Annotated in this window: 103 protein-coding genes and 5 pseudogenes (2 of these 108 running past the window's edge); 62 read left to right on the top strand and 46 right to left on the bottom strand. The window is 67.3% G+C overall.

The genetic code is table 11. The features are described 5' to 3' along the window. The 3 genes from ABKF58_RS04680 to edd form a co-directional block, all read right to left on the bottom strand. Positions 1–1552, bottom strand: partial view of a Lon protease family protein gene (locus ABKF58_RS04680; protein ID WP_482583553.1) — the 5' portion only. The gene continues 1691 nt to the left of window position 1, outside the view; 1552 of the gene's 3243 nt are visible here — the first part of the coding sequence; the start codon lies at positions 1550–1552; its stop codon lies off the left edge, out of view. Between the two features lie 313 nt (positions 1553–1865). Next, positions 1866–2492, bottom strand: coding sequence for a bifunctional 4-hydroxy-2-oxoglutarate aldolase/2-dehydro-3-deoxy-phosphogluconate aldolase (locus tag ABKF58_RS04675; RefSeq protein WP_482583552.1), 627 nt, complete (start codon positions 2490–2492; stop codon positions 1866–1868). A 5-nt stretch (positions 2493–2497) separates the two neighbouring features. Further along, complete coding sequence (edd, locus tag ABKF58_RS04670; RefSeq protein ID WP_482583551.1) at positions 2498–4333, bottom strand: phosphogluconate dehydratase; 1836 nt, start codon at positions 4331–4333, stop codon at positions 2498–2500. 254 nt (positions 4334–4587) lie between these two features. On the opposite strand from edd, the gene zwf reads away from it, so the two are divergent. From zwf to pgi, 5 genes are all read left to right on the top strand, one after another. After that, positions 4588–6060 (top strand): glucose-6-phosphate dehydrogenase, encoded by a 1473-nt coding sequence (gene zwf / locus ABKF58_RS04665; protein WP_482583550.1) that lies wholly within the window; start codon positions 4588–4590, stop codon positions 6058–6060. 181 nt (positions 6061–6241) lie between these two features. Then, the gene (pgl, locus tag ABKF58_RS04660) at positions 6242–6919 is read left to right on the top strand and encodes a 6-phosphogluconolactonase (RefSeq protein ID WP_482583549.1); all 678 of its coding nucleotides are present in this window, start codon (positions 6242–6244) and stop codon (positions 6917–6919) included. Beyond that, positions 6907–7884 (top strand): glucokinase, encoded by a 978-nt coding sequence (locus ABKF58_RS04655; protein ID WP_482584330.1) that lies wholly within the window; start codon positions 6907–6909, stop codon positions 7882–7884. The genes pgl and ABKF58_RS04655 overlap by 13 nt, the downstream gene beginning before the upstream one ends. Then, the gene (hexR, locus tag ABKF58_RS04650; RefSeq protein ID WP_008954650.1) at positions 7877–8728 is read left to right on the top strand and encodes a transcriptional regulator HexR; all 852 of its coding nucleotides are present in this window, start codon (positions 7877–7879) and stop codon (positions 8726–8728) included. The genes ABKF58_RS04655 and hexR overlap by 8 nt, the downstream gene beginning before the upstream one ends. A 9-nt stretch (positions 8729–8737) precedes the next feature. Then, positions 8738–10387, top strand: coding sequence for a glucose-6-phosphate isomerase (pgi, locus tag ABKF58_RS04645; RefSeq protein WP_482583548.1), 1650 nt, complete (start codon positions 8738–8740; stop codon positions 10385–10387). A 77-nt stretch (positions 10388–10464) separates the two neighbouring features. On the opposite strand, the gene ABKF58_RS04640 is transcribed toward pgi, so the two are convergent. Together ABKF58_RS04640 and ABKF58_RS04635 are read right to left on the bottom strand one after the other, a co-directional pair. Then, positions 10465–10788: an MGMT family protein gene (locus ABKF58_RS04640; protein ID WP_482583547.1), complete on the bottom strand. Its 324-nt coding sequence runs from the start codon at positions 10786–10788 to the stop codon at positions 10465–10467. Further along, entirely contained in the window at positions 10788–11438 is a 651-nt protein-coding gene (locus ABKF58_RS04635; protein ID WP_482583546.1) for an MBL fold metallo-hydrolase, read from the bottom strand. Before ABKF58_RS04635 ends, ABKF58_RS04640 begins: the two co-directional genes overlap by 1 nt. Before the next feature lie 175 nt (positions 11439–11613). Here ABKF58_RS04635 and siaA point away from each other — a divergent pair, with 175 nt between their 5' ends. Genes siaA through siaD form a run of 4 tightly spaced genes read left to right on the top strand, consistent with a single transcriptional unit; the run spans position 11614 to position 15382 of the window. After that, positions 11614–13638: a biofilm regulation protein phosphatase SiaA gene (gene siaA, locus ABKF58_RS04630; RefSeq protein ID WP_482583545.1), complete on the top strand. Its 2025-nt coding sequence runs from the start codon at positions 11614–11616 to the stop codon at positions 13636–13638. Between the two features lie 9 nt (positions 13639–13647). Further along, on the top strand, positions 13648–14190 hold the full coding sequence (gene siaB, locus ABKF58_RS04625) for a biofilm regulation protein kinase SiaB (RefSeq protein ID WP_008954655.1): 543 nt from the start codon (positions 13648–13650) through the stop codon (positions 14188–14190). 10 nt (positions 14191–14200) lie between these two features. Further along, positions 14201–14578 (top strand): biofilm regulation phosphoprotein SiaC, encoded by a 378-nt coding sequence (siaC, locus tag ABKF58_RS04620; RefSeq protein ID WP_482583543.1) that lies wholly within the window; start codon positions 14201–14203, stop codon positions 14576–14578. Between the two features lie 15 nt (positions 14579–14593). Beyond that, positions 14594–15382 (top strand): biofilm regulation diguanylate cyclase SiaD, encoded by a 789-nt coding sequence (gene siaD / locus ABKF58_RS04615; protein WP_482583542.1) that lies wholly within the window; start codon positions 14594–14596, stop codon positions 15380–15382. Between the two features lie 250 nt (positions 15383–15632). Here siaD and ABKF58_RS04610 read toward each other — a convergent pair whose 3' ends face one another. The 8 genes and pseudogenes from ABKF58_RS04610 to ABKF58_RS04575 form a co-directional block, all read right to left on the bottom strand. Further along, entirely contained in the window at positions 15633–16595 is a 963-nt protein-coding gene (locus tag ABKF58_RS04610) for a PA2778 family cysteine peptidase (RefSeq protein ID WP_482583541.1), read from the bottom strand. 3 nt (positions 16596–16598) lie between these two features. Next, a complete protein-coding gene (locus ABKF58_RS04605) occupies positions 16599–16994 on the bottom strand; it encodes a PA2779 family protein (protein WP_482583540.1) in 396 nt (131 codons plus the stop codon). Positions 16995–17198: 204 nt separating this feature from the next. Beyond that, positions 17199–18443: a maltoporin gene (locus ABKF58_RS04600; protein WP_014085585.1), complete on the bottom strand. Its 1245-nt coding sequence runs from the start codon at positions 18441–18443 to the stop codon at positions 17199–17201. 353 nt (positions 18444–18796) lie between these two features. Beyond that, positions 18797–19081, bottom strand: a complete 285-nt coding sequence (locus ABKF58_RS04595) for a GIY-YIG nuclease family protein (protein WP_482583539.1) — start codon at positions 19079–19081, stop codon at positions 18797–18799. Between the two features lie 169 nt (positions 19082–19250). Beyond that, positions 19251–20393 carry a c-type cytochrome biogenesis protein CcsB gene (gene ccsB, locus ABKF58_RS04590; protein ID WP_008954662.1) on the bottom strand — a complete coding sequence of 381 codons (1143 nt, stop codon included), beginning with the start codon at positions 20391–20393 and terminating at the stop codon, positions 19251–19253. Then, positions 20393–21406 (bottom strand): cytochrome c biogenesis ResB family protein, encoded by a 1014-nt coding sequence (locus ABKF58_RS04585; RefSeq protein WP_482583537.1) that lies wholly within the window; start codon positions 21404–21406, stop codon positions 20393–20395. The genes ccsB and ABKF58_RS04585 overlap by 1 nt, the downstream gene beginning before the upstream one ends. A gap of 88 nt (positions 21407–21494) precedes the next feature. Further along, positions 21495–22358, bottom strand: a pseudogene (locus ABKF58_RS04580) (cytochrome c biogenesis protein ResB); the annotation flags it as partial. Between the two features lie 130 nt (positions 22359–22488). Then, positions 22489–23106 carry a c-type cytochrome gene (locus tag ABKF58_RS04575; protein ID WP_482583535.1) on the bottom strand — a complete coding sequence of 206 codons (618 nt, stop codon included), beginning with the start codon at positions 23104–23106 and terminating at the stop codon, positions 22489–22491. A gap of 92 nt (positions 23107–23198) precedes the next feature. Between ABKF58_RS04575 and yihA the strand changes: the two genes are divergently transcribed. Then, the gene (yihA, locus tag ABKF58_RS04570; protein ID WP_008954665.1) at positions 23199–23822 is read left to right on the top strand and encodes a ribosome biogenesis GTP-binding protein YihA/YsxC; all 624 of its coding nucleotides are present in this window, start codon (positions 23199–23201) and stop codon (positions 23820–23822) included. Between the two features lie 210 nt (positions 23823–24032). On the opposite strand, the gene ABKF58_RS04565 is transcribed toward yihA, so the two are convergent. From ABKF58_RS04565 to ABKF58_RS04555, 3 genes are read right to left on the bottom strand one after another with little or no spacing between them, the layout of a single operon-like run. Next, complete coding sequence (locus ABKF58_RS04565; protein ID WP_014085591.1) at positions 24033–24908, bottom strand: septal ring lytic transglycosylase RlpA family protein; 876 nt, start codon at positions 24906–24908, stop codon at positions 24033–24035. Positions 24909–24945: 37 nt separating this feature from the next. Beyond that, the gene (gene trmL, locus ABKF58_RS04560) at positions 24946–25410 is read right to left on the bottom strand and encodes a tRNA (uridine(34)/cytosine(34)/5-carboxymethylaminomethyluridine(34)-2'-O)-methyltransferase TrmL (protein WP_008954667.1); all 465 of its coding nucleotides are present in this window, start codon (positions 25408–25410) and stop codon (positions 24946–24948) included. 39 nt (positions 25411–25449) lie between these two features. Next, positions 25450–26160, bottom strand: a complete 711-nt coding sequence (locus ABKF58_RS04555) for a double zinc ribbon domain-containing protein (RefSeq protein ID WP_482583533.1) — start codon at positions 26158–26160, stop codon at positions 25450–25452. Positions 26161–26545: 385 nt separating this feature from the next. Between ABKF58_RS04555 and bioB the strand changes: the two genes are divergently transcribed. From bioB to ABKF58_RS04515, 8 genes are all read left to right on the top strand, one after another. Beyond that, complete coding sequence (gene bioB, locus ABKF58_RS04550) at positions 26546–27529, top strand: biotin synthase BioB (protein WP_008954669.1); 984 nt, start codon at positions 26546–26548, stop codon at positions 27527–27529. Between the two features lie 83 nt (positions 27530–27612). Beyond that, entirely contained in the window at positions 27613–28761 is a 1149-nt protein-coding gene (gene bioF, locus ABKF58_RS04545; protein ID WP_482583532.1) for an 8-amino-7-oxononanoate synthase, read from the top strand. Between the two features lie 64 nt (positions 28762–28825). Continuing rightward, positions 28826–31660, top strand: a complete 2835-nt coding sequence (locus ABKF58_RS04540) for an EAL domain-containing protein (protein WP_232503507.1) — start codon at positions 28826–28828, stop codon at positions 31658–31660. A gap of 97 nt (positions 31661–31757) precedes the next feature. Next, the gene (locus ABKF58_RS04535) at positions 31758–32414 is read left to right on the top strand and encodes a class I SAM-dependent methyltransferase (RefSeq protein ID WP_482583531.1); all 657 of its coding nucleotides are present in this window, start codon (positions 31758–31760) and stop codon (positions 32412–32414) included. A gap of 23 nt (positions 32415–32437) precedes the next feature. Then, entirely contained in the window at positions 32438–33202 is a 765-nt protein-coding gene (bioH, locus tag ABKF58_RS04530) for a pimeloyl-ACP methyl ester esterase BioH (protein ID WP_482583530.1), read from the top strand. Further along, on the top strand, positions 33199–34113 hold the full coding sequence (gene bioC / locus ABKF58_RS04525) for a malonyl-ACP O-methyltransferase BioC (RefSeq protein WP_482583528.1): 915 nt from the start codon (positions 33199–33201) through the stop codon (positions 34111–34113). The genes bioH and bioC overlap by 4 nt, the downstream gene beginning before the upstream one ends. Before the next feature lie 61 nt (positions 34114–34174). Continuing rightward, positions 34175–35086, top strand: a complete 912-nt coding sequence (locus ABKF58_RS04520) for a patatin-like phospholipase family protein (protein ID WP_482583527.1) — start codon at positions 34175–34177, stop codon at positions 35084–35086. Between the two features lie 130 nt (positions 35087–35216). Next, positions 35217–35873: a glutathione S-transferase family protein gene (locus ABKF58_RS04515; protein ID WP_014085599.1), complete on the top strand. Its 657-nt coding sequence runs from the start codon at positions 35217–35219 to the stop codon at positions 35871–35873. A gap of 95 nt (positions 35874–35968) precedes the next feature. On the opposite strand, the gene dinB is transcribed toward ABKF58_RS04515, so the two are convergent. From dinB to ABKF58_RS04490, 5 genes and pseudogenes are all read right to left on the bottom strand, one after another. Then, positions 35969–36910: a DNA polymerase IV gene (gene dinB / locus ABKF58_RS04510; protein WP_482583525.1), complete on the bottom strand. Its 942-nt coding sequence runs from the start codon at positions 36908–36910 to the stop codon at positions 35969–35971. Continuing rightward, on the bottom strand, positions 36907–37038 hold the full coding sequence (locus tag ABKF58_RS04505; protein ID WP_482583523.1) for a Y-family DNA polymerase: 132 nt from the start codon (positions 37036–37038) through the stop codon (positions 36907–36909). The genes dinB and ABKF58_RS04505 overlap by 4 nt, the downstream gene beginning before the upstream one ends. Positions 37039–37057: 19 nt before the next feature. Further along, positions 37058–37363 carry an Rdx family protein gene (locus ABKF58_RS04500; protein ID WP_040652943.1) on the bottom strand — a complete coding sequence of 102 codons (306 nt, stop codon included), beginning with the start codon at positions 37361–37363 and terminating at the stop codon, positions 37058–37060. 278 nt (positions 37364–37641) lie between these two features. Next, a pseudogene (locus ABKF58_RS04495) lies at positions 37642–40171 on the bottom strand (bifunctional diguanylate cyclase/phosphodiesterase). 489 nt (positions 40172–40660) lie between these two features. Next, positions 40661–41119 carry a copper chaperone PCu(A)C gene (locus tag ABKF58_RS04490; protein WP_482583522.1) on the bottom strand — a complete coding sequence of 153 codons (459 nt, stop codon included), beginning with the start codon at positions 41117–41119 and terminating at the stop codon, positions 40661–40663. A gap of 153 nt (positions 41120–41272) precedes the next feature. Between ABKF58_RS04490 and ABKF58_RS04485 the strand changes: the two genes are divergently transcribed. From ABKF58_RS04485 to ABKF58_RS04465, 5 genes are all read left to right on the top strand, one after another. Beyond that, a complete protein-coding gene (locus ABKF58_RS04485; RefSeq protein ID WP_482583521.1) occupies positions 41273–41920 on the top strand; it encodes a MarC family NAAT transporter in 648 nt (215 codons plus the stop codon). Positions 41921–42050: 130 nt separating this feature from the next. After that, positions 42051–42905: an AraC family transcriptional regulator gene (locus ABKF58_RS04480; protein WP_014085604.1), complete on the top strand. Its 855-nt coding sequence runs from the start codon at positions 42051–42053 to the stop codon at positions 42903–42905. Between the two features lie 43 nt (positions 42906–42948). Then, on the top strand, positions 42949–43650 hold the full coding sequence (locus tag ABKF58_RS04475; RefSeq protein ID WP_482583519.1) for an AzlC family ABC transporter permease: 702 nt from the start codon (positions 42949–42951) through the stop codon (positions 43648–43650). After that, the gene (locus tag ABKF58_RS04470; protein ID WP_008954684.1) at positions 43647–43961 is read left to right on the top strand and encodes an AzlD domain-containing protein; all 315 of its coding nucleotides are present in this window, start codon (positions 43647–43649) and stop codon (positions 43959–43961) included. The genes ABKF58_RS04475 and ABKF58_RS04470 overlap by 4 nt, the downstream gene beginning before the upstream one ends. Before the next feature lie 291 nt (positions 43962–44252). Beyond that, on the top strand, positions 44253–44798 hold the full coding sequence (locus ABKF58_RS04465) for a hypothetical protein (RefSeq protein ID WP_482583517.1): 546 nt from the start codon (positions 44253–44255) through the stop codon (positions 44796–44798). 259 nt (positions 44799–45057) lie between these two features. On the opposite strand, the gene rodA is transcribed toward ABKF58_RS04465, so the two are convergent. The 5 genes from rodA to ABKF58_RS04440 are packed head-to-tail and all read right to left on the bottom strand — an operon-like array spanning position 45058 to position 50625. Further along, positions 45058–46152, bottom strand: coding sequence for a rod shape-determining protein RodA (rodA, locus tag ABKF58_RS04460; RefSeq protein WP_482583516.1), 1095 nt, complete (start codon positions 46150–46152; stop codon positions 45058–45060). Continuing rightward, positions 46133–48130: a penicillin-binding protein 2 gene (mrdA, locus tag ABKF58_RS04455; RefSeq protein WP_482583515.1), complete on the bottom strand. Its 1998-nt coding sequence runs from the start codon at positions 48128–48130 to the stop codon at positions 46133–46135. The genes rodA and mrdA overlap by 20 nt, the downstream gene beginning before the upstream one ends. A 14-nt stretch (positions 48131–48144) precedes the next feature. Then, positions 48145–48648 carry a rod shape-determining protein MreD gene (mreD, locus tag ABKF58_RS04450; RefSeq protein WP_008954688.1) on the bottom strand — a complete coding sequence of 168 codons (504 nt, stop codon included), beginning with the start codon at positions 48646–48648 and terminating at the stop codon, positions 48145–48147. Positions 48649–48650: 2 nt separating this feature from the next. Further along, entirely contained in the window at positions 48651–49538 is an 888-nt protein-coding gene (gene mreC, locus ABKF58_RS04445; RefSeq protein ID WP_482583514.1) for a rod shape-determining protein MreC, read from the bottom strand. A 43-nt stretch (positions 49539–49581) separates the two neighbouring features. Further along, positions 49582–50625 (bottom strand): rod shape-determining protein, encoded by a 1044-nt coding sequence (locus ABKF58_RS04440; protein WP_008954690.1) that lies wholly within the window; start codon positions 50623–50625, stop codon positions 49582–49584. 216 nt (positions 50626–50841) lie between these two features. Between ABKF58_RS04440 and gatC the strand changes: the two genes are divergently transcribed. The 22 genes and pseudogenes from gatC to ABKF58_RS04330 all read left to right on the top strand — a co-directional run bounded on the left by gatC (position 50842) and on the right by ABKF58_RS04330 (position 74164). Beyond that, positions 50842–51129, top strand: a complete 288-nt coding sequence (gene gatC, locus ABKF58_RS04435; protein ID WP_008954691.1) for an Asp-tRNA(Asn)/Glu-tRNA(Gln) amidotransferase subunit GatC — start codon at positions 50842–50844, stop codon at positions 51127–51129. Positions 51130–51338: 209 nt separating this feature from the next. Next, positions 51339–52790 (top strand): Asp-tRNA(Asn)/Glu-tRNA(Gln) amidotransferase subunit GatA, encoded by a 1452-nt coding sequence (gene gatA, locus ABKF58_RS04430; RefSeq protein WP_482583511.1) that lies wholly within the window; start codon positions 51339–51341, stop codon positions 52788–52790. A gap of 169 nt (positions 52791–52959) precedes the next feature. Next, on the top strand, positions 52960–54387 hold the full coding sequence (gene gatB / locus ABKF58_RS04425; RefSeq protein ID WP_482583509.1) for an Asp-tRNA(Asn)/Glu-tRNA(Gln) amidotransferase subunit GatB: 1428 nt from the start codon (positions 52960–52962) through the stop codon (positions 54385–54387). A 310-nt stretch (positions 54388–54697) separates the two neighbouring features. Beyond that, positions 54698–55144 (top strand): division/cell wall cluster transcriptional repressor MraZ, encoded by a 447-nt coding sequence (gene mraZ / locus ABKF58_RS04420; RefSeq protein ID WP_482583508.1) that lies wholly within the window; start codon positions 54698–54700, stop codon positions 55142–55144. After that, positions 55141–56103 (top strand): 16S rRNA (cytosine(1402)-N(4))-methyltransferase RsmH, encoded by a 963-nt coding sequence (gene rsmH / locus ABKF58_RS04415; RefSeq protein WP_014085613.1) that lies wholly within the window; start codon positions 55141–55143, stop codon positions 56101–56103. The genes mraZ and rsmH overlap by 4 nt, the downstream gene beginning before the upstream one ends. Next, positions 56100–56372: a cell division protein FtsL gene (ftsL, locus tag ABKF58_RS04410; RefSeq protein WP_085274555.1), complete on the top strand. Its 273-nt coding sequence runs from the start codon at positions 56100–56102 to the stop codon at positions 56370–56372. Before rsmH ends, ftsL begins: the two co-directional genes overlap by 4 nt. Beyond that, a complete protein-coding gene (locus ABKF58_RS04405; RefSeq protein ID WP_014085615.1) occupies positions 56372–58120 on the top strand; it encodes a peptidoglycan D,D-transpeptidase FtsI family protein in 1749 nt (582 codons plus the stop codon). Before ftsL ends, ABKF58_RS04405 begins: the two co-directional genes overlap by 1 nt. Beyond that, a complete protein-coding gene (locus ABKF58_RS04400; protein ID WP_482583507.1) occupies positions 58117–59610 on the top strand; it encodes a UDP-N-acetylmuramoyl-L-alanyl-D-glutamate--2,6-diaminopimelate ligase in 1494 nt (497 codons plus the stop codon). Before ABKF58_RS04405 ends, ABKF58_RS04400 begins: the two co-directional genes overlap by 4 nt. Further along, positions 59594–60956 (top strand): annotated as a pseudogene (locus tag ABKF58_RS04395) (UDP-N-acetylmuramoyl-tripeptide--D-alanyl-D-alanine ligase). Before ABKF58_RS04400 ends, ABKF58_RS04395 begins: the two are co-directional and overlap by 17 nt. A gap of 12 nt (positions 60957–60968) precedes the next feature. Next, on the top strand, positions 60969–62054 hold the full coding sequence (mraY, locus tag ABKF58_RS04390) for a phospho-N-acetylmuramoyl-pentapeptide-transferase (protein ID WP_482583506.1): 1086 nt from the start codon (positions 60969–60971) through the stop codon (positions 62052–62054). A 9-nt stretch (positions 62055–62063) separates the two neighbouring features. Further along, positions 62064–63431: a UDP-N-acetylmuramoyl-L-alanine--D-glutamate ligase gene (gene murD / locus ABKF58_RS04385; protein WP_482583505.1), complete on the top strand. Its 1368-nt coding sequence runs from the start codon at positions 62064–62066 to the stop codon at positions 63429–63431. Further along, positions 63428–64585, top strand: coding sequence for a putative lipid II flippase FtsW (gene ftsW, locus ABKF58_RS04380; protein WP_014085620.1), 1158 nt, complete (start codon positions 63428–63430; stop codon positions 64583–64585). Before murD ends, ftsW begins: the two co-directional genes overlap by 4 nt. 191 nt (positions 64586–64776) lie before the next feature. After that, positions 64777–65847, top strand: coding sequence for an undecaprenyldiphospho-muramoylpentapeptide beta-N-acetylglucosaminyltransferase (murG, locus tag ABKF58_RS04375; protein ID WP_482583503.1), 1071 nt, complete (start codon positions 64777–64779; stop codon positions 65845–65847). Between the two features lie 43 nt (positions 65848–65890). Continuing rightward, a complete protein-coding gene (gene murC / locus ABKF58_RS04370) occupies positions 65891–67282 on the top strand; it encodes a UDP-N-acetylmuramate--L-alanine ligase (RefSeq protein ID WP_482583501.1) in 1392 nt (463 codons plus the stop codon). 53 nt (positions 67283–67335) lie between these two features. Beyond that, positions 67336–68247, top strand: a complete 912-nt coding sequence (locus tag ABKF58_RS04365; protein ID WP_482583500.1) for a D-alanine--D-alanine ligase — start codon at positions 67336–67338, stop codon at positions 68245–68247. Next, complete coding sequence (locus tag ABKF58_RS04360; RefSeq protein ID WP_008954706.1) at positions 68237–68965, top strand: cell division protein FtsQ/DivIB; 729 nt, start codon at positions 68237–68239, stop codon at positions 68963–68965. Before ABKF58_RS04365 ends, ABKF58_RS04360 begins: the two co-directional genes overlap by 11 nt. A 42-nt stretch (positions 68966–69007) precedes the next feature. Further along, positions 69008–70222: a cell division protein FtsA gene (ftsA, locus tag ABKF58_RS04355; RefSeq protein WP_232503556.1), complete on the top strand. Its 1215-nt coding sequence runs from the start codon at positions 69008–69010 to the stop codon at positions 70220–70222. Between the two features lie 111 nt (positions 70223–70333). Next, positions 70334–71525 (top strand): annotated as a pseudogene (ftsZ, locus tag ABKF58_RS04350) (cell division protein FtsZ). A gap of 100 nt (positions 71526–71625) precedes the next feature. Then, positions 71626–72537: a UDP-3-O-acyl-N-acetylglucosamine deacetylase gene (gene lpxC / locus ABKF58_RS04345; RefSeq protein WP_482584329.1), complete on the top strand. Its 912-nt coding sequence runs from the start codon at positions 71626–71628 to the stop codon at positions 72535–72537. A gap of 34 nt (positions 72538–72571) precedes the next feature. Continuing rightward, the gene (locus ABKF58_RS04340) at positions 72572–72754 is read left to right on the top strand and encodes a hypothetical protein (protein ID WP_008954710.1); all 183 of its coding nucleotides are present in this window, start codon (positions 72572–72574) and stop codon (positions 72752–72754) included. 233 nt (positions 72755–72987) lie between these two features. Continuing rightward, complete coding sequence (gene moaC, locus ABKF58_RS04335; RefSeq protein ID WP_008954711.1) at positions 72988–73461, top strand: cyclic pyranopterin monophosphate synthase MoaC; 474 nt, start codon at positions 72988–72990, stop codon at positions 73459–73461. A 1-nt stretch (position 73462) separates the two neighbouring features. Next, positions 73463–74164, top strand: a complete 702-nt coding sequence (locus ABKF58_RS04330; protein ID WP_482583498.1) for a ParB-like protein — start codon at positions 73463–73465, stop codon at positions 74162–74164. 48 nt (positions 74165–74212) lie between these two features. On the opposite strand, the gene ABKF58_RS04325 is transcribed toward ABKF58_RS04330, so the two are convergent. From ABKF58_RS04325 to ABKF58_RS04315, 3 genes are all read right to left on the bottom strand, one after another. Continuing rightward, positions 74213–75100, bottom strand: coding sequence for a DMT family transporter (locus ABKF58_RS04325; protein WP_482583497.1), 888 nt, complete (start codon positions 75098–75100; stop codon positions 74213–74215). A 74-nt stretch (positions 75101–75174) separates the two neighbouring features. Then, the gene (locus tag ABKF58_RS04320; RefSeq protein WP_482583496.1) at positions 75175–75690 is read right to left on the bottom strand and encodes a CNP1-like family protein; all 516 of its coding nucleotides are present in this window, start codon (positions 75688–75690) and stop codon (positions 75175–75177) included. Next, the gene (locus ABKF58_RS04315) at positions 75687–76466 is read right to left on the bottom strand and encodes an NRDE family protein (protein WP_482583495.1); all 780 of its coding nucleotides are present in this window, start codon (positions 76464–76466) and stop codon (positions 75687–75689) included. The genes ABKF58_RS04320 and ABKF58_RS04315 overlap by 4 nt, the downstream gene beginning before the upstream one ends. 127 nt (positions 76467–76593) lie before the next feature. Between ABKF58_RS04315 and ABKF58_RS04310 the strand changes: the two genes are divergently transcribed. From ABKF58_RS04310 to ABKF58_RS04285, 6 genes are all read left to right on the top strand, one after another. Next, the gene (locus ABKF58_RS04310) at positions 76594–76824 is read left to right on the top strand and encodes a sulfurtransferase TusA family protein (protein ID WP_482583494.1); all 231 of its coding nucleotides are present in this window, start codon (positions 76594–76596) and stop codon (positions 76822–76824) included. A gap of 79 nt (positions 76825–76903) precedes the next feature. After that, on the top strand, positions 76904–77932 hold the full coding sequence (gene pyrC / locus ABKF58_RS04305; RefSeq protein ID WP_482583493.1) for a dihydroorotase: 1029 nt from the start codon (positions 76904–76906) through the stop codon (positions 77930–77932). Between the two features lie 275 nt (positions 77933–78207). Then, on the top strand, positions 78208–79302 hold the full coding sequence (locus ABKF58_RS04300) for an efflux RND transporter periplasmic adaptor subunit (protein WP_041702778.1): 1095 nt from the start codon (positions 78208–78210) through the stop codon (positions 79300–79302). 5 nt (positions 79303–79307) lie between these two features. Beyond that, positions 79308–82340, top strand: coding sequence for an efflux RND transporter permease subunit (locus tag ABKF58_RS04295; protein WP_482583492.1), 3033 nt, complete (start codon positions 79308–79310; stop codon positions 82338–82340). Positions 82341–82464: 124 nt separating this feature from the next. Beyond that, positions 82465–83211 carry a substrate-binding periplasmic protein gene (locus ABKF58_RS04290; RefSeq protein ID WP_482583491.1) on the top strand — a complete coding sequence of 249 codons (747 nt, stop codon included), beginning with the start codon at positions 82465–82467 and terminating at the stop codon, positions 83209–83211. Between the two features lie 193 nt (positions 83212–83404). Next, positions 83405–84148, top strand: coding sequence for a M48 family metallopeptidase (locus ABKF58_RS04285; protein WP_482583490.1), 744 nt, complete (start codon positions 83405–83407; stop codon positions 84146–84148). Between the two features lie 66 nt (positions 84149–84214). Here the strand turns inward: ABKF58_RS04285 and ABKF58_RS04280 are convergent, their stop codons facing one another. Both ABKF58_RS04280 and ABKF58_RS04275 read right to left on the bottom strand, forming a co-directional pair. Further along, on the bottom strand, positions 84215–85003 hold the full coding sequence (locus tag ABKF58_RS04280) for a tRNA threonylcarbamoyladenosine dehydratase (protein ID WP_482583489.1): 789 nt from the start codon (positions 85001–85003) through the stop codon (positions 84215–84217). 264 nt (positions 85004–85267) lie between these two features. Continuing rightward, a complete protein-coding gene (locus tag ABKF58_RS04275; protein WP_482583488.1) occupies positions 85268–86149 on the bottom strand; it encodes a LysR family transcriptional regulator in 882 nt (293 codons plus the stop codon). Between the two features lie 96 nt (positions 86150–86245). Here ABKF58_RS04275 and ABKF58_RS04270 point away from each other — a divergent pair, with 96 nt between their 5' ends. The 7 genes from ABKF58_RS04270 to ABKF58_RS04240 all read left to right on the top strand — a co-directional run bounded on the left by ABKF58_RS04270 (position 86246) and on the right by ABKF58_RS04240 (position 93000). Then, the gene (locus ABKF58_RS04270; protein WP_482583486.1) at positions 86246–87178 is read left to right on the top strand and encodes a DMT family transporter; all 933 of its coding nucleotides are present in this window, start codon (positions 86246–86248) and stop codon (positions 87176–87178) included. Further along, complete coding sequence (locus ABKF58_RS04265; protein ID WP_014085639.1) at positions 87115–87318, top strand: 2-hydroxymuconate tautomerase family protein; 204 nt, start codon at positions 87115–87117, stop codon at positions 87316–87318. Before ABKF58_RS04270 ends, ABKF58_RS04265 begins: the two co-directional genes overlap by 64 nt. 116 nt (positions 87319–87434) lie before the next feature. Next, positions 87435–87668, top strand: coding sequence for a hypothetical protein (locus tag ABKF58_RS04260; protein ID WP_008954724.1), 234 nt, complete (start codon positions 87435–87437; stop codon positions 87666–87668). 329 nt (positions 87669–87997) lie between these two features. Continuing rightward, positions 87998–89026: a low-specificity L-threonine aldolase gene (gene ltaE / locus ABKF58_RS04255; RefSeq protein ID WP_482583483.1), complete on the top strand. Its 1029-nt coding sequence runs from the start codon at positions 87998–88000 to the stop codon at positions 89024–89026. 387 nt (positions 89027–89413) lie between these two features. Further along, entirely contained in the window at positions 89414–89914 is a 501-nt protein-coding gene (locus ABKF58_RS04250) for an alpha/beta hydrolase (protein WP_482583482.1), read from the top strand. 66 nt (positions 89915–89980) lie between these two features. Continuing rightward, positions 89981–92011: a prolyl oligopeptidase family serine peptidase gene (locus tag ABKF58_RS04245; protein WP_482583480.1), complete on the top strand. Its 2031-nt coding sequence runs from the start codon at positions 89981–89983 to the stop codon at positions 92009–92011. A 173-nt stretch (positions 92012–92184) separates the two neighbouring features. Then, positions 92185–93000 (top strand): hypothetical protein, encoded by an 816-nt coding sequence (locus tag ABKF58_RS04240; protein WP_482583479.1) that lies wholly within the window; start codon positions 92185–92187, stop codon positions 92998–93000. Positions 93001–93069: 69 nt separating this feature from the next. On the opposite strand, the gene ABKF58_RS04235 is transcribed toward ABKF58_RS04240, so the two are convergent. From ABKF58_RS04235 to ABKF58_RS04225, 3 genes are all read right to left on the bottom strand, one after another. Next, entirely contained in the window at positions 93070–93597 is a 528-nt protein-coding gene (locus tag ABKF58_RS04235; protein WP_482583478.1) for a YfaZ family outer membrane protein, read from the bottom strand. 61 nt (positions 93598–93658) lie between these two features. Further along, positions 93659–93802: a hypothetical protein gene (locus ABKF58_RS04230; protein ID WP_482583476.1), complete on the bottom strand. Its 144-nt coding sequence runs from the start codon at positions 93800–93802 to the stop codon at positions 93659–93661. After that, entirely contained in the window at positions 93799–94287 is a 489-nt protein-coding gene (locus ABKF58_RS04225) for a YceH family protein (protein WP_482583475.1), read from the bottom strand. Before ABKF58_RS04225 ends, ABKF58_RS04230 begins: the two co-directional genes overlap by 4 nt. Positions 94288–94502: 215 nt before the next feature. Between ABKF58_RS04225 and ABKF58_RS04220 the strand changes: the two genes are divergently transcribed. Together ABKF58_RS04220 and ABKF58_RS04215 are read left to right on the top strand one after the other, a co-directional pair. Then, positions 94503–95276, top strand: a complete 774-nt coding sequence (locus tag ABKF58_RS04220; RefSeq protein WP_482583474.1) for a TlyA family RNA methyltransferase — start codon at positions 94503–94505, stop codon at positions 95274–95276. 81 nt (positions 95277–95357) lie between these two features. Beyond that, positions 95358–95672, top strand: a complete 315-nt coding sequence (locus tag ABKF58_RS04215) for a hypothetical protein (protein ID WP_008954733.1) — start codon at positions 95358–95360, stop codon at positions 95670–95672. A 63-nt stretch (positions 95673–95735) separates the two neighbouring features. On the opposite strand, the gene ABKF58_RS04210 is transcribed toward ABKF58_RS04215, so the two are convergent. The 9 genes and pseudogenes from ABKF58_RS04210 to ABKF58_RS04170 all read right to left on the bottom strand — a co-directional run bounded on the left by ABKF58_RS04210 (position 95736) and on the right by ABKF58_RS04170 (position 107554). Then, positions 95736–97085, bottom strand: a complete 1350-nt coding sequence (locus ABKF58_RS04210; RefSeq protein WP_482583473.1) for a glutamine synthetase family protein — start codon at positions 97083–97085, stop codon at positions 95736–95738. Between the two features lie 78 nt (positions 97086–97163). Next, positions 97164–98879, bottom strand: coding sequence for a tetratricopeptide repeat-containing response regulator (locus tag ABKF58_RS04205; protein ID WP_014085647.1), 1716 nt, complete (start codon positions 98877–98879; stop codon positions 97164–97166). 34 nt (positions 98880–98913) lie between these two features. After that, positions 98914–101062: pseudogene (locus ABKF58_RS04200) on the bottom strand (UvrD-helicase domain-containing protein). A 149-nt stretch (positions 101063–101211) separates the two neighbouring features. Then, on the bottom strand, positions 101212–102054 hold the full coding sequence (locus tag ABKF58_RS04195; RefSeq protein ID WP_482583472.1) for a 2OG-Fe(II) oxygenase family protein: 843 nt from the start codon (positions 102052–102054) through the stop codon (positions 101212–101214). 242 nt (positions 102055–102296) lie between these two features. Continuing rightward, complete coding sequence (gene cysE, locus ABKF58_RS04190; RefSeq protein ID WP_008954738.1) at positions 102297–103079, bottom strand: serine O-acetyltransferase; 783 nt, start codon at positions 103077–103079, stop codon at positions 102297–102299. A gap of 188 nt (positions 103080–103267) precedes the next feature. Further along, positions 103268–104764 carry a ribonuclease G gene (rng, locus tag ABKF58_RS04185; protein WP_008954739.1) on the bottom strand — a complete coding sequence of 499 codons (1497 nt, stop codon included), beginning with the start codon at positions 104762–104764 and terminating at the stop codon, positions 103268–103270. A 10-nt stretch (positions 104765–104774) separates the two neighbouring features. Beyond that, positions 104775–105371, bottom strand: a complete 597-nt coding sequence (locus ABKF58_RS04180; RefSeq protein ID WP_008954740.1) for a Maf family protein — start codon at positions 105369–105371, stop codon at positions 104775–104777. A 201-nt stretch (positions 105372–105572) separates the two neighbouring features. Then, the gene (locus ABKF58_RS04175) at positions 105573–106574 is read right to left on the bottom strand and encodes an MBL fold metallo-hydrolase (protein WP_482583470.1); all 1002 of its coding nucleotides are present in this window, start codon (positions 106572–106574) and stop codon (positions 105573–105575) included. 92 nt (positions 106575–106666) lie between these two features. After that, entirely contained in the window at positions 106667–107554 is an 888-nt protein-coding gene (locus tag ABKF58_RS04170; RefSeq protein ID WP_482583469.1) for a LysR substrate-binding domain-containing protein, read from the bottom strand. A 107-nt stretch (positions 107555–107661) separates the two neighbouring features. Here ABKF58_RS04170 and ABKF58_RS04165 point away from each other — a divergent pair, with 107 nt between their 5' ends. Beyond that, a complete protein-coding gene (locus tag ABKF58_RS04165) occupies positions 107662–108474 on the top strand; it encodes a phytanoyl-CoA dioxygenase family protein (protein WP_482583467.1) in 813 nt (270 codons plus the stop codon). A gap of 75 nt (positions 108475–108549) precedes the next feature. On the opposite strand, the gene ABKF58_RS04160 is transcribed toward ABKF58_RS04165, so the two are convergent. Further along, positions 108550–109809, bottom strand: coding sequence for a glutamate-5-semialdehyde dehydrogenase (locus tag ABKF58_RS04160; protein WP_482583466.1), 1260 nt, complete (start codon positions 109807–109809; stop codon positions 108550–108552). 233 nt (positions 109810–110042) lie between these two features. Between ABKF58_RS04160 and ABKF58_RS04155 the strand changes: the two genes are divergently transcribed. Continuing rightward, positions 110043–111944, top strand: coding sequence for a propionate--CoA ligase (locus ABKF58_RS04155; RefSeq protein WP_482583465.1), 1902 nt, complete (start codon positions 110043–110045; stop codon positions 111942–111944). Positions 111945–112014: 70 nt separating this feature from the next. Here ABKF58_RS04155 and ABKF58_RS04150 read toward each other — a convergent pair whose 3' ends face one another. Both ABKF58_RS04150 and ABKF58_RS04145 read right to left on the bottom strand, forming a co-directional pair. Then, the gene (locus ABKF58_RS04150) at positions 112015–112428 is read right to left on the bottom strand and encodes a SiaC family regulatory phosphoprotein (RefSeq protein ID WP_148282923.1); all 414 of its coding nucleotides are present in this window, start codon (positions 112426–112428) and stop codon (positions 112015–112017) included. Positions 112429–112615: 187 nt separating this feature from the next. Beyond that, on the bottom strand, positions 112616–112998 hold the final stretch of the coding sequence (locus ABKF58_RS04145) for a DUF3422 family protein (RefSeq protein WP_482583464.1). It continues 901 nt past the right edge of the window; the window shows 383 of its 1284 coding nt (coding positions 902–1284); its start codon lies off the right edge, out of view; it ends in the stop codon at positions 112616–112618.

Genomic DNA, 112998 nt, shown 5'->3' with positions numbered 1-112998 from the left:
AGTAATCGGCCTCGCGCACCAGCCCGGCCAGGCTTTCCATGTGCAGCGAGAGCCGTTCGGCGTCCTCGGCGCGGCGCGCGCCGTATTCGATGACGCGCGCCACGGCGCCGCGCTCGAAGGGTCGCAGCCCGTCGCGCCGCGTCAGGGTGGCGATCAGGCGGGCGTACAGCAGGGCGTTGTCGCCGGTGCGCGGCACCTCGTCCTCGAAATCGGCCGCCACCTTGAACAGCTCGCCGAACTCCGGATCGTATTCCGCCAGCAGGTAGTACAGCATGCGGTCGCCCAGCAGCAGCACCTTGACCTCGAGCGGGATCGGCTCCGGCTCCAGCGACACCGTGCTGATCAGGCTGTACATCTGGCCCAGCGACTCGATGCGGATCTCGCGCGTGGCCAGCGCGCGCTTGAGCGCCTCCCACGAGAACGGCTGGCTCAGCAGCTTGATGGCGTCCAGCAGCAGGTAGCCGCCGTTGGCCAGGTGCAGCGCGCCGGGCTTGATCTGCAGGAAGTTGGTGATCAGCGTGCCCATCTGCGACAGGTGCTCGACGCGGCCGATCAGGTTCTGCCAGGTGGGGTGTTCCTCGTCGATCACCGGTGGCGCCGGGCGGCCGCCGTGATCGACCAGCAGGTTGACGCGGAAGCGGTTGAAGTCGGCGCCGTCGCCCAGGCCCTGCAAGCCGGACTGGGAGGGCGCGCCGTCGCGCGGCTGGCGAAAGTCGTCGATGCTGGCGATGATGTTCTGCTGCACCTCGTCGAGGTAGAGCCGCACCGGTTCGAAATCGGCGTAGTCCTCGCGCAGCGAGTCGATCATCTGGCCCACCGCGAACAGCACCGCCTCTTCGTTCAGCTGGCGCACCCGCTCGATGCGTTCGTGGCGCCAGCGCGGCACCTGGCGGATGGCCTTTTCCAGCTGCACGCGCAGGGTGTCGGTGTCGCGCTCGATGCGTTCCTGCTCTTCGCGCGGCAGCTTGGCGAATTCCTCCGGGCTGATCACCTCGCCGTCCTTGGCGGGGGCGAAGGAGAAGCCGTTGGGGGTGCGCAGCAGGGCGATGCCGTGCTGGATCGCGGCGTCGCCGACCTCCTCGAACGCCTGCGTCTGCTGCCGGGTGAACTCCTCGTTGATCTGGTCGAGGCGGCGGCGGTATTCCTCGCCCTCGAAGATGGCGGGGATGGTGGCGCGCAGCTCGTCCACCAGCTGCTGCATGTCGTCGCGCAGCGTCGCCCCCCGGCCGGCGGGCAGGCGGATGGCGCGCGGCTTGTGTGGCTGGGAGAAATTGTTGACGTAGCACCAGTCGCACGGCGGCGCCGCGCCGGCCGCCTGCTGCGCCAGCAACTGCCGCACCATGGTGCGCTTGCCGCTGCCGCTGGGGCCCATGACGTAGACGTTGTAGCCGTGGTGGCGCATGCCCAGCCCGAAGCGGGTGGCGCCGACGGCGCGCAACTGGCCGATGATCTCGGACAGGTCGTCCAGCTCGGCGGTGGTGGCGAAGGCGAACAGCTCGGGGTCGCAGCGCCGGTACAGCCGCGCCACGGGCAGGGGATCGAGGTGGCTCATGGCGCCACGTTCCTTTGTCATGGGGGCGGTGAGGGCGCCGATGCCGCACCCGGTGGGCCGTGCATGGCGCGATTGCCACAACTATAGACAGCGCGGGACCGAGTTTCAGGGCCGGGCACTCGCAGCGCCGGGCGCGGCGTTCCGGCGTCGGGGCAGGGGAAGGGGAAGGGGAAGGGGAAGGGGAAGGGGAAGGGGAAGGGGAAGGGAGCGGCGGGCGCATCGCGGCGGGGCGGCGGCCGGGGCATGAAAAAAGGGCCTGTCCGGGAGAGTCGGCAGGCCCTGCAAGGAAGCAACAAGCAACAAAAACGGGGGTTCAGCGCACCGCCAGCGCGCTGGCCTCGCGGGCCAGCTGGGTGATGCGTTCCCAATCCTGGGCGGCGAGGGCGTCGGCCGGGGTCAGCCACGAACCGCCCACTGCCAGCACGTTGGGCTGGGCCAGGTAGGCCGGCGCGTTGCTGGCGTCGATGCCGCCGGTCGGGCAGAAGCGCAGCTCCGGCAGCGGGCCGGCCAGCGCCTTGAGCAGCTTGATGCCGCCCACCGCCTCGGCCGGGAACAGCTTGAGGATGTTGAAGCCTTCGTCCTGGGCGTGCATCGCCTCGGACGGCGTGGCCACGCCGGGGATGAACGGCACGCCGGAGGCGCGCGCGGCGGCGGCCAGCTCCGGGGTGAAGCCCGGGCTGAGACCGAACTGGGCGCCGGCGTCGAGCGCGGCTTCCAGGTGGGCGCGGGTACGCACGGTGCCGGCGCCGACCAGGGCGTCAGGCACTTCGTCGCGGATGCGGCGCATCGCGGCCAGCGCGGCCTTGGTGCGCAGGGTGATTTCCAGGGTGCGGATCCCGCCGGCGACCAGCGCGCGGGCGAGGTCGACCGCCACCGCGGCGTCGTTGACCACGATCACCGGCATCACCGGGCTTTGGCGTAACAGAGTCAGTGCATCCATTGCTTTCAATCTCTCCACAGGGGGTGGTGGAAGGTCATCGCGCCGTGTTCGGCGACGTCGGCCAAGGTGCGCATGCCGGCGAACAGTTCGCGGCCGACGCCGAAATCATTACCTGCAAGGTTGGCCGAAACCACCTCGCGCGCGGCCCATTCGGCCTCCGCCACCAGGGCCGTCAGTTCGCCGCTGTTGGCGTCGACGCGCACCAGGTCGCCGTCGCGCAGCTTGGCGATCGGGCCGCCGGAAACTGCCTCGGGCGAGACGTGGATCGCCGCCGGCACCTTGCCGGAGGCGCCGGACATGCGGCCGTCGGTGACCAGCGCCACCTTGAAGCCGCGCTCCTGCAACACCGCCAGCGTCGGCGTCAGCTTGTGCAGCTCCGGCATGCCGTTGGCGCGCGGGCCCTGGAAGCGGATCACCGCGACGAAGTCGCGTTCCAGCTCACCGCGCTTGAACGCGGCCAAGAGTTCGTCCTGGTCGTGGTAGATCACCGCCGGCGCTTCCACCACGCGGTGTTCCGCCTTGACCGCCGAGACCTTGATCACCGAGCGGCCGATATTGCCCTTGAGCACGCGCAGGCCGCCGTCGGCCGAGAACGGCTCCGCCGCCGGACGCAGCACGCCGCTGTCGTGGCTCGTGGCCGCCGCCGGACGCCAGGCCAGCTGGCCGTCGTCGAGCCACGGTTCCGTGGTGTAGGCGCGCAGGCCCGGACCCATGATGGTGGTGACGTCCTCGTGCAGCAGCCCGGCGTCGAGCAGCTCGCGAATCAGGAAACCCATGCCGCCGGCGGCGTGGAAGTGGTTCACGTCGGCCTTGCCGTTGGGGTAGACGCGTGCCAGCAGCGGAATCACCGCCGACAGCTCGTCGAAGTCGTCCCAGTTGATGTCGATGCCGGCGGCGCGGGCGATTGCCACCAGGTGCAGGGTGTGGTTGGTCGAACCGCCGGTGGCCAACAGGCCGATGATGCCGTTGACCACCGCCTTCTCGTCGACGAGGCGGCCCACCGGGGTGTAGTGCTCGCCGCCCGGGCTGATCGCCACGGCACGGTGCGCGGCAGCGCGCGTCAGCGCTTCGCGCAGCGGCGTGCCCGGAGTGACGAAGGCGGTGCCCGGCAGGTGCAGGCCCATGATCTCCATCAGCATCTGGTTGGAGTTGGCGGTGCCGTAGAAGGTGCAGGTGCCGGGGCCGTGGTAGCTTTGCGCCTCCGATTCCAGCAGCACGTCGCGGCCGACCTTGCCCTCGGCGTAGAGCTGGCGGATGTGCGCCTTCTCGTCGTTGGACATGCCGGTGGTCATCGGCCCGGCCGGCACGAACACCGCCGGCAGGTGGCCGAAGGTCAGCGCGCCGATCAGCAGGCCCGGCACGATCTTGTCGCACACGCCGAGGTAGAGCGCGGCGTCGAACATCTGGTGCGACAGCGCCACGGCGGTGCTCATGGCGATCACGTCGCGCGAGAACAGCGAGAGCTCCATGCCGGCCTGGCCCTGCGTCACGCCGTCGCACATCGCCGGCACGCCGCCGGCGAACTGCGCGGTGGCGCCGGCCTTGAGCGCCTCGTCCTTGATCCAGGCCGGGAACGCTTCCAGCGGCTGGTGCGCCGACAACATGTCGTTGTAGGCCGAGACGATGGCGAGGTTGGGCCGGCTGGCTTCCTTCAGATGAATCTTGACCGTGTCCGGCATGGCGGCGAAGGCGTGCGCCAGGTTGGTACAGGACAGCTGGGTGCGCTCCACGCGGCCGCGTTTGGCGGCGGCGTCGAGATGCTGCAGGTAAGCCGCGCGGCGCGGCTGGCTGCGGGCAACGATACGGGCGGTGACGTCGGCGATGACGGGATGTAAGGCCATGGTGTAATCCCGGTGGGTAATGTGCGATGAATGGTAGTTTTACTACAATCAAAATGCAATACGTTGCAGCGGGTTTCTCGCTGCGGCTGTGGTGCAAATGCTGAAAACCATTGCTTATAAAGGATTTTCGTTGATTTCTATGTTGCTTTGCAGCATCGAAATTGTTGTCTTTGGCCGTGTAATTGCCGTAGACAGCGGCACGTCGAATGGTAATATAACTACATCACAACCCACTGTGCGAGAGAACACTCAGGATGGACAACGCTAATCTGCACACCCCGGCCTTCGACATGGTGCTGTTCGGGGGCACCGGCGACCTGGTCATGCGCAAACTGCTGCCGTCGCTGTACCAGGCTCATGCCGCCGGCCTCTTGAACGAAGAAGGCCGCATCCTGGCGCTGGGTCGCCGCGACATGGCGCGCGAAGACTACCTGGCGATGGTGGAGAAGAGCGCGCGCATCCACATCAAGGAATACTTTTCCGACACCGCCTGGCAGGGTTTTCTCGCGCGCGTGGACTACCTCAAGGTAGACGCCGCCACGCCGGAACACTACCCGGCGCTGGCCGAGGTGCTGAACCAGCACAGCGAGCGTGTCGCCGTCTGTTACCTCGCCACCGCGCCGGACCTGTTCGAGGGCATCTGCGACAACCTGGCGGCGGTCGGCCTCAACCACGACAAGGTACGCGTGGTGCTGGAAAAACCGCTCGGCCACGACCTGGAATCGTCCAACGAGATCAACGAAGCGGTGGCGCGTCACTTCAAGGAAGAACAGCTCTACCGCATCGACCACTACCTCGGCAAGGAATCGGTGCAGAACCTGCTGTCGATCCGCTTCGCCAACGCGCTGTTCGAGCCGCTGTGGCGCCGCGAGTGGATCCACGACGTGCAGATCACCATCGCCGAAGAGCTCGGCGTCGGCACGCGCGGCGACTTCTACGATAATACCGGCGCGCTGCGCGACATGGTGCAGAACCACCTGCTGCAGCTGTTGTGCATCGTGGCGATGGAGCCGCCGGCCAACCTCGGCGCCGACGCGGTGCGCGACGAGAAGCTCAAGGTATTGAAAGCGCTGCGCCCGTTCAGCGAGCAGGACGTCGCCGCCAAGACCGTGCGCGCCCAGTACAAGGCCGGCGCCGCCAACGGCCAGCCGGTGGTGGGCTACCTGCAGGAGCAGGGCATCCCCGCCAGCAGCCAGACCGAGACCTTCGTCGCCATCAAGGCCGAGATCGACAACTGGCGCTGGGCCGGCGTGCCGTTCTACCTGCGCACCGGCAAGCGCATGCAGGAACGCCTGGCCGAGATCGTGATCAACTTCCGCGACGTGCCGCACCACCTGTTCCCCAGCCCGATGGGCCTGAACACCGCCAACCGCCTGGTGATCCGCCTGCAGCCGGAAGAAAGCATCCGCCTCTACTTCCTGTCCAAGGAGCCGGGCGACACCCAGCGCCTGCAGCCGGTGCACCTCAACCTCGACTTCCACGAATCGTTCAAGGTGCGCCGCGCCGACGCCTACGAGCGCCTGCTGCTCGACGTCATCCGCGGCAAGCTGGCGCTGTTCATGCGCCGCGACGAGCTGGTGGAGGCCTGGCGCTGGGTGGAGCCGATCATGGACCACTGGCAGCACAGCACCACGCCGCCCAAGCAGTACACCGCCGGCAGCTGGGGCCCGGCCGCCTCCAGCGCGCTGCTGTCGCGGGATGGGGTGTCGTGGCACGAGGAAAGCTGAAATCCCACCCCATTAGGTGGCTGCGCCTTCGCATCTTGAGCGCCTGCAGTGCTCGGAATCCTCATGGACCCTGTGTCCATTCCGGTTCCTGTGCGCTGGCGGCATTCAACCTGCTTTGGCTCGCTCCCCTACTGGGATGGGCTTTAGTCTGTGAAGAGTGAAATAAAGATGAGACGACACCATGCAATGGTTTGAATTCGATACGCCTGCCGACGCCGCCACGGCGCTGGCCGAGGCGGTGAGCGGCGCGCTCGCGACGGCGATCCGCGAACGCGGCGAGGCGGTGCTGGCGGTGTCCGGCGGGCGCTCGCCGGTGGCCTTCCTGCAAAGGTTGGCCGAAAGCGGCCTCGACTGGTCGCGCGTGACGGTGACGCTGGTGGACGAGCGCCTGGTGCCGGAACACCACCCGGACAGCAACGCCGCGCTGGTGCGCCAGCACCTGCTCACCGGCGCCGCCGCCGCGGCGCGCTTCCTGCCGCTGGCGCTCCACCCCGACGATGCCGCCGCCAGCCCGGCCGCGGCGCGCGCCGCCCGGCGCCAGCCCGACGTCGCTGTGCTCGGCATGGGCGACGACGGCCACACCGCCTCGCTGTTCCCGGCCGCGCCGGAACTCGCTGCCGGGCTCGCGCTGCCGTCGGCCGAATGGCTGCTCACGGTCACCCCGCCGGCGGCGCCGCACACGCGCCTCAGCATGACGCTGGCCGCGCTGCTGGCCTGTGGCCGGCTGTTCCTGGCGATCCAGGGGCCGGCCAAGCGCCGGGTATTCGAACAAGCGCGGCAGGCCGTCGACGACGCACTGCCGATCAGTCATGTCCTGCACCACACGGAGGTACCGCTCGATGTTTACTGGGCGTCCTGATAGCTTTCCCCTGGCTGGTCGCCGATATCGGCGGCACCAATGCCCGTTTCGCGCTCTACACCGGCGGCGCCGAACCGGAACAGATCAAGGTCCTGGCCTGCGCCGACTACCCGACGCTGGAAGCGGCGGTGCGCGCCTACCTCGCCGACGTCGGCGCCACGGTGCGGCATGCCTCCATCGGCATCGCCAACCCGGTCACCGGCGACTGGGTGCAGATGACCAACCACCACTGGGCGTTCTCGATCGAAGCCACGCGCCAGGCGCTGGCGCTGGACTCGTTCCTGGTGATCAACGACTGGGCGGCGATGGCGCTGGCCTTGCCGCACCTGCCGGCCGACGCGCTGATCAAGGTCGGCGGTGGCGAGGCCGTGCCCGGCGCGCCGTGCGCGCTGATCGGCCCCGGCACCGGGCTCGGCGTCTCGGCGCTGGTGCCGCACGCCCACGGCGCCACCCCGGTGCCGGGCGAGGGCGGCCACGTCAGCTTCGCCCCGTTCGACGAGCGCGAGGCGCAGATCTGGCACTTCGCGCGCGAGCGCTACGGCCACGTCTCGGCCGAGCGCCTGCTGTCCGGCCCCGGCCTGGTGCTGATCTACCAGGCGCTCGCCGCGCTGGCCGGCGAGGAGGCCGAAGACCTGCGCGCCGCCGACATCTCCACCCGCGCCCTGTCCGGCGAATGCCCGCGCTGCCGCGAGACGCTGGACGCATTCTGTGCCATGCTCGGCACCGCGGCGGCCAACCTGACGTTGACGCTGGGCGCCCGCGGCGGGGTTTACCTCGGCGGCGGCATCGTGCTGCGCCTGCTCGACTACTTCCAGAGCTCGCCGTTCCGTGCCCGTTTCGAAGACAAGGGGCGCTTTTCCGGCTACCTCGCGGCGGTGCCGGTGTACATCATGACGCACGCCATGCCGGCGCTGTTGGGCGCCACCGCCGCGCTGGCCGCGCACCTGGAGGAGCAGCATGCTTGAACGAATCCGCAATCAGCTGGGCAGCCTGTCGGCGGCCGAACGCAAGGTCGCCGACCTGGTCCTGGAACAGCCCTACACCATGATGCAGGCGGCGGTGGCCGACATCGCCGCCAGCGCCGGGGTGAGCCAGCCCACGGTGATCCGCTTCTGCCGCTCCATGGGCTGTACCGGCTTGCCGGATTTCAAGCTCAAGCTGGCGGGCAGCCTGGTCACTGGGGTGCCGTACGTGCACTCCAGCGTGCGTCCCGAAGACCCGACCTCCGAGATCGCCGCCAAGGTATTCGACAACACCGTGTCGGCGCTGCTCAAGTGCCGTAACGACGTCAACCCGGCGGCGGTCAACGCCGCGCTGGAGCTGTTGGCCAACGCCAACCGCATCGAGTTCTACGGCCTGGGCAACTCCGGCATCATCGCCGCCGACGCCCAGCACAAATTCTTCCGCTTCGGCATTCCCACCGTCGCCTACGCCGACACCCACACCCAGATCATGGCGGCCTCGGTGCTGGGCGAGGGCGACGTGCTGGTGGCCATCTCCAACTCCGGCCGCACCGTCGAGCTGCTCGACGCGGTCGAGGTAGCGCTCCACGCCGGTGCCAAGGTGGTGGCGATCACCGCCAGCGGCTCGCCGCTGGCCAAGCAGGCCACGGTGACGCTGGTGGCCGACGCCCCGGAAGACACCGAGACCTACAGCCCGATGATCTCGCGCATCGTGCACCTGGTGCTGATCGACATCCTCGCCGTCGGCGTGGCGCTACGGCGCGGGCCGGGCGTGATCGGCCAACTGGAAAAAACCAAGCTGAGCCTGCGCCCGAAACGCCAGGGCAGCCGGCACGACGACTACTGAGGGGATGGCATGAGCGAACTGACCCGACTGCCCGCCCGGCAACAGCTGTGGGAACACTTTGCCGACGCGAAACAGCTGCACATGCGCGAGCTGTTCGAGAGCGACCCGGAACGCGCCGAACGTTACGCGCTGGAAGTGGGCGGGCTGTTGCTCGACTACTCCAAGAACCGCCTCACCGACGACACCCTGCAACTGCTGATGCAGCTGGCGCGCGAAGCCGGCCTGCCGGCGCGCATCAAGGCCATGTTCAAGGGCGAGAAGCTCAACGTCACCGAGAGCCGCGCCGTGCTGCACGTGGCGCTGCGCAACCGCACCAATTCGCCGATCCTGGTCGACGGCGAAGACGTCATGCCCAAGGTCAACCGCGTGCTGGAACGCATGGGGCGCTTCGCCCACGCCGTGCGCTCGGGCGAGTGGCTGGGCTACACCAACCAGCCGATCACCGACATCGTCAACATCGGCATCGGCGGCTCCGACCTGGGCCCGCTCATGGTGTGCAGCGCGCTGCGCCCGTATGCCCACCCGCGCATGAACATGCACTTCGTCTCTAACGTCGACGGCGCCCAGCTCAAGGAAACGCTCAAGCGCGTGCACCCCGAGACCACGCTGTTCGTGATCGAGTCGAAGACCTTCACCACCCAGGAAACGCTGACCAACGCGCTCACCGCGCGCGACTGGTTCGTCCAGCGTGCGCGCGACGAAAAGGCCGTCGCCAAGCACTTCGTCGCGGTGTCGACCAACCAGCAGGCGGTGGCCGACTTCGGCATCGACCCGGCCAACATGTTCGAGTTCTGGGACTGGGTGGGCGGGCGCTACAGCCTGTGGTCGGCGATCGGCCTGCCGATCATGCTCTACCTTGGCGAAGAGAACTTCGTCGAGCTCCTGAACGGCGCGCACCTGATGGACCAGCACTTCCGCAACGCGCCGCTGGAAGCCAACATGCCGGTGCTGCTGGCGATGATCGGGGTGTGGTACATCAACTTCTACGGCGGCGGCTCGCACGTCATCGCCCCCTACGACCAGTACCTGCACCGCCTGCCGGCCTTCATCCAGCAGCTCGACATGGAGTCCAACGGCAAGCAGGTGATGCTCGACGGCAACCCGGTCGATTTCGAAACGGCGCCGATCATCTGGGGCGAGACCGGCATCAACGGCCAGCACGCCTTCTTCCAGCTGCTGCACCAGGGCACGCACATCTCGCCGATCGACCTGATCGCCTCGCTGGAGAACCGCTCCAGCCTGCCCGGCCACCACGAGATACTGCTTGCCAACGTGTTCGCCCAGGCCGAAGCCTTCATGCGCGGTAAGACCGCCGACGAAGTGCGTGACGAACTCACTGCGCAGGGCGTGACGGGCGAGGCGCTGGAGAAGCTGGTGCCGCACAAGGTGTTCGGCGGCAACCGCCCCACCAACACCCTGCTGATGAGCCGGCTCGACCCGCGCAACCTGGGCTCGCTGATCGCGCTCTACGAGCACAAGATCTTCGTGCAGGGCGTGATCTGGCACATCAACAGCTTCGACCAGTGGGGGGTGGAACTGGGCAAGCAGCTCGCCAAGACCATCCACGCCGAACTGGCCGGCAAGAGCGGCCCGGCGCCGCACGACAGCTCCACGGCGCGGCTGATTGCGGCCTACAAGCAGGCCAACGGGCGCGGCTGACCGTATGCTTTGCTCGCAAAAACGCCACCGGCAAGCCGGTGGCGTTTTTCATTTCGCACGGTTGGCCGAAGCCGGGATCAGACATCGTCCTCCGCCGCCGGCCAGCCGTAGCGCTTGAGATCGACGCGGCCGCTGGCGCTTAGCCCCACGCCCTCGTGTTCCAGCAGCAGGCGCTGGTAGTCGGCCCCTGGGGTGCCGGGGCGGGCGATGCGGCCGCCGGCGCCCACCACGCGCTGCCACGGCACGCTGACGCCATCCGGCAGATGGCCCAGCAGGTGCCCGACGTGGCGGGAATGGCGCGGCCAGCCGGCCAGCTCGGCGAGCCTGCCGTAGGTGCTGACGCGGCCCGGCGGGATGCGCGCCACCAGCCCCAGCACCGCGCGCGCGAACTCCGGCGGCATCAGCGGTAGCGCGCGTCGGCGACGAAGGGATTGTGGCGCTTCTCGTCGCCGATGGTGGTGTAGGGGCCGTGGCCCGGCACCACCACGGTCTCGTCCGGCAGCACGAACAGCTTGCCGCGGATAGCGTCGATCAGCTGCTGGTGGTTGCCGCGTGGAAAGTCGGTTCGCCCGATCGAGCCCTGGAACAGCACGTCGCCGGCGATCAACAGGCCGGCCGCCGGGCTGTAGAACACCACGTGGCCGGGGGTGTGGCCCGGGCAGTGCAGCACCTCCAGCGTTTCCTCGCCGAGCGTCACGGTGTCGCCTTCCTCCAGCCAGCGGTCGGGCGTCACCGCCTCGGCCGGCGGAAAGCCGAACATCTGTCCCTGGTTCGGCAACTGATCGAGCCAGAAACTCTCCTCGCGCTGCGGCCCTTCCACCGGTACGCCGAGGCGGCGCGCCAGCGGCATGGTGGCGCCGGCGTGGTCGATGTGGCCGTGGGTCAGCAGGATCTTGACCACCGTGAGGTCGCGCGCCGCCACCTCGGCCAGGATACGTTCGATGTCGCCGCCCGGATCGACGATGGCGGCGTTCAGGGTAACGTCGCACCACAGCAGCGAGCAGTTTTGGGCGAACGGGGTGACGGGAACGGTGTGCAGTTTCAGGCTCATGGCAGGGGTGGGGCTGGGAATGGCAAAAGTGCATTGTGCCACGCCGTCAAGGGAGCGGGTATCGCCGGGGGTGACATGATGAACGGATTCTGCATGACGGCGGACAGGGCTCTGGCGTAACATGCGGCATTGGCCGTCGACGTCGCTGGAACGGCAATCTGCGGAGTAGTGTCACTTGAGCTTGAGATGGAAATCGGCGCTGGCGCTGGCCGCGTTGTTCGCCGTGCTGTTGGTGCTGGCGCTGTTTGCCGGCAACCTGGCGGTGCATTCGATCCGCCAGCATTACGGCGCCGCCTTCGCGCGCGATCATGCCCTGCTGCAAAAGCAGACCCTGGTGACCCAGCTGTCGCGCGAACTGGCGCTGTCGCAGCGCCTGGCCGGGCTCGAAGTCACGCGCGACTGGCTGCGCGACGAGCAGGACCCGGCCAAGCGCCGGGCCTTCTTCCGCGAAGCCGAAAATTTCCGCCAGGCCTTTGCCGATCATTCCTTCTCCATCGTCGCCGACCGTTCACTCAGCTACTATTTCAGCGACGACAAGCTGGCGGCCAACGCCGCCGTGCCGCGCTACCGCCTCAAGCCGAATGACGCCGAGGACGGCTGGTACTTCGCCACGCGCCAGAACGTGCGCGACTACGCGCTCAACGTCAACGTGGACGGCAAGGTGCGCGTCACCAAGGTGTGGTTCAACGTGATGATCCACGACGGCGACGAGGTGCTCGGCATGGCCGGCACCGGCCTCGACCTGTCGCACTTCCTGCGCGACCTGGTGGCCTCGCACCAGCGCGGCGTCAGCAACATCATCGTCAACGGCCAGGGGGTGATCCAGGCCCACCCGGACGCCCGCCTGATCCAGTACGCTTCCGTCTCCTCCCTGAATTCCGCCAAGACCGTGTACCGGCTGATCCACACCGAGGAGCAGCCCGCCCTGGCCGGCGCTCTGGCTGCGCTCAAGGCCACGCCGGAGGGCACCCAGACCGCCAGCGTCACGCTGCAAGGCCAGCCGCGGCTGCTGGGCATTTCGTACATCCCCCAGCTCGACTGGTACGTGATCAGCGCGGTCGACCTCTCCACCGCCGCGGTGCTGGACGAACGCCTGCTGGCCACGCTGGCGGCGGGCGGCCTGGTGGTGCTGCTGGCGCTGGGGCTGCTGGTCATCTTCGGCCTCGACCGCCTGGTGCTGAACCCGCTGGCGCGCCTGCACCGCTCGGTGGCCCAGCTCTCCGCCGGCGACTACCGCATCGAACTGCGTTCGCGCCGCGACGACGAACTGGGCGACCTGACGCGCGCCTTCAACCACATGGCGGGCGAGATTCGCGTCCACACCGAGAAGCTGGAACAGCGTATCGAGGAGCGCACGCGCGATCTGGCCCAGGCCAACGAACAGGTGCTGCAGGCGCACCGCGCGATGCAGGACAGCATCCGCTATGCCAGCCTGATCCAGAACGCCATCCTGCCGCACGGCCCGCTCAGCGAACTGTTGGGCGAGCAGCACTTCCTGCTGTGGAAGCCGCGCGACGTGGTCGGCGGCGACTTCTTCGTGTGCCGTACCGGCCCCGGCCGCTGCCTTCTGGGAGTGGTCGACTGCGCTGGTCACGGCGTGCCCGGCGCGTTCATGACCATGATCGCGCAGACCGCCTTCGACGTCGCCGTGAGCGAACTGGGCCTCGCCGACCCGGCGGCGCTGCTGGAGCGCATGGACCAGGTGGTGCGCGCCATGCTGCGCCACGAAACCGGGGCGCGCCATCTTGCCACCAGCATGGACGCCGGGTTGTGCGCGGTCGACCTGATCAACAACACGCTGACCTTTGCCGGGGCGCGGCTGTCGCTACACTGGAGCGACGGCGCGCAGGTCGGCGAAGTGGCCGGCGAGCGCGGCGGCATCGCCGACCGCAAGCCGACGTCGTTCCGCAACCACGTCATGACGCTGCGCCCGGAGGTCAGTTATTACCTCACCACCGACGGCTTCCTCGACCAGTCCGGCGGCGACAAGGGCTACGGTTTCGGCCGGCGACGCTTCGCCGAGCTGCTGCGCCACCACGCCCAGCTGCCGGTGGCCGAGCAGCGCGAGGCGTTCCAGCAGTGCCTGGCCGAGTACCAGGGCGAGCGCGCCCAGCGCGACGACATCACGGTGCTGGGGTTCCGTTTCGGTCGGCAGGACGAGGCCGATCAGCCCGCGTTGCCGGGTGATCACGACAGATAAGGAGAGTCCATGGAGCAGGTCGATGTACTATCGCTGAGGGCAGCCTTCATCCAGCAGGGCATCATGCTGTGTTTCAACGGTCCGTTCTCGGCAACGCTGATCGAAGAGATCGGCCAGGCGCTGCGCAAGCATATGCAGGGCTTGCAGGAATCGCAGTCGGCGGTGACCGACGTGTTCTCGGTGTACATCGAGCTGACCCAGAACATCCGCCATTACACCGCCCTGCACGGCCTGGAGGGGGCCGACGCGCACGCCACGCTGATCGTGTCGCGCTCGGAGGACGGCCGCTACGTGGTCAGCGCCGGTAACGTGGTGCTGCCGGCCGATGGCGACGCGCTGGTGGAGCGCATCGCGGCGCTGGCGCGGCTCGACAAGGCCGGGCTCAAGGCCGAGTACAAGAACCAGCTGCGCCAGCCGCGCGATCCGTCCGCCAAGACCGGCGCCGGGCTCGGCCTGATCGACCTGGCGCGCCGCGCCTACGAGCCGCTGCAGTGCTCGCTGACCGCGCTGGATGGCGGTGTGGCGTTTTTCAGTTTACGCGTAGTGATTTGACGAGGTTGACATGCAAGATCTGATCGTCGAGGGGACCGGTTCGATTCCGGCCATCCGGGCAGACTGGGAAGCAGGATGTGTGGTGATGAAGGGCGACTCCTACCCGGAAAACGCCTTCGAACTGTACCAGCCGGTCATCGACTGGATCGAGGCCTTCCTGGCACGCGAGGAGCGCCCGCTGCGGCTGCAGCTGCAACTGCTCTACCTCAATACCAGCAGCATTCGCGCCATGATGGACATGCTCGACCAATTGCAGGGCGCCTTCGATGACGGCCGCGCGGTCGGTGTCGAATGGCGCTACGAGCGCGAGAATGAACGGGTGGCCGAACTGGCCGAGGAGTTCCGCGAGGACTACACCTTCCCGTTCGATATCCTCGCCCACGACTGAACCCGCGGAGCCGCGATGAAACAGCACGAGGAGCTGGAAAGCCGCATCGAAACCCTGCTGGCAGACCCGGCCTACGCCGACCATCCGCTGCACGAGGCGCTCGCCTCGCTCTTCGAGTGCTATCGCGAGCAAATCCGGCAGATCGAGCGGGTGAGCCGCATCGCCGACCGCTACCAGGATGCCGAGCGTGACCGAGGCCTGAGCTACGCCGCGCGCTATCAGCGCCAGCTGCGCCAGGTTGAGAAGATCGTGCGCATCAGCGACCGCTACCAGAACATGCTGCGCGACATGAACCAGCGCCTGCACTGGCTGTCGAGTCGCGACGAACTCACCGGCCTACCCAACCGCCGCCACGCTTTGGTTCGCCTGCGCGAGGAGTTGCAGCGGCTGGGCCGCAGTGGCGGCCAGTTCTGCCTGACGCTGGCCGACGTCGACCACTTCAAGAGCATCAACGATGGCTACGGCCACGACGTGGGCGACCGCGTGCTGGGGGCCATCGCCCATGGTCTGTCCGAAGGGGTGCGCGACTACGACGTCTGCGCGCGCTGGGGCGGCGAGGAGTTCCTGTTGCTGTTCCCGCACTCCAGCATCGAGGAAGTGCAGAGCGTGCTGGTGCGGTTGCGGCGCCAGGTGGGGGTGCTCAGCGGCGAGCTGTTGCCGGCCGGTGCCGCCGGGCTGACGCTGTCGTTCGGGCTCACCCTCTGCCGCGACGGCGCCGAACCGCTCGACGCCATCCTGCAGCGCGCCGACCAGGCGCTGTACCAGGCCAAGGGGCAAGGGCGGGATTGCGTCGTCATCGGCTAAGCGCCCCGCAGCAAGCGGCGCCGCCGGCCCGTCTTGGGTACCGCGCACGGCGCACCCTCTTTAAATCCGAGTACACCACGTCAGATTTTGCGCGTCATCGCTTGCCAGGCCGGGGTAGGGATGAGCCGGCGATGCGCCATCCCCATGTGCGCCGTATCCATTCCGGTGCCGGCGTCCCGGCCGTCCCCAACGTCCTTAAGGCCCGCTTGCCGCGCGGTTCCAGTAGTCCGCCCCGGCTCCGGCATTCGCCCTAGCGCACGCTAGGTTTGGCCGCCTTCTTCTCGATCTCCTGCAAGGTGGCGCGTGCCGTCTCCTGCCACGGCCCCCCCAGAGCCAGCGCCCGTTCGGCGTGGCGGCGTGCCTGTTCCAGCTCGCCCTGATCGGCCAGCACCACGGCCAGATTGTTGTGCGCGGCGGCGTTGTCGGGCTGCGCCGCCAGCGCCTGTTCCAGCGCATTTCGTGCGGCTGGCAGGTCGTGCATGGCGTAGGCGGTGTTGCCCAGGCCGATCGCCAGCGTCGGGTTGTTCGGCCAACGTTTGAGCGCCGTGGCATAGCCGCTGCGCGCGTCGGGGCGCGTGGCGAGGCGGTCGAACGCCACCAGCGCCGCCGTCGTGCCGGCCTCGTCGGCGCTGATCGGCAGCGTGTCCGGCGGCAACACGGCCACCGCCCAGTGCTCGCTGCGCGCCCAGGTGTTCTCGAAGGCGGTCAGGCTCATCAGCTGGCGCCGGAAGGTGCCAGAGCGCAGCACCATCTCGTCACGCTCCAGGTTGTAGCCCACCACCACGGCGTAGTGCCACGACGGCCACCACGACAGCCCCAGATTCTGCATCACCAGCACCGGGTGGCCGGCGCGCACCTCGTCGAGCAGCGCGTCCAGCCGCGGTGGCAGCACGGTCGCCACCCGGCCGTGGCGGCGCGCCGCCGCCAGCATCTCGATCTGCAGGCTGCCCTGACGTGCCGGCACGTAGACCTGGCTGGTCAGCTCGTCCGGCGCCACCATCTTGCCGGACGCCGTCAGCACCGTGGCCAGCGCCGCCGGGCCGCACTGGTACTCCTCCTGCGGGAAGAACGGGGTGTCGGCGAGCTCGACCTGGCGCGGCAGGTCGGTGCGTGCCAGTTGCTGCCGCACCACCGGCGTCGCGCAGGCGGAGAGCAGCAGCACGGCCGCCAGGAGCAGGCCGCGCCACGGCGGTATCGACCAGGAGCGCGCCATCGTTCAGCGGATGGAGCGGGTGAACGGGAAGATCTTGGTGAGGCCGAGGATGTCGGTCAGGAGCAGCACGAAGAACACCAACAGCACGGCGCCGACGATGTCGCCGCCGGCCGGGGCCTTGGCGGCTTTCTCCGCCAGCAGCGCGGCATCCTTGTCGCTCAGGGCGGCGATGCGTTCGCGTGCCTGCTCCGGCGACACGCCCTGGCGTTCCAGCTCGGCGACGACGTCGGCGCGGCTGAGGGTTTCCAGGATGCGGGCGCGGTTGGCGTCGCCGGCGTTGGTGGCGCCCTGGTTGAGCTGTTCCACGCCGATCATCGCCGCCTGGGCGGATTGGGTGATGCCGACGAAACCGATCGACAAGGCCAGCGAGGTGGCGATAAAGGTTTTGCGTGCGAGCATGGTTCGTCCTTCTTCTCAGGTGGGGGTAGTGTCGAAGAGTGGATAAGAGCGCGGCGCGCCGGATAAGTTCTTTAACAGATATGCAAGCGGGGAGAGGAAGTCAACCCGGGCACTTTGCCGGGCTGCCCGATCCGTCAAATGAAAACCGCCCCGGGGCACGAGGCATCCCGGGGCGGTTGATGTAGCGTCAGGCCGGTTGGCGGCTTACCACCAGCTTTCCACCTGCAGGCCGACGGTGGAGCCGTGGCGGCGCGAACCGAACACGCCGCTGCTCGACAGCGGGTCGTTGGCATTGTCGCCGGCGGCGTCCTGGGCGGCCTGGTTCCACTGCGCGTAGGTGTAGAACAGGCGCAGCTCCGGGCGGCTCCAGAACGACTTGCCCATGGCCAGGGTCGGCGCGATGGTGAACTTGGTCAGGGTGCGGGTCGGGCCGCTGGCCGGCTGTACCCGGTCGTGACCCAGTTCGGTCACCAGCTTGAAGTGCTCGGTGAAGGCGTAGCTCGGGCGGATGCCGAACGACATCCACTTCTGCGTGCCGCCGTCGACGCGGTCCTGCTGGTACAGCCCCACCAGCTGGCCGCCGAAATTCGGCGTGGCTTGCCAGTCGAAGGCGTCCAGCACGCGCCAGCTCTTGTCGCTGCTGTCGTTGGTGATCGGGCCGACGGTGCCGGACAGGCTGGTGCCGCTGCCGGTGCCGTACTGCAGCGCGAGCTTGTTCTTGCCGCCCAGCACGCCGCTCTGGATGTGCTGTACGGTGTACGCCCAGCCGCTGTGCGGATCGACCTTCTGGCCGTTGACGTCCACCTTGCCGGACGGGTCCATGTAGCTCACGCCGAGTTGCAGTTCGCCGCCGGGGTTGACGTCGATGCCCGACAGTTGCAGGTCGTGGCGGTTGGAGTCGTACTCCTGGAAGATGCCGTCGTTGCGGAAGAAGGCGTAGCTCAGCTTGAGCTTGTCGCCGATGGCGAAGTTCTCCAGACCGGCGCCGAGACCGCTCGGGTTCCAGTAGAAGAAGTCGTTGATGTGCACGTCATTACGACGGTAGTAGATGCGGCCGGCCCACAGGCGCGCACCCGGCAGGCCGGGAATGTTGGTCAGCTGCAGGTAGGACTGCGGCAGGCGCAGGCTGCCGCTGTTGCCGTCGCTGTTGTGGAAGGTCGGGGTGCGGTCGTTTTCGTTGTACAGGCTGGCCATGGCCAGGCCCGACAGTTTCATGCCGTTGTCGAACTGGACCAGGTCCTGCTCGCCGGTCAGTTCGCTGTAGATTTCGCATTCGTTGCCCAGACGGTACTTGCTCTGGGCGCCGGCCAGCTTGAAGCAGGCCTGGCTGTCGCCATCGCTGCTGCCGACGCCGGCGCGTACGTAGCCGTGGAAGTCGAAGGCCTGGGCCGGGGCGAGGGCGCCGGCCAGCAGGGCTGCGCCCAGCAGGCTTGCCGAGATGTGCTTCATGATGTCTCCTGATTGTAGTTTTGCTACTTATTGTGTGGTGCTTCACCCCTCCCGGCTCTGGTGGCCGGTGCGTTGCCGTGGGGTGGTCCGTCATCGCGGCGGGGTGATGCGTCCCCGTGGTGCCATGAAATCCGCTATTTATGCCGATTTCAGCGCGCTCCGTCCCCAGGTGGCCGGTCTTCGCGACGGCGCAGGATAGCGCCGTCGCAATCGCGCCACGGCGGGGGCGCCGAGGTGTGTTGGATCATGACAAAACTTTATGTTGTCGCAAAATTACATTGTAAGGAACTGTAAGAAAATGTCGTTTTTCTTCCACGGCCGCCAGCGGCGGGATGTGTGGCGAGGGGGAGGGCTCAGAGGGGGTGGTGGTCCGGAGTGGTGTCGTCCGGGGTGCCGTGAGCCGCACACAGGGCACGTTTTTGCGCCGGGGAGAGCTGCTTGACGGCGTATTCGGCCTTGAGCGCGGCGGACTTGTTGTCGAACGCCAGCACCAGGGCGATGCGTTCGGGAGGGTGCAGGCGGGTGTAGCGCGCACCCTTGCCGGCGGCGTGCGCGGCGTAGCGTCGCGCCACGTCGGTGGTGATGCCGGTGTAGAGACTGCCGCCGCGGCATTGCAGCATGTAGAGAAACCAGCTCATTCGGGGGTTGCCAGGACAAGACCCCGCTACGCTAGCGCAGCGCGGCGTTTTGGCCAAGCGCTTGTGCCGCCCATCGCGCCCATCGCTCACACGACAACGCCCGGCACGGGGCCGGGCGTCGGGGGCGAGGAGTGGCCGCGGCGGGAGGGCTTCGGCCAACCTTCAACTATTACAGCGTGCCGTAGGAGTGCAGGCCGGACAGGAACATGTTGACGCCGAGGAAGGCGAAGCTGGTGACGAACACCCCGATTACCGCCCACCACGCCAGCGGCGTGCCGCGCCAGCCTTTGACCAGGCGCACGTGGAGCCAGGCGGCGTAGTTGAGCCAGACGATCAGCGCCCAGGTCTCCTTGGGGTCCCAGCTCCAGTAGCCGCCCCAGGCATCGGCCGCCCACATCGCACCCAGGATGGTGGCGATGGTGAAGAACAAAAAGCCGACCGCGATCGCCTTGTACATCACCTCGTCCAGCAGCTCGGCCGACGGCAGCTTGTCTTTGAGCCAGCCATGGCTGACCAAGAGCTGGGCGATGCCGAGCATGGCGGCGATCGAGAACGAGCCGTAGCCGACGAAGTTGGCCGGCACGTGGATCTTCATCCACCACGACTGCAAGGCCGGGATCAAGGGCTGGATCTCGTGCGCCTGGCGATCGAAGGTGTACCACAGGATGAAGCCGACCGCGGCCGAGATCACCAGCAGCACGAAGGCGCCCATCTGGCGCGCGGCGAACTTGGCTTCGTAGTACAGGTACATCAGCGCGGTGATCAGGCAGAACAGCACGAACACTTCGTACAGGTTGGAGACCGGGATGTGGCCGATGTCGCTGCCGATCAGGTAGCTCTCGTACCAGCGCGTCAGCATGCCGGCAAAGCCCAGCACCGCCGCGCTCCAGGTCAGCCCTGTGCCCATACGGCCGAGCAGCGCCGAGCGTGTCAGGAGGCCCATCCAGTACACCGCGGTGGCGAGGAAGAACAGCGTGCACATCCACATGATGGCGGACTGGCTCGACAGCACGAAGCGCAGCCAGAACGCGCTCTGGCCGCGCGCCAGGTCGCCCTGGTAGAGCTGGATCGCCACGAGTGCGATGGCGCCGGCAAGCGGCAGGAACAGGCGCCAGGCCTTCCAGAACCAGCCCAGCGCGATCAGGCCGACGGTGCTGCCGGCCAGGATGCCCTGCTCGTAGACGTCCATGTAGGCGCCGTAACGGTAATAGGTGACCCCGGCGGCCACCACCAGCAGCGCGGCGAACAGCCAGTCGGCCAGGTTCAGCCGCTGCCACAGCGGCCGTTCGTCAAAGGAATAAGCGAGTTCCATCAGGCACCCCGTACAAGCTGTTGAATGGCGTCGCGGTGACGCCGGAAATCCTCGTCCAGGTCGCGGTTGTGACGATTGGAGGTCATCGCCAGCCGCACCCGGCCATTGCCCAGCCTAATCCACAGTCGCACTTCGCGGATATAGAACATCAGTACGATACCGATCACCAGCATCAGCGAGCCCAGGTAGACCAGCGTCTTGCCGGGCGAGCGCGTCATCTGCAGACCGGAAGCTTGGACCTGGGTAAAGCCGTCGAGTTGCAGGAACACCGGCACACCGTAGTCGTTGAGGCTGCTCGCCGCCACCAGGCTGTCGAGCAGGAAGCGGTAGTGACGGCCATCCTGCGTCAGCGGCTTGGCACCGGCGCGCTCGTTGGCCACCGCCATCACGTCCACCACCGCCCCCTGCAGGATCTTGATATAGGTCTGCGCCACCGCCTGGCGCTTGTCCGCCGGCACGCGCTGATCGAGGAACTGCTCCAGCGCGCTGAAGCCGCCTTCGCCGAAGCGCGCCAGAATCCACTTCACGCTCTCCTCGAACTGCTGACGCATCGCCGGGCTGATCGCCGAACCCTGCATCGCCTTGGCGGTGCTGCGCCGCGCGATCTCGTCGTACAGCGCCGGGTTTTTCAGCGCCGCCCTGAGACGCATGAAGGTGTCGATCTTCATCTCGTCGTCGAGCGGGAGGCGCAGGTACTGGAACGGCTCCGACACCGTCTTGCGCATGCCGGCGATCAGGTAGCTGGCACCGTCCTGCTCGATCGGGGACATGTAGTGGTGGTACTCGCGCGCCTGGCCCTGCTCGTCGCGCAGCTTGAAGGTGATCGACGGGCCGACGTTCTTCAGGTTCTTGTCGCGTTTCACCTCGCGCGCGTCGTGCATGCGTTCGGACAGCGACTTGGCGCCCTCGGCCTTGCTGCGCTCCATGTTCTCGATGTTGAACTGGCGGAACTCGCCGAACTCCAGGCTGTACTGGTGGCCGTTGGCGCGCAGCGGCTGCGAACTCAGCGACACGCCCGTGATCGGCGCCGGTGGCATCTCGGGCGACGCCGAGGTTCCAGGCCTTGAAGTTCAGCGGCGAGCCGCCGTCGCCAAAGCTCGCCTGGTAGATCGCCACACCGTCGACGATCAGCGGGTGGTTCACTTTCACCGTGGCCGGCGTCTCCTTGCCGGAGGCCTTGTCGGTCACCACGATGTCGCTGGCGAACAGCTTGGGCATGCCGTTGCTGTAGTAGTCGACGTGGAACTTCTTCAGCGTGACGATGAACGGCAGCTCCTGCACCAGGTAGCCGTTGCCGGAGTTGAGGAACACCACGTCGGCGCTCTTGTTCTCGGCCACCGTGACGTTGCCGCGGAACGACAGGTTGCGGGTGGAGAGCCGGCTCTTCTCCGGAATCTGCGATTGCGGCAGGTCGCGCGTTTCCGCCACCACCCGGCCGAACAGCTCGCCCAGTTTCAGCGGCAGGTTGCCGTCCAAGAGGCCGCCCAGGCAGATCACCACCATGGCGATATGGGCGAAGAAGTAGCCCAGCTTGTTGGCGGCGCCCTTCTTGGCGGCCAGCACCAGGGTGCCGTCGTCGCGGCGGTGCTGGCGCAGGCGGAAGCCCTTGGCCGCGAGGTAGCCCTGCAGCTGCTCCGGCGAGGCGTTGGCCGCCTCGAACTCCTCGCTGTGCTGCATCGCGGCCAGCGAGCTGTCGGTGGCCTTCTCGCGGAACGCCTTCATGTCCTTGATGAAGCCGGGGCCGTTGCGCAGGATGCACAGGCTGGTGGAGATCACCAGGAAGGCCAGGATGGTCAGGAACCAGGCCGAATGGTAGACGTCGTAAAGGCCGAGCCAGTCGAAGGCGACGAACCAGAACTGGCCGAATTCGAAGGCGTAGTTGGGGTAGGGTTCGTTCTGCTTGAGCACGGTGCCGATCACCGAGGCGATGGCAATGATGGTCAACAGCCCGATGGCGAAACGCATCGAGCTCAGCAGCTCGTACAGGGAATAACTGAAGCTGGCGTGGCGGCTTGGTTTTTTCATGGGTTTCACATACAAAAAGGGAAGCCGTCAAGGCTTCCCTTTTGAGTAAGGCATGAGGCGGAAGTTGCGCTTAGCGCAGGCCGGAGATGTAGTCGGCCACTGCCTTCATTTCGGCATCGCTCATACGGGAAGCCACGTCCGACATGGTCGGATGCTGGCGGTCGGTGCCGGCCTTGAAATCGTTCAGCTGCTTGAGGATGTAGCCGGCGTGCTGGCTGCCCACGCGCGGGAACTGGTCCGGCATGCCGGCGCCGTTCGGGGCGTGACAGGCCATACAGGCCGGAACGCCGGTGACCGGGTTGCCGACACGGTACACTTTCTTGCCCAGCTCCATCAGGGTCTTGTCCGCGGCTTCGCGCGGCTTCGCCTTCTGCTGGCTGAAGTAGGCGGTCACGTTCCACATGTCATCGTCGGACAGCGGCGTGGCCATGCCCATCATGATGGGGTTCTTGCGGGTGCCGGCCTTGAACGCCTTGAGCTGACTGTACAGATACTTCTGGTGCTGACCGGCCAGCGTCGGGTTGGCGGCAGCCACGCTGTTGCCGTCCGCGCCGTGGCAGGCGGCACATACCTGATCGACGATCTGCTTGCCCTTGACCGGGTCGCCCTTGCCTACCGGGGCGGCGGCGGCCAGTGCACTACCGGCCAGGGTCATGGCAGCCAGCGCCAACAGCATCTTGCGTTTCATGGTCGCTCCTCAGAGAGAGATTTCGTAAATATCTGTAAAAGTGGCAATTTCAAACCTGTTATTCTATACCAACTGCTTACACCGTTACTACTATGACGATTTTCCAGAACGCGCGCTTTTATACAACCGTCAACCACCTGAAGGATTTGCCACCCACTCGCGCCGAGGTGGCCTTCGTGGGGCGCTCCAACGCCGGCAAGTCGAGCGCCATCAATACCCTGGCCAATCGTACCCGTCTGGCATTCGTTTCCAAAACCCCGGGGCGCACCCAGCACATCAATTTCTTCGACCTGGGCGAAGAGCGCTATCTCGTCGACCTGCCGGGCTACGGCTACGCCGAAGTGCCGGAGGCGGTGCGCACGCATTGGGTCGCCTTGCTGGGGCGTTACCTGCAGACCCGGCAGAACCTGGTCGGCCTGATCATGATCATGGACAGCCGTCACCCGCTGAAGGAGCTCGACTGGAAGATGCTGGAGTTCTTCCGTGAGACCGGGCGGCCGGTGCACATCCTGCTGTCGAAAAGCGACAAATTATCGCGGATGGAACAGCAGAAAACCTTGGCCTCGGTCAAAAAAGCGTTGGCCGACTACCCGGCGGTGAGCATCCAGCTGTTCTCCAGCCTGAAGAAAACCGGCGGCGAGACGGTGGAAGAGGTGGTGGAGCGCTGGTTCGACGCCTATCTGGCGCAGGGCCAGGACGAGATGCCGTCGGCGTGACGGAACTTTGCCAGGGGTGGCAAGCCTAATCGGCAGGTGATCTCACCTCCCGCTTGCCTCCCTGAGCGGGTGCCTTTTGCTGACACTAAAGGCTGTTTACCCCGGCACCCAGGTGCCGGGGTTTTTTATTGACGGCACCCGGCGGGGAACGCCAGGCAAACAAAAAGGCAGGGCGGGCGCCCTGCCTGCGGATCGGTTTCCCGCGCGGCGTCAGATGCCGCCGCTGATCACCGTGCTCTCCACGTTCAGCGCTTCGGCCACGGTGCGCGCCGCCTGGCGTGACCGGAACGGTCCCAGCTGCACGGTGTAACGACCGTTGCGGTTGACGATGCCGAGCTTGGCATCGTTCTTGGCGTCCAGTTCCTTCTCGATCTTGCTCATGCGGGCCTCGGCCTGGGCCAGGCGGCTGTAGCTGCCCAGCTTCAGGTAGCTGTCGTCGCCGCTGGCCTTGAGTGCACGGCTCGGCGCGGTGGCGGCAACGCTGTCGTCGTTGCCGTCCGGCCAGACGCGTTCCACCTTGATCGGTGCGCTGCCCTGATGCACGAAGCCCAGCTTGTAGGCTGCGGCGTAGGACAGGTCCATCAGGCGCCCCCTGTGGAACGGGCCGCGATCGTTGATGCGCACGATCACCGCCTTGCCGTTTTTCAGGTTGGTGACCCGGGCGTAGCTCGGGATCGGCAGCGTCGGATGGGCCGCGGTCATGGCGTACATGTCGTAAGGCTCGCCCGACGTGGTATGGCGGCCGTGGAACTGCTTGCCGTACCAGGAGGCACGCCCCTTGGCTTCGTAGGGCTTGTCGCTGGTGTCCGGGTGGAAGCTCATGCCCAGCGCCGAGTAGGGCAGGTTGGCCGCCTTGATCAGCGGCTCGTCCTGCGGCACGGCATCGGGTACCAGAGCCAGGTTGGCCGGGATGTGGTCGGCCGGACCATCTTGTTGGAAGTACTTGCCGGTGTTGCTGGCAAGCGGCTTTTTGGTCGAGCGGATCGACGCTTGTTGACTGGTTGCGCTGGCGTTTCTGACGGTGGAGCAGGCCACCAGCGCGAGACTAATAAACACTAGCCACAGCCATCGGAATACAGGCTTCATTACACCTCCCTGTGCTGTTGGGCCAACAGGTGAACGCTCAGCTTCCTCCCGCAAAATCGTTCTGCCGCCACGCTTCGAACACCATGACGGCGACCGCGTTGGACAGGTTCATGCTGCGTGACTCGGGTTGCATTGGCAGGCGGACACGACGGTCGGCTGGAAATGAATCCAGGACTTCCTGCGGCAGGCCACGCGATTCGGGGCCGAACAACAATACATCTCCGGGTCGGAAAGCTGTCTGGTCATGCCGCGTCGCTCCCTTGGTGGTGGCCGCGAAGATTCGGCGGCCGGAGAGGGCGGTGCGGCAGGCTTCCCAGTTCTCGTGGACGACCAGGCGAGCGTACTCGTGGTAGTCGAGGCCGGCACGACGCAGCTTGGCGTCGTCCAGTGGGAAACCTAACGGTTTGACCAGGTGCAGTTCACAGCCGGTGTTGGCACATAATCGAATCACATTGCCCGTGTTGGGCGGTATTTCCGGCTGAAAGAGAACAACTGTGAACATCGTTGGCAGGCGGATTGTTCCAAGGAATCAAAAAGTTGGTCAAGTTTTTAGGCTAATTGCCCGTGCCAGCACCCAGGCCTCGACCCGTTTTGCCCCCTGTTTTTTGAGGGTGGCGGCGAGTGCGGAGAGGGTGGCGCCGGAGGTCGCCACGTCGTCGACGATGGCGATGCAAAGCCCGTCCAAGCAGCGTTTTACGCCAAATGCATGTTTCATGTTGCGGTGCCGTTCGGCACGGTCAAGCGTGGTCTGACTGCGAGTGTTGTATTTTCGCCAACACAGGTCGGCGTCAAACCGGACTTGCATTGTAGCAGCGAGTGCGTGTGCCAGCTCGTGACTTTGGTTGAAACCGCGTGCGGCAAGTCGTTCTTTTGCCAGTGGAACGGGTACGATCAGGTCGATGGCAGGGGCGGAAAGCGGGGCGTGTTCCGCCAGCAGCCGGCCCAGCGCACCGGCCATTTCCAGGCGTTTTCCGTACTTGAAGGCGTGAATCAGGCCGTCCAGGGGGTAGTCAAAACGGTAGGAAACGTGTAGCGCGTCGAAGGCAGGCGGATGGCGCTGACACGCCCCGCACAGGCTGCCGGCGGCGACTGGTTCGGCGCAGTGCGGGCAGCGTTCCGCCGGCAGGCGCGGCAGGCAGGCGTGACACGGCGGGCACAAGCCGTGGCGTGTTCCGGAAGTGCCGCATAGTAGGCAGGGTTGATTAAAAAATAATCTGTTGTCAATTAATCGGCCAAAAAGGTTTGACAGCATGGCGGCCCCGCGACAAGATGCGTTCAACAAAAATCTAGGGCGTGTCACCCATTGTTTCCCCTCCGCGTTGCTGCCGCGAAAACGGTCAGGCAAGGCGCCGGGCGAAGGCAATGGCCGCCCCCTTGCCAAGACCGGCAACGCCGCCTGACCGTTTTCGCGGCGCAACCCTTCGGGCCGAGTCTGCTTTTGCGCGCCACGGCGTTACTTGGCGCTCGTTTGGAATCACCAAACGTCGCGTGCAAAAACAGATCCCGGCGCGGGGTGGGAAACAATGGATGACACGCCTTGGTGATCTTCACCCTATGTCAGCCGCCGCCGGGCGGGAAGAGAGCGCGGTCGAGCGCGCTTCCCCGCCGGCGACGTGCCGGCGCTACGGATAGAGCCCATGCAACCGTCTACCATCGCATTCCAACGCCCAGCCACCCCGCATCCCGAGTCCGCTGCCTGGACCGTCGACGAAATCGAGGCGCTGCTGGCGCTGCCGTTCATGGAACTGGTGTTCCGTGCCGCCGAAATCCACCGCCAGTTCTTCGATCCGACCAAGGTCCAGCTCTCCACCCTGGTATCGATCAAGACCGGCGGCTGTCCCGAGGACTGCGGCTACTGCCCGCAGTCGGTGCATCACGATACCCCGGTGGAAAACCAGCCGATGATGACGGTGGACGAGGTGGTCGAGGCCGCGCGTTTGGCCAAGCAGAACGGCGCCGGCCGTTTCTGCATGGGGGCCGCCTGGCGCGGTCCGAAGGACGCCGATCTGGACAAGACGCTGGATATGGTGAAACGGGTCAAGGCGCTGGGTCTGGAGACCTGTGCCACCTTCGGTCTGTTGAAGGATGGCCAGGCGGAAAAGCTCAAGGATGCCGGCCTCGACTATTACAACCATAATCTGGACACCGCGCCGGAGAAGTACGCCGACATCATTCAGACGCGCGAGTACGAAGATCGTCTGGACACGCTGGGCAAGGTGCGCGGCGCCGGCTTGTCGGTATGCTGCGGCGGCATCGTCGGCATGAACGAGACCCGCACCGACCGCGCCGGGCTGATCGCCCAGCTGGCCAACCTCGATCCGCAGCCGGAATCGGTGCCGGTGAACAACCTGGTCAAGGTGACCGGCACGCCGCTCGACGGCGCCGAGCCGCTGGACTGGACCGAGTTCGTGCGCACCATCGCGGTGGCGCGCATCACCATGCCGAAGAGCTACGTGCGGCTGTCGGCGGGCCGGCGCGAGATGCCGGAGGCGATGCAGGCGCTGTGCTTCATGGCCGGCGCCAATTCCATCTTCTATGGTGACAAGCTGTTGACCACCGGCAACCCCGACGTCGACGCCGACCGGGCGTTGATGGAGAAGCTGGATCTGGCCCCCTTATAAGGGTCCCTTCTCCTTACAACGTTGGCCGAAGCCGTGCGGGTCGGATCCCGCCGCCTTCGGCCATGCCTTTATATGGAGTTGCCATGCAGCCACAGCAACTGTCCGCCGCCCTGGCGGAACTGGACGCCAGCCACAGCCGGCGGACCCGGCTCACGCTGGAGAGTCCGCAGGGGCCGCTGATCCATGTCGACGGGCGCGATTACCTGGCGTTCGCCAGCAACGATTACCTGGGGCTGGCCAACCACCCGGCGCTGATCGAGGCGACCCGTGAAGGTCTCGCGCGCTGGGGGCTGGGCGGCGGCGCCTCGCATCTGGTGGCCGGGCATTTCGGCGTGCACCAGCAGGCCGAGGACGAACTCGCCGCCTTTGTCGGCACCCCGGCCGCATTGCTGTTCGGCTCCGGCTATGCCGCCAACCCGGCGGTGATCACCAGCCTCATGGGGCGCGACGACGCAGTGTTCGCCGACCGCCTCAACCACGCCTCGCTGAACGATGCCTGCCTGTTGTCCCGCGCTGCCTTCAAACGTTTCCGCCACAACGATCTCGACCATCTGGAAAGCCTGCTCAAGAGCACGCCGGCCAAGAGCCGGCTGATCGCGGTCGACGCGGTGTACAGCATGGACGGCGACGAGGCGCCGCTCGCCGAGCTGCTGACGTTGGCCGAGCGCTACGACGCCTGGCTGTATCTGGACGATGCGCACGGCTTCGGTGTGTTCGGCGACGGCCGCGGCAGCATGGCGGAGCAGGGGATCGCCAGCGAGCGGGTGATCTATATGGCCACGCTGGGCAAGGCCGCCGGCGTCGCCGGCGCCTTCGTTGCCGGCTCGACCGAGCTGATCGACTGGCTGGTCAACAAGGCGCGGACCTATATCTTCACCACCGCCCAGCCGCCGGCCTTGGCCGAGGCGGTACGGGCCAGTCTGGGGCTGATTGCCGGCGAGCCGTGGCGACGCGAGCGACTCGTACAGCATATAAAAATGCTACGGCATACCCTTTCTGGTGTTAAATATCCATTACACGCTTCCCGCAGTCCGATCCAGCCGCTTATGATAGGCGGCAACGAGCAGGTCATGACATTATCCGCCCGCTTGCGCGAGGCGGGTCTGTGGGTGCCGGCGATCCGCCCGCCCACCGTGCCGGAAGGGAGCGCCCGATTGCGGATTTCGCTGTCGGCCGCGCACGAGGCCGGACAGGTGCAGCGTCTGGCTGAGGCCATCGTCGCCATGTCATGAGGTTTTAGGGGGCGCCTGCCGTGTTTTGCCGGATATCCCGGCCGATACCTACTACGATAATGACATGAATAGCACGGTAGACTATCTCTATGCGCCGCAGGCTGCCGCCGAGGCGGCCCTGGCCCTGTTAGGCGTGCACCAGCGTCCGCTGCAGGTGGCGGTCTGGGCCAAGGTCGGCACGGTGTGGCAATGCTTGGCTTGGCGCGGTGCCGTCGACGGGTTGGTGTCCCCCGATGAGCTGCAGCGGGGACGGCTGCCAGGGCCCGATGGCGGGGCCGAGCCGCTGAAGAGCGGCGGCGAGCTGTTGGGCTGGCTGATCTGGCGCGGTCCGCGCCCGGACAACTGGTCTCCCGTGGCGCTGTTGCTCACCGGCCACTTGCTGGCCGCGCGCTTGCATTCGGATCAGGCCATCTCCCGCATCACCCACGAGACCATGCTCGAGATGAGCCGGCTGGCCAGTGAATGCGCCAGTCTGGAGGCTTTCCTGCCGGGCCTGCACCGTCTCCTCGGGCGCCTGCTGGATGCCCGCAACTTCTATATTGCGCTGTTGGACGAACAGGCCAACGCGCTCAGTTTTCCGCTCTATGCCGATCTGCGCGAGCCGGCCAGCGAGTGGCCGCAGCCGGAGCAGCGCTTCCCGATGGGTGGCCAGCCGCCGTCGCTCACCGCTTATCTGATGGCCGGCGGCAAACCGCTGGTGCTGTCGCGGCGCATGCTGGAAACCCTGCAGCAGAATGGTGATCTCCAGATTCATGGGCCGGTGCCGGAGAGCTGGATGGGGGTGCCGCTGAACAATATCGCCGGCCAGCCGATTGGCGCGGCGGCGCTGCAAAGCTACCAGGCGGGACACAGCTACAGCCCGACCGAGCAGTCACTGTTCCAGTTCGTCGCGCTGCATATCGGCCACGTGCTGGCGCGCGTGATGGTGCGCAACCAGCTGGAACAGCAGGTGTGGTTGCGCACCTGCGAGCTGGAAGGAGCCAACACCCGGCTGCGCAACGAAGTCGCCGAACGCCAGCTGGCCGAGAAGCGTCAGGGCGTGCTGTTCCTGATCGCTGAGTTGTCCAATACTAGCCTGTCGCTGGAGGCCTTCCTGGGCGGTGTGCACCGCCTGCTGGGAGAGTTGCTGCCGGCGCGCAATTGCCTGGTGGCGCTGTACGACAAAGATCACGACCTGATTTCCTTCCCCTACTATCAGGACGAGCGCTGCCCGTCGCACAAGGCGCGCAAGCCCGGCAAGGGCTACATCGAGCAGGTGCTGTACAGCGGCCAGGCGCTGCAGGTGAACTCCTCGCGCGCCAGCGGCGATGACGCCACGCTGCCGCGCAGCTGGCTGGGGGTGCCGCTCTACCACGGCCACGAACTGCTCGGCGTGCTGGCGGTGCAGAGCTACGACGAACAGGTCCAGTATGGTTTCCGCGAGCAGGAGCTGCTGGAGTTCGTCGCCAACAACATCGGCGCCGCGCTGGCGCGCATCCATGCCATGGAAGCGCTGCAGGCGGCCTACCTGGAGCTGGAAGAGCGGGTGCGCGAGCGCACCAGCGAGCTCGACGCCGCCAATGCCCAGCTCGAGTTCGACAGCCTGCACGACCCGCTCACCAAGCTGCCCAACCGCACCTACTTCGCGCGCGCTCTGCGCCGCAGCTGGGAGGCCTACGTCAACGGCAGCGGCGAGCGCTTCGCGGTGCTGTTCATCGACCTCGACCGCTTCAAGCTGGTCAACGATACGCTGGGCCACCTCGCCGGCGACCACCTGCTGTTCGAGGCCGGCGCGCGCATCCGCAGCTGCCTGCGCCACAGCGATTTCGTGGCGCGGCTGGGGGGCGACGAGTTCGCCGCGCTGCTGTTCGGCATCGAGGCGCCCGGCTGCGAGCAGACCGCGCGCATGATCGTGGGCGAGTTCGATCGCCCGGTGGTGCTGATGGGGCGGGAGGTGTTCACCACCGCCAGCGTCGGCGTGGTGATCGCCGACAAGTCCTACTATCAGCGCTCGGAAGACGTGCTGCGCGACGCCGACCACGCCATGTACCGCACCAAGCAGCAGGGGCGCCACGGCTACACCCTGTTCAACCATGAGCTGCGCCTCAACCAGGCCGACCAGCTGGCGCTGGAGTCGGAGCTGCGCCGCGCGCTGGAGGTGGACGACCAGCTCACGCCGTTCTTCCAGCCCTTTATCGACGCCCGCAGCGGTGCGCTGCAGGGCTTCGAGGCCCTGGTGCGCTGGCAGCACCCGACGCGCGGCCTGATCTCCCCGGCCATCTTCCTGCCCATGGCCGAGGAGAGCGGCCTGATCATGCGTGTCGACCGCTACATGATCGAGGCCGCGGCGCGCCAGTTGCGCCAGTGGATGGACGAAGGGCGGCTGACCGACGAGGTGTCGCTGCACATCAACCTGTCTTCGGCCAACTTCCACGACCCGGAGCTCTTGAACTGGATGCAGGCGCTGATCCGGCGTTACGCGTTGCCGGCCGGCATGCTGCATCTGGAAGTGACGGAAAGCGCGCTGATCGACGTACCGGACGTGGCGGCCGAGGTGATCCAGGGGCTGCACGACATGGGCGTACGGCTGGCTCTGGACGATTTCGGCACCGGCTATTCGGCGCTGTCCTATCTGCACCGCTACCATTTCGACGTGCTCAAGATCGACCAGTCCTTCGTCGCCGACCTCGACCAGAAGCAGGAGTCGGCCGCCATCGTGCGTGCCATCCTGGCGTTGGCCGAAGCGCTCGACCTGGACGTGGTGGCCGAGGGGGTGGAAACCGGCATGCAGTTGCGCACGCTGCGCGACATGGGCTGCAGCAAGCTGCAGGGGTTCTACTTCGCCACCCCGGCACCGGCCGCGCGCATCGACTGGGACCGCCTGGCCGGCTTCGCCAGCAGCTTCCGCCAGGTTGCCTGAGCCCGGATGATGATCCGCCACGAGCGTGCAACCGTTCCTCGACCCGCCGTGCAGATGGCCGGGGCGGGACGCTGCGCTTCGGGATGTCGAGCCAGCCATGAGCGGTGAGCCGGAACGCGTCCCCCGGCCGGAGGGCGGCTCCGGGTTTGCCACCCGCTACAACCGCTGGCGCTACAACCTGTACGCGCCGGTCTACGACGGCGTTGTCGCCGCGTTCTTTGCGCCGCGCCGGCGCCGCGCCATTGCGCTGTTGGCACCCCGCCCGGACGAGCGCATCCTGCTGCTCGGGGCCGGCACCGGGCTCGACCTCGACTACCTTCAGGGCTGCCGCCGGCTGAGCGCCATCGACGTCTCCGACGGCATGCTGGCGCGGCTGCGCCGACGGGCCGCCCGGCTCGGGCTCGAGGTGGAAGCAAGCGTGATGGACGGGCAGCGGCTGGCGTTCCCTGACGCCTGCTTCGACGCCGTGATCCTGCACCTGATCTTGGCGGTGATCCCCGACCCAGTGGCCTGCCTGCGCGAAGTCGAGCGCGTGCTCAAGCCCGGCGGGCGCGCCGTGGTGTTCGACAAGTTCCTGGCCGACCGCCAGCGACCCGTCTGGTGGCGCGTGGCGGCCAACCAGCTGACCCGGATCATCGCCACCGACATCAACCGTCAGCTCGGCGTCATCGTCAATCAGACCACTTTGCACATCGAGCATGAGGAATCGGCCGGGATGGGTGGTTTCTTTCGCATCGCACTCTTGCGAAAATAGCGTTTTCCCTCATCTGAGCTCGCATGAGTCTGTACATTGAATCGCTCGGACGCGGCCCGGACGTCGTCATGCTGCACGGCTGGGGCCTGCACGGCGGCGTGTTCAGCCGCGTCGCCGAGCGCCTGGCCGGGCGCTATTGCCTGCATCTGGTCGACCTTCCCGGGCACGGCGCCTCCGCCAGCCGTCATCCCTTCGACGCCGACGACATCGCCGACCTGTTGGCGGCGCAGTTCCCCTGGCCGGTGCACGTGGTCGGCTGGTCGCTCGGCGGCCTGCTGGCCCAGCACTGGGCGGCGCGCCACCCCGAGCAGGTGAAGAGCCTGGCGCTGATCGCCAGCAGCCCGCGTTTCGTCAAGCAGGATGGCTGGCCGCACGCCCAGGAGAAGAAAGCCATCGAGGGCGTCGGCGCCAGCCTCGATAGCGCTTTCGAGCTGACCCTGGAGCGTTTTCTGGCGCTGCAGATGCTGGGCGCGCCGGGCGCCCGCGACACGCTCAAGGCGCTGCGCGAGGAACTGTTCGCGCACGGTCGGCCGCAGGGCCTGCTGCCGGCGCTGGAACTGCTGCTGATGGCCGACGCGCGCGCGCTGGCGCCGCGCATCCACTGCCCGGTCGGGCTGTTCTTTGGCGCCAAGGATGCCATCACCCCGATCGGTGCCGGGCGCTGGCTGGCCGAGACGCTGGCCGACGCCACCCTTTACGAATTCCCGCAGGCCTCGCACGCCCCCTTCCTGTCGCACGAGGAAGAGTTCGTGGCGCGGCTTGCCGCCCACCTGGACCAACACGCATGAGTGAAGCGTTTTATACCGACAAGTCCCGCGTGCGCGCCGCCTTCGAGCGCGCCGCGCCGAGTTACGACTCGGCCGCGGTGCTGCAGCGCGAGGTGTCGGACCGCATGGCGGCCCGCCTCGACTACATCAAGTTCAGTCCCAAGGTGATCCTCGACGCCGGCAGCGGCACCGGCTACGGTACGGCCGAGCTGCGTCGCCGCTATCCCGAGGCGCGCGTGATCGAACTCGATCTCGCCGCCACCATGCTGCAAGCCTCGCGCGAGAAGCAACAGGCGGGCGGCGGCCTGCTGGGTAAGCTGTTCAAGCGTGCCCAACCGTGGCAGTTGTGCGCCGACGTCGAATGCCTGCCGCTGGCCGACGCCAGCGTCGACATGATCTGGTCCAACCTGGCGATCCAGTGGGTCAACATTCCGGACGGCGTGTTCGCCGAATTCCAGCGCGTGCTCAAGCCGGAAGGCATGCTGATGTTCTCGACGCTGGGGCCGGACACGCTGTTCGAGCTGCGCCAGTCCTTCGCCGGCGTGGACGGCGCCACCCACGTCAACCAGTTCATCGACATGCACGATCTGGGTGACGCACTGCTCAAGAGCGGTTTCGCCGAGCCGGTGATGGACATGGACAAGATCGTGCTGACCTACCCGCGGGTACGCGACGTGATGCAGGACCTGAAGGCCATCGGCGCACACAACGCCACCGCCGGGCGCGGGCGCGGTCTGATGGGCAAGCACAGCTGGCAGAAGGTCGAGGCGGCGTACGAGCTGCGCCGCCAGGACGGCGCTTTGCCGGCCACTTACGAAGTGGTGTACGGCCACGCCTGGAAGGGTGAAACCAAGAAGAAGGCCAATCAGCTGCCGGATGGCCGCCAGGTGATCGAGTTCATGAAACCCGGCGCGCGTCCGGGCGTCAAATAGGGCGGTCTCTGTGTTTGCCGGGCGGCGTGGCCGCCCGTTTGTTTTGGATATGAGGTAAAGGATGATTGCACGTCGAACCCCGTTCCGGCTCGTGCCACTGCTGGCGCTGGTCACCTTGAGTGCCTGCTCCGTGGTGGGGCCGGCCAAGCCCGGGGTCGCCGTGCCGGCCAAGCCCCTGCCCAGGCCGAAAATCGCCCTGGCACTCGGCGGTGGCGCGGCCAAGGGCTTTGCCCATATCGGCGTGATCAAGGTGCTCGAATCGCACGGCATCGTGCCCGACATCGTCACCGGCACCAGTGCCGGGAGCGTGGTGGGCAGCCTGTACGCCGCCGGTTACAACGGCCTGCAGCTGCAGAGCATGGCGATCAAGCTGGACGAGAGCAATCTGACCGATTTCACCCTGTCCACCAGCGGTTTCATCAAGGGCGACAAGCTGGCCGCCTTCGTCAACCAGGCCGTGGGCAACCGGCCGCTGGAAAAACTGGGCAAGCCGTTCGGCGCGGTGGCCACCGAGCTCGACAGCGGCCAGCGCGTGGTGTTCCGCCAGGGCAACACCGGCCAGGCGGTGCGCGCCTCGGCCAGTATTCCCAATGTGTTCCTGCCGGCCCTGATCGCCGGCAAGCGCTACGTCGACGGCGGTCTGGTCAGCCCGGTACCGGTCAGCGCGGCGCGCGAGATGGGGGCCGACTTCGTCATCGCGGTGGACATTTCCGCCCGGCCACGCGCCGGTTCGGCCACCGGCTTCCTGTCGATCTTCGACCAGAGCATCAACATCATGAACGTTACCGCGCTGGCGCAGGAGCTGAAGCAGGCCGACGTGGTGATCCGGCCACAGGTGCAAAACATGGGGTCGACCTCGTTCGAAGATCGCCACCAGGCGATCCTGGAGGGCGAAAAGGTGGCGTTGCAGGCCTTGCCGCTGATCCAGAAGCTGGTGCAGCAGAAGTCGGTGGCGATGGCGGCCGCCCGCTGAGGGCGGTGGGGTGGCGTACGCGGCTCGCCCGTCTGGGCAAATGGCTTCATAATGACTTCTGCATGGCCGCGGTCGCGGCCATGGGCATCACTGCCGTTCCCACGCGCCCGCCCGACGACAGGAGAATCCGATGATCACGCTCTACGGTGTCGCCCTCTCTCCGTATTACAACAAGGTAAAGATCGCCCTGATCGAAAAAGGGGTGAACTTTCGCGAGCAGCCCGCCGCGCCGACGCAGACCCCCGAGGTGCTGGCGTTGAGCCCGATGGGCAAGATTCCCTACGTCGATATCAACGGCCACGCCCTGGCCGAATCCGGCGCCATCCTGGAGTGGCTGGAAGACGCCTACCCGACCGCTGCGCTGTTGCCGCCGACGCCCAATGGCCGGGCTCACGCGCGTGAGCTGGCGCTGTTGCTGGAGCATTACGTGCTGACGCCGGCCAAGCCTTTGTTCGACCATGTGCTGTTTGGCTCCGCGCTGGGCGAGGCCGAGCGCGAGCGCGCCGGTGGCGCCATCGAGTCCGGCATTGCCGCCGTGATGCGTCGTGCGCGGCTGACCCCGTGGCTGAGTGGGGCCGAGTTCAGTCATGCCGACATCAGCGCCGCCGCGCTGCTGCCGTCGGTGTCGCTGGCGTGCCGCCGCACGCTCCAGCGCGACCCGGTGCAGGCGGTGCCGGAGCTGGCGGCCTACCTGACGGCGCTGGCGCAGCGCCCGAGCGTGGCACGCACCTGGCAGGAGCGCGACGTCGCCGTCGCCGCGTTCCAGGACGCACGGCAGGCCGGCTGAGCCCATACCATCCCACTTCCCGCTGGGCCGCCGTGTCCGGGCGGCTCGACCCTTGGGTGGTTCGGCTTCGGCCAACCCTGGCCTGCTGAGCCGGCCTACTCGCCGCCGTGGAACAGCGCCAGCTGGCGCTGTTCGGTGTCGTCCGCGGCGAGCCGCACGCCCACCCCCAGCAATCTGACCGGTTGCGCCCCGCGGGCGTGGCCGACCTGCAGCAATGCCGCCAGCGTGTCGCGACTCAGTTGCTGGCCCGCCTGCTCCACCGTGGTCTGGCTGAAGTCGGCAAACTTGAGCTTGACGCTCAGGCCGCGGAACGCGGGCTGGCCAGCACGCTCCAGGCGATGCGCCGGGCGCTCCAGCAGTTCCGGCAATTTGGCCAGGCAGGCATCGAGGTCGGGCAGGTCCACCGCGTAGGTTTCCTCCACGCTGATCGATTTGCGCAAACGTTCGATGCTGACCGGGCGTGGGTCGATGCCTCGTACCAGGGCGTGCAGGCGCTCGCCGAAGCGGCCGAAGTGACGCACCAGTTCCGCCAGTTCCCAGCCGCGCACGTCTTCACAATGCCGCACCCCGAGCGCGTGCAGACGTGACGCGGTGACGGCACCGACACCGGGAATCTTCTCCACCGGCAGGGCGCGGACGAAGGCGTCGACGTCCTCGGGCCGGATCACGAACTGGCCGTCCGGCTTGTTCCAGTCGCTGGCGACCTTGGCCAGGAACTTGTTGGGAGCGATGCCGGCCGAGGCGGTGATGCCGACCTCGTCACGGATGCGGCTGCGGATCGCTTCGGCCATCAGCGAGGCGCTGCCCTGGCAGTGCGGCCGGCCGCTGACGTCGAGGTAGGCCTCGTCCAGCGACAGCGGTTCGATCAGTTCGGTGAAATCCTGATAGATCGCCAGGATCTGCTGGCTGGCCGTCTTGTAGCGTGCGAAGTCGGGGGGGACGATCAACAGCCGTGGGCACAGATGCAGCGCGCGCGCCGACGACATCGCCGAGTGCACGCCGTAGCGTCGCGCCAGGTAATTGCAGGTGGCGATCACGCCGCGGCTGTCGGGCTGCCCCCCACTGCCAGCGGGATGTCGCGCCAGGCGGGCTGGTCGCGCATCTCGACTGCGGCGAAGAAGCAGTCGCAGTCGACGTGGATGATCTTGCGTTGCGGCAGGGCCATGCTGCGGCCAACCTCGCTTTCAGAGCGGCGGGGTCGGTACGGCGTCGCTGTGGCCGAGCGATTTGTCCGGGGCGACACGGTCGCGTACCCGCTGCTTCAGTTCCTTGATGTCGGGAAAGCCGCCGTCGGCCTTGCGGTCCCACAGTTGCTCGCCGTCGAGGGTGATGCGGAACACGCCGCCCGAGCCCGGCTGGAGCGCCACTTCGGCCAGTTCCTTCTCGAAGGTGGTCAGCAGTTCCTGAGCCATCCACGCGGCGCGCAGCAGCCAGCGGCAGCCGGTACAGTACTGGATGGCAAGGCGGGGGAGTCGATCCGGGGTCGTCATGGTGGGCGTATCGGGGTGATGGAATACGCCATACAGCATAGCGGAAAGTGCTGTCTTCAAGGAGGGGAAGCCGCCGGTCCCGCGAGTCGCTTTATTGTATGACGGGCCCTTGGGGCCCGCTCCTCCATCTTAGACTTCTGTCGGGTGCAAACTTGACGCTGCGGTATATGTGGGGACCGGCGGTTTTGATTCCCTCGGCGAGTGTGCCCATTAATGGGGCATCGGTAAAGCGAAATGGCCTTTCGACATTTTTTGTTGCACTGCAATGTGTCACATAACTACAACGTTGTCGGCGTTTGCTGGCCGTTCGACACCACTACCGCGTTGTGCGACAGGTAACGGCTCATGGCGTGCTGCTCCAGCGGCTTGCTCAGGTGGAAGCCTTGCGCGTAGTCGCAGCCGATCTCGGCGAGGAAAGCCAGTTGCCGTTCGTTCTCGATGCCTTCGCCGGTGACCATGGCGCCGAGTGAATGCCCCATCGCCACGATCATGCGCACGATGGCGGCGTCCTGGTGGTTGTCCGGTACCTGGTCGAGGAACTGCTTGTCGATCTTGATCTTTTCCGCGGGGAAGCGGCGCAGGTAGCTGAACGAGGCGTAGCCGGTGCCGAAGTCGTCGATCGCTAGGCTCACCCCCAGCGCCTTGAGGCGGCGGATATTGTCTTCGATGCTGCCCGACTGGCGCAGCGCCAGGGTTTCGGTGACTTCCAGCTCCAGCGCCGAGGGGGAGGTGGGCGGTGGCCAGGATGCCCGCGACCAGGTCGGCGAAGTGCGGGTCTTCCAGTTGCAGCAGCGAGACGTTGACCGAGATGGTGAACTCCGGCTGCCCACCCTGCCGCCACTTGGCGGTCTGCTGACAGGCTTCGCGCAGCGCCCACTCGCCGAGCGGCACGATCACGCCGCTGTCTTCGGCCAGCGGGATGAACTCGCCGGGGGAGATGAAGCCGTGCTCGGGGTGGTGCCAGCGCAGCAGCGCCTCGGCGCCGCGCGTGCGGCGGGTTTTCAGGTCGTGGTAGGGCTGGTAGCAGAGGAACAGCTGGTGCGTGCCGATGGCCTGGCGCAGTTCGTTGATTAGCAGGTGGCGGCGGTGCCAGTCGGTGCTCATGTCTTCGTGGAAGCGCACCCAGCCACCCTGGATCGAACTGCGCGAGATTTGCATCGCCAGCTCGGCGTGTTCCAGCAGGCGCAACGGTTCCTTGCTGTCCTGCGGCGACAGCGCCAGTCCGGCACTGACGCGCACGCCGATCAGCTGGGCGTTGACGTCGAGCGGCAGGTTGAGCGTTTCGTTGATGGCGGTGACGCGGCGGTTGATGTTGCTCTCGTCCTTGCCCAGCAGGATCAGGCAGAAGCGGTTTTCCGCCACCCGTGCCACCAGTTCGCCCGGCTCGGCCAGGCGCGCCAGGCGCTCGCACAGCAACAGGATGACCTGGTCGCCGGTGTCGTGGCCGTACAGCTCGTTGAGGTTGGGAAGGGCGTCCAGCGCCAGGATCAGGCAGCCGAACACCGGGTTCTCGCTACGATTCTGTGCCAGTTCGTCGAGCTGCATCAAGAGCCGGGCCCGGTTGGGCAAGCCGGTGAAGCGGTCGTAGTAGGCGTGGCGATGCAGTTCGCCCTCGGCCTGCAGCCGTGCGCCCGATTCCATCATCAGCGCCACCACGTCGGCGCTGGAGCAGACGAAGTTGATCTCGTCGGGGTGCCAAGTCTCGCGCTTGTTGCGGTCTTCCACGCAGATCACCCCGTAGTGGGTGCCGGCCAGCGTGACGGCCGCGTCCAGCATCGAGCAGACGGTGTGTTCCAGCAGGTAGTCGCGCATGCTGGCCGGGCGCGGATCGCTGGTGGCGTGGCTGGCACTGAGGTAGCGCTCCCGGTGCAGCGCAGAGAAATAGTCGGGATGGGCGGAGAAGTGCAGCAAGGCACCGGCGAAGTGGTGGTCGGCGTCGCGGTCGATGCCGATCAGGCACTCCAGCTCCTGGAGATCGGGTTGGTAGCGCCAGACGCTGACGCGGGAGACGTCTAGGGTGGCAGCCAGTTTCTGGCACAGCAACTTCAGGTAGGCGTCGAGCGGGTCGCTCTTGTTCTCGCGTTCGGCAACCAGTTCGCGCAGCACTTGCCCCTGGCTGATCAGGCGCGCGGTGGTGCGCTGGTGGCGCAGCGTCAGCTGGCGCGATACCCGCAGCAGCAGCAGCGCGATGGCGATCAGCACCACCAGCAACAGCAGCGCGCGCGGCAGCAGTGCCGTTTGCAGACGGTTGCCTGGCAGCTCCTGCTGCCAGGTGAGGTAAGCCAGTGTCTGCCCTTCGGGACCTTGAACCGCGAGCGCCCCGGGGGGCTTGGCGGCGGCGGAGAAGTCGACCTGCAATTGCTCCAGGCGCAGATCGCCGGCGATGTCTTCCAACTGGGCGGGGCCGATGTCCTTGGCGAACAGCAGGTAGCGCGCCGGGAGGGCGGCGTCCGGTTCCGTGGTTTCCGGCACGATGCGCTGCAGCGCCAGCATCAGCAGACGCGGTTCGGTCTGGTGGGTGAGCGGGTTGGGGGCGGTGTCGCGGAAAAACGTGGTGGGGTAACCTTCGTTGCCGAGCGGCTCGAAGCGGGCGGCCATCTGTACCAGGTGCTGCCATTGCCGGGCGCTGAACGGCAGCGTCAGGTTTGGCGTTTCCTCGATGGCGCCGTTGCGCACGGCGTACAGTGGCTTGCCCTGGGCATCGGTGATGACGCCGAGCTGGATATCGAGGGTGCGGTAGATCGATCCGGTGAGGTTGGTGCGCAGCCAGGCGATATTGAGAGAGGGGCCGCTGACCGCGTGGTACATGTCGTCCCAGGCGTTGTATTCCGTCAGGTTGTGGCCCAGCGTGTTGCGTTGTTTGAGCAGGTTGCGCTCGAGCAGTTCGCCGGTCAGCTGGAGATAGCCCCGATCGCTTTGCGCGATGGTGCTGTCCAGCAGGCGCCAGGTGCCGACCAGCCCCAGTACCATGAGCAGCGTCATGAGCAGGGTCGGGTTGCCTAAAGCGTGTGCTAGTCGCATCAGCAGGCGTCGCAGCATGAATATCCACTCTTGATGTGTAAGCACATGTGAATAATAAGACGCTTTTATTTAACAGTAAAAGCGGTTTTTACCCGATTTGGCTTCATGATCAGCGCAATGTCATTTTTTTGACACGTTGACTGTAGCAGGGCGACCCGGGAGGGGCGAGCGAAGGTGGCGGGTCGGGCCGCGGGCGATGGGGGGAGGAGGGGGCATGTCGGGACACGGCCGGAGCGTCGGACGCCGTGCGGGCGCCGCGACGCGGTGGGATGCTGTTCAGGGGGTGGGCATCAGGCCTTCTTCGATCTTGACCTCGACCTCGATCGTGCCGGCGCGGGCGAAGCGTAGCGTCAGAGGGAAGCGTTCGCCGGCCTTGAGCGGCGCGGTGAGCCCCATCAGCATGATGTGCGTCCCGCCCGGGGCCAGCGCGATGCCACGGCCGGGGGGCAGTTCTATCCCTTCGGGCAGCGCGCGCATGCGCATGATGCCGTGATCGTTGAGGTTCTGGTGCAATTCGGCACTGGCGGCGCGCGGGGTGCTGACCGCGAGCAGGCGGTCGGCGGTCTTGCCCTGGTTGTCGAGCTTCAGGTAGACCGCACCGCTGCTCATCATGGCCGGCATGGCGCGGCTCCACGGGTGGCCGATATGCACTGTGCCGAGCACGTAGTGATGGGCCAGTGCCGGCAGGGCGAGCAGGCCGAGAAGGAGGGCGGTCAGGATGCGGAGGTGTTTCATGACGGGTATGGGTGCGGTCTCGAAGAACGAACCGTAGCATAGCGCCGACCGGGCGTGGCTGCGACAGATTGCCGCAGTGGCGTGCCACGTTGCGCTGGCAAGCCGACCGCAAGCGGGTAGAATGGCGACCCCCGATATCCCCGGCTGTTTTCCATGCTGAAAGACCTGTATCTGCAGTTTCTGTTTGGCGGCCTGATCAGTCTGATCACCATCACCAACCCGCTGTCGAAGATTCCGTTATTCATCACGCTGACGCGCGACATGAGCGACGAGGGGCGGGCGCATCATGCGCGGCGCGCCTGCCTGTTCGCCGCCGGCATCATGCTGGTGTCGCTGCTGGCCGGCAACCTGATCCTGGCGCTGTTCGGCATTTCCTACGGCGCCCTGCGTATCGCCGGCGGTCTGGTGGTGGCGGTGCTGGGGTACCGCATGCTGTTCCTGTCGCAGGACCCGGGCATGGCGCCCAAGACCTCGGACGGCAAGGAGGATTACGCCTTCTTCCCGCTGGCCATGCCCGGCATCAGCGGGCCGGGGACCATCGCCGTGGTGATCGGCATCGCCACCGAGATCGCCGAATTGCACGGCGTGCCGGCCAAGGCGCTGGCGATGGCGATGACGGTGCTGGCCATCGTCCTGACCTGCCTCGGCACCTGGCTGGTGTTGCGCTCCTCGACGCTGATCGCCGAGAAGCTGGGCCGTTCCGGGCGCGAGGTGATGACGCGGCTGATGGGCTTCTTGCTGATCTGCGTCGGCGTGCAGTTCATCGGCTCGGGGGTGCGCACCTTCCTCGCCGGCTCCTGAGCCGGCGCGCCGGGCATCACGACCACCCCGTCCGCCGGCGGGGTTTTTTGTCGCCGCCCGTCGCGGTTTCGGCCTGTCGCGTTGGCGCGCTTGCCGTCATAATCGACGTATCGTTCCCGACGTCCCCGCCATGAGTCATTCCGCCGCCGAGTACGCCCGTTTTTTCCGCGCCGACGACATCGCGCCGCTGGAGTGCCTGGACGCACGCTACGTCGAGCATGTGTTTGCACCGCATTTCCACGAGGAATACGTGGTCAACACCCTGATCCAGGGCTCCCAGCGCTATCACTACCACGGCAGCGCACATCAGGCCGGGCGCGGTCAGCTGATCGTGATCAATCCGGGCGAGGTGCACACCGGCGAGGCGGGCGAGGAGAATGGTTGGGCCTATCGTGGTTTCTATCCGTCGGCGGCCTTCATGCGCCGGCTGGCGCAGGAAATCAGCGGCCGCGCCGATGCGGTGCCGTATTTCCGGGCCACCGTGCTGCACGACGCCGATCTGGCCGAGCGGCTCAATCAGCTGCATCTGCTGCTGAGTTCGAGCCAGGACCGGCTGCAGCGCGAGTCGGCGCTGTACGCGGTGTTCTCGACGGTGCTGCGGCGGCACATGAGCGTCGCCAGCCAGCCCTTGGCATCGCACCCGGTCGCGGTGGAGCGGGTACGGGCGCTGCTGGCCGACCGCCTGGCGGACAACCTGTCGCTGCAGCAGCTGGCGGACGCCGTCGAGCTGTCGCCCTATCATCTGAATCGTCTGTTCCGGCAGCACCTCGGCCTGCCGCCGGTGGCGTGGCGCAACCAGCTCAGGGTGGCGCGGGCGCGCACGCTGCTGGGGCGCGGCTGGCGACCGTCCGATGCCGCCGCCGAGTTGGGCTTCGCCGACCAGGCGCATCTGACGCGGGCTTTCCGCCATGCGCTGGGCGTGACCCCGGCAGCCTACCAGCGTGCCGTCGGCGCAAGATCGTTCAAGACCGGCAACGACGCCTGAGCCAGACTGGGCACGTCACCCACTTTTCTCGCGGCCCCCTCCGATGAAACCTTTCGCTCTGCTCCTGGCCGGCGCCCGCGACAGCCTGCCGATGCTGGTCGGCGCCGCGCCGTTCGGCGTCATCTTCGGCACGCTGGCGGTCGGTGCCGGGCTGTCGGCCGGCGCCACGCTGGCGATGTCGGCCTTCGTCTTCGCCGGCTCCTCGCAGTTCGTCGCGGTCAGCCTGATCGGCGCCGGCGCGGCTCTGCCGGTGATCTGGCTCACCACCTTCGTCGTCAACCTGCGCCACGCGCTGTACAGCGCCACGCTGCTGCCCTACGCGCGCGACTGGAGCGCCCGCTGGCGCTGGCCGCTGGCGTTCTGGCTCACCGACGAGACCTTCGCCGTGGTGGAACACCGCTTCCGTTCGCAGGGGGCGGCTGGCGGGCAGTGGTACCAGCTCGGCTCCTCGCTGGCGATGTACCTCAACTGGTTCCTGTGGAGCGTGGTGGGGGTGTGGCTCGGCAAGACGGTGCCGGGTCTGGCGGGCTGGGGGCTGGACTTCGCCATGGTGGCGACCTTTACCGCCATCGTCGCGCCGCAGCTGAAAAAGCGCCCGGCGCTGGCGGCGGCGACGGCGGCCGGCGCGGTGGCGCTGCTGGCGCGCGGCCTGCCCTACAAGCTCGACCTGATGCTGGCGGCGCTGGTCGGCGTGCTGGCCGGGGTGGCGTGTGAAAGGTTGGCCGAAAGGAGGACGGCAGCATGACGATCTGGCTGACGATTGCCGGCATGGCGCTGCTGACGGTGCTGATCCGCGCCAGTTTCCTGGTGTTCGGCCAACGTTTGAGCTTTCCGGCCTGGCTCAACCGCGCGCTGCACTATGTGCCGGCGGCGGTGTTGACCGCACTGGTGGTGCCGATGGCGCTGGCGCCGCAGGGCACGCTCGACCTGTCGCCGGCCAATCCCTACCTGGTCGGCACGCTGGTGGCCGGCGCGGTGGCGTTGCTGACGCGGCGCACGCTGCTCGCCATCGTGGTCAGCTTCGCGCTGTACGGCGCGCTGCGCTGGCTGGGCTGAGGGCTCGACGCTCGCCGCCGTACGCGGCCTCCCCGCTGGGGAGGCCGCTTTGCTTTGCCTCCCGCGCCGGGAGGGTCGCCTCATTCGATTCCGTGATGAGCAATGGAAAAATTCTAACTTGATGGAATATCACGGACGCGGCTACCCTGTTCGATCGTCCCGCCTTGAACCGGCGGGGGCATGGCGAGGAGGCGAGCAAGGCGGGGTCGGCCGTGACCGGGATGCCGAGTTGGTCGGGGCGCGCGGGATGGACTGGTCCAAGCTCTCTACGGGGCAACGAGGAAGACGGGCATGAGCAAACTACTGACTTTTTTCACCGAGCGGGTGCACAGCCTGTATTTCAGCGGCTTCCCGATTCATCTCTCCGAACAGGGCGAGTTTTTCGGCACCTTCATCAAGCACCGCCTGGCAAGCCGCTTCCAGCCGCAGGAGGATGGCAGCGCCGTTGCCATGACGCAGTGCCTGAGCCCGGCCGGGCACACCATCGAGATCGAGCGCTTGCTGGGCCTGTGCCAGGCCAGCCAGTCGCCGCTGGTGCTGGACCGTTTCGTGCGCGTCATCCACCTGCTCAATTACCTGCGGCTGGATTGTCCATGGCACACGCTGTACCTGCCGGTGTCGCTGACCCTGGTGGCCGGGGTGGAAGCCGAGCACGGCAAGGTGTTCCGCGACATCCTCAACCGTCTTGGGCTGGAACAGCGTTTCGGCATCCTGCTGCCGGAGGCGTTGCGCCAGCAGCCGGAGCGACTGGCGGCCATTGGCGGCAACTACCGTCGTCACGGCTTCGCCACGGCGCTGGCCGGCGTGGATGGTCAACTACTGCCGCTGGAGGGCTGAGGCGGCACCAGATTGCTGACAAATCCTCTCTTACGTAGCAAGGCTCCCTGGCAGGGCAAGGGCGGGTCGCGTGCGAATCCATCGCTGGGCCAATCTCTGCGTGCAAATCTTCGATTTGCTCAGCGATGGATTGGCACGCAGGGATGCGCTCAGCGGAGGATGGGGAATGAATGGGTAGGCTGCGGAATCAAATACCTGGGTGGAGAGGCCCGGCTTAGCCGGGTCCTGTAAAAACCTCCCAGCACACGTTGCCGGCAGCCTAGCGCCGCGTGTTGCCGATGCTCATCAGCATGCCGAGCCCCAGCATCAGCGTCAGGGTGGCGGTGCCGCCGTAGGAAACCAGCGGCAGCGGGACGCCGACCACCGGCAGGATGCCGGCCACCATGCCCATGTTGACGAAGGCGTAGACGAAGAACGACATGGTGATGGTGCCGCCCATCAGGCGGCCGTACAGGGTCTGGGCGCGCGCCGTGATCATCAGGCCGCGGCTGACGATCAGCAGGTAGAGCACCACCAGGATGACGTTGCCGACCAGACCGAACTCCTCCGAGTACACCGCGAAGATGAAGTCGGTGGTGCGCTCCGGGATGTAGTCGAGGTGGGTCTGGGTGCCGTTGAGCCAGCCCTTGCCGAACGGCCCGCCCGAGCCGATGGCGATCATCGACTGGATGATGTGGTAGCCGGCGCCGAGCGGGTCTTCCATCGGGTCGATCAGGGTCAGCACGCGCTTCTTCTGGTAGTCGTGCATCAGGTTCCACACCACCGGCAGGCTGGCGGCAAACGCCACCGCGCCGCCGATCAGCACCTTCCACGACAATCCGGCGAAGTACAGCACGAAGAAGCCGGCCGCCATGATCAGCGTGGCAGTGCCGAGGTCGGGCTGCTTGAGCACCAGTCCGCCGGGAATCACGATCAGCACCATGGCGGCTAGGTAATGCCACCAGCGCAGGCTCAGCTCGAAACGCTGGAAGAACCACGCCACCATCATCGGCAGCGCGATCTTCATGATCTCCGATGGCTGGATGCGGGTGATGCCGAGTTCCAGCCAGCGCGTCGAGCCGTTCACCGTCACCCCCTTGAAATGCACCGCCAGCAGCAGCAGCACCCCGAGCGCGTACAGCGGCGGTGCGAAGTTCATGATCGACTGCGGACGCATGCGCGCCGCGCCCCACATCACCACCAGGCCCAGCACGGTGTAGACCAGCTTGTTGTCGATCTTGTCGAAGCTCTGGTTCGAGGCCGAGTACAGCACCAGCATGCTGAGCACGAACACCAGGCCGAGGAACAGCATCAGCCAGCCGTCCAGCGGTTCGCGCACGAACTGCCAGATTCGTTTAAGGAGCGGGGTTTGCATCGTGGCCCTCCTGCTCTTCGGCGGCGCGCTCGGCTTGGGCCCGGGCAATCTCCGCCGCGCTGCGGGTTTCCGTCTTCACCGTCTGCAGCTGGCCGGACAGGTCGGCCGGCACCTTGCCGGTGAGGTAAAAATCGGTCAGGGCGCGCGCGATCGGGGCCGCCGCGGCAGCACCGAAACCGGCGTTCTCGACGATCACCGCCAACGCGATCTTGGGCGCCTCGACCGGGGCAAAGGCGACGAACCAGGAGTGGTCGCGGTAGCGTTCGGCCAGCGCGCCGGCGTTGTACTTGGCGCCCTGCTTGATCTGCACCACCTGCGCCGTGCCGGTCTTGCCGGCCATGGTGTAGGGCAGGTTGACGCCGATGCGCGCCGCGGTGCCGCCGGGCTGCAGCACGGCCTGCATGCCGCGCTTCACGTACTCGAAATGGGCCGGCTTGAACGCCGGGCGCCGCACCGGGTTGGTATTGATCGGGGTGGCCTTGGCGTGCCGATCGTCCACCACCTGCTGCACCAGGTGCGGCTTGAACATCGCGCCGTCGTTGGCCAGGGTGGCGACGCCGTTGGCCATCTGCAGCGGGGTGTAGGCGTTGAAGCCCTGGCCGATGCCGATGCTGACCACGTCGGCGGGATACCAGCGCCCCACCTCCGGGCGGTACTTGGCGAAGCGCTTGGCCTTCCATTCCTTGGAGGGCAGCACCCCGGCGGCCTCGCCGTCGAGGTCGATGCCGGTCTTGCTACCCAGTCCGAACTGCGCCACCACCGGATGGATGCGGTCGATTCCCATATCCCACGCCAGCTTGTAGAAGAAGGTGTCGCTCGATACCTGGATCGCCTTGGCCAGGTTGACCATGCCGTTGCCGGAGGGTTTGGAGTCGCGGAACTGGTGGCTGCTGCCGGGCAGGGTGAAGTAGCCCGGCGCTGGGCGGATGTCGTTGGGGCCGATGGCGCCGGTCTCCAGCGCCGCCATCGCCATGAACGGCTTGAAGGTGGAGCCGGGCGGGTAGAGACCGCGCAACGCGCGGTTGACCAGCGGCTTCTCCCAGTTTTCGTTCAGCTCTTTCCAGGTCTGGCTGTCGATGCCGTCGATGAACAGCGAAGGATCGAAGCCGGGCTTGGACAGGAAGGCCAGCACGCCGCCGTCGCGCGGGTCGATCGCCACCAGCGCGCCGCGGCGCTTGCCGAACAGCTTGTCGGCGAGCTCCTGCAGGCGGATGTCGAGCGCCAGGTGCAGGCTCTGGCCGTTGATCGGCGGGGTGCGGCGCAGGGTGCGGATGGCGCGCCCGCCGGCGTCGGTTTCCATTTCCTCGAAGCCGACGGTGCCGTGCAGCTGGGTCTCGTAGGTGTATTCCAACCCGGTCTTGCCGATATAGGTGGTGCCGCGGTAGTTGGTGGTCTGATCGTCCTCTTCCAGCCGCTCCACGTCCTTGGTGTTGATGCGGCCGATATAGCCCAGCACGTGGCTGGTCAGCTCCTTGAACGGGTAGTCGCGGAACAGCCGCGCTTTGACCTCCACCCCGGGGAAGCGCCAGGCGTGCGCCGCCATGCGGGCGGCTTCCTCCTCGCTCAACTTGGCCTTGAGAGGAATCGCCTCGAAGTTGCGCGATTCCGCGCGCAGCTTCTTGAACAGCTTGAGGTCGCGCGGGGTGACGTTGACCAGCTTGGAGAGCTCGGCCACGGTGGCGTCGAGGTCGGCCATCTTGCTCGGGGTCAGCTCCAGCGTGTAGGCCGAGTAGTTCTGCGCCAGGATCACGCCGTTGCGGTCGACGATGAGGCCGCGGTTGGGCAGGATCGGCACCAGCGAGATGCGGTTGTTCTGGGCCAGCGTCGAGAAATGTTCGTGCTGCATCACCTGCAGCCAGACGAAGCGGCTGATCAGGAGCAGGAACAGCAGCACCATGATGGCGTAGGCCACCACCAGGCGCAGCTGGAACTGGCCTTCTTCCGCCTGGGTGTTCTTGAAACGGGTGGGACGGGACATGCCGGGCGCTACCACTAGACCGAATGCTGCCGGTACGGCAGCAACAGCAGCTTGGTCAGCAGCGGCCACAGCAGCGCGCCGACCAGCGGCGGCAGGAAATAGCTCCAGCCGACGAAGGCGGCGCCGGTGATCATGCGCGCCACCACCATGATGGCCTGGTTGGCCAGCATCAGCGCGAGCACGGCCAGCGCCTGCTGGCCGAGGTTGAACATCACCAGCTGGCGCTGCTGGCGCAAGGCCAGGTAGCTGGTGATCGAATAGGCCAGCGCATGTTGGCCGAACAACCCGGCGGTGGCGGCATCCGCCACCAGCCCCAGCAGGAAGGCGCTGCCGATATTGACGCGGCGCGGCTGGTTGATCACCCAGTACAGCAGCAGCAGCCCGATCAGGTCGGGCAGCCAGCGCGTGGAGCCCGCCGGCAGCGGGATCAGTTCGACCAGCACGGCGATGACGAAGGTCAGGAAGATGAAGCGGCGCTTGACCGGCTTCAGCAGTTCTTTGGGGCGCTCAAACGGCATGGTTACTCCGTGCGGCGGGGCGGGGCAGCGTCAGGTGGCGGGGGTGGCGCGGCCGGCACGTGCTGCTTCGGGTTCAGCACCAGCACGAAACGACTCTCCTGCACCCCGGCCACCACGCTGGTGGACAGCCGGGCGAAGGCGGCGCCGGTGTTGCGCTCGATCTTGCCGACGCGCGCCACCGGCAGCCCGGCCGGGTACAGGTCGTCGATGCCCGAGGTCACCAGCAAGTCCTTCTCCTGCACGTCGGCGTGGTTCGGCAGGTAACGCACTTCGACGCCACCGCCGTAGCCGTACAGGATGGCGCGCGCGCCGGTGCGCTCGATCATCACCGGCACCATGTGGTTCTTGTCGATGATCAGCGTCACCTCGGCGGTCAGCGGCTGCACCCGCGTCACCTGGCCGATCAGCCCCTGGCTGTCGATCACCGGCTGGCCCGGACTGATTTGGGCGTCCGCGCCCTTGTCGATGATCAGCTTGTAGGAAAACGGGTCGCGCCCGGTATAGAGCACCTCGGCCAGCTGGCCGCCCTCGGCGCGCGACGACTTGAGCTCGTTGAGCTGGCGCAGTTCGCGGTATTCGCGTTCCACGGTGGCGAGCCGCGCGAGCTGCGCCGACATCTGCAGGCGCTGGCTCTTCAGCGCGTCGTTCTCGGCCTTCAGCTGAGCCTGCGCGGTGAAGAAGTCGATGACGTGGCGCGCGCCGGCAAACGGCACGTTGACCGCGCGCTGTACCGGGTACAGCGCCACCGAGAGCGCTTCGCGCACGTGCTCCATCAGGCCGTAGCGGCTGTCGCCGATCAACAGCGCGATCGACAGCAGCACGCACAACGCGAGACGCACCGCCGGGTGCGGGCCCTGGCGGATGAAGCTGGGATTGTTGGCAAAGTCCATCTGGCAGGACGTCCGGCCGGTTCAGGCCGGACGCGAATCCGGTTCAGGGTACGTTGGTGAAGATGGTGCCGATCTTGTCCATCTTTTCCAGCGCCTTGCCCGAGCCGCGCACCACGCAGGTCAGCGGCTCTTCGGCGACGATCACTGGCAGACCGGTTTCCTCGGCCAGCAGGCGGTCGATGTCCTTCAGCAGCGCGCCGCCGCCGGTCAGCACCATGCCCTTGTCGGCGATGTCGGCGCCCAGTTCCGGCGGGGTCTGCTCCAGCGCGATCTTCACCGCGGAGACGATCTGGTTCAACGGCTCGGTGAGCGCCTCGAGGATCTCGTTGGACGACACGGTGAAGGCGCGCGGGATGCCCTCGGCCAGGTTGCGGCCCTTGACTTCCATTTCCTTCACTTCGGCGCCCGGGAAGGCCGAGCCGATGGTCTTCTTGATCTCTTCGGCGGTGGTCTCGCCGATCAGCATGCCGTAGTTGCGGCGGATGTAGTTGATGATGGCCTCGTCGAACTTGTCGCCGCCGACGCGCACCGAGTTCGAGTACACCACGCCACCCAGCGAGATGACGCCCACTTCGGTGGTGCCACCGCCGATGTCCACCACCATCGAGCCGGTCGGCTCTTCCACCGGCAGGCCGGCGCCGATCGCGGCGGCCATCGGCTCCTCGATCAGCTCGACGCGGCGCGCGCCGGCGGCCAGGGCCGAGTCCTTGATGGCGCGGCGCTCGACCTGGGTCGAACCGCACGGCACGCAGATCACGATGCGCGGGCTGGCGGAGAAGAAGCGGCTCGGCGTCACCTTCTTGATGAACTGCTTGAGCATCTGCTCGGTCACGGTGAAGTCGGCGATCACGCCGTCCTTCATCGGGCGGATCGCCTGGATAGAGCCCGGGGTGCGGCCCAGCATGCGCTTGGCTTCCAGACCGACGGCCAGGATCGACTTCTTGTTGGTCGGGAAGTCGCTGTGAATCGCCACCACCGACGGTTCATCCAGCACGATGCCCTTGCTGCGCATGTAAATCAGGGTGTTGGCGGTGCCGAGGTCGATGGCGAGGTCGTTCGAGAAGTATCCGGTGAGGGAACGAAACATGGGGTGGTCCTGGTTCAGTGTTCGTGTTGTCGGGACGAGCCCGCAATGGCGCTAATGGTCGTGGTCTAGCGGCTTCCCCTGGTCGCCGGAAGGACGGCATGAACCGTCAAATGACCCCCGGCGGAACGGTGTGGCGAAGCGTCGAATCTTGGGTGAATCAAACAGTCTATGATACCCTATCAGCCTTGAATTATTAAAGGTTTTAACGAGGACACCATGTCGCTGACGCATCAGGATGTCGCGCGGATCGCCAAGCTGGCCCGCATCGCCGTAACCGACGAAGAAATCGTGGCGGTGGGCGCTCAACTCAACAATATTTTCGGCCTGATCGAGCAGATGCAGGCCGTCGATACCGATGGCATCGAACCGATGGCCCATCCGCAGGACGTGAGCCTGCGCCTGCGCGATGACGTGGTGACCGAATCGGACCGCCGCGCCGCCTTCCAGGCCATCGCCCCGCAGGTCGAGAACGGCCTGTTCCTCGTCCCCAAAGTCATCGAATAGTTCCAGAAAGCACTGGGAACGAGAACGCGAAGGCAAGTGAGCGGGGCCGCAGACAGTACAGGTAGTACGGCAAGGCCTCGCACAACGCCGCCGACAAAGTTATCGTTTCCAGGGCGAACTGGAATAACCAGAGATTGATTCTGGCACGGTTGGTTCCCGGCGCGCGCGTTTCGGCCAACCTGCCGAGCTTATCGAGATTTTACGACACCATGATTAACGCCACCCTCAAGGCGCTGTCGCAGCAACTGGCGGCAAAAGCCGTGTCCAGCGAGGAACTCGCCGGGCTCTACCTCGACCGCATCGCGGCGCTCAACCCGACGCTCAACGCCTTCATCAGCGTCGACCGCGACAAGACCCTGGCCGAAGCGCGCGCCGCCGACGCCCTGCGCGCCGCCGGCCGGGCCGGCCAGCTCGCCGGTGTGCCGATCGCGCACAAGGACATTTTCTGCCAGCAGGGCTGGAAGACCAGCTGCGGCTCGAAGATGCTCGACAACTTCGTCTCGCCCTACGACGCCCACGTCATCGAGCAGTGCCGCGCCGCCGGCCTGGTGACGCTCGGCCGCACCAATATGGACGAGTTCGCCATGGGCTCGTCCAACGAGAACAGCTTCTACGGCCCGGTGAAGAACCCGTGGGACTTGGCGGCGATTCCCGGCGGCTCGTCCGGCGGCTCCGCCGCGGCAGTGGCGGCGCGCCTCGCCCCGATCGCCACCGGCACCGATACCGGCGGTTCGATCCGCCAGCCGGCCTCGCATTGCGGCGTGACCGGCATCAAGCCGACCTACGGCGTGGTGTCGCGCTACGGCATGGTGGCCTACGCCTCCTCGCTCGACCAGGGCGGCCCGCTGGCGCAGACCGCCGAGGACTGCGCGCTGCTGCTCAACGTCATGGCCGGTTTCGACCAGCGCGATTCGACCAGCCTCGAACGTGCCAAGGAAGACTACAGCCGTGACCTGAATGCGCCGCTGAACGGCCTGAAGATCGGCCTGCCGCGCGAATACTTCGCCGAGGGCCTGTCCGCCGACGTCGCCGGCGTGGTCGATGGCGCCATCGCCGAACTGAAGAAACTGGGCGCCGAGGTGGTCGAGATCAGCCTGCCCAACACCCGGCTCTCCATCCCGGCCTACTACGTGATCGCCCCGGCCGAGGCCTCGACCAACCTCAGCCGCTACGACGGCGTGCGCTACGGCCACCGTGCCGCCGAGTACAAGGACCTGGTCGACATGTACGAGAAGACCCGTGCCGAGGGCTTCGGCGCCGAGGTCAAGCGCCGCATCATGGTCGGCACCTACGTGCTGTCGCACGGCTACTACGACGCCTACTACCTCAAGGCGCAGAAGATCCGCCGCCTCATCGCCAACGATTTCAAGGCCGCGTTCGAACATTGCGACGTGATCCTTGGACCGGTGGCGCCGACCGCGGCGTTCAATATCGGCGAGAAGTCGGACGACCCGGTGCAGATGTACCTGTCCGACATCTACACGCTGTCGGTCAACCTGGCCGGCCTGCCCGGCATGAGCGTGCCGGCCGGCTTCGCCGCCAACGGCCGCCCGGTGGGGCTGCAGATCATCGGCAACTACTTCGGCGAAGCCAAGATGCTGAACGTGGCGCACCAGTTCCAGCAGGCGACGGACTGGCACCAGAAGGTGCCGGCCTTGTAAGTCTGCGGCTGCACAACCCGAATACGGCGCTGGGCGCGCTGGCCATACCAGTCTGTACTGTCTGCGCGCGCCCGCCTTGTCTTCGGGTCGTTCGCACGCAGGCTGGAAGTTTACGTTTTCGAAGGGCGGTGCTTTGCTCCGTTCTTTCATGTAGAAGGATTTTCCGACCATGAAATGGGAAGTCGTGATCGGCATTGAGGTGCACGTGCAGCTCAATACCGCATCGAAAATTTTCTCCGGCGCCTCCACCGCCTTCGGCGCCGCACCCAACACTCAGGCCTCGGCAGTCGAGCTGGCCTTCCCTGGCGTGCTGCCGGTGTTGAACCGCGCGGTAGTGGATAAGGCCATCCGCCTCGGTCTGGCGCTCGACGCCACGATCAACCAGAAGAACGTGTTCGCGCGCAAGAACTACTTCTATCCCGACCTCCCCAAGGGCTACCAGATCAGCCAGATGGAGCTGCCAATCGTCGAGCACGGCAAGCTCAAGATCCTGGTCGGCGAAGAGGAGAAGGTGATTGGCGTCACGCGCGCCCACATGGAAGAGGATGCCGGCAAGAGCCTGCACGAAGACTTCCAGGGCCTGTCGGGTATCGACCTCAACCGCGCCGGCACGCCGCTCTTGGAGGTGGTGTCCGAACCCGACATGCGCTCGGTGGATGAGGCGCTGGCCTACGTAAAGGCGCTGTACACCCTGGTGACCTGGTTGGGCATCTGTGACGGCAACATGCAGGAAGGCAGCTTCCGCATGGACGTCAACGTGTCGGTGCGCCCGGAGGGCCAGAAGGAATTCGGCACCCGCCGCGAGATCAAGAACCTCAACTCCTTCCGCTTCCTCGAGCAGGCCGCCAAGTACGAGATTCAGTGGCAGATCGATACGCTGGAAGATGGCGGCAAGGTGCAGCAGGCCACCGTGCTGTTCGACCCGGACAGCGGCGAGACGCGCATGATGCGCAGCAAGGAAGACGCACACGACTACCGCTACTTCCCCGATCCGGACCTGCTGCCGGTGCGTATCGCCAGCGCCCAGATCGAGGCCATTCGCGCCGAGATGCCGGAGCTGCCTGACGCGATGCAGGCCCGTTTCGTCGCCGAGTTCGGCGTATCCGGCTACGACGCCGGCCTTCTGACCAGCTCGCGCGCCTTGGCGACATATTTCGAGACCGTGGCCAAGGTTTCCGGCCAGGGCAAGCTCGCCGCCAACTGGGTCAACGGCGAGATCGCCGCGCGCTTGAACCGCGACGGCAAGGAGATCGGCGACTGCCCGATCGCCGCCGAACGGTTGTCCGGGCTGATCGCGCGCATCGCCGACGGCACGCTGTCGTCCAAGCTCGCCAAGCAGGTGTTCGAGGCGATGTGGGACAGCGAACTGTCCGCCGATGCCATCATCGAGCGCGACGGCCTGAAGCAGGTGTCCGACGTCGGCGCCATCGAGAAGATGGTCGACGAGGCCATCGCCGCCAACCCCAAGGCGGTGGAAGAGTTCCGCGCCGGCAAGGAAAAGGCGCTCAACGCGCTGGCGGGCCAGGTGATGAAGGCCTCCAAGGGCAAGGCCAATCCGGCCCAGGTACAGGAAATCCTCAAGCATAAACTGGCCTGACGGCCGGTGCGGCAGAGGCCGGGCCCCGACCCGGCGACAGGCGACATGCCACGGCATGTCGCCTGTATTTTTTTGGCCGTTCTGCGCTGTTGTATTCCCCCTTTTCACAGCCTACTTTCAACGCTTTTTTTAAGCTGCTGATTTAATAGGATTAATCTCGGCATGGTCTTTCTAAGCCCTTGTCTTAAAAGGAGGTTGTGTTCCGGCTCAGGTTGACCCTATGACGCTTCTTTCTTATAGTGGCGAAAAGTGGGGTGAAGTGGGTAAAAGTGGGGTGTGATCTCCAAACCAGAGGCTTAATGTCCGAATCATGATTGGTGGCGTCAACGTCGTGTCTCTCGATAGCAAGGGGCGTCTGGCCATTCCGGCCCGGCACCGCGAGACGCTGCTGTCCACGTTCGGCTCCAAGCTGGTGGTGACGCTGGAGGCGCGCGATCACCTGCTGCTCTACCCCGAGCCCAATTGGCGCCCGGTCGAGGCCCGGCTCCTGGCGCTGCCCTCCGGCAATCCCATGCTCAAACGCTACCAGAAGCTGGTGCTGGGCCATGCCGAACTGCTCGACATGGACAGTGCCGGCCGCATTCTGCTGTCGCCGCGCCTGCGTGGTCTGGTCAACCTCGACAAGGACGTTGCGCTGGTGGGCATGGGCAACCGTTTCGAACTGTGGGATGCCGCCGACTGGGATGCCCAGACCAGCGACGCCCTGGACATCGACCCCGCCGAACTGTCTCAGCATCTCGGAGATTTCACGTTGTGAGTGCCCCCGTTTTTTCGCACCTTACGGTGCTGCTTAGCGAAGCTGTAGCCGCGCTCGCCGTTCGTCCGGACGGCGTGTACGTCGACTGCACCTTCGGTCGCGGTGGGCACAGCCGCCTCATCCTGTCGCAACTGGGCCCGGCCGGCAGGCTGGTCGCCTTCGACAAGGACCCCGAGGCGATTGCCGCCGGTGAGCGTCTGGCCGCGGAAGACCCGCGTTTCACGCTGGTGCACGAAGGTTTCGAAACACTCGCGCGCGAGCTCGACCGGCTCGGCATCGCCCGTGTCGACGGCGTGCTGATGGATCTGGGCGTGTCGTCGCCGCAGATCGACGACGCCCGGCGCGGCTTCAGCTTCCGTTTCGACGCGCCGCTCGACATGCGCATGGATACCAGCCGCGGCCTGACCGCGGCGGAATGGCTGGCCACGGCCGCCGAAGAAGACATCAGGGAGGTCATCAAGACTTATGGTGAAGAGCGGTTTGCTCGCAAGATCGCAGCAGCCATTGTTGCGCAACGGGAGCTCGCTCCCCTCGAAACCACGCGTCAGCTCGCCCAGCTCGTTGGGCAGAACGTCCGTACTCGCGAACCGGGTCAAGACCCCGCGACGCGTACGTTCCAGGCCATCCGCATCTACATCAACCGTGAACTGGAAGAGCTGAAAGCCGTGCTGCCGCAAGCGGCGCAAAGGTTGGCCGAAGGCGGCCGCCTGGCCGTGATCAGCTTCCATTCGCTGGAAGACCGCATCGTCAAGAACTTCATGCGCGACGCCAGCAGCGACGCCAAGCTGCCCTCCTGGGTCATGGTGCGCAGCGCCGACCTGCCCGAGCCGCCGCTACGCACCGTCGGCAAGCCGGTGCGCGCCAGTGACGACGAGGTGAAGGGCAACCCGCGTTCGCGCAGTGCCATCATGCGCATCGCCGAGCGCACCGCCGGTGCCTGGCGCGAGGAGGCGGTGTGAACAAGCTCAATGCCATTTTGCTGGCCATCCTGGTGCTGTGCGCGTGGTCCGTGGTGACCTCGCAGCACGTGTCGCGCCAGCTCTACAGCAATCTGGAACGCGAGCAGAAGTCGGCCCAGCAGCTGCAGGTCGAGTACGGCCAGCTGCTGTTGGAGCAGAGCACCTGGGGCGCGCATGCGCTGATTGAAAAGACCGCCGCCTTGCGGCTCGGGATGAAGACGCCCGAGCAACGCCAGGTCCAGGTAGTCGCCCCCTCGGGAGGGACCTGATGCGCGTCTACTCAATGAATACGCGTTCCCCCAAAGCCAGCCCCGCCCTGCGTATGACGCCAGGGCGTGTGCGTTTGGTGCTGCTGGCTCTGGCGCTGCTGTTCCTGGCCCTGATCGGGCGCGCCCTCTACCTGCAGGTGGCGCAGCAGGATTTCCTGCAGAACCAGGGCGAGGCCCGGTTCCGCCGCGCCCTGGTGCTGGAGGCCAACCGTGGCGTGATCACCGATCGCAACGGCGAGCCGCTGGCGATCAGCTCGCCGGTGCAGACCATCTGGGCCAGTCCCGCCAGCATGGAGCCGGTGCCGCCGGCCAAGCTGCGCGAGCTGGCGCGGCTGCTGGAGCTCGGCCCGGCCGAACTGGATGCCAAGCTGTCCGATCGCAAGCGCGAATTCGTCTACCTCAAGCGCCAGATCAGTCCGGAGCTGGCCGACAAGGTGATGGCGCTGGGCATTCCCGGCATCGCCAAACAGCAGGAATTCCGCCGTTTCTACCCGGCCGGCGAAAGCATGGCGCAGCTGATCGGCTTCACCGGCGTCGATGGCCGCGGCCAGGAAGGCCTGGAACTGGCGCGCGAGAAGATGCTGGCCGGCAAGAATGGCCGGCGCGTGGTGCTGAAGGACCGGCGCGGCCACATCATCGAAGACGTGGCGGCCATCGAATACCCGAAAGACGGCCAGACGCTGAATCTCGCGATCGACCAGCGCATTCAGTATCTGGCCTACCGCGAACTGGCGGCGGCAGTGGAGGTCAATAAGGCCAAGGCTGGCAGCATCGTGGTATTGGATGGCAAGAGCGGCGAGCTGCTGGCGCTGGCCAACGTACCGTCGTTCAACCCCAACAGCCGCAAGGAGCTGGACCCGGAACGCCGCCGCAACCGCGCCGTGATCGACATGTTCGAACCGGGTTCGACCATGAAGCCGTTCCCGATCGCGATGGCGCTCAACGCCGGCAAGGTCAATCCGAACATGGTGTTCGACACCAACCCGTACTCGATCGGCCCGGCGCGGGTACGCGACTCGCACCCGAAGCCGTCGATGACGCTGACCGAGGTGATCCAGAAGTCGTCCAACGTCGGTGCCTCCAAGGTGGCGCTGCTGTTCTCGCCGGAGCAGATGTGGACGTTCTACGACGAGGTCGGTTTCGGCCGCAGCGTGCACGCCGGTTTCCCGGGTGAAATCGCCGGCCGCCTGCGCCACTGGCAGAGCTGGCGCCCGATCGAGCAGGCCACCATGTCGTTCGGCTACGGTGTGTCGGTGAGCCTGCTGCAGCTGGCGCGTGCCTACACCATCTTCACCAACAACGGCTCCTTGCTGCCGGTGTCGCTGACCCGGCTGAGCTCGCCGTTGCCGGCCAAGCCGATCATTTCCCCGGACGCGGCGCGCAAGATGCGCGAAATGCTGATGACGGTGACCCAGGCCGGGGGCACCGGGACGCGGGCCCAGGTGCTGGGCTACAACGTCGGCGGCAAGAGCGGTACCGCGCGCAAGCTGGTCAACGGCGGCTACCAGGCCGACAAGCACCGCGGCCTGTTCATCGGCTTCGCGCCGGCGACCAATCCGCGCCTGATCGTGGCGGTGATGATCGACGAACCCGGCGCCGGCAGTTACTACGGCGGCTCGGTGGCCGGTCCGGCCTTCTCCAACACCATGGCCGGGGCGTTGCGCATCATGGGGGTCGAGCCCGACGCTCCCTCCAACAATTCATTGCTTCCGGTCAATCAGGTACCGGAGATACGAGAAGATACATGAAGAGTCTGTTGACCCCGCTGCCGGACTGGGATCCGGCCGAGCTCGATACCCTGGGGCTGCCGCTCAAGCGCGTCGAGACGGACAGCCGCCGCGTGCTGCCGGGCGACGTGTTCCTGGCGTGCCGCGGCGAGTACGCCGACGGCCGCCAGTTCATTCCGATGGCGCTCGCCAACGGTGCCGCCTGCGTGCTGTGGGACCCGGCCGACGGCTTTAACTGGAACCCGGCCTGGAACGTACCCAACCTGGCGGTGCCGCAGCTGCGTGCGCGCGCCGGCATTGTCGCCAGCCACGCCTATGGCGAGCCGAGCCGCGCCATGACGGTGATCGGCATCACCGGCACCAACGGCAAGACCTCGATCTCGCACTGGCTGGCGCAGGCGTTCTCGCTGCTGGCGCACAAGGCGGCGCTGATCGGCACCGTCGGCAACGGTTTCTACGGCGCCCTGACCGAGACCACCCATACCACGCCGGACCCGGTGACGGTGCAGCAGAAGCTGGCCGAGTACAAGCGCCAGGGCGCCGACGTGGTAACCATGGAAGTGTCCTCGCACGGTCTCGACCAGTTCCGTGTCAACGGCGTCAGCTTCGCCACCGCGGTGTTCACCAACCTGACGCGCGACCACCTCGACTATCACGGCTCGATGGAAGAGTACGGCGCCTCCAAGGCGCGGCTGTTCCATTGGGAAGGGCTGCGCCACGCCATCATCAACGCCGACGACGCCTTCGGCCGCGAGTTGGCCGCCGGTATCGATCGCCAGCGCACCCAGACCGTGACCTACGGGCTGGAGCAGGGCGACGTGCGCGCGCAGAACCTGTCCGCCACCCTCGACGGCCTGCAGATGACGGTGACCACGCCGTGGGGCGAGGTCGAGCTGCGCAGTCCGCTCTTGGGCCGTTTCAACGCCGCCAACCTGCTCGCCTGCCTCGCCACGCTGTGCGTCAACGGCGTGTCGCTGAAGGACGCGGCGGCGGTGCTGTCGCGCATCCAGCCGGCGCGCGGGCGCATGCAGCGCCTGGGCGGCGGTCACGAGCCGCTGGTGGTGATCGACTACGCCCACACCCCGGACGCGCTGGAGAAGGCGCTGGCCACGCTGGCCGAGATCCGTCCCGTCGGCAACCGGCTCTACTGCGTGTTCGGCTGCGGTGGCGACCGCGACAAGGGCAAGCGCCCGATGATGGGAGCCATCGCCACCCGCATCGCCGACGTCGCGGTGGTGACCAGCGACAACCCGCGCAGCGAAGAGCCGCAAGCCATCATCGCCGACATCCGCGCCGGCATGGGTGGGACCGGCCACGTCGAGGCCGACCGTGCCGCCGCCATCCGCTGGGCGATCGCCGCGGCGCGCGCCGGCGACATCGTGCTGGTGGCCGGTAAGGGGCACGAGGAATACCAGGACATCCGCGGCGTGAAGCAGCCGTTCTCCGATTTCCGCATCGCCGAAGAGGCGCTCACGGCCTGGAGCGAGGTGCACGATGCTGATGCTGTCTGACGTGGCGCAACTGGCCGGCGGCCGCCTGGCCGGTGCCGATGCCGAGGTGACCCGGGTGGTCACGGACAGCCGTGCCGCCGGGCCGGGCGATCTGTTCGTGGCGCTCAAGGGCGAGCATTTCGATGCGCACGATTTCGTCGCCGACGTGCTGGCGCAGGGCGCGGCAGGGGCTCTGGTGCGCCAGGATTTCGCGCTGCCCGGCGCGGCGCTGGTCCAGGTGGACGACACCCGGCTGGCGCTGGGCCGGCTCGCCGCCGGCTGGCGCGCCCGTTTCGAGCTGCCGCTGGTCGGCATCACCGGTTCCAACGGCAAGACCACGGTCAAGGAGATGCTGACGGCGATCCTCGCTGCCCATGCCGGGCGCGATACGGTGCTCGCCACCGCCGGCAACTTCAACAACGACATCGGCCTGCCGCTGACGCTGCTCGGCCTGAATGCCGGCCATCGCTACGCGGTGATCGAGATGGGCATGAACCATTTCGGCGAAATCCGCTATCTGACCGGGCTGGCCCGGCCGCGCGTGGCGCTGGTCAACAACGCGCTGCGTGCCCACCTGGGCGGGGGCTTTTCCGGTACGGCCGACATCGCCCGTGCCAAGAGCGAGATCTTCGAAGGGTTGGCCGAAGACGGTGTGGCGGTGATCAATGCCGACGATCCCCACGCCGCCGTCTTCCGCGCCGCCGCCGCCGGCCATCGCCTGCTCAGTTTCGGTTTGGGCGAGGCCGATGTGAACGCTCGCGACGTGACGCTGTCCGATACCGCTGCCCATTTCGTCCTGTGCTCGCCGCAGGGGGACGTGGCCGTCGCGCTGCCGGCGCCGGGGGAACACAACGTGCGCAACGCGCTCGCCGCCGCCGCCGCCGCGCTGGCGCTGGAGGTGCCGCTGGCAGCCATCGCCGCCGGCACTGGCCGGCTTTGCCGGGGTCAAGGGCCGGCTGCAGCGCAAACGCGCCGGCAACGGCGCGACGCTGATCGACGACACCTACAACGCCAATCCGGACTCGATGAAGGCCGGCATCGACGTGCTGCTGCAGGCGCTGGCGCCGCGCTGGTTCGTGATGGGCGACATCGGCGAACTGGGCGAGAACGCCGCCGCACTGCACGCCGAGGTCGGCGCCTACGCCCGGGAACGCGGGCTCGACGTCCTGCTCACGCTGGGCGACTTGAGCCGTCACGCCGCCGCCGCCTTCGGCACCGCAGCAAACCATTTTGATACGCTGGATGCGCTGCTCTCCTATCTCGACAGCCATCTGCCGGCAGATGCCACCGTGCTCGTAAAGGGGTCGCGCTTCATGCGCATGGAGCGGGTGGTCGAGCATCTGACCGGACAACGACAAGAACATTAAGGGAGTGTAGCCGTGCTGCTTTGGCTGGCCGATTGGCTGAAAGATTACATCCGGGCGTTTTCCGTCCTCAACTACGTCACCCTGCGTGCGGTGATGGCGGCGTTGACCTCGCTCGGCATCTCGCTGCTGATGGGGCCGTGGGTGATCCGGCGTCTGACCGAATTGAAAGTGGGGCAGGCGGTGCGTTCCGACGGCCCGCAGACCCATCTGGTGAAGACCGGTACTCCGACCATGGGCGGCACGCTGATCCTGCTGGCGATCGGCGTCACCACGCTGCTGTGGGCAGACTGGAGCAACAAGTACATCTGGCTGTTGCTGGCGGTGCTGTTCGGCACCGGCGCCATCGGCTTCTACGACGACTGGCGCAAGGTGGTGTACCGCGACCCGAAAGGCATTTCGGCGCGCGCCAAGATGTTCTGGCAGTCGGCCATCGCCATTGGTGCCGGGGTGTTCCTGATCACCACCGCCAAGCTGCCGGCGTCGACCGAATTCATCGTGCCGTTCTTCAAGAACGTGGTCTATCCGCTGGGGGCGATCGGTTTTTGCATCCTGACCTATTTCGTCATCGTCGGCACCTCCAACGCGGTCAACCTCACCGACGGCCTGGACGGCCTGGCGGCGCTGCCGACGGTGCTGGTCTCCGGCGCCCTGGCGATCTTCGCCTACGTGGCCGGCAACATCGTATTCGCGCGCTACCTCGGCCTGCCGCACATCCCCGGCGCGCACGAGGTGGTGGTGTTCTGCGCCGCCATCTGTGGTGCCTGCCTCGGATTCTTGTGGTTCAACGCCTACCCGGCGCAGGTGTTCATGGGCGACGTCGGCGCTCTGGCGCTGGGCGCGGCGCTCGGCACCGTGGCGGTGATCGTACGCCAGGAAATCGTGCTGTTCATCATGGGCGGCCTGTTCGTGATGGAGGCGCTGTCGGTGATGATCCAGGTGGCCTCGTTCAAGCTCACCGGCAAGCGCGTGTTTCGCATGGCGCCGCTGCATCACCACTACGAGCTCAAGGGCTGGAAGGAAACGCAGGTGGTGGTGCGCTTCTGGATCATCACCATGATGCTGGTGCTGGCCGGCCTCACCACCCTGAAACTGCGCTGAGGACCGAAGATGCGCTTCGCCAACCGTCACATCGTCGTCGTCGGCCTCGGAGACACCGGGCTGTCCGCCGCGCGCTGGCTTGCCGCGCACGGCGCGACGGTCACTGTGGCCGACAGCCGTGACAACCCGCCCAACGCCGCGACCCTGGCCGAAAGCCTGCCCGGCGTGGCCCTGAAGACCGGCGCCTTCGACGCGACGACGTTTGCCGGCGCCGAGATGCTGGTGGTGAGCCCGGGCGTGGCCGTGGCTACCCCGGCGATCGCCGCGTTCCGCCGTGCCGGCGGCGAGGTGGTGGGGGACGTGGAACTGTTCGCGCGCGCCATCGCCGGCTCGGGCAGCAAGGTCATCGCCATCACCGGTTCCAACGGCAAGAGCACCGTCACCAGCCTGGTCGGCCACCTGTGCCGGGAGGCCGGGCTCGACACCGTGCTGGCCGGCAACATCGGCCTGCCGGTGCTGGATGCGCTGGGCGAGCGCGAAGCCAGCGGCAAGCGCCCGGACGCGTGGGTGCTGGAACTGTCGAGTTTCCAGCTGGAAACCACCACCAGCCTGAATGCCGACGCCGCCACCGTGCTCAACATCTCCGAGGACCACCTCGACCGCTACGCCGACCTGCTCGATTACGCCCACAGCAAGACCGCGGTGTTCAACGGCCGTGGTGTACAGGTGCTCAACCGCGACGACGCGCTGGTGCGTGCCATGGTGCGTCCCGGCCATGCCCAGCGCTGGTTCTCGCTGAAAGAGACGGCCGACTACGCGCTGCGCCAGGACGCCGGGCGCTACTGGCTGACAGTGGCCGGCGAGGCGGTGTTCGACTGCGCCGAGATGAGCCTGCAGGGCCTGCACAACGCTGCCAACGCGCTCGCCGCGCTGGCGCTCACCGAGGCCATCGGCGTGCCGCGCGCGGCGCTGCTGGAGGGACTCAAGACGTTCACCGGCCTGGCGCACCGCGTCGAGTTCGTCGCCGAGGTGAACGGCGTGCGCTACATCGACGACTCCAAGGGCACCAACGTCGGCGCCACCGAGGCCGCGCTCAACGGCATGACCCGGCCGGTGGTGCTGATCGCCGGCGGCGACGGCAAGGGCCAGGATTTCTCGCCGCTGAAGCCGGCGTGCGCGCGCATCGCCCGCGCCGTGCTGCTGATCGGCCGTGACGCCGGCAAGATCCGCGCCGCGCTGGAAGGGCTGCCGCTGCCGATAGTCGACTGCGCCACGCTGGAAGTGGCCACGCGCGAAGCCGCCGGGTTGGCCGAAGCCGGCGACGTGGTGCTGCTGTCGCCGGCCTGCGCCAGCCTCGACATGTTCAAGAACTACGCCCACCGCGCCCAGGTGTTCATCGACGGCGTGCGCGCGCTGCAAGCGGGGAGCGCCGCATGATCGCCAACAGCGCCCGCCGTTACGCCCCCATCACGCCGTTCGACGAGGCGTTGGGGTGGGCGATCGCGTTGCTGCTGTCGATCAGCCTGGTGATGGTGTACTCGGCGTCGATCGCCTACGCCGAGGCGGATGCGGCGACGCAGAACCGCTATTTCTACCTGATCCGCCACATGATCTTCATGGGCATCGGGCTGACCGGCGCCTACGCGGTGTTCCAGTTCCCGACCGCGTTCTGGCAGAAGTACGCCGGCAAGGTGTTCATCATCGGCGTGGTGCTGCTGGTGCTGGTGCTGATTCCCGGCATCGGCCGCGTGGTGAACGGGGCACGGCGCTGGATCGGGCTGTTCGTCATCAACCTGCAGCCGTCCGAGGTGATGAAGCTCGCCACCGTGCTGTACGTGGCCGACTACACGGTGCGCAAGTCGCACAAGCTGCACAGCCTGAAGGAAGGCTTCGCCCCGGTGTTCGGCGCCATGGTGGTGGTGGCCTTCCTGCTGTTGCGCGAGCCGGACTTCGGCGCGCTGATGGTGGTGATGAGCATCGCCATGGGGCTGTTGTTTCTGGGCGGCATCAATATGCGCATCTTCACCGGCCTGGCCGCCATGGCGGTGGTGGCGGTGGCGACGCTGATCATCACCTCGCCGTACCGGCTCAAGCGCGTGCTGGGTTTTCTCGACCCGTGGGACGATCCCTACGGCAAGGGCTACCAGCTGTCGCACTCGCTGATCGCCTTCGGCCGCGGCGAATGGTTCGGGGTGGGGCTGGGCGGCAGCGTGGAGAAACTGTTCTACCTGCCCGAGGCGCATACCGACTTCATCATGGCGGTGATCGCCGAGGAATTCGGTTTTGCCGGCCTGCTGGTGGTGCTCGGGCTCTACGCCTGGATCGTGCGGCGGGCCTTCCACATCGGCGTGGAGTCGAAGAAGCTGGAGCGTTATTACCAGGCGCTGGTGGCGCAGGGCATCGGCATCTGGCTCGGCATCCAGACCTTTTTCAACATCGGTGTGAACATGGGGCTGTTGCCGACCAAGGGCCTGACCCTGCCGCTGATGTCATTTGGCGGCTCGGCCATGCTGCTCAACATGGCGGCGCTGGCGATCCTGCTGAGAGTGGATTGGGAAAACAGGCGAATCATGAGGGGCTATAAGGTTTAGCCCCTCATGAAGCCACGCCAGAGGCGTGGCCAGGTACGAAGTACCGTGCTCGCCTGTTTCTGCGGAGCCCCGTAAGGGGCGCAGCTAAAACCGCCGGATTAGGCGGGGCTAGAAGGTTAGTCCTGTCTGCATGACGAAATGACGAAATGACGACCAGGTTGGCCGAAGGCCGACCGGAAACAAGAAAGACGATGACGAAGCGAACGGTAATGGTGATGGCCGGCGGCACCGGGGGGCATATCTTCCCGGGCCTGGCCGTGGCGCACGAACTGCAGGCGCGCGGCTGGACGGTGTTCTGGCTCGGCGCCAGCGGCGGCATGGAAACCCGCCTGGTGCCGCAGCACGGCTTCGCCATCGAGACGGTGAAGATCGGCGGCGTGCGCGGCAACGGCCTGAAGCGCTGGCTGCTGCTGCCGTTCACGTTGACGGCGGCGCTGGCCAAGACGCTGGCGGTGATCTTCCGCCGCCGGCCGGACATCGCGGTGGGCTTCGGCGGCTACACCGGCTTCCCCGGCGGGCTGATGAGCCGCTTCCTGTGGAAGCCGCTGGTGATCCACGAGCAGAACTCGGTGGCCGGCCTGACCAACAAACTGCTGGCGCGCATCGCCAACCGCACCTTGTTCGCCTTCCCCGGCGCGTTTCCCGGGCCGGACGGGCTGGTCGGCAACCCGGTGCGTGCCGAGATCGCCAAGGTGCCGGCGCCGGAGTCGCGCTTTGCCGGCCGCAGCGGTCCGTTGCGCGTGCTGGTGGTCGGCGGCAGCCTCGGCGCCAAGGTGTTCAACGACACCCTGCCGCAGGCGCTGGCGCTGATCCCGGCCGAACGGCGGCCGCAGGTGGTGCACCAGGCCGGCGCCAAGCAGATCGAGGCGCTGAAGGACAACTATGCCAAGGCCGGGGTGAGCGCCGATTGCCGCGCCTTCATCGACGACATGGCGGCCGAGTACGCCGCCGCCGACCTGGTGATCTGCCGTGCCGGCGCGCTGACCGTGGCCGAACTGGCCGCGGTCGGGGTGGGCAGCGTGCTGGTGCCGTATCCGCACGCGGTGGACGACCACCAGACCGGCAATGCGCGTTACCTGGCCGACGCGGGCGCGGCGCGGCTGCTGCCGCAAAGCCAACTCAGCGTCGCCGGCCTGGCGGAACTGTTGACGCAACTGACGCGCGAGGACTGTCTGGCGATGGCCAGGAAGGCGCGCCAACTGGCCATCGTCGATGCGGCACAGCGCGTCGCCGACGTGTGCGAAGCCCTGGTACAAGAATGACCGGCCGTTTTCTGGTGAAAGCGGCCCTGACAAGCGAGCAGCAATGAAACACAGAGTCAAACACATCCATTTCGTCGGCATCGGTGGTGTCGGCATGTGCGGCATCGCCGAGGTGCTGCTGAACCTCGGCTACACCGTGTCCGGCTCCGACATGGCGGAGAGCGCCGCCACCAAGCGCCTGGTGGCGCAGGGCGCCGAGGTACATTTCGGCCATGACGCCGCCTACATGCAGGGCGCCGACGTGGTGGTGACCTCGACCGCGGTCAAGGCCGACAACCCGGAAGTGGTCGAAGCCAAGGTGCGGCATATCCCGGTGATTCCGCGCGCCATGATGCTGGCCGAGCTGATGCGCTTCAAGCAGGGCATCGCCATCGCCGGCACCCACGGCAAGACCACCACCACCAGCCTCACCGCCTCGGTGCTGGCGGCGGCCGGGCTCGACCCGACCTTCGTCATCGGCGGCAAGCTGACCGCCGCCGGCACCAACGCCAAGCTGGGCTCGGGCGAATTCCTGGTGGCCGAGGCCGACGAGTCGGACGCCTCGTTCCTGCACCTGGCCCCGGTGATGGCGGTGGTGACCAATATCGATGCCGACCACATGGACACCTACGAGCACAGCTTCGACAAGCTGAAGCAGGCCTTCGTCGACTTCCTGCACCGCCTGCCGTTCTACGGCCGCGCCGTGCTGTGCCTCGACGACGCCAACGTGCGCGAGATCCTGCCGCGCGTCACCAAGCCGGTGACCACCTACGGGTTCTCCGACGATGCCGACGTGCAGGCGGCCAACGTGCGCGCCGTGGGCGGCCAGATGCACTTCGACGTGGTGGCCAGGAACGGCAATCAGCTGCATTTCCCGGTGGTGCTCAACCTGCCGGGGCGGCACAACGTGCTGAACGCGCTGTCGGCCATCGCCATCGGCCTTGAATGCGGCGCCGATGTGGCGTCGATCCAGCAGGGGCTGGCCGAATTCGCCGGCGTCGGCCGGCGCTTCCAGCGCTACGGCGAGGTGGCTTGTCCGTCCGGCGGCCACTTCACCCTGGTCGACGACTATGGCCACCACCCGGTGGAAATGGCCGCCACGCTGGCGGCGGTGCGCGGTGCCTTCCCGACCCAACGCCTGGTGCTGGCGTTCCAGCCGCACCGCTACACCCGCACCCGCGACCTGTTCGAGGATTTCGTCAAGGTGCTGTCGACGGTGGACGTGCTGCTGCTGTCGGAGGTCTACGCCGCCGGCGAGGCGCCGATCGTCGCCGCCGACGGCCGCGCGCTGGCCCGTGCGGTGCGCGTCACCGGCAAGGTCGAGCCCTTGTTCATCGAGGCCATCGCCGACCTGCCGCAGGTCATCCTCGACACGGTGCAAGACGGCGATGTGGTGATCACCATGGGGGCCGGCTCGATCGGCGCGGTACCGGGCAAGCTCGCGGCTCAGGCTTGATCGGACCAAGGTATAAAGATGCCCGCCGAGCAGCGGGCGCAGAAGGATAGACGATGAAGCAGTACGGAAAAGTGGCAGTGATGATGGGCGGCACCTCGGCCGAGCGCGAGGTGTCGCTGATGAGCGGCGGCGGGGTGCTCAAGGCGCTGCAGAGCCAGGGCGTGGACGCGCACGCCTTCGACCCGGCCGAGAAGCCGCTCGCCGCGCTCAAGGACGAGGGTTTCGAGCGCGTGTTCATCGCGCTGCATGGCCCGTTCGGCGAGGACGGCACGCTGCAGGGCGCGCTCGAGACCATGGGCATGCCGTACACCGGCTGTGGCGTGATGGCGTCGGCCATCGGCATGGACAAGTGGCGCACCAAGCTGCTGTGGCAGGGTGCCGGGCTGCCGATTCCGGCCTTCGTGCTGCTCGCCGACGACAGCGATTTCGCGGCGGTGGAAGCCCAGCTCGGCCTGCCGCTGTTCGTCAAGCCGGCCACCGAGGGTTCCAGCATCGGCGTCACCAAGGTGAAGCATCCGGGCGAATTGCGTGCCGCCTACGAAGAGGCGCGCCGCTACGACAAGCTGGTGATCGCCGAGGCCTTCGTCGGCGGCGGCGAGTATACCTGCGCCATCATCGGCGACAAGGCGCTGCCGACCATCAAGATCGAACCGGCTACCGAGTTCTACGACTACCAGGCCAAGTATTTCCGCGACGACACGGTGTACCGCTGTCCGTCCGGCCTGAGTGCGGAGGTGGAGCAGCGCGCGCGCGAACTGGCGCTGACCGCGTTCGAGGTGCTGGGCGGGCGCGGCTGGGGCCGGGTGGATTTCCTGATGGACGAGGCGGGCGGCATCTACCTGCTTGAGGTGAACACCTCGCCCGGCATGACCAGCCACAGCCTGGTGCCGATGGCGGCGCGGGTGGAAGGCTTGAGTTACGAGGAGCTGTGTCTGGCGATTCTGGACATGGCCCATGTGGGATAACCACCGGGCACTCAGGACCCTGGCGAATCTGCTGCTGGGGAGCTCGGTGATGATGGTGCTGTACGCCGCCGGATTCTGGCTCACCCATTCTCCGGTGTTTCCGGTGAAGAAGATCCAGATCCAGGGCCAGATGAAGAGGGTGACGCCGGAGCAGTTGCGTTATATCGCCGAGCACGAGTTGCTGGGCACGTTCTTCACACTGAACATCGACAAGACCCGTGCCGCCTTCGGCAAGCTGCCGTGGGTGCGCGAGGCGCAGGTGCGGCGGCAGTGGCCGGACACGCTGCAGATCGAGGTCGAGGAACATGTGGCGATCGCGCGCTGGGGCGAGAACGGCCTGGTGAACAGCCGCGGCGAGTGGTTCGACGCCGCCAGCGACCAGCCGTTGCCGGTGCTGTACGGCCCCGCCGGGGCGCAGAAGGACATGGTCGCCATGCTGGCGGCGCTCAAGCCGGTGTTGCAGCCGGCCGGCCTCAAGCCGCAGCGGCTGTGGCTGTCGCCACGCCGGGCATGGCGGGTGGAGTTGGATAACGGGGTGCAGGTGGAACTGGGACGCGGCGACGTGGAAAAGCGCGCCGGCCTGTTCGCCACCCACTGGAAGGGAACGCTGGCCGCGCTGCCGTACCACATCGAGAGCGTGGACATGCGTTATCCCAATGGATTCGCCGTGCGGATGCCCGATTACAAGGCACCGCCGGCTCACGGACAGAAGCAATAGCAGTTGGAGCGACAGGTGAGCAAACCGAAAGAAAGCAAGAACATGCTGGTTGGCCTCGACATCGGCACGTCGAAGATCGTGGCGATCGTCGCGGAAGTCCTCGAGGACGGACAGCTCAACATCATCGGCATGGGGCAGACGCCGTCGCGCGGTCTGAAGCGCGGCATGGTGGTCAACATCGAATCCACCGTGCAGGCCATCCAGCGCGCGCTGGAAGAGGCCGAGCTGATGGCCGACTGCAAGATCCACGAGGTGTTTACCGGCATCGCCGGCAGCCACATCAAGAGCGTCAACTCGCACGGCATGGTGGCGATCAAGGACCGCGAGGTGATGCAGATGGACATCGACCGCGTGATCGAAACCGCACGCGCGGTGACCATCCCGCCGGACCATCAGGTGCTGCACATCTTGACCCAGGAATACAGCATCGACGGCCAGGAAGGTGTGCGCGAGCCCCTCGGCATGAGCGGCGTGCGCCTGGAAGCCAAGGTGCACATCGTCACCGGCGCGGTGTCGGCGGCGCAGAACGTCACCAAGTGCGTGCGGCGCTGCGGCCTGGAAACCTCCGACCTGGTGCTGCAGCCGATGGCCTCGGCGCTGGCGGTGCTGTCCGAGGACGAGAAGGACCTGGGCGTGTGCCTGATCGACATCGGCGGCGGTACCACCGACATCGCGGTGTACGCCAACGGCGCCATCCGCCACACCGCGGTGATCCCGATCGCCGGCGACCAGATCACCAACGACATCGCCATGGCGCTGCGCACCCCGACCAAGGAGGCCGAGGACATCAAGATCCAGCACGGCGTGGCGCTGGTCAGCCTGGCCGATCCGGGCCAGATGATCGAGGTGCCGGGGGTGGGCGAGCGCGGACCGCGCCAGATGTCGCGCTCGACGCTGGCCGAGGTGATCGAGCCGCGCGTCGAGGAACTCTTTCAATTGGTGCAGCAGGAGCTGCGCCGCAGCGGCTTCGAGGAAATGCTGTCGTCCGGCATGGTACTGACCGGCGGCGCCAGCCTGATGCCGGGCATGGTCGAGTTGGCCGAAGAGGTATTCCACCTGCCGGTGCGCATCGGCGTGCCGAAGTACGTCGGCGGCCTGGCCGAAGTGGTGAAGACGCCGCGCTTCTCCACCGGGGTCGGCCTGCTGCTGCACGGCAAGGAGCAGATTCACAGCAGTTACGTGGGAAACAAGACCGAGTCCGCCGGGCTGGGTCAGATGATCTCGCGCATGAAGGCATGGTTTGCCGGCAACTTCTAAGGGCCTGGCCACGTGTGCCGACTGCGGGTCGGCGCGTGGCGGGGCGGGCCGGTGCAGTACGGGCAAGCAGTAAATCGTTTGGGTTAGCTCATCTTTATTGAGGAGAGGGAAATGAGCACGATGGTATTCGAAGTAATGCAGGAGACCGCCCAAGAGGCTGTCATCAAAGTCATCGGGGTCGGCGGCGGCGGATGCAACGCCATCGACAACATGATCGACAACAACGTGCGCGGCGTCGAGTTCATCTGCGCCAACACCGACGCGCAGGCGCTCAAGCGCAACCGCGCTTCGCAGAAGCTGCAGCTGGGCAACAACCTGACCAAGGGTCTGGGCGCTGGCGCCAATCCGGAAGTGGGCCGCAGCGCCGCGCTGGAAGACCGCGAACGCATCGCCGAGATGCTGCGTGGGTCCAACATGGTGTTCGTCACCGCCGGCATGGGTGGCGGCACCGGCACCGGCGCGGCACCGGTGGTGGCCGAAGTGGCGCGCGAGCTGGGCATCCTCACCGTGGGTGTGGTGACGCGTCCGTTCGACCATGAGGGCAAGCGTCAGAAAGTGGCGCAGAACGGCATCGAGGATCTGAAGAAGCACGTCGACTCGCTGATCGTCATCCCCAACGAGAAGCTGATGGAAGTGCTGGGCGAAGACGTCACCATGCGCGAAGCGTTCCGCGCTGCCGACGACGTGCTCAAGGGTGCCGTGGCCGGCATCGCCGAAGTGATCACCTGCCCGGGCCTGATCAACGTCGACTTCGCCGACGTGCGCACCGTGATGGGCGAGATGGGCACTGGCGATGATGGGTTCCGCCTACGCCTCCGGCATCGACCGTGCCCGCGTCGCCGCGGAACAGGCCGTGGCCAGCCCGCTCTTGGACAACATCACGCTGGAAGGCGCGCGCGGCGTGCTGGTGAACATCTCCACCGCCCCGGGCTGCCTGAAGATGAGCGAATACCGCGAGATCATGGGCATCGTGCGTCATTACGCCGACGACGAGGCGCAGATCAAGTTCGGTACCGCCGAAGTGGAAGAGATGCCGGAAGACACCATCCGCGTGACCCTGATCGCGACCGGCCTGGGCAGCGCCAAGAAGGCCGCCCCGCGCGAGGAGCGTCCGGAGTACATCAAGATCGTCAAGACCGGCACCGACGACCGCGTCGGCGACTCGCTGAACTACGACGACTTCGATACCCCGGCCATCATGCGCCAGCGCGGCCGTCGCACGCCGACCTCGACCGACTTCTCCAACCCGGAAGTGAGCGAGTCGTATGACATCCCGGCCTTCCTGCGCAAGCAGGCCGACTGATTGTCATAAGCTATCGATGTGGTCCGGGTAATCAATAAAGCGCAGCTTTTCGCTGTGCTAGAATGCTTGCGTCCGGATAGCAGGTAGGAAGTCACTGATGATATTGCAGCGCACGCTACGACAAGCGATTAGCGCCACGGGCGTCGGTTTGCATTCCGGCGAGCGGGTGAAGCTCACCCTGCTGCCTGCCGCGCCCGACAGCGGGATCGTATTCCGTCGCACCGACTTGCCCGGGTCGGAAGACGTGAAGGTGGATCCCTCGCTGGTGAACGACACGCGCCTCTCCTCCACGCTGGTCACCCCGACCGGCGTGCGTGTCGGCACCATCGAACACCTGATGTCGGCCTTTGCCGGGCTCGGCATCGACAACCTGGTGGTGGAGGTGACCGCCGCGGAAATGCCCATCATGGACGGCTCCGCGGCCCCCTTCATCTACCTCTTGCAGTCCGCCGGCATCGTCGAGCAGGCGGTGCCCAAGCGCTTCATCCGGGTGCTGAAGCCGATCGAGGTGCGCGACGGCGACAAGTGGGTGCGCCTCGAGCCGTACGACGGCTTCAAGGTCGAGCTCGCCATCGAGTTCAACCATCCGGCGTTCAACCGCGCGCCGCAGACGGTGGAGATCGATTTTTCCCGGCGCTCCTACATCGACGAAATCAGCCGTGCCCGCACCTTCGGCTTCATGCACGAGGTCGAGTACATGCGCCAGCACGGCCTGGGCCTGGGCGGCAGCCTCGACAACGCCATCGTCATCGACGACGAATACGTACTGAACCCGGAGGGCCTGCGCTTCCCGGACGAGTTCGTGCGCCACAAGATTCTCGACGCCATCGGCGACCTCTACATCGTCGGTCATCCGCTGATCGCGGCGTTCTCCGGGCGCAAGTCCGGCCACGCCCTCAACAACCAGCTGCTGCGTAGCCTGCTCGCCACCCCCGGCGCCTGGGAGTACGTCAGCTTCAGCGACCCCGCCGAGGTGCCGTCGAGCTTCCACCGCCTGCCCGAGGTGGTGTGATGGCGGCCCCGGCCTTGCGGAGCGGGCGCGGCTGATGCTGTGGGTGCTGCGCTTGTGGCTGTACGGCGCCATCCTGGTGCTGGGCTGGGCATTGATCAGCTACGCGCTGACGCGCAACCGCGACTACCTGCACCGCGCCGGCCGGCTGATCCGCTGGTCCGGCCTGTTGGCGGGGGCGATTACCTTCTTCTGGCTGATTGCGCGTTTCTTGCGCTAGCGCCACACTCTCGGCTCTAAGAGCCTGTTTACGATCTCGCGAGCTGGAGCGAGACAAGGCAAAAACGGCTGAGGAGGCGGCCTTTCCACGTGGTAAATGAGCCTTCCGAAGACGTTTTTAACGCCGTATCGCCGACGCGCAGCAGATCGTAAACAGGTTCTAACCGGCTGCACCAAGTCTTCGGCCAACCTGGCCGCGCGCTGGCCAGCCCTTTCCATTCCCAGGAGACCCCCGTGTCCGAACTGACCCATTTCGACTCCCAGGGCCAGGCCCATATGGTGGACGTCGGCGCCAAGAGCGAGAGCCGCCGTCGTGCCGTGGCCGAGGGCGTGATTCGCATGCTGCCCGCCACCTTCGCGCTGATCCGCGACGGCGGCCACCAGAAGGGCGACGTGCTGGGTATCGCCCGCATCGCCGCCATCATGGCGTCCAAGCGCACCGCCGACCTGATTCCGCTGTGCCATCCCATCGCGCTGACCCGGGTCGGCACCGAATTCACCCTGCTCGACGCGGAGTCGGCGGTGCGCCTCGAGGTGACGGCCGAAACCGTCGGCCGCACCGGCGTCGAGATGGAGGCGCTGACCGCGGTCAACGTCGGCCTCCTGACCATTTACGACATGTGCAAGGCGGTGGACCGCGGCATGGAAATCACCGGCGTGCGCCTGCTGGAAAAAGAGGGCGGCAAGTCGGGTCACTGGAAGGCGTGAGATGCGGCTGAAGATTCTGTTGCTGTGGCTGGCGCTGCTGGTCGCCGCACCGCTGGCCGCGGCGGAAGACGCCTGTACCCCCGACACGCCGGTGGGCACGGTGTGCCAGCTGGCGATCGCCGCGCTGCACCCGACCCAGCCCGGCATCGGCCTGCTGCAGGTGGAGCAGGACCTGGCCCATCTCGGCAAGAAGCCGCTCGCCAAGCTGCACAAGTACATGCTCAAGAAGCGCATTCCGGTGGTGATCGGGCCGGATGCCGGCTATTACCTGGTGGACGGCCATCACCTGACGCGCGAGCTGTGGACGCTGGGCCAGCGTGAGGTGCCGGTGGTGATCGAGGGGCGGTTGGAGAACCCGGCGACGTTCTGGCCCGAGATGCAGGCGCATCACTGGGCCTGGCTGGCCGACCAGCAGGGGAGGCCGGTGCGCCCCGAGACGCTGCCGCGCCGCATCCAGGACCTGCCCGATTATCCCTACCGTTCGCTGGCGGGGTTTGCCCAGCGTGCCGGGCTGTTCGACAAGCGCGACGAGGTCTATTTCGTCGAGTTCGCCTGGGCGCGTTACCTCGGCGAGCGGCTGCACTGGGCGCCGGTGACGCGCGCCACGCTGGCGCAGCGCCTGCGCGAAGCCAGCCGGCTGGCGTGCCAGCCGGACGCCGCCGGCCTGCCGGGCTACCCCGGGCGGGCCTGTTCCCAGCCATGAGCAGGAGGCCTGCCGCCCGGCTGCCGTGGCAGGCGGGCGGGGGCCGCCTCAGTCGTGCAGTTCGGTCAGTTCGGTGCGCTTGGGGTCGGCCTCGCGGCTGACCAGCAGCACCGCGCCCAGGATCAGCAGCCCCCCCAGCGCCTGCGACAGCCCGATCGGCTCGCCCAGCAGCGCCCAGGCCAGCAGCAGGGTGACGACCGGCTCCACTGTGGAGACCAGCGAGGCGCGCGTCGCGCCGATTTTTTCCAGTCCGTTGAGAAACAAGGCCAACGCCGCCACGGTGCAGATCAGCGCCATCATCCCGATCGCCAGCCAGCCGCGCGCCGAGTGCGGCGGCCCCCAGCCCTGCCAGGTGCTCTGCAGCGCATAGCTGGCGGCGGCGGACAGGATCACCACGCAGGTCGCGGGGAGCGGGTGGGTGCCGACGGTGAAGCGGCTGCCGATCAGGATGTAGCATGAATAGATCAGCGCCGCCCCCAACCCCAGCACCAGCCCGAGCGGGCGTGCCGAGAATTCCAGGCCGATGGTTACCGCGAGGCCGGACAGCGCCAGCAGCAGGGCGATCAGGCGCAGGCGGGTGAGGCGCTCGCCCAGCAGCATCGACAGCAGCAGCACCAGCACCGGGTAGAGGTAGAGCAGCAGCGCCACGGTGCCGGCCGAGGCATGGTTGAGCGCGTTGAAGTAGCACGCCGACATGCCGGCGTAGCCCACCGCGCCCATCACGATCAGCGCCAGCAGCGGACGGCCGGTCGGCCAAGGCAGGCGTTGCAGCGCCACCCAGGGCAGCAGCACCAGGCCGGCGATGACGAAGCGCAGCAGCAGCAGGGTGGTGGTGGAGGTGCCGTCGGCGTAGGCGAAACGGGCCAGGATGGCCATGGTGCCGAAGGCGACGGCGGAAAGCAGGACCTGGATCAGGCCGATCAGCGAGGGAGGCATCGGGGCAGCATGGGGGAAACAACGATCCCGCCATGCTGCCGGTTTTTCAGCGTGCTGTCATGTGGCCGGCTGGCTCAGCGCCACGGCGCCTTGCGCATCAGCGCCACCGCGTCCTCGCCCGTTTTGGGCGCCCAGTTGTCCTGGCACAGGTTTTCGTGCAGGCGGCGGTGCAGCAGGTCGCCGTATTCGATGTTGCGCCATACCGGTTTCATCGATTCGATCCAGCGCTTGTTGATGGTGTCGCCGAAGGCGTAGCTGCGGAATTTCTTCTGCCGGCACTGCAGGCCTTCCGCGCTGAGGTTGACCGCGCCGGACGGGCTCACCACCTTGACCACGTAGCGCACCAGTTGTGTATCCGCCACGCTCACGCTCTTGGCGTCGACAAAGTACTGGTTCTGCAGCGTGTGGTGCACGAAGAAGCCGACCCAGTCGGTGTCGGCCGGGTAGGCGGGCAGGGTGTAGCTGCCTTCTTCCCACGGTTTCTCGTCGTCGAAGGCGTAGGTCGAATACTTGTGCTCGTAGTCGCCGGCATGAGCGCCGGCGGCAAGCGTGCCGGCGCCCAGCGCCAGCAACGTGATCAGTCGTTTCAAAGGGGTCTCCTGGGGGACTGGAGCGGGCGCAGGCTGTAGTGCCGGCGTCCGGCCTCGCGGCCGGCCATGCTCCAGGTCAATTCCGAAAAGTGTACATCGCCGCGCCCGGCCACGGTCAACAGCATGGAGCTGCGCGTGCCGTAGTCGCGGTCATTAATGAAGATCGGGGCGAGCCGCTTTTCCATGGCCAGCCCGACCCCGCTGTTGGGCAGCTGCTCCACCGGCGGCATATGGGCGTCGGCCAGCCAGCGGAAGGCCTCGGCCTCGGAGGGCGGGCGGGGCAGGCCGCGCAGGGCTTCGGCCAACCTTTGCGCCTTGGGCCAGGGCGTGTCCAGCGTGGCGTTGGACAGGGTGTGGATGCCGGGGGTGAGACGGGTGAGACGCGCACCGCGGCTGTGGAAGTGGTAGAGGTCGTCGAGTTGGCCGAACAGCAGGTTGAACGGGGCGTAGCGGCCGTGCTCGGCCTTGAGCCAGGCGGCGAACGCCAGCGCGCTGTCCTCGCCGGTGACGAAGCGTGCCACCAGTTCGCCGCGCGTGCGCTCGCCGCGGCGCGCCAGGCCCTCGCGGATATTGGTGATGGCGGCGAAGCGGCCGCGCTTGTCGAGCGCCAGCCAGCTGCCGCCCGCCTGCAGATCGCGTCCGCCCAGCGTGTCCGGATGTTCCGGCGCCCACCAGTCGAGCGGCGCCGACGGGCGCGCGTAGTATTCGTCACGGTTGGCGAGCAGCACCAGCGGGCCGAGGGCGGGGGTCTTGTAGGCGAAGGCGATCAGGCACATGGCGGGAATCCGTAGCGGCGGGCACGGTGCCGAAGCGCTGGGTCCGGCGGAACCAGGCTTGGGGCCGTGCCCAACACGGCGTAAAATAAGCGGATTATTGTAACGTGAATGGCGCGGAGAAGCCGCTATGCAGCCAGACAGACTGATCGACCTTTCCGGACTGAATTGTCCGCTCCCCATCCTGCGCTCGAAGAAAGCCCTGGCCGAGATGGACAGCGGCGCGGTGCTGGAAGTGATCGCCACCGATCCCGGGGCGCCCAAGGACTTCGAGGCGTTCTGTCGCCAGACCGGCAACGCGCTGCTGGCTTCGGAAACCACGGCGGAAGGCAAGTTCCGCATGGTGATCCGCCGCAAGTGAGCGCTGACGCCCCGTCGCTACCCTGACCCCCCGCGTCCGGCGCCAGAGAAGGCCGGACCCGACCGAGAAAGACCTGCCCGTGAAGCTGACCCTGACCCGCCCCGATGACTGGCACCTGCACGTACGCGACGACGTCGCGCTGGCGGCGGTGCTGCCCGATACCTGTCGCCAGATGGGCCGCGCCATCATCATGCCCAACCTCAAGCCGCCGGTGACCACGGTGGAGGCCGCCGCCGCCTACCGCGAGCGCGTGCTCGCCGCGCGTCCCGCCGGCAGCGCCTTCGAGCCGCTGATGACGCTGTACCTGACCGACAACACCTCGGCCGAGGAAGTGCGTAAGGCCAAGGCCAGCGGCTTCGTGCACGGCGTCAAGCTGTACCCGGCCGGCGCCACCACCAACTCCGACGCCGGCGTCACCAGCATCGACAAGGCCATGCCGGCGCTCGAGGCGATGGCCGAGATCGGCCTGCCGCTCTTGGTGCACGGCGAAGTCACCGACCCGGCGGTGGACGTGTTCGACCGCGAGGCGGTGTTCATCGAGCGCGTGTTCCAGCCGCTGCTGGCGCGCCTGCCGCAGCTGAAGGTGGTGTTCGAGCACATCACCACCAAGGATGCCGCCGAGTACGTCGCCGCCGCGCCGGCCAACGTCGCCGCCACCATCACCGCGCATCACCTGCTGATGAACCGCAACGCCCTCTTCGTTGGCGGCATCCGTCCGCATCACTACTGCCTGCCGGTACTGAAGCGCGAACTGCATCGCCAGGCGCTGGTGAAGGCCGCCACCTCGGGCAGCGCCAAGTTCTTCCTCGGCACCGACAGCGCGCCGCACGCCCGCCACACCAAGGAGAACAGCTGTGGCTGCGCCGGCATGTACACCGCCAACGCCGCCATCGAGCTCTACGCCGAGGCGTTCGAGGCCGCCGATGCGCTGGACCAGCTGGAGGGTTTCGCCAGCTTCCACGGACCGGCGTTCTACGGCCTGCCGCGCAACGCCGACACCATCACGCTGGTGAAGGAGAGCTGGACCGTGCCTGACAGCCTGCCTTACGGCGACCAGGAGCTGGTGCCGCTGCGTGCCGGCGAGAGCATCGCCTGGAAGCTGATCTAAGTTCTTTTCCCTCTTGATAACCCTTCTCGAGCGTAGCGAGGCTCCCTTGCAGGGCAAGGGCGGGGGGATTGGGAATGGATCGGGAGGCTGCGGAATCAACAACCTTAGTGGAGAGGCCCGGCTTTGCCGGGTCCTGTAAGAACGCATCAAAGCACTTTGCCAGCAGCCTGAAACCCGGACGTGTCCGGGTTTTTTTATGCCTGTCACGAGTGCAGCCGAAATGAACCATACTGTGCTTATCAATACCGGCAACTCACGCGGGGTGAGCATTCACGATGCGCGTTCGGGTTTATATGGCGCTGGCCTTGCTGCTGGCCGCTGCATGCGGCCGCGAGCCGGCGGGCAAGGCGGCAGGCGACGGCGACAAACCGGCGCTCAACATCAGCACGCTGACGGTGGTGCCGCGCGAGCTGGACGAGACGCTACGCGTGTATGCCGAAGTCGAGGCCGCGGTGGCGCCGGAGGTGGCGGCCGAGGTCAGCGGGCAGGTTACCGCGGTGCTGGTGGAGGAAGGGCAGGCGGTGACGGCGGGCCAGCCGCTGGCGCGGCTGGATGCCGCCAATCTCGTCGATGCCCGGCGCATGGCCAATGCCGAGGTCGAACGCCTGCAGGCGCTGGTGATGCAGCAGATGTCGCAGGTCAAGCGCGACAGCATGCTGGTCGAGCGCGGCTTCATCTCGCCCTCGGCGATGGAGTCGTCGTCGTCGGCGCTGGCGGCGCTGCAGCAGCAGCTGGCCGCGGCCGAGGCGGCGGCCGCGATCAAGGCGCGCGACGCCGGCAAGGCGGTGATCGTGGCGCCGCTCTCCGGGCAACTGGAGGCGCGCCTGGTCAACGTCGGCGATTTCGTCGGCGTCGGCAAGGTCTTGTTTCGCATCAACGCCAGCGGCGCGCGCCGCGTCCGGCTGGCGGTCGGCGGCGAGGCCGGCCAGCGCCTGCAGCCCGGGCAGGCGCTGCGCCTGAGCGATGGCACGCGCCAGCGCGAGGTCAGGCTGAGCGAGGTGCGCGCTGGCTTCGACGTCGCCAGCCGCGCCCGCGTCGCCTACGCGCCGTTGCCGGGCGACACCGCGTGGCGCGTCGGCGATGCCCTCGACGGCGAGCTGACGTTGGCCGAAAAAACCGCGCTGGCGGTACCGCTGCCGGCGCTGGTCGAGCGGCCCAAGGGGGTGGTGGTGTACGTGGTGCAGAAGGGGAAGGCGCGCGAACGGGCGGTCGCCACCGGGCTGCAAGCCGGCGACTGGGTCGAGATCGTCTCCGGCCTCAAAGCGGGGGAAACGGTGGCGGTGGACGGCGCCGGGTTCCTGAGCGACAAGGCCCGCGTCAAGCCGACGGGCACGGCTGACGCTCAGGCGCCAGCCTCGGGCGGAGGGTAAGCCAGGTGCGCCTGATCGAACTGTTCGTGCGGCGCCATGTGCTGGCCTTCGTGCTGTCGGCGGTGGTGGTGCTGTTCGGCGTGGTGGCCTACCAGCGCATCGGGGTGGACCGCTACCCGGCGATCGAGCAGCCGGTGCTGACCGTGAGCACCCGCCTGCCCGGCGCCTCGCCCGAGGTGATCGATCAGAGCGTGACCCAGGTCATCGAGGCCGCGGTCAACGGCATACCGGGTGTCGACATCCTGGATTCCACCTCCTACACCGGGCGTTCCTCGGTGACCGTCCTGTTTGATCTCGACAAGGACATCAACGTCGCCTTCGCCGAGGTGCAGAGCAAGATCGAGCAGGTGCGGCGCAGCCTGCCCGAACAGGCGGAATCGCCGGTGATCAGCAAGACCGACGACAACGCCTCGCCGATCCTGTTCCTAGCGCTGACCGGCGACCGCACCGAGCGCGAGCTCTACCTGTTCGCCAACAACGTGCTGAAGAAGCAGCTGGAAACCATCGACGGCGTCGGCGAGGTCGGCATCCGCGGGCGGGGCGAGCGGGTGATCCGGGTCGAGCTGGACCCGGTGCAACTGGCCGCCTACAAGCTGACCGCCAAGGAGGTGCAGACCGCCTTCGCGCGCGAGCACCGCCAGGAAGCCGGCGGCTACCTCACCGACGGCCCGCGCGAATACCTGGTCGACCTCGACCAGGAATTTCACAGCGTGTCGGCGCTCAAGGGGCTGGTGATCGGCTGGTACGGCCAGGCGCCGGTCAAGCTGGGCGACGTGGCGCGGGTGATCGACGGCGAGGCCGACGTGCGCGCCCTGAGCCGTTTCAACCATCAGCCCTGCGTCACCATCGGCATCGTGCGCATCCCCAACACCAATACCGTGGCCATCGTCGATGCGGTGCTGAAGCGGCTCGACACCCAGATCCGGCCGACGCTGCCGCCCGGGCTGCGGCTCGACATCGCCGGCAACTCGGCCGACTTCATCCGCGAGATGGTGCGCGCACTGCAGGAGCACCTGCTGGAAGGCACGCTGCTGGCGGCGCTGGTGGTGTGGGTGTTCCTGCGCAACTGGCGCGCCACGCTGATCGTGGCGCTGGCGATTCCGGTGTCGCTGCTGGGCGCCGTCGCGGTGATGTATTTCCTCGGCTATACCTTCAACGCCATTTCGCTGCTGGCGCTGCTGCTGCTGATCGGGGTGGTAGTGGACGACGCCATCGTGGTGCTGGAGGCGATCCACCGCCGCGAGGAAAACGGCGAGGACCCGGTGCCGGCGGCGATCCATGGCGCGCGCGAGGTGGTGTTCGCGGTGGTGGCCGCCACCCTGGCGCTGGTGGCGATCTTCCTGCCGGTGGTGTTCCTGTCGAGCACCGTCGGCCGCCTGTTCAACACCTTCGCCGTGGTGGTGTCGTGCGGGGTGCTGGTGTCGCTGCTGGTGGCGGTGACGCTGACGCCGATGCTGTGTTCGCGCTTTCTCAAGGCCCAGCCGCGCCACGGCCGGGTGTTCCGCGGTTTCGAGCAGGTGTTCGAGGGCCTGGAGCGGGTCTACAAGGTGATGCTGTCGTGGGCGCTGCATCACCCCTGGAGCGTGCTCGTCGCGGCCATGCTGCTGGTGGTGGCCGGGCTGACCTCGCTGAGCCAGCTCAAGGTCGAGTTCTATCCCAAGGAGGACGAGGGGCGCTTCCAGATGTCGGTGAAGGTCCCGGTCGGCGCGAGCCTGGCCTACAACGACGACCGCACCCGTCTGATCGAGAAAAAACTGGCCCAGATTCCCGAAGTGGACGCGGTGCTGGCGGTGGTCGGCGGCTTCAGCGGGCGCAACGCCTACGATACGCGCCTGGTGGTCAGGCTCAAGCCGCGCGCCGAACGGCGGCACAGCCAGGACGCGGTGATGAAGGAGGCGCGCAAGAAGGCGCGCAGCGTGCCGGGGGTCAAGGTCACCGCCTATCCCTACCCGCGTGCCGGGGAGAGCAGCGGCGGCCAGTTCAAGTTCAACGTGGTGGGGCCGAACCTGGACGAGGTCGGGCGGCTGGCGGACGACTTCGCCAACCACCTGGCGCGCTACCCGGCGCTCGGCAGCTTCGACCGCCGTGCCGAAAACCGCCTGCCGAAGCTGACGCTGGCGATACGGCACGAAGCGGCGGCGCGCGCCGGACTGTCCACGGCCGACCTGCTGGATGCGCTCAACCTGCTCACCAGCAGCGCCAAGATCGGCAATTTCTCCGACGGGGACGGCGAGCGCTACGAGGTGCGGCTGCAGGCCGCGGACTACGCCTTGAGCCGGCCGCAGGATCTGGAGGCGGTGTATCTGCGCAACGCCAGCGGCACGCTGGTGCCGCTCTCCAGCGTGGCGCAGGTGCAGCACCGTCTCGGCCCGACTCAGATCAGCCGCATGGGACAGATGTACTCGGTGGGGCTGGCCAGCTCGCCCGATCTGCCGCTGGCCGACGCCATGCAACTGGTGCGCCGCGAGGCGGCAACGTTCCTGCCGCCGGGCTACCGCATCGAGTTCCTCGACGAGGCGCGCGAGCTCGACCGCACCGGCGGCGAGCTGGTGTCGGTGTTTGTGCTGGCGTCGCTGATGCTCTACCTGATCCTCGCCGCCCAGTTCAACAGCTTCCGCCAGCCGGCCCTGATCATGTTGGCCGAACCGCTGGCGCTGGTGGGCGGCCTCTTGGCGCTGTGGCTGACGGGGCAGACCCTCAACGTCTACTCGGTGATCGGGCTGGTGCTGCTGATCGGGCTGGTGGCCAAGAACGGCATCCTGCTGGTGGACATCACCAACCAGTACCACGTGCAGGGACTGACCGTGGACGAGGCCCTGCGCGTGAGCTGCCCGATCCGGTTGCGCCCGGTGCTGATGACCACGCTCACCGTGATCCTGGCGATGCTGCCCGCCGCGCTCGGCCTCTCCGCGGGGGCGGAAACCAACGGGCCGCTGGCGGTGGCGGTGATCGGCGGGCTGCTCTTCTCCACGGTCCTGACGCTGTTGATCATTCCCTGCGGCTACCTGTTGCTGGAGCGGCACGGGCTGCGCCGCTGAGGCATGCCGGAGGGGAGCCCCGGCTTTTGTATGCCGGACGCCACGTATTGCAGTTTGAAATGTGAAGCGTTCCCAAACACTGGCATGATGGCGGTGTCCAGGGTGTGGCGGGGAAACGTCGGGCATGAAAGCGAGTTGGTGCGTTTGGGTACTGCTGTGCGGGCTGTTTGCCGGACCGGCCGCGACCGCGACCGAGCTACACGTCGCGGTCGGTCTGGCCAAGCCGCCGTATGTGGAAGAGGGCGGGCAGAGCGGGATGGAAGTGGAGGTCGTGCGCGCGGCCTTGCAACAGGCCGGTTTCAAGCCGGTGTTCGAGGTCTACCCGCAGGCGCGCGGGCTGATGCTGCTGCAAAGCGGCCGCGTCGACGCCATGCTGACGCTGGCGCCGGATACCCCGGTCGAGGCCTTTCGCTCGGCGCCGGTGTTGTATTACCGTAACCGCGCCATCGTACTCAAGTCATCCGGCATCCGGCTGGAGCACCTCGCCGACCTGGCGCGCTACAGCGTGGCGGGGTTTCAGAACGCCCGGCTGCTGCTGGGGCCGGAGTTCACCGCGGTGATGGCCCGCCACCCGCGCTACGTCGAGCTTGCCGATCAGCAGATCCAGAACCGCCTGCTCTACCTGCACCGGGTCGAGGTGGTGGTGGGCGATAGCCTGGTGTTTCATCAGAATAATCGTGCGCTGGGGACGCGTCTCGACACCTCGGCGGAGCTGGCCGAGTTTGATCTCTTCCCGCCGTCGCCGCGCTCGGTCGGCTTCCTGCGCGAGGAGCAGCGCGACGCCTTCGATCGTGCACTGAAGGCGCTGCAGCGCAGTGGCGAGGTGGCGCGCATCGTGGCGCGCTACCGCGCCGCCTACGGTTTCGATTAAACGGCGTTTAGCGTCGCCCGGCTGGGCGACATCAGCCTGTCCGGCGTGCGGCCCGCCTTCCCCCTCCTGCCGCTAGATGTTGCCTACGGCCATGCTGGCCGTGATCGCGCGCAATTTTATGACAAAGTCTTTACCTGGGATGGCCGCCAGCGTAGTATTCGCCTGCTTTTAAATGACAAATGGTTTTTTAGGAATGAAAAAACTCGCTCTGGCGGTGCTTGCCGCCACCGTCCTGTCGGCCCAGGCACAGGCCTTCGACCTCGGTTCCATGATCAGCGCCGGCACCGATTTGATGAAATCGGCCACCCTCAGCGACGCCGACGTGAAGATGCTGGCCAGCGAATCCAGCGTGGCGTTGGACAAGAAGAGCCAGGTGGCGTCGGCCTCCAGCCCTTACGCCAAGCGCCTGGTCAAGATGGTCAAGGGGCTGGACAGCGAGGACGGCACCAAGCTCAATTTCAAGGTCTATCTGACCAAGGACGTCAACGCCTTCGCCATGGCCGACGGCACCGTCCGCGTCTACAGCGGGTTGATGGACAAGATGAGCGACGACGAAGTGCGCTTCGTCATCGGTCATGAGATCGGTCACGTCAAGCTCGGCCACACCAAGAAGGCGATGCAGCTGGCCTACGCCTCCTCGGCGGCACGCAAGGCGGCGGCCGGCAGCGGCAACGCGGTGGCGGCCGAACTGTCCTCCTCCGAGTTGGGCGCGTTTGCCGAAGCCGTGGCCAATGCCCAGTTCTCGCAGTCGCAGGAAAGCGATGCCGACGGCTACGCCATCGGCTTCCTCAAGCGCCACAACTACAATGTGCAAGGCGGCCCGGCCGCGTTGCGCAAGCTGGCCGAGCTGTACGGCAACGACAGCAGCCTGCTGTCCAGCCATCCGGCGCCGGGCGACCGTGCGGCGAAACTGGAGAAGCAGCTGCAGGGCCTGTGAGTCGGGTTCTGTCACCAGAAAAACGCCCTGCGGTGCAGGGCGTTTTTCATGGTTGGCCGAAGCGGTTCAGGCTTGGCGGCGTGCGGGCTTGGCCAGCGCCTTCAGCGCGTGGGCGGCGGCGGCGAGGCCGAAGCTGGCGGTCACCGCCATGCTGGCGCCGAAGCCGGCGCACGACAGCCCCTGCGGGCCGCGCTCGCCGACGTCGCAACTGGGCGCGTCGGGGTAGACCAGCTGTTCGGTGGAGAACACGCAGGGCACGTGCAGCTTCTTGCCCGGCTCGCGCGCGAAGCCGTGGTGGCGGCGCAGGTTGTAGCGCAGCTTGGCGAGCAGCGGGTCGTAGGTGACCTCGCCCAGGTCGGCGACGCGGATCTGCGTCGGGTCCATCTGGCCGCCGGCGCCGCCGGAGACGATGAAGGGCTGGCGCCGTTTGACGCACCAGGCCGCCATGGCGGTCTTCACGCGCAGGTTGTCGATGGCGTCGATGACGAAGTCGTAGCCCCGTCCCAGCATGTCTTCCAGATTGCCTTCCTCGACGAACTCCTCGATCTCGACGACCTCGCAGGCCGGGTTGATGGCGCGCACCCGTTCCGCCAGCACGCTGACCTTGGCGCGGCCGTAGTGCGGGTCGAGCGCCGGCAGCTGACGGTTGGTGTTGGATTCGGCGACGTTGTCGAGGTCGATCAGGGTGAGCTTGCCGACGGCGCTTCTGGCCAGCGCCTCGACGGCCCACGAGCCGACGCCGCCGACGCCGATCACGCAGACGTGGGCGTGGCGGAAGCGTTCCAGCGCCGCCGCGCCATAGAGGCGGGCGATGCCGCCAAAGCGGCGGTCGAGATCGGCATCGGACGGGTTCATCAACATCTCCGGCAAGGCGTCAAAGCGGCGAAGGATACTGCATGTGGAGTTGGTGGGCCAGCAGCTGGAGCCTGGTTCATTAGGCGGCTGCGCCTTTACATCTTGAGTGCCGGCAGACTGCGTGCGCATCTCTGATGCGCCCAGCGATGCGGAATCCTCATGTGCTCCATGTACATTCCGGTTCCTGTGCGCTGGCGGCACTCAACCGGTCTTGGCTCGCTCGCCTACGGAACCAGGCTCTTGGCGTGGCGCTGCTCCGACAGCTCAGGACGGTGCATCGGCGTCTTCGAGCAGGTAGTCGGCGAAGCGCATGATCACCGCACGCGGCTGGCTGCGTTTCCACACCAACAGCGTGGGTGCGCGTGCTGTTCCGGGAGGGAGGCGGTGGCGTGCCAGCGCGGCCCGGCCGGCGTACTGGTCGAGCAGTTTTTCCGGCACCAGCGCCACGCCCATGCCGGCGGCGGCGCAGCCGAGCATGGCGTGGTAGGAAGAGAGCTCGACTTGGCGCTGCGGCAGGCGGCCGGCGCTGGCGAACCAGTTTTCCAGGCGCTGGCGATAGCCGCAGCCGGGCTGGAACGCCAGTAGCGTGTCGTGGGCGACGTCGCGGGCGTCGCGCACCGGCGGGTGGTCGAGCGCCGTCACCAGCACCAGCTCCTCCACGCCGATGAGGCGGCTGTCCAGCCGCGTATCCAGCCCGCCGCCCACCGGTTCGGCCACCAGCGCCGCGTCCACCTCGCCACGCAGCACGCGCTGGCACATCGGCAGCGAGGGGCCGGTGGAGAGTTCCAGCTCGACCTCGGGGTAGTCGCGGTGGAAGCGGCTGAGCGGCAGCGGCAGCCGGGTGGCGGCGGTGTTTTCCATCGAGCCCAGGCGGAAGCGGCCGCCCAGGCGTTGTCCGGCCAGGTCGTCGCGCGCGGCGGCGGCCAGTCCGAGCAGCTGGCGGGCGTAGCCCAGCAGGCGTTCGCCGTCGGCGGTGAGCACCAGCTGGCGCCCCTCGCGCTCGAACAGGTCGACACCCAGGTCCTGTTCCAGCTTGCGGATGCGGGTGGTGATGTTGGACTGCACGCGGTGCAGCCGCTCGGCGGCGCGGGTGACGCCGCCGGCTTCCACCACGGTGCAGAACACGGTGAGGTCGGAAAGATCCATCTCGATACGAGAACGGTTAAGAAGTAATTATTCATTTTACCGCATGGCCGCCGTCGCGCTACCTTGTCGTGCATGAACAGGGTGCAGGAGGGGGAGATGCGTCGCGGAATGCTGTTTGCCATGTTGGCCGTGCTGATCTGGAGCGGCTTCATCGTGGTGTCGCGGCTGGGCGGCCGGAGCGCGCTGACGCCGTACGACATGGTGGCGCTGCGCTTCGGCGTCGGCGCCGTGCTGCTGCTGCCGCTGTGGGCGTGGCGCCGCACCCGGCTGCTGGACGGGCGGCTGCTGCGTCTCGGGCTGATCGGCGCGCTGGGCTACGCGCTGCTGGCGTACTGGGGCTTCCGGCTGTCGTCGGCGCTGCACGCGGCGGTGTTGTTGCCGGGCCTGCTGCCGTTCCTGGTGCCGCTGTGGCTATGGCGGCTGCAGGGCGAACTGCCGGAGCGGGCCAAGCTGGTCGGGCTCGGCCTGATTGCCGCCGGCGTCGGCTGCGTGGCGGTGGAGAACTTCGCCGGCGCGGCGAGCGGCTGGGGCGATCTGCTCCTGGTCGGTTCGGCGCTGTGCTGGGCCTGGTACAGCGTGACGGTGCGGCGCTACGCCATCCACCCGATCGACGCCACCATCGGCAGCGCGCTGTGGGCGGCGCTGTGCTTCATGCCGGTCTATTGGCTGGCGCTGCCGTCCGGCCTCGCCATCGCCCCGTTCGGGGCCATCCTGCTGCAGGCGTTCTACCAGGGCGCGCTAGCGGTGGTGGTAACCATGCTGCTCTACCTGTACGCTGTCGAGCACATTGGCGCGGCGCGCATGGGGGCGATGATGGCGCTGGTGCCGGCCTTGTCCGGCGTGCTGGCGCTGTGGCTGCTGGCGGAACCGTTGTCGGGCTGGCTGCTGGCCGGACTGGTGCTGAGCAGCGCCGGCGCCTGGCTGGCGGTCCGTCCCCCGTCGTTTTTATCCACAAGGAGCTTTGCATGCCTTACGTCAACATCAAGATTACCCGCGAGGGAGCCACGGCCGAGCAGAAGGCCGAACTGATCCGCGGCGCCACCCAGCTGCTGGTCGACGTGCTGGGCAAGAACCCGGCCACCACGGTGGTGGTGATCGACGAGGTCGACACCGACAACTGGGGCATCGGCGGCGAGACGGTGACGCAGCGGCGCGCGGCCGGGCAGTAGGGATTGCGGCTGGCGCTCGCCGGCTCGGCTGCTATCCTTCTAGGTGAGCCTGTCAAGAACGGCACCGACGTTCCGCTGGCGGCTCGTCCCTCCGTTCCCAACGTGGAGACAGACCCATGAAGCAGCAGCCGAGTTTCGACATCGACCTCGACAAACACTACAACCCCACCGTGGTCATCGCCTGCACCCAGTGTGGCCATGAAACGCGCCAGCATCTCGATACCCTGGCTCCGGACCAGGCCGCCGCCTTGCGTTGCGACTGTGGTGCCGACATTTCGCTGGACAGCACCGCGCTGGACAAGGCGCACCGCCTGGCGGCCGACATCAAGCAATCCTACCGTATCCATTAGAAGGACCCGACAAGCACTCGCAGCGAGAACCTTCCGGTTCTGACAGCCGGCATGCGATGCTGGCACAATCAGGCAAGAGCCTGACTGAGAATTCGTTTCGACGGCGGCCACGAGTCGCCGTCGGTCATTTCACGAGCCGATTCCAGTAGCGAGCGAGCCCCTGCAGGAGGCGCGCCGTCGACGCTGTTAGGATGGGGGCGCAACGCGCAACCCGTCGCTCGATGGCGATGGGTGCCGGCACCGATGGAGCAAGGGTGCCTTCACCCATCCTGTGCGCCCTCACGATGCGAGGGGCGGCCGTCTCATGGCATCGGCTCAGAGGGGATACCATGCAGTGGATTGATGTACGCAGCGACACCGTGACCCAGCCGACGCCGACGATGCGCCAGGCGATGTTCGACGCCGTGGTGGGCGACGACGTCTACGGCGACGACCCGACGGTGCAGGAACTGGAACGAGTGGCCGCCGAACGTCTCGGCAAGGAGGCGGCGCTGTTCGTGCCCAGCGGCAACTTCGGCAACCAGCTCGCGCTATTGACGCACTGTCGGCGCGGCGACGAGGTGATCCTGGGTGACGACTGCCACATCGTCTGGCACGAGACCGGCGGTGCGGCGGTGATCGCCGGGGTGCAGTTGCGCACCATCGCCAGCCCGGACGGGGTGCTCAGCGCCGCCGAGGTGGCGAAGCGCATCCGTATCGGCGACGACATCCACCATCCGCACACCGGGCTGATCTGCCTGGAGAACGCCCACAGCAACGGCCGGGTGATTCCGCTCGCGGCGATGCAGGCGGTGGCCGAAGTGGCCGCTGCGCACGGCGTGCCGGTGCACCTGGACGGCGCGCGCGTGTTCAACGCGGCGACCTATCTCCAATGCGACGTGCGCGACATCACGCGCCACGCCGACACCGTGATGGTGTGCCTGTCCAAGGGGCTGGCGGCCCCGGTGGGCTCGATCCTGGCCGGTCCCGCCGGGTTCATCGCCCGTGCACGGAAGAACCGCAAGCTGATGGGCGGCGGCTGGCGCCAGGCTGGTGTGCTGGCGGCGCCGGGGCTGATCGCGCTCACCGAGATGAGCCAGAGGTTGGCCGAAGACCACGCCAATGCGCGCTACCTGGCCGAACGGCTGGCAACGCTGCCGGGGGTGACGGTCGACCTCGCCAGCGTCGAGATCAACATGGTGTGGTTCCGTCTCGCCGACTCGGTCGACGTGGCGCGCCTGATGGCGACGCTGGCCGAGGCCGGCATCAAGGCCAACCCGCCCGAGGCCGGCATGATGCGCATCGTGACGCACTGGCAGGTCGGCCGCGCCGAGGTCGAGCGCGTGTTGGCGGCGCTGCAGCAGGCCCTGGTGGGCTGAGTGGTCCGCCGCTCCTCGCCGGCCGGGAGGCGCTGGCGAGGAGCCAGCGCCGCTATACATCCTCGGCAAGGCCGCTTTGCCGCCTGCCCGAACCTTTTCCGGAGTGTGCCATGCGCCCTGTTGTTGTCGGTCTTGTCCTGATGGCGAGCGTCTCGCTGGCCGCTGCGGCCGAGACCTTGGAAAGCGTTTCGCCCCGTGACGGGGTCGCCCAGCGTTTCCTGCTGCTCAAGCCGGAAGGGCCGCCGCTGGCCAGCCTGATTCTGTTCACCGGGGGCGATGGCAATCTCAAACTGTCCGACGATGGCCGGCTCGGCAGCGGCGCCGGCAACTTCCTGGTGCGCACCCGTGCCCGCTGGGTGGCGCAGGGCTTCACGGTGGCGGTGGTGGATGCCCCGTCCGATCATGCCGCAGAGGGCACTGGCAGGGGATTTCCGCGGCACGCCGGCGCACGCCCAGGATATGGCCGCCGTGATCGACTTCCTGCGTCGGCAGGCCGACGTGCCGGTCTGGCTGGTCGGCACCAGTCGCGGCACCACCTCGGCCGCCTCGGTCGCGATCAAGCAACGGGACAAGGTGGACGGCCTGGTACTGACCTCCAGCATCGACCATGGCCGCGGCAATCTGGCGGATTTCAATTTGCAGCGGCTGACCCAGCCGGTCTTGCTGGTCCAGCACCAGCGCGACGAGTGCCAGGAAAGCCGGCTGGACAACCTGCAGCCGGTGGTGGACAAGCTGACGGCGGCCCAGGCCAAGGAACTGATCGTGGTGGACGGCGGCAATAACCGTGGCGACCCATGCCAGCCCTGGGCCTGGCACGGTTACAACGGCATCGAGGACCAGGTGGTGTCCCGGGCCAGCGCCTGGATCAAGGGGCATCTGGCCCGGTAGCGGCATTTGGCGGCAAGGGCGCGGGGTGCTACCCTCGGCCCCATTGCAACCTTCGGCCAACCCGACATGCCTGACCACGACCCCCACCGCTGGCTGGAAAGCCTCGACAGCCCCGACGTCACCCGCTGGGTGGAGGCGCAGAACGAACGCACCCGTGCCCAGCTCGACGCCGACCCGCGCTTTGTCCCGCTCGCCGCCGACATCCTCGCCACCCTGCGCGACACGCGCCAGATTCCGTTCTTCGCCGAGCACGCCGGCTGGCTCTACAACTTCCACCAGGACGAAGCCCACCCGCGCGGCGTCTACCGCCGCACCACGCTGGCCGCCTACCGTGCCAACGCGCAGGACTGGCACACCGTGCTCGACCTCGACGCGCTGGCCGCGGCGGAGGAAGTCGACTGGTACCTCGACGGCGTGTCGCACTACACGCTGCAACCGACGCGCGTGCTGCTGAGCCTGACCCCGGGCGGCTCCGACGCCACCGTGACGCGCGAGTACGACCTCGAGGCGCAGGCCTTCGTCGCCGGCGGCTTCGCCTTCCCCTACGGCAAGAACCACATCGCCTGGCGCGACCTCGACAGCGTGTTCGTCTGCCCGGCCTGGGAAGACGAGCAGCTGAGCCGTGCCGGCTACCCGCGCGAGGTGTGGCTGCTCGAGCGCGGCCAGGGCTGGGACGCCGCCGTGCCGCTGCTCAAGCTGCCCGAAGACGCCATGATGGCGGCCGCCTGGCGCTTCCTCGACGCGGATGCGACGCCGTTCGACATCGTCGAGGCTTCCGACTCGTTCTACAGCAAGACCTACTACCATGTCGCCGCCGACCGCGCGCTGACCGCCTTGCCCTTGCCGCCGAAGAGCGAGATCGAGGCCTACAGCCACGGCGACCTGATCGTCAAGCTGGCCGACGACTGGAACGTGCACGGTCAGCAGTACGCCGCCGGCAGCCTGCTGGCGGTGGCCTGCGACGCGGCGACCGGGCAAGTGGGGCACATCGCCGCGCTGTTCGAGCCGGGCGAGCGCCAGTCGGTGGAAATGGTCGAGGCCACGCTGAACCTGCTCGCCGTCATCGTGCTCGACAACGTCAAGAGCCGGCTCGTCACGCTGCGCCGCGCCGGCGGCGAGTGGCGGCAATGCGCCAACCCGCTGCCGCAGGACGGCGTGATCGAGTTCGCCGACCAGCCGTGGCAGAGCGACGTGCTCTACTACAGCTACAGCGACTTCCTCACCCCGGCCGGGCTGTACCGCATCGACCTCGGCCGCGATACGGCACCCGAGGTGCTGCGCCAGCAGCCGGCAGCGTTCGACACCAGCGCCTTCATCGCCGAGCAGTGGCACGCCGCCGCGCCCGACGGCACCGCCATTCCCTACTTCGTTGTGCGGCCGCGCGAGCTGCCGTTCGACGGCCAGGCGCCGACGCTGCTGTACGGCTACGGCGGCTTCGAAGTGCCGATGATGCCGTACTACATGGACAACTTCGGCCCGCAGTGGCTGGAGAAGGGCGGCGTGTTCGCGGTGGCCAACATCCGCGGCGGCGGCGAGTTCGGCCCGGCCTGGCACCGGGCGGCGCAGGGCGTGAAGCGCGCGGTCAGCTTCGACGACTTCGCCGCGGTGGCGGAAGACCTGATCGCGCGCGGCGTCACCTGCCCGCGCCGGCTCGGCATCGAGGGCGGCAGCAACGGCGGTCTGCTGGTCGGCGCCTGCATGGTGCGCCGTCCCGAGCTGTTCCACGCCGTGGTGTGCGAGGTGCCGCTGCTCGACATGCTGCGCTACACCGAGCTGTTGGCCGGCGCCAGCTGGATCGACGAGTACGGCGATCCGGAAGATCCGGAAACGCGCGCGCAGCTCGCCGCCTACTCGCCCTACCATCAGGTGAGCCCCGAGGCGCGCTACCCGCTGGCGCTGTTCACCACCAGCGCCAAGGACGACCGCGTGCACCCGGCGCACGCGCGCAAGATGGTGGCCGGGTTGGCCGAACACGGCCACGACGCGCTGTTCATCGAGACCGACGCCGGCGGCCACGGCGGCAACACCGGCCAGCAGCAGACCGCGGCCGAACTGGCGCGCGTGCTGGTGTACCTGTACCGCCAGCTGATGGATTGAGGAAAGGTCCCGGGCGGCACCGGACCGCGCGGCAGCGGAGGAGACCGAACACCCCGGCGGCGGCCGGGGTGTTGTTTTTTGCGGTGCATCACGGGGAAAGATGTATGCATAATGGATTTAACGTTATCCAAAAGGCATAATCGTTGGTTTTGACACAACCTCATCATCACGCCATGTCCACATCGCTTCGTCCCCTGTTGGCCGTTCTCGCCCTGGCTCCGGCCAGCAGTGCCTTCGCCGCCCCGCAGCCGGAATTCACCCTCGGTACCGAGCTCTACCACGAGAAGTACGAGGAGGAGATCGGCGGCGCCAAATTCATGCAGGAAGAAGCCTGGATGGCCGGCCTCAACGGTTCGGCCCGCTTCTTCCTGGCCGACAATCACGCCGTCAAGTTCAAGGGCCGCTACGCCCAGGGTGAATCCGACTATACCGGCGGCTATAACGGCGGTCCGGGCTACGGTTCGCTGCGTATCGACGGGCTCGATCGTTCCGTCTACGAACTGCACGGCGCCTACGAATACACCTCGCCGTGGGAAGACCACCCGGTGATCTCGTCGCTCGGCCTAGGCTACCGCAACCTGACCGACCGTCTGGACCAGGGCGGATCTGGCGGCTACAAGCGCGTATCGGAGTACTGGTACGCCACCCTGGCGTTCGAGTCGTCGTTCTTCCTCGGCACCTCCTACTGGCAGGCGACGCCGCGCGTGGCCTACAACTACCTGCTGCAGGGCAAGCAGCATAGCTACCTGTCGAGCGGAGAGCTGCAGAACGATCAGAACAAGGGGCACGGTTTCGAGCTGGCGATGAGCTTCAGCCGCCCGATCAATCTCGGCGCGCGCAGCACCCTGTCGGTGACGCCGTTCTTCCGTTACTGGGACATCAAGAAGAGCGAGAGCATCTATACCCTGAAGGGCGGCCTGATCTACGAGAACTACGAGCCGAACAACACCACCAAGGAATTCGGCCTGAATCTGTCGCTGGGTTTCTGAGACCACGGACGGACAGCAAAACGCCCCGGCAAGCCGGGGCGTTTTTCATGCTGACGGGGTGGTCTGCGCTCAGAACTGCAGCCCGACGCCGAGGTAGGGGCCGTCGGCCAGCTTGCGGTTGCGCTGCGAGTCTTCGCGCTTGACGTCGAAGTAGCGGTAGCCGGTTTCCACGGTGAACAGCGGCACCGGGTTCCAGCGCAGGCCGGCGTTGACGTCGTTGACCTCGCGGATGCTGCCGCTGGAGGCGCCGGACGGGGCGAAATAGCCCTGGCCGAACAGGCTGAAGTTGGAACCGAGGTCGAGCGCGGCGCGGCCGCCGAGCGCCGCGGCGGAGCCGTAGCCGTCGGCGTCGACGTAGATCGCCTTGGCGCCGGCAGCGACGGTCAGCGGACCGGCCGGAACGGCGAATTCCAGGCCGACGCTGGCGCTGTCGTCGCCGTGCTTGTTGTTCAGGTAGTCGGCGGTGAAGCCGAGGCCGAGGCCGTTCGGGGTGCGCGACAGCGTCACGAAGTCGTCGCCGGCGCCGAGCGACAGGTTGCCGGCCTGTGCCAGCCCGCTGATGGCCACGAGGCCAAGGAGGAGGGTGGTCTTTTTCATGTGCTCTCCGAAAGGGAAGTTGCTGCGGGGAAGGGAGTAGACCACGCTCGCTCCCCCGGGTTCAACCGCCGAGCAAATCCAGCAGTTCGGACAGCCGCGTTTTCAGCGCCGCCACTTCGGCTTCCAGTGCCGCGACACGGCCGGTCAGGCCGACCTCGATCGGTGCTGCGGCCCCGGCCGGGACGAGTTCCGGCTCGCCGCTCAACAGGTGCGCCCAGCGCGCCTCGCGCTCGCCGGCTGGCGCTCCAGCTTGACCACCAGCGGCGGGTACTTGTCGGCCAGCGTCGCCAGCGCGGTGTCGACTTCGTCGACGCCGGAGAAGGCGTAGATGCGGCCGGCCTTGCTGCGGATCTCGGCCGCGGTCTGCGGGCCGCGCAGCAGCAGCACGCACAGCGCCGCCACGCGGGCGCCGTCGATGTTCCAGGCGTAGGGCAGGCGGTGCTCGTACTTGGCGACGCGGCTGCCGGCCGGCAGCCGCTCCCCGACCAGCTTCTGCTCCATCAGGCTGGCCAGCGCCTGGCTCAATTCGGCCTCGGACAACTGCATCACCGGTTCGCGGCTGGTCAGCTGGTTGCAGGCGGTCAACAGTCCGTTGAGCGTCATCGGGTAGGCGTCCGGGGTGAGCGCCTGCTTTTCGATCAGCGCGCCCAGCACGCGCACTTCTGCCGGCTCGAGTTGGTGAGTGTCCATGGCGGTGCTCCCTTGTTGTCGTTTATGCCAAGGATGATCGCACCAAGCTGTCTCTCAGCCAACCCTCAGCGCGGGCGAACGGAAGGCGATTTGTTTGAGCGGGCGCAAGGAAGCGCAACGTCGCAGGGAGCAACATCGGTCGGAATCCGGCGGCTTGACAGCAGGCGGCAGCGACGCCACCCTGTGCTCTTTTTTTCAGCGTCCATAAGCACATCATGATTCGAGCCGACCTTCTCCTGGTGGAACAGGGCCTTGCCGCCTCGCGCACCGCTGCCCAGAACCTGATCGCGGCCGGGCGGGTGAGCGTCGACGACGACGGACGCTGCGTCGTCGTTGCCAAGCCGAGCCTGAAGCTCGCGCCCACGGCGCGCCTGCTGGTGACGCCGGACGAGGCCGACCGTTTCGTCTCGCGCGGCGGGCTCAAGATGCAGGGTGCGCTGGCGACGGCCGGGCTCGACGTGAGCGGCATGAGCGCGCTCGACGTCGGCCAGTCCACCGGCGGCTTCACCGACTGCCTGTTGCAGTCCGGGGCGAGCCGTGTGGTGGGGGTGGACGTGGGGCACGGCCAGCTCGCCGCCGGGTTGGCCGAAGACCCGCGCGTCACCTTCTTCGAGGGCATCAACGCCCGCGCGCTGGACCACGCCGCGCTGTTGGCGGCCAACCAGGGGGTGCCGTTCGAGCTGATGGTGTGCGACGTGTCGTTCATCTCGCTGACCCTGGTGCTGCCCTCGGCGCTGCCCCTGATAGCCCCCGGCGGCTACCTGCTGTCGCTGGTCAAGCCGCAGTTCGAAGTGGGGCGCTCCGGCATCGGCCGCGGCGGCATCGTCAAGGACGAAGGGTTGTACGACGGGGTTCGCCAGACCATCACCACGCTGGTCGAGCAGCTCGGCTTCGAAGTGCTGAAGTGGTTCGACAGCCCGATCAAGGGCGGCGACGGCAACCGCGAGTTCTTCATCTTCGCGCGCCGGCCGCTCCACCCCGTGCGCTGAGCCTCGTGGCGGCGCTGATTCGCGCCCGATTTAAGCTTATGGCATAATAGCAAACGATTGTTCGAAAGGAGACGCCGACTGATGGCCGAATTTCTGTCGATTATGGCGGTCGTGATGCTGGCCCTGGTCGCCTGGGTGGTCCGTTCCCGCCGTCCGCCGGCGCGGCGCGTGCCGGCCGATGAGCCGTCTTACGCGCGCCACACCCAGACCCGCGCCATCGATGTGCCGTCGCAGATGACCGGGCGCGACTACGGCATCCTGCTGCGTGCCGCGCACGGCGACCGCAGCCGCCTGGAAACCTGGGTGTTGGCCGAGCAGCAGCGCGCCACGCCGCCGCTCAGCCGCGACGAGGCGATGGAGCGCCTGGCCGAAAGGCTGCGCCTGTCGCGCAGTTGAGCCCGTTACGCGAAAACCAAACAGCCCCGGCGTGCCGGGGCTGTTTTGCTGGGGGGCGCCGCTTCAGGCCAAGAGCCCGAGGTGGCGCCGCTCCCACGGCGTGATCTGGTGCTGGAAGTCGAGCAGTTCCAGCTCCTTCACCGCCAGGTAGGCCTGCACGAACTCGCTGCCGAACAGCCGCTCCGCGCAGGGCGAGGCGCGCATGGCGGCGAGCGCGGCGTCCAGCGTGGCAGGCAGGCTGGTGTCGCCCTGCCGGAACACGTTGCCGCTCACCGGCGGATCCGGCGTCAGGTGCTCGGCGATGCCCGCCAGCCCGGCGCCCAGGCTCGCCGCCAGCGCCAGGTAAGGGTTGGCGTCGGCGCCGGGCAGGCGGTTCTCGACCCGGCGTGCCTCCGTGCCGCAGCGTGGCACGCGCAGCCCGACCGAGCGGTTGTCCTCGCCCCAGGCCAGGTTGACCGGCGCCGCCGGGCCCTTGACGAAACGGCGGTAGGAGTTGGGGTTGGGGCAGAACAGCGGCAGCAGCGCCGGCAGGTAACGCTGCAGGCCGGCGATGAAGTGCAGCAGCAGCGCGCTGTTGCCGCCGTCGGCCCGACCGAACAGGTTGTGGCCGTGCCTGTCGACCAGGCTCTGATGCAGATGCATCGAGCTGCCCGGCTCGCCCGCCAGCGGCTTGGCCATGCACACCGCCGACAGGCCGTGGCGGTGCGCGGTTTCCTTCAGCAGGTACTTGAACAAGAACATCTGGTCGGCCAGGCGCAGCGCGTCGCCGTGGCGCAGGTTGATCTCGAACTGGCTCGGTCCCATCTCGTGCAGGAAGGTGTCGCTGGCGATGCCGAGCCGCTCGCAGCCGCGGTAGACCTCGTCGAAGAACGGCGCGAGGTCGTTGCGTGCCGACAGGCTGAAGGCATCGCCGCCGGCCTCGCGCCGCCCGCCACGCAGCGCCGGCGACTGGAACGGGGCGGCGTCGCCGTCGTGCGCGGCGAACAGGTAGAACTCCAGCTCCGGCGCCACCACCGGGCTGAGGCTGCGCGCGGCGTAGTCGGCCAGCACGTGCTGCAGCGCGCTGCGCGGCGCCAGCGGCGACAAGCTGCCGCCGTGGTCGACGTTGTCGCAGATCACCACGGCGCGCGGGGTGTCGCTCCAGGGGGCGCGGCACAGCGTGGTCAGATCCGGGCGCAGCGCGACGTCCGGGTCCTGCTCGCCGTAGAAGCGGTAGTCGGGATAGGCGCCGGTGCAGGCCTGCACCGCCACGGCGCGGGGAATGCGGACTTCCTGGCCGTGGGCGAAGGCGAGGGCGGGGAGGGTCTTGCCGCGCGGGAAGCCGGTGAGGTCGGCGAACACCAGTTCGACCTCGCACACGCCTTCGGCGCGCAGCCATTCGGCCTGGGCGGCCGGCAGGGCGGTAGCGGACATGATTCGTCCCTTGTGGGGGCGGTGGCCGGGTTTCCGTCGCCACCGCGTCGCGCCGCTAGCGGGCGGCGCGCACCGGGGTCACAGCACCCACTGCGGCTTGCCGAGCTTCTCCACCAGGATGCGCCAGGCCTGCAGCAGTTTCTGGAACTTGTTGTTGGCCGGGGCCAGCTCGCGCACCTTCTTCAGCAGCTCGTGGGCGCGGCGCATGTGGCTTTCGTGCCAGCCGTTACGGTGCACATAGGCCAGCGTGGCGTTGACCAGGTTGAGCATCACCTGCAGGTTACCCGGCATGTCTTCGTGCGCCTTGGCGAAGCGTTCGATGGCCTGCTCGAACTGGCCGGCCTGGGCGGCGCGCACCGCCTCGTTGTTGAGTTCGATCACCGACTGCACGTTGCTGGCGATGAGCTGGTGGCCGGCGTCGCGGCGGCCGACGTCCTCGAACAGGTCGCCGATCTGTCCCAGCAGCGCCTCGTCGTCGTGGTGGTTGCGCACCAGCGCCTGCATCGCGGCGTCGCCGGCGTCCTGCCGCCCCTGGGCGTAGCAGGCGCGGGCGAACTCCATCTGCGCCTCGGGCGGCAGTCCGGCGCCGAGCGTGGCGAAGCGTTCCTGCGCCTCGCTCAGCAGCTGGGCGGCGCGCTGGCGGTTGCCGCTCTTCAGTTGCAGCTGGCTGTCGCAGACGTCCGCCATCCATTCGCCCACTTCGTTGTAGCGGTAGTCGCGGCGCAGGCTGGCGACGGTGCGCGCCGCCGCTCCGTTTTCGCCCTGTGCCATCTGGACGCGCGCCAGCATGGCGTAGTGGGTGGGGTGGCGGTGCCAGGTGTACTTGGCGATCTCCAGCGTCTCGCGGCTGGCGGCCTCGGCGGTGGCGAGGTCGTGGTTCTTCAGCGCCACTTCGGCCAGCTGTTTCTGGCGCCGGATCACCACCGGCGACAACCGGGTGGCGCTGGCCAGCATCTGCTGCGCCTTGTCCAGCTCGTGGTTGGTCTGGTGCAGCCGGGCGAGCCAGTCGTAGGCTTCCATCACCCGGTCGTTCTCGCGCAGCACCTCTTCGAACAGCAGGCGCGCTTCGTCGTAGGCCTTCTGCCCGGTCAGCGCCTTGGCCAGGCCGAGTTTGGCCCACGGCACGGTCTTGATGCGCAGCACGTCCATGTAGAGGGCGCGGGCGGTGTCGTAGTCGCCGATCTTGAGCGACAGCGAGCCCTTCAGCTTCATGAAGTCGAGCGCGAATTCGCTCCGCTCGCCGATCTTGCGGCTGCAGGCGTCGATGGCGGCGAGGTATTCGTGGCGCATCACCGCCTCGTCGACGATGCGGAACGCCTCGCGCCGGCGCATGGCGCGCTCCAGCCGCTGCGCCAGCACCTCGCCGGTGAAGGGCTTGAGCAGGTAGTCGTCGGGGGCCTGTTCGGCGGCCGAGATCACGCGCTGGGCGCGGCGCTCGCCGGTGACGATCATGAACACGCACGACTGCTTGATCAGGTTGCGTTCCTTGACCTCTTCGAACAGGTAGAGGCCGTCGTAGCCGTTGCCGAGGTCGTAATCGCACAGCACCACGTCGAACTCGTACTTGGCGAGCTTGGCCAGCGCGTCCCCCGCCTTGCTGGCGTACTCGACCTTCTCGGCGCCGAACGACGACAGCGTCATCGCCAGCGCGCGCTGCATTTCCGGCACGCTGTCGATGATCAGGAACAGCCGCTTGGCGTAGGGGTCGGCCATGGGCTGCTCGGCCGGACGCGCGCCCTTGTACGCCGAGGCGATGCTGTGAAACGAGGTGGACTGCGGCTTGAGATCGCTCATCGGGGTATCTTCCGGCAACGGTGCACGGCGGCCGTCAGGCCGCGCTGAGCTTGGCGTAACGCAGGTCCAGCCATTTCAGGCCGTGTTCGGCGAAGTTGATGTGCAGGCGCACGTCGTCGCCGCCGCCTTCGGCGTCGATCACCACCCCCAGCCCGAACTTGGCGTGCGTCACCGACTGGCCGATGGCGAAGCCCTTGAGGTTGGCCGAAGGGCGGCTCGGCGGCGGCTGGTCCAGCCAGGGCGCACGCGTGTTATGCGAGACCGGTAACGGTTTCACTGTAGCAGACAGCACGTGCAGCAGCTGGCCCGGCACCTCGTCGACGAAGCGCGAGCGGATCGGGTAGCGGCTCAGGCCGTGCAGCATGCGGCTCTGCGCCGAGCTGAGGTAGAGCCGTTTGCGCGCGCGCGTCACCGCGACGTACATCAGGCGCCGCTCCTCCTCCAGCCCCTTGGGATCGTTGAAGCTGTTCTCGTGCGGGAACAGCCCTTCCTCCAGCCCGGACACGAACACCGCGTCGAATTCCAGCCCCTTGGCGGCGTGCACCGTCATCAGCTGCAGCGCGTCCTGGCCGGCCTCGGCACTGGTGCTCGCCGGCTTCCAGGCTGGCGGCGCTGAGGAATTCCACCACCGCCTGCTCAGGGTCCTGCGGGAAGAAGCCGGCGGCGGCGTTGATCAGTTCGTCGAGGTTGGCGAGGCGCTCCTCGCTCTCCTTCTTGTCGGCCTCGTACATCGCCTTGAGGCCGGAATCGTCGAGCAGCAGGCTGACGGTCTCGGCCAGGTTCAGCGTGGAGGTGCGCGCGCGGAGCTGGTCGATCAAGAGCACGAACTTGCCCAGGCTGGCGGCGGCGCGGCCGCTGCCGGAGGCGCAGGCGGCCTGCCACAGGCTGATGCCCTGCTCGCGGCTGGCGGCCTGCAGGCCTTCCACGGTGCGCGCGCCGATGCCGCGCGCCGGGATGTTGATGACGCGCAGCAGCGCGTTGTCGTCGTCCGGGTTGGCGATCAGGCGCAGGTAGGCCAGCGCGTGCTTGATCTCCTGGCGCTCGAAGAAGCGCAGCCCGCCGTACACGCGGTACGGCAGCTTGGCGTTGACCAGGGCGTGCTCGAGCGCACGGCTCTGGGCATTGGAACGGTACAGCACGGCGATGTCGGAGAGGTTCCAGCCGTCGCGCTGGAGCGCCTTGACCTCGTCGCAGATGAACTCGGCCTCGTCGCCATCGGAATAGGCGTCGTAGAGGCGGATCGGTTCGCCCTCGCCGGCCTCGGTCCACAGGTTCTTGCCGAGCCGGCCGTCGTTCTTCTCGATCAGCGCGTTGGCGGCGGCGAGGATGTTGCCGGCCGAGCGGTAGTTCTGCTCCAGCCGCACCGGGCCGTCGATGCCGAAGTCGACCAGCAGCGAGCGCATGTTGCCGACCTCGGCGCCGCGGAAGGCGTAGATGCTCTGGTCGTCGTCGCCCACCGCGAACAGCGCGTTGTCGCGCCCGGCCAAGAGCTTGAGCCAGGCGTACTGCAAGCGGTTGGTGTCCTGGAACTCGTCCACCAGGATGAAGCGGAAGCGGCTCTTGTAGTGCTCGGCCAGCGCGGCGTTGCGCGACAGCACCTCGTAGCTGCGCAGCAGCAGCTCGGCGAAGTCCACCACGCCCTCGCGCTGGCACTGCGCGTCGTAGGCGGCGTAGAGCTCGATCAGCTTCTTGGTGTAGGCGTCGTGCGCCGACAGCGCGTCGGCGCGCACGCCGGATTCCTTGTTGCCGTTGATGAAGTTCTGCACCGCGCGCGGCGGGAATTTTTCGTCTGAGACGTCGAGGCTCTTCAGCAGGCGCTTGATCGCCGCCTGCTGGTCGGCCGAGTCGAGGATCTGGAAGGTGCTGGGCAGCCCGGCGTCGCGGTAGTGGGCGCGCAGGAAGCGGTTGCACAGGCCGTGGAAGGTGCCGATCCACATGGTCTTGACGTTGACCGGGATCATCGCGCCCAGGCGCGTCTGCATCTCGCGCGCCGCCTTGTTGGTGAAGGTCACGGCGAGGATGCCGGCCGGGCTGACCTGGCCGGTCTGGATCAGCCAGGCGATGCGCGTGGTCAGCACCCGCGTCTTGCCGCTGCCGGCGCCGGCCAGCACCAGCGCGCTCTTGGCGGGCCAGGTGACGGCGGAGAGTTGTTCGGGGTTGAGGCCGGAGAGCAGATCGGACATGGCGGGGCAGCAATCGTCAAAACGCCGATTTTACCCCAGCGCGCCGCCGCCCGTACGGACGGATCGAAGCGCCTCGTCACGGCGGCCGTTGCATAGACAAAAGGTTGGCCGAAGCGGGGCTTCGGCCAGCCTTGGGGCAGTGTGACGCCCTAGCCCTTCACCCCCAGCTCGCGCAGCCGTTCGGCCAGATAGCGGCCGGCGCTGTAGCGCTCCGACAGCTCCACCTCGTCGCGCGGGTGCAGGAACAGGGGCAGCGCGACGCGGCTCCTGGCGGCGGCTTCGCCCACCGGGTTGACCACGCGGTGCAGCGTGGACGGGTAGTAGCCGCGCGAGGCTTCGGCCAACATGTCGCCGGTGTTGATCACCAGCGTGCCGAAGTCGCACGGCACGTCCTGCCACTGGCCGTCGCGCCCCTGCACCTGCAGCCCCGGCTCGCTGGCGGCGGGCAGGATGGTCAACAGGTTGATGTCGCCGTGCGCGGCGGCGCGCAGGGCGCCGGCCGGTTCGTCGCCACTCAGCGGCGGGTAGCGCAGCACGCGCAGCAGCGTGCCGCGGCTGTTGGCGATCATCGTCGACAGCGGCTGGCTGTAATGCGCGGCGATGTCGGGCGGGGTGTGGCGCTCCACCCAGCCCAGCAGTTCGGCCGCGAGCGCGCTGGCCACGGCGTAGTAGCGCAGGGTGTCGTCGTGCAGCTCGGGCGGAATGCGCCCCCAGGGGTAGACGTGGTAGTACTCCTTGAGGTCCTTCTGGGTGTGGCCCTTGGCGGTCTCGGACACCGCGGTGGAGAACCAGCCGTCCTGGGTCTCGGGAGAGAAGGCGTAGGCGTGCTTGGCGTCGCCGTCGAAAAAGGCCAGCCAGCGCCGGTACAGGTCCGTCACCAGCGTCTCCGGGATCGGGTGATGGCTGAGCACGGCGAAGCCGGTCTCGTGCAGCGAGCGGGCGAAGCGTTCGGCGGCGTCGGCGGCGCGGTAGTCGACTTGCTGGACGTTCATCTCATGCTCCTATGGGGCATCAAGTCAGGTTGCAGCAAGGGAGCACGGGCGGCGCTGGCACCGCCCCAGGCTGCTGACAAAGTACCCTGTCCAGATTCTACCGGACCCGGCAAAGCCGGGCCGCTTCTGACAAGCTATTGAATCCGCAGCCTTCCTTATTTACACGACAAACCCCTTCCGCTTCGCAAAAGGGGTTTGTCAACAATCTCGTGCGGTGCCTGCACCGCCCGTGGCATGGCAGCTTACACCCGCTGGTCCATGTCCAGCCCCGGCGTGCCCGGTCCGGGCGAGCCCACCACCTTGGCCGGCACCCCGGCCACGGTGCTGTGCGGCGGCACGTCGTCCAGCACCACGCTGCCGGCGCCGACCTTGGCGCACTCGCCGACGTGGATGTTGCCGAGGATCGCCGCGCCGGTGCCGATCAGCACGCCGTCGCCGATCTTGGGATGGCGGTCGCCGCGCTCCTTGCCGGAGCCGCCCAGCGTCACGCCGTGCAGGATCGAGACGTTGTCGCCGATCACCGCGGTTTCGCCCACCACCACGCCGGTGCCGTGGTCCAGCATCACGCCCTGGCCGATGCGCGCCGCCGGGTGGATGTCGGCGCCGGTCACCTCGGAGATGCGGTTCTGCAGGAACAGCGCCAGCGTCTGCCGCCCCTGCTGCCAGAGCCAGTGCGTCACGCGCTGGCTCTGGATGGCGTGAAAGCCCTTGAAGTACAGCAGCGGGATGGAGTAGCCCTCGCAGGCCGGGTCGCGGTCGTAGCAGGCCACGATGTCGGCGCGCATCTTCTGGCCGATGACGGGGTCGGCCGCGAGCGCCTCGCGGAACAGCTCCATCAAGGCGCGCGCGTCCATCACCGGGCTCGAGAGCTTGCTCGACAGGTGGAACGCCAGCACGTCTTCCAGCGTGTCGTGGCGCAGCACCGTCATGTGCAGGAAGCTCGCCAGCAGAGGCTCGGCCTGCGCGGCGGCTTCGGCCTCCTTGAAGACGGCAAGCCAGATCGGGTCGTCGTAGTTTTCGCTCATGCTTGTCTCGTTACAGTGTTTGCGGCGGCATTCCAAAAAGCATTAGGAACGAGAACGCGAAGGCAAGTGAGCGGGGCCGCAGACAGTACAGCTAGTACGGCAAGGGCTCGCTGAGCGAATCTTAAGATTCGCACGCGGTCCGCGGCCACGCGGCCGACAACGTTATCGTTTCTAAGGCGCATTTGGAATCACAGCAGCACCACGTCGAACTGCTCCTGTGGATAGGTGGTTTCCACCGACAGCGAGATCGGCTTGCCGATGAAGTCCACCAGCATCGCCAGGCTCTGCGATTCCTCGTCGAGGAACATGTCGATCACCGGCTGCGCGGCCAGGATGCGGAAGCCCTTGGCGTCGAACTGGCGCGCCTCGCGCACGATCTCGCGCTGGATCTCGTAGCACACCGTCTGCGCCGTCTTGATCTCGCCGCGCCCCTGGCAGGTCGGGCACGGTTCGCACAGCACGTGCGCCAGGCTCTCGCGCGTGCGCTTGCGGGTGATCTCGACCAGCCCCAGGCTGGTGAAGCCGTTCAGCGTCACCCGGGTGCGGTCGCGCGCCATCGCCTTGGCCAGCTCGTTCAGCACCTGGCTGCGGTGCTCCTCGTTATCCATGTCGATGAAGTCGACGATGATGATGCCGCCCAGGTTGCGCAGGCGCAATTGGCGCGCGATGGCGTGGGTGGCCTCAAGGTTGGTCTTGAAGATGGTCTCGTCGAAATTGCGGTTGCCGACGAAGCCGCCGGTGTTGACGTCGATGGTGGTCATCGCCTCGGTCTGGTCGATGATCAGGTAGCCGCCGAACTTCAGGTTGACGCGGCGCGCCAGGGCGCGGTCGATCTCGGCCTCGATGCCGTGCAGCTCGAACAGCGGGCGCTCGCCGCTGTAGCGCGCGATCTTGTCCACCGCGTTGGTGACGTACTGCTCGGCGAACTCCACCATGCGGCTGTAGTTCTCGGTGGAGTCGACGATGACGTGCTCGGTCGATTCGCTCACCATGTCGCGCAGCACGCGCACCGCCAGCGGCAGGTCTTCGTAGAGCAGGCTCTGCGGCGGTTCGGTGAGCGAGCGCTGGCGGATGTCGGTCCACAGCTTGCCGAGGTAGCCGATGTCGGCGGCGAGTTCCTGGTCGCTGGCGGTCTCGGCGCTGGTGCGGATGATGTAGCCCTTGGGCGTGCCGTCGGGCAGCAGCTTCTCCAGCCGCGCCTTGAGGCTCAGGCGGTCCTCCTCGTTCTCGATCTTCTGCGAGATGCCGATGTGTTCTTCCTGCGGCAGGTGCACCAGGAAGCGCCCGGCCAGCGAGATCTGCGTCGACAGGCGCGCGCCCTTGGTGCCGATCGGGTCCTTGATCACCTGGACCAGCACGGTCTGGCCCTCGAACAGCATCTTCTCGATGCGCTGCGGCTCGGAAGGATGCTGGCGCTGTTCCAGCACGTCGGCGATGTGCAGGAAGGCGGCGCGCTCCAGACCGATCTCGATGAAGGCGCTCTGCATGCCGGGCAGCACGCGCTTGACCTGGCCCAGGTAGATGTTGCCGACGATGCCGCGGCTGGCGGCGCGCTCCACGTGCAATTCCTGCACGATGGCGTCTTCCAGCACCGCGACGCGGGTTTCCTGCGGCGTGATGTTGACCAGGATCTGCTCGTTGGGGCGCGGCAGGTCGCGCGGCAGCGGAATGGATTGATGCAGCATGCGACGCTCCTCAGGGGAAGACCAGGCCGAATTCGGACAGCAGCGCGGCGGTCTCGAACACCGGCAGCCCGACCACGCCGGTGTAGCTGCCTTCGATGCGCTCGATGAACACCGCGGCGCGGCCCTGGATGCCGTAGGCGCCGGCCTTGTCGAACGGCTCGCCGGTGTCGATGTAGCGGGCGATGTCGAGTGCGGTGAGCGGGCGGAAGGCGACGTCGGTGACCGAGGTCTTGAGCAGGGTGCGCTCGCCCTCGCGCACCGCCACCGAGGTCACCACCTGGTGGCTGCGGCCGGAGAAGGCCTCGAGCATGCGGCGCGCGTCGGCGGCGTCGGCCGGCTTGCCGAAAATCTCGCCGTCCAGCACCACCGTGGTGTCGGCGGCCAAGAGCGGACGCGACGGCAGGCCGCAGCTTTCCACCAGGTGCCAGCCGGCGGCGGCCTTGTCGCGCGCCAGGCGCTCGGTGTAGGCCACGGCGTTTTCGCCGGGCAGGACCGCCTCGTCGATTTCGGCGTGGATGCGTTCGGTGCGCACGCCGAGCTGCTGCAGCAGCTCGCGCCGGCGCGGACTGGCCGAGGCCAGGTAGATCAGGGTGTCGTTGGTGCTCATGGGGTTGCCGTCAGGGTTTTATTCTTGGACTGCCTGCAAGGGTACCAGAGGCCCTCTCTCCGTACTATCGGCAGCATGGGGGACTTCGGCCAACCCTGAGGGAGCGGGACCCGGCGCGGCCCCCTGTCCTCGCGACGACCCGCGCCGCAATGAAAAAACCCGGTCCATGAGGGCCGGGCTCGGGGAGATACAACATGGTGATCAGCGGTCGCTGCGCAGCGGGCCGTACTCGACCGGCACCCAGGCGTAGCGGCTGCGCTCGGCGCGCACGTGCCCCAGCCCCGGGAACGGCAGGTGGGCGCCACCCACCCACAACTTGTCGCGTGCGGCGTCGGCGAGCAGCTTCTTGCGCGTGGCCACCGCCTGCTGGCGGTCGACATCGAACTCGATCGCGATGTCGGGGCGGGCGAACTGCGTGGCGTAGCTGTGCACGATGTCGCCCCACAGCAGTAGGCTTTGCCCCTTGGAGCTGAACAGGTAGCCGCTGTGTCCCGGCGTGTGGCCCGGCGCCGGCACGGTGGTGACGCCCGGCAGCAGCGTCTCGCCTTTGCCGTAGATCTTGAGCCGGTTGGCGGCCAGGTAGGGGGCGACCGACTCGCGCGCCATCTTGAAGAAGGGCTGGCTGTCCGGCGGCGCCTTGGCCGCGCTGGCCTCGTCGAGCCAGTAGCGCGCCTCGGCCCGTGCCACGTAGACGTCGGCGTTGGGGAACGCCGCCTTGCCCTCGGCCGTGACCAGGCCGCAGGCATGGTCCGGGTGCAGGTGGGTCAGCAGCACGGCGTCGACGTCGGCCGGTTCGTAGCCGGCGGCGCGCAGGTTGTTGATCAGGTTGCCCAGGGTCGGGCCGAAGCAGCGTGCCGAACCGGTATCGACCAGCACCAGGCGCGTGCCGGTGTGCACCAGGTAGCCGTTGACTGCGGTCTGCACGCCGCGCGTGGTGTCGATGAACATGCGCGCCAGCAGGCTCTGCACGTCCCTGGCGCGGGCATTCTTCAGCAGCTTCTGGTCGAGGTCGACGTAGCCGTCGTAGAGCGCGGTCACCTGGAACTCGCCCAGCGCCATGCGGTAGTAGCCCGGCACCTGGGCCTTCAGTTGGGGCGGCGGCGCGGCGTGGGCAAGGCCCGGCGCCAGCGGCAGCAGGCTGGTGCCGGCGAGCGCGAGGAAGGACAGCAGGCGGCGGGCGAGGCGAGGCGACGTCGTGGGCATGACAGGCTCCGTAATGACAATGAACTATCACTTTAGCATCAAGCGGAGGCTATGCGGTGTCAGCGCGGCGGGCCTGCCGTGCGGGCGGACCGTCATTCCCGGGTGACGGCCCAGCGCAGGAAGGCGTCGACCACCGGGGAGGGGTGTGCTGTCGCCGGGCGCGCCAGCACCACGCGCTGCGGCGGCGGATCGTCGCGCAGCGGGCGGCAGGCGATGGGCGTGCCGTCGTAGCTCAGGTCCCCGGCCGGGCGCGTGCACGACAGCGCCACGCCGGCGCCGTGCGCCACCAGGCCGCGCTGCATTTCGAAGCTCTGCACCGTCTGCGCGATGCGCGGCGTCAGCCCCAGGTTCCAGAACAGCGACAGCAGGTAGTCGCGGGTGTGCGGAATATCCTCCAGCACCAGCGGCTGCGCGGCCAGCTCGGCCAGCGACACGGCGGGCTGCGCCGCCAGCGGATGGTCGCCCGGCAGCAGCGCGTAGGGCGCCAGTTCCGCCAGCGTGCGGCATTCCATCTGCGCGTCGGTGGCGAGTTCGTAGGTCAGCGCCAGCTCGGCCTTGCCGGCGCGCAGCGCGCGCTGCACCGTGGCCAGGTCGCCCTCCAGCAGCGTCACCGCGATCTGCGGGTGGCGTGCACGAAACCCCGCCAGCAGGCGCGGGGCGAAATAGGGCCCCAGATCCTGGAAACAGATCAGCGACAGCTGGCCGCGTAGTTCGCCCGGTTCCTCGCCGCTGCCGAGGCCTGCCGCCAGCGCCAGGATGTCGCGCGCCTGGCCCAGCACGCGCAGCCCGGCCGGTGTCAGCTCGACGCCGCGGCTGGCCTGACGGCGGAACAGCGCGGTGCCGAGCGCGGCCTCGAGCTGGGCGATGGCGAGCGATACCGAGGGCTGAGACACGTGGCGCGCGCGCGCCGCGGCACTGACGCCGCCGTGCTCGGCGGTGGCGACGAAGTATTCGAGCTGACGCAACGAGAAGTCGATCATGTTTTTCAATAATGAAAAATAGGAAATATATATTTTTATTATCATAAAGCGCCCCGCGATACTGTCGCCAGAAGCCGTCTTACCCACCACCACCCGAGGAGAGGCCGATGCAGGCGACGACAGTAGGACAGGATCAGATCGAGGCATTCCAGCGCGACGGCGCGATCGTGCTGCGCGGGGCGTTTCGCGACTGGGTCGAACCGCTGCGCGAGGGATTCGAGCAGGTGCTGGCCGCGCCCGGCCCGTACGCCATCGAGAACGTTCGGCCGGGCGAAACCGGGCGTTTCTTCGAGGATTACTGCAACTGGCAGCGCATCGAACCGTTTGCGCGCTTCATCCGCCATTCGCCGGCGGCCGCGCTGGCGGGGCGGCTGATGGGCGCGCAGCGGGTGCAGATCTTCCACGAGCACATCCTGGTCAAGGAGCCCGGCACCGCCAAGCCCACGCCCTGGCACCAGGACATCCCCTATTACTGCGTCAGCGGCCTGCAGACCGCCAGCTACTGGATTCCGCTCGACCCGGTGACGCGCGACAACACGCTGCGCGTGGTGCTGGGCTCGCACCGCTGGCCCAAACTGGTGCGCCCCAAGCGCTGGGCCACCAACGAGAACTTCTTCGCCGGCGCCGACGACTTCATGGAAATGCCCGACGTCGAGGACGGCAGCTACACCCTGCTGGCGCCGGAGCTGGAACCGGGCGACGCGGTGCTGTTCGACTTCCACACCGTGCACGGCGCCGCCGGCAACCCGGGCGGCAACCGCCGCCGCGCCTTCTCGGCGCGCTTCCTCGGCGACGACGTGCGCTACGCCGCGCGCCCCGGCCGCACCTCGCCGCCCTTCCCCGGCATCGGCCAGCAAGACGGCGAGCGCCTGCGCGAGGACTGGTTTCCGGTGGTGTGGTCGGCCGACGGCACGGCCTGACCTGACCATGGCGCTGTCGTCGCCAACAAAAAAGCGGGCCGCAGCCCGCTTTTTCATTGCCGTATCAGTCAAGCCTCAGCTGCGCACCTGGCCGTCACCCAGCACCACCCACTTCTGGCTGGTCAGGCCGTGCAGGCCGACCGGGCCGCGCGCGTGGATCTTGTCGGTGGAGATGCCGATCTCGGCGCCCAGGCCGTACTCGAAGCCGTCGGCGAAGCGCGTGCTGGCGTTGACCATGACGCTGGCCGAGTCCACCTCGCGCAGGAAGCGGCGGGTGCGGCTGTAGTCCTCGCTGACGATGGCGTCGGTGTGGTGGCTGCCGTAGTCGTTGATGTGCTGGATCGCCTCGTCGAGGTCTTTCACCACCTTCACCGCCAGGATCGGCGCCGAGTATTCGGCGTACCAGTCGTCCTCGGTCGCCGGCACCACCTGGTCGCCGAGGATGATGCGGGTGCGTTCGCAGCCGCGCAGCTCCACGCCTTTTTCCCACAGCGGGGCGGCCAGCTTCGGCAGCATGAATTCGGCGGACGCCTCGTGCACCAGCAGCGTTTCCATGGTGTTGCACGGCGCGTAGCGCTGGGTCTTGGCGTTGACCACGATGGCCACGGCCTTGTCCGGGTTGGCGGTGTCGTCGACGTAGACGTGGCAGTTGCCGTCCAGGTGCTTGATCACCGGCACGCGCGCGTCCTGGCTGATGCGCGCGATCAGCCCCTTGCCGCCACGCGGCACGATCACGTCGACGTACTCGGGCATGGTGATGAGCTCGCCCACCGCGGCGCGGTCGGTGGTTTCGATCACCTGTACCGCCTCGGCCGGCAGGCCGGCCAGGCGCAGCCCTTCGTGCACGCAGCGGGCGATGGCCTGGTTGCTGTGGAAGGCTTCCGAGCCGCCGCGCAGGATGGTGGCGTTGCCCGATTTCAGGCACAGCCCGGCGGCGTCGGCGGTGACGTTGGGACGGGCCTCGTAGATGATGCCGATGACGCCGAGCGGCACGCGCATCTTGCCCAGCTGGATGCCGGACGGACGGTAGGTGAAGTCGTCCATCTCGCCCACCGGGTCGGGCAGCGCGGCGATCTGGCGCAGGCCCTCGGCCATGCCGTGGATGGTCTTGTCCGACAGCGTCAGGCGGTCGATGAAGGCTTCTTCCAGTCCGTTCTGGCGCGCGGCTTCCAGATCGAGCATGTTGGCGGCGATGAGCTGCTCGCTGTCGCGCTCGACGGCGTCGGCCATGGCCAGCAAGGCCTGGTTTTTCTGGAGGGTGTCGGCGCGGGCGATGGCGCGGCTGGCGGCGCGGGCGGCGCGGCCGACGCGCTGCATGTAGTCCTTGACGTCCATGTTCGGAGTCCTGCGAAATCTTGATGGGAATGCGTCGAGATTACCGCAAAGCGGCAAGGCCGTGCCAGTGCGGCAGGGGCGAGGGCGGCTGTTGCGGCAGAAAAACAGCGCCTTGCGGAATCGTTTGACCCTGCTGCGAGTGTGGGGTAAGGTGGGATTCGAGCAACCGCTTGGTTGAATTGTCGTCATTACGCACAACGGCGCGCCAGACGCCGGCACGGAGGAGAGACCGCATGACCGCATACCGCGATTTTCATCGCCAGTCCATTGATCAGCCCGAGGTTTTCTGGGGGCGCGAGGCGGCTCGCATCGACTGGCACCGTCCCTACGACAAGGTGCTGGCCTACGACAAGCCGCCGTTTCGGCGCTGGTTCGTCGGCGGCGAGACCAACCTCTGTCACAACGCGGTGGACCGGCACGTGGCCGGGCGGGGCGATCAGGCGGCCTTGATCTACGTCTCGAGCGAGACCGGAGAGGAACGGGTTTACAGCTTTGCCGAACTGCAACAGGAAGTGGCGCGCTTTGCCGCCATCCTGCAGGCGCAGGGGGTGGGCAAGGGCGATCGCGTGCTGATCTACATGCCGATGATCGCCGAGGCGGTGTTCGCCATGCTGGCCACGGTGCGGCTGGGGGCGGTGCATTCGGTGGTGTTCGGCGGCTTCGCCTCGGCCAGCCTGGCGGCGCGCATCGAGGACGCCCAGCCCAAGGTGATGGTGACCGCCGATGCCGGGCTGCGCGGCGGCAAGGTGATCGCCTACAAGCCGCTGGTGGACGAGGCGCTGGAGCTGGCCGGGGCGGCGGCGCCGGGCAAGGTGATCCTGGTCAACCGCGGCCTGGCCGAAGCGCCGATGATGAAGCCGGGGCGCGACCTCGACTACGCCACGCTGCGCGCCCGGCACCTGGACGACCGCGCCGAGGTGACCTGGGTGGAATCGAGCCATCCCAGCTACATCCTCTATACCTCCGGCACCACCGGCAAGCCCAAGGGGGTCGAGCGCGACACCGGCGGCTACGCCGTGGCGCTGGCGGCGAGCATGGACTACATCTACGGCGGCGAGGCCGGCGAGGCCTTCTTCTCCACCTCGGACATCGGCTGGGTGGTGGGGCATTCCTACATCGTCTACGGCCCGCTCATCGCCGGTATGGCGACGCTGGTGTACGAGGGCCTGCCGACCAACCCGGACCCGGCGGTGTGGTGGCAGCTCGTGGAAAAGTACCGCGTCTCGGTGATGTTCTCGGCGCCGACCGCGATCCGCGTGCTGAAGAAGCAGGACCCGGCCTACCTGCACCGCCACGACCTCTCCAGCCTCAAGGCGCTGTTCCTCGCCGGCGAGCCGCTGGACGAGCCGACCGCCAACTGGATCGCCGGCGAACTGAAGGTACCGGTGATCGACAACTACTGGCAGACCGAGACCGGCTGGCCGATGCTCACCGTGTGCAACGGCGTGGCGCCGCAGCCGGTCAAGGTCGGCAGCCCCGGCCTGCCGGTGTACGGCTACAACCTCAAGCTGGTGGACGAGGCCAGCGGCGAGGAGGTCGGGGTCGGCGAGAAGGGCGTGATCGCCATCGTGCCGCCGCTGCCGCCGGGCTGCCTGAGCACGGTGTGGGGGCAGGACGAGCGCTTCCTCAACACCTATTTCGGCGGCTTCGCCGATCGGCTGCTGTATTCCTCGTTCGACTGGGGGGTGCGCGACGCCGACGGCTACATCACCATCCTCGGCCGCACCGACGACGTGATCAACGTCGCCGGCCATCGCCTCGGCACGCGCGAGATCGAGGAGGCGGTTTCCGGCCACGGCGCCATCGCCGAGGTGGCGGTGGTGGGGGTGGCCGACGCGCTCAAGGGGCAGGTGCCGCAGGCCTTCGCCGTGGTGCGCGACCCGAGCATGCTGGCCGACCCGGTGCGCCGCGCCGCGCTGGAGAAGGAAGTGATCGCCCGCGTCGCGCACGAACTGGGCGCGATCGCCAACCCGGCGCGGGTGTTCTTCGTCAACCAGTTGCCCAAGACCCGCTCCGGCAAGGTGCTGCGCCGTTCGATCCAGGCCATTGCCGAAGGGCGCGATCCGGGCGATCTCACCACGCTGGACGATCCGGCGAGTCTGGAACAAGTGCGTCAGGCCATTACCAGAGCCTGAGCCCTTTCGAGGGTGGCGTGTGCGTCACCACTGGGCCGTCTGCCTCCGGGCCGACGGCCGTTTTTTATGCCTACGCTACCTGCGCCAGCGGCGCGGCCAGCAGGCCGGGAAACTCGTGTGCCAGCACGCGGTGGAACGCCTGCAGCCGGGCGTCGTCCTCGTCGTGAAACACGTGGCAGTGCACGCGGCTGCCCTTGGCCTGGGCGTTGTTGAGCAGGTCGGCCAGGGTCAAGAGCTGGTTGGCGCTGTCGGCGTCGAGCCGGGTCAGCGCCAGCGTCAGGGCCACCTCGCCGTGGTCGAGGCCGGCCAGGTACGGGGTCAGCGGCCGGAACAGCCGGTCGTAGAAGGCGGCGGCGTCCTCCGGGCAGCTCACCCCGCGCAGCAGCAGGCGGCCGCTGTGGAAGCGGAAATCCACCTCCGGCGTGGCGGCGCCGGGGGCGAGGTAGAAGTCGGGACGGGCGACGGGCAGGGCGGGTGACAGCATCGGACGGTCTCGCGGCAGGGTGGTGAAGCCGGCGAGTGTAGAGCGCCGCTGTTGCAGCACGATGACGGCGGCCGGGGCCGGGAGAGGTTGGCCGAAGGCTTCGGCCAACCTCGGTGGACGGCGGGCGACGTAGCGAGGGCCGCTCCGCCGCTGACATCAGGACAGGCTTCGTGGCGCCAACGGCGTCTCAGTGCCCCAGCCCGTCGCGCACCTTGCGCACGCCGTACCACACCGCCGCCGCCACGATCGGGATGGCGATGCCGGTGGCCAATTCGGTGTTGAGGTGCACGCCGGCGGCCTTGATGGCCTTGAGCAGGTAGGACAGCAGGCTCACGATGTAATAGGTAAGCACCCCCACCGACAGCCCTTCCACCGTCTCCTGCAGGCGCAGCTGCATCGCGGCGCGGCGGTCCATGCTGGCCAACAAGGCGCGGTTCTGTTCCTCGTGCAGCACCTCGACGCGGGTGCGCAGCAGCGCGGTGCTGCGCTGCAGGCGGTCGGTGAGGCGGTCCTGGCGCTTCACCACGGTGTCGCAGGTGCTCATCGCCGGCGCCATGCGCCGTTCCATGA

The organism is Pseudogulbenkiania sp. AW2-16 (assembly GCF_056824575.1).
The sequence above is the reverse complement of the archived record's forward strand: the minus strand, read 5'-3'. Positions and strand labels throughout refer to the sequence as shown.

Bases quoted from the DNA above. Each gene is read 5' to 3' on its own strand.
- ABKF58_RS04675 (WP_482583552.1), bottom strand. From the start codon at position 2,492: ATGGATGCACTGACTCTGTTACGCCAAAGCCCGGTGATGCCGGTGATC.
- edd (WP_482583551.1), bottom strand. From the start codon at position 4,333: ATGGCCTTACATCCCGTCATCGCCGACGTCACCGCCCGTATCGTTGCC.
- zwf (WP_482583550.1), top strand. From the start codon at position 4,588: ATGGACAACGCTAATCTGCACACCCCGGCCTTCGACATGGTGCTGTTC.
- pgl (WP_482583549.1), top strand. From the start codon at position 6,242: ATGCAATGGTTTGAATTCGATACGCCTGCCGACGCCGCCACGGCGCTG.
- hexR (WP_008954650.1), top strand. From the start codon at position 7,877: ATGCTTGAACGAATCCGCAATCAGCTGGGCAGCCTGTCGGCGGCCGAA.
- pgi (WP_482583548.1), top strand. From the start codon at position 8,738: ATGAGCGAACTGACCCGACTGCCCGCCCGGCAACAGCTGTGGGAACAC.
- ABKF58_RS04640 (WP_482583547.1), bottom strand. From the start codon at position 10,788: ATGCCGCCGGAGTTCGCGCGCGCGGTGCTGGGGCTGGTGGCGCGCATC.
- ABKF58_RS04635 (WP_482583546.1), bottom strand. From the start codon at position 11,438: ATGAGCCTGAAACTGCACACCGTTCCCGTCACCCCGTTCGCCCAAAAC.
- siaB (WP_008954655.1), top strand. From the start codon at position 13,648: ATGGAGCAGGTCGATGTACTATCGCTGAGGGCAGCCTTCATCCAGCAG.
- siaC (WP_482583543.1), top strand. From the start codon at position 14,201: ATGCAAGATCTGATCGTCGAGGGGACCGGTTCGATTCCGGCCATCCGG.
- siaD (WP_482583542.1), top strand. From the start codon at position 14,594: ATGAAACAGCACGAGGAGCTGGAAAGCCGCATCGAAACCCTGCTGGCA.
- ABKF58_RS04610 (WP_482583541.1), bottom strand. From the start codon at position 16,595: ATGGCGCGCTCCTGGTCGATACCGCCGTGGCGCGGCCTGCTCCTGGCG.
- ABKF58_RS04605 (WP_482583540.1), bottom strand. From the start codon at position 16,994: ATGCTCGCACGCAAAACCTTTATCGCCACCTCGCTGGCCTTGTCGATC.
- ABKF58_RS04600 (WP_014085585.1), bottom strand. From the start codon at position 18,443: ATGAAGCACATCTCGGCAAGCCTGCTGGGCGCAGCCCTGCTGGCCGGC.
- ABKF58_RS04595 (WP_482583539.1), bottom strand. From the start codon at position 19,081: ATGAGCTGGTTTCTCTACATGCTGCAATGCCGCGGCGGCAGTCTCTAC.
- ccsB (WP_008954662.1), bottom strand. From the start codon at position 20,393: ATGGAACTCGCTTATTCCTTTGACGAACGGCCGCTGTGGCAGCGGCTG.
- ABKF58_RS04575 (WP_482583535.1), bottom strand. From the start codon at position 23,106: ATGAAACGCAAGATGCTGTTGGCGCTGGCTGCCATGACCCTGGCCGGT.
- yihA (WP_008954665.1), top strand. From the start codon at position 23,199: ATGACGATTTTCCAGAACGCGCGCTTTTATACAACCGTCAACCACCTG.
- ABKF58_RS04565 (WP_014085591.1), bottom strand. From the start codon at position 24,908: ATGAAGCCTGTATTCCGATGGCTGTGGCTAGTGTTTATTAGTCTCGCG.
- trmL (WP_008954667.1), bottom strand. From the start codon at position 25,410: ATGTTCACAGTTGTTCTCTTTCAGCCGGAAATACCGCCCAACACGGGC.
- ABKF58_RS04555 (WP_482583533.1), bottom strand. From the start codon at position 26,160: ATGCTGTCAAACCTTTTTGGCCGATTAATTGACAACAGATTATTTTTT.
- bioB (WP_008954669.1), top strand. From the start codon at position 26,546: ATGCAACCGTCTACCATCGCATTCCAACGCCCAGCCACCCCGCATCCC.
- bioF (WP_482583532.1), top strand. From the start codon at position 27,613: ATGCAGCCACAGCAACTGTCCGCCGCCCTGGCGGAACTGGACGCCAGC.
- ABKF58_RS04540 (WP_232503507.1), top strand. From the start codon at position 28,826: ATGAATAGCACGGTAGACTATCTCTATGCGCCGCAGGCTGCCGCCGAG.
- ABKF58_RS04535 (WP_482583531.1), top strand. From the start codon at position 31,758: ATGAGCGGTGAGCCGGAACGCGTCCCCCGGCCGGAGGGCGGCTCCGGG.
- bioH (WP_482583530.1), top strand. From the start codon at position 32,438: ATGAGTCTGTACATTGAATCGCTCGGACGCGGCCCGGACGTCGTCATG.
- bioC (WP_482583528.1), top strand. From the start codon at position 33,199: ATGAGTGAAGCGTTTTATACCGACAAGTCCCGCGTGCGCGCCGCCTTC.
- ABKF58_RS04520 (WP_482583527.1), top strand. From the start codon at position 34,175: ATGATTGCACGTCGAACCCCGTTCCGGCTCGTGCCACTGCTGGCGCTG.
- ABKF58_RS04515 (WP_014085599.1), top strand. From the start codon at position 35,217: ATGATCACGCTCTACGGTGTCGCCCTCTCTCCGTATTACAACAAGGTA.
- ABKF58_RS04505 (WP_482583523.1), bottom strand. From the start codon at position 37,038: ATGGCCCTGCCGCAACGCAAGATCATCCACGTCGACTGCGACTGCTTC.
- ABKF58_RS04500 (WP_040652943.1), bottom strand. From the start codon at position 37,363: ATGACGACCCCGGATCGACTCCCCCGCCTTGCCATCCAGTACTGTACC.
- ABKF58_RS04490 (WP_482583522.1), bottom strand. From the start codon at position 41,119: ATGAAACACCTCCGCATCCTGACCGCCCTCCTTCTCGGCCTGCTCGCC.
- ABKF58_RS04485 (WP_482583521.1), top strand. From the start codon at position 41,273: ATGCTGAAAGACCTGTATCTGCAGTTTCTGTTTGGCGGCCTGATCAGT.
- ABKF58_RS04480 (WP_014085604.1), top strand. From the start codon at position 42,051: ATGAGTCATTCCGCCGCCGAGTACGCCCGTTTTTTCCGCGCCGACGAC.
- ABKF58_RS04475 (WP_482583519.1), top strand. From the start codon at position 42,949: ATGAAACCTTTCGCTCTGCTCCTGGCCGGCGCCCGCGACAGCCTGCCG.
- ABKF58_RS04470 (WP_008954684.1), top strand. From the start codon at position 43,647: ATGACGATCTGGCTGACGATTGCCGGCATGGCGCTGCTGACGGTGCTG.
- ABKF58_RS04465 (WP_482583517.1), top strand. From the start codon at position 44,253: ATGAGCAAACTACTGACTTTTTTCACCGAGCGGGTGCACAGCCTGTAT.
- rodA (WP_482583516.1), bottom strand. From the start codon at position 46,152: ATGCAAACCCCGCTCCTTAAACGAATCTGGCAGTTCGTGCGCGAACCG.
- mrdA (WP_482583515.1), bottom strand. From the start codon at position 48,130: ATGTCCCGTCCCACCCGTTTCAAGAACACCCAGGCGGAAGAAGGCCAG.
- mreD (WP_008954688.1), bottom strand. From the start codon at position 48,648: ATGCCGTTTGAGCGCCCCAAAGAACTGCTGAAGCCGGTCAAGCGCCGC.
- mreC (WP_482583514.1), bottom strand. From the start codon at position 49,538: ATGGACTTTGCCAACAATCCCAGCTTCATCCGCCAGGGCCCGCACCCG.
- ABKF58_RS04440 (WP_008954690.1), bottom strand. From the start codon at position 50,625: ATGTTTCGTTCCCTCACCGGATACTTCTCGAACGACCTCGCCATCGAC.
- gatC (WP_008954691.1), top strand. From the start codon at position 50,842: ATGTCGCTGACGCATCAGGATGTCGCGCGGATCGCCAAGCTGGCCCGC.
- gatA (WP_482583511.1), top strand. From the start codon at position 51,339: ATGATTAACGCCACCCTCAAGGCGCTGTCGCAGCAACTGGCGGCAAAA.
- gatB (WP_482583509.1), top strand. From the start codon at position 52,960: ATGAAATGGGAAGTCGTGATCGGCATTGAGGTGCACGTGCAGCTCAAT.
- mraZ (WP_482583508.1), top strand. From the start codon at position 54,698: ATGATTGGTGGCGTCAACGTCGTGTCTCTCGATAGCAAGGGGCGTCTG.
- ABKF58_RS04405 (WP_014085615.1), top strand. From the start codon at position 56,372: ATGCGCGTCTACTCAATGAATACGCGTTCCCCCAAAGCCAGCCCCGCC.
- ABKF58_RS04400 (WP_482583507.1), top strand. From the start codon at position 58,117: ATGAAGAGTCTGTTGACCCCGCTGCCGGACTGGGATCCGGCCGAGCTC.
- murD (WP_482583505.1), top strand. From the start codon at position 62,064: ATGCGCTTCGCCAACCGTCACATCGTCGTCGTCGGCCTCGGAGACACC.
- ftsW (WP_014085620.1), top strand. From the start codon at position 63,428: ATGATCGCCAACAGCGCCCGCCGTTACGCCCCCATCACGCCGTTCGAC.
- murG (WP_482583503.1), top strand. From the start codon at position 64,777: ATGACGAAGCGAACGGTAATGGTGATGGCCGGCGGCACCGGGGGGCAT.
- murC (WP_482583501.1), top strand. From the start codon at position 65,891: ATGAAACACAGAGTCAAACACATCCATTTCGTCGGCATCGGTGGTGTC.
- ABKF58_RS04365 (WP_482583500.1), top strand. From the start codon at position 67,336: ATGAAGCAGTACGGAAAAGTGGCAGTGATGATGGGCGGCACCTCGGCC.
- ABKF58_RS04360 (WP_008954706.1), top strand. From the start codon at position 68,237: ATGTGGGATAACCACCGGGCACTCAGGACCCTGGCGAATCTGCTGCTG.
- ftsA (WP_232503556.1), top strand. From the start codon at position 69,008: ATGCTGGTTGGCCTCGACATCGGCACGTCGAAGATCGTGGCGATCGTC.
- ABKF58_RS04340 (WP_008954710.1), top strand. From the start codon at position 72,572: ATGCTGTGGGTGCTGCGCTTGTGGCTGTACGGCGCCATCCTGGTGCTG.
- ABKF58_RS04330 (WP_482583498.1), top strand. From the start codon at position 73,463: ATGCGGCTGAAGATTCTGTTGCTGTGGCTGGCGCTGCTGGTCGCCGCA.
- ABKF58_RS04325 (WP_482583497.1), bottom strand. From the start codon at position 75,100: ATGCCTCCCTCGCTGATCGGCCTGATCCAGGTCCTGCTTTCCGCCGTC.
- ABKF58_RS04315 (WP_482583495.1), bottom strand. From the start codon at position 76,466: ATGTGCCTGATCGCCTTCGCCTACAAGACCCCCGCCCTCGGCCCGCTG.
- ABKF58_RS04310 (WP_482583494.1), top strand. From the start codon at position 76,594: ATGCAGCCAGACAGACTGATCGACCTTTCCGGACTGAATTGTCCGCTC.
- ABKF58_RS04300 (WP_041702778.1), top strand. From the start codon at position 78,208: ATGCGCGTTCGGGTTTATATGGCGCTGGCCTTGCTGCTGGCCGCTGCA.
- ABKF58_RS04290 (WP_482583491.1), top strand. From the start codon at position 82,465: ATGAAAGCGAGTTGGTGCGTTTGGGTACTGCTGTGCGGGCTGTTTGCC.
- ABKF58_RS04285 (WP_482583490.1), top strand. From the start codon at position 83,405: ATGAAAAAACTCGCTCTGGCGGTGCTTGCCGCCACCGTCCTGTCGGCC.
- ABKF58_RS04280 (WP_482583489.1), bottom strand. From the start codon at position 85,003: ATGAACCCGTCCGATGCCGATCTCGACCGCCGCTTTGGCGGCATCGCC.
- ABKF58_RS04275 (WP_482583488.1), bottom strand. From the start codon at position 86,149: ATGGATCTTTCCGACCTCACCGTGTTCTGCACCGTGGTGGAAGCCGGC.
- ABKF58_RS04270 (WP_482583486.1), top strand. From the start codon at position 86,246: ATGCGTCGCGGAATGCTGTTTGCCATGTTGGCCGTGCTGATCTGGAGC.
- ABKF58_RS04265 (WP_014085639.1), top strand. From the start codon at position 87,115: ATGCCTTACGTCAACATCAAGATTACCCGCGAGGGAGCCACGGCCGAG.
- ABKF58_RS04260 (WP_008954724.1), top strand. From the start codon at position 87,435: ATGAAGCAGCAGCCGAGTTTCGACATCGACCTCGACAAACACTACAAC.
- ltaE (WP_482583483.1), top strand. From the start codon at position 87,998: ATGCAGTGGATTGATGTACGCAGCGACACCGTGACCCAGCCGACGCCG.
- ABKF58_RS04250 (WP_482583482.1), top strand. From the start codon at position 89,414: ATGCCCCGTCCGATCATGCCGCAGAGGGCACTGGCAGGGGATTTCCGC.
- ABKF58_RS04245 (WP_482583480.1), top strand. From the start codon at position 89,981: ATGCCTGACCACGACCCCCACCGCTGGCTGGAAAGCCTCGACAGCCCC.
- ABKF58_RS04240 (WP_482583479.1), top strand. From the start codon at position 92,185: ATGTCCACATCGCTTCGTCCCCTGTTGGCCGTTCTCGCCCTGGCTCCG.
- ABKF58_RS04235 (WP_482583478.1), bottom strand. From the start codon at position 93,597: ATGAAAAAGACCACCCTCCTCCTTGGCCTCGTGGCCATCAGCGGGCTG.
- ABKF58_RS04225 (WP_482583475.1), bottom strand. From the start codon at position 94,287: ATGGACACTCACCAACTCGAGCCGGCAGAAGTGCGCGTGCTGGGCGCG.
- ABKF58_RS04220 (WP_482583474.1), top strand. From the start codon at position 94,503: ATGATTCGAGCCGACCTTCTCCTGGTGGAACAGGGCCTTGCCGCCTCG.
- ABKF58_RS04215 (WP_008954733.1), top strand. From the start codon at position 95,358: ATGGCCGAATTTCTGTCGATTATGGCGGTCGTGATGCTGGCCCTGGTC.
- ABKF58_RS04210 (WP_482583473.1), bottom strand. From the start codon at position 97,085: ATGTCCGCTACCGCCCTGCCGGCCGCCCAGGCCGAATGGCTGCGCGCC.
- ABKF58_RS04205 (WP_014085647.1), bottom strand. From the start codon at position 98,879: ATGAGCGATCTCAAGCCGCAGTCCACCTCGTTTCACAGCATCGCCTCG.
- ABKF58_RS04195 (WP_482583472.1), bottom strand. From the start codon at position 102,054: ATGAACGTCCAGCAAGTCGACTACCGCGCCGCCGACGCCGCCGAACGC.
- cysE (WP_008954738.1), bottom strand. From the start codon at position 103,079: ATGAGCGAAAACTACGACGACCCGATCTGGCTTGCCGTCTTCAAGGAG.
- rng (WP_008954739.1), bottom strand. From the start codon at position 104,764: ATGCTGCATCAATCCATTCCGCTGCCGCGCGACCTGCCGCGCCCCAAC.
- ABKF58_RS04180 (WP_008954740.1), bottom strand. From the start codon at position 105,371: ATGAGCACCAACGACACCCTGATCTACCTGGCCTCGGCCAGTCCGCGC.
- ABKF58_RS04175 (WP_482583470.1), bottom strand. From the start codon at position 106,574: ATGCCCACGACGTCGCCTCGCCTCGCCCGCCGCCTGCTGTCCTTCCTC.
- ABKF58_RS04170 (WP_482583469.1), bottom strand. From the start codon at position 107,554: ATGATCGACTTCTCGTTGCGTCAGCTCGAATACTTCGTCGCCACCGCC.
- ABKF58_RS04165 (WP_482583467.1), top strand. From the start codon at position 107,662: ATGCAGGCGACGACAGTAGGACAGGATCAGATCGAGGCATTCCAGCGC.
- ABKF58_RS04160 (WP_482583466.1), bottom strand. From the start codon at position 109,809: ATGGACGTCAAGGACTACATGCAGCGCGTCGGCCGCGCCGCCCGCGCC.
- ABKF58_RS04155 (WP_482583465.1), top strand. From the start codon at position 110,043: ATGACCGCATACCGCGATTTTCATCGCCAGTCCATTGATCAGCCCGAG.
- ABKF58_RS04150 (WP_148282923.1), bottom strand. From the start codon at position 112,428: ATGCTGTCACCCGCCCTGCCCGTCGCCCGTCCCGACTTCTACCTCGCC.